The organism is Rathayibacter oskolensis (genome assembly GCF_900177245.1).
Lineage (GTDB): Bacteria > Actinomycetota > Actinomycetes > Actinomycetales > Microbacteriaceae > Rathayibacter > Rathayibacter oskolensis.
On record NZ_FXBM01000002.1, the window covers coordinates 1129894 to 1241281 of the forward strand.

Genomic DNA, 111388 nt, shown 5'->3' on the forward strand with positions numbered 1-111388 from the left:
ACGTGATCGCTCGCCGTCAGGCGCATGCCGCGCACCACGACCGCGTCGGGGCCGGCCACGGCGACCAGCAGCGGGTCCTCGTCCGTCCCCTCCTGGCGCATCCACGGCAGCGTCCGCGCGTAGTCGAAGCGGATGCGCAGCTCCTGGCGCATCCGCACCGAGCCGGAGACCCCTCTCACCCGGCGGACCAGCTCGGCGCGGTCATCGCGCAGCGGCATGACGTCGACGACCTCGACCACGCCGGTGGAGGTCGTCCACCGCGTGACCAGGGCGAGCGTGTCACCGAGGTAGTGGCGCTCGACGGTGGCGTCCTGGTCGACCGGGCGCAGCGACCAGCGGCCCTGCTCGTCGCCGCCGAGCAACGCGCCGAAGACCGAGGCGGAGTCGAAGCGGGGGAGGCAGAGCCAGTCGATGCCTCCGTCGCGCGAGACGAGAGCAGCGGTGCGGCAGTCGGAGAGGACGGCGTAATCCTCGATCGGGGAGACCATGGGGCCGATCCTCTCAGTACTTCGGGCCCGTGGCAGCGCGTCACGCGAGCCCTCTCAGTCAAGGCGGAGCGTCGACTCCGAGGCGCGCCGTAGGGTGAGCCGCATGCCTCACTCCGTCTCGACACTGCTCATCCTCGGTGCGACGGGCGACCTGTCCTCCCGTCTGCTCCTCCCGGCGATCGGTCAGCTGCTGACCCGGGAGACCGACCGGCGGATCCAGCTCGTGGGAGCCGGCCGCGAGGACTGGAGCCAGGAGCACTGGCACGAGGTCGTGGCCGCGTCGTTCGCCACCGAGCAGTCCTCGGGCGCGGGCATCGACGAGCTCGTCGCGGGCACGCGCTACCAGCAGGTCGACGTCACCGATCCGGAGGAGCTCGCCGCCCTCCTCGCGAGCTGCGAGGGACCCGTCGCCCTGTACTTCGCGCTGCCCCCGGCGATCGCGGCGAAGGCGTGCGACGCTCTCGCCGCCCACGAGCTGCCGGAGGGGACCGTGCTGGCCCTCGAGAAGCCGTTCGGCACCGACGAGGCCGGCGCGCGCGCGCTCAACGAGCGCCTCGCCGCGCTCGTGCCCGAGGACCGGATCCACCGCGTCGACCACTTCCTGGGCCGGGCGACCGTGATGAACATGCTCGGGCTCCGCTTCGCCAACCGCGTCTTCGAGCCGCTGTGGTCCTCCGAGCACATCGAGAGCGTCGCGATCGTCTACGACGAGCAGCTCGGGCTCGAGGGGCGCGCCGGCTACTACGACGGTGCGGGAGCCCTGATCGACATGATCCAGAGCCACCTGCTGCAGGTGCTCGCGGTGGTCGCGATGGAGCCGCCGTCGACCCTCGACGCGGCCGACCTCCGCGACGCCAAGGGGATCGTGCTGCGCGCGACCCGTCTCCGCGGCGACGACCTGACCGAGAGCTCCCGGCGCGCCCGGTACACCGCGGGGACCATCGGCGGCCGCGAGCTGCCGTCGTACGTCGACGAGCAGGGGGTCGATCCCTCCCGCGGCATGGAGACGCTGGCCGAGCTGACCGTCGAGATCGACACCTGGCGCTGGGCGGGGGTGCCCTTCACTCTGCGCTCCGGGAAGGCGCTCGGCGAGCGTCGACGCGAGGTCGTCATCCGCTTCAAGCCCGTGCCGCGCCTCCCCGAGGGGTTCCACGGCACCGAGGAGCCGTCGGTGCTGCGGCTGTTCCTCGCGCCCGATCAGATGGCGCTCGAGCTGAACATCAACGGCCCCGGCGACCCCTACTCGCTCGACCGCGCCTCCCTCGAGGCTACCTTCGGCGAGGGCGAGCTGCTCGCCTACGGAGAGGTGCTCTCGGGCATCCTCGACGACGACCCGTCGCTCTCGGTGCGCGGGGACGCGGCCGAGGAGTGCTGGCGGATCGTGCAGCCGGCGATCGACGCATGGCGCGCGGGCGACGTGCCGCTGGACGACTACGCGGCGGGGAGCCGCGGGCCGGAGCGATGGGCGTCGGTCTGAGCGCCTAGCGCGGTCGTGAGCGGGTGGATCTCGAGACACCCGCTGAGCGGGCTGCTCGATCAGCAGGATCCGGGCCGCGACGTCAGCGCGGCGCGGGAGAGTCGACCGGCGACGCGTCGGCCTGCACCGGCTCGGCCCACACCGCGATCGGCTTCGGCTCCCAGGTGAGGGCCGCCGGCTCCGCGACGGGCGACTCCGCCACGACCGGGGGAGTGGACGCCGTCATCACGGGGATCGCCTCGGTGATCGGGTTCGCGGTGTCCTCGACGCCGGCGCGGAGCTGCTCCGCCTGGATCGCGGCGGACAGCTCGTGCGCGAGGGAGCGGGCGAGCATTCCGTGGAAGATCGGATCGCGGTCGTCGTGGCTGCGGCGGGTGACGACCCACGCGCCCTCCGCACCGACGAAGGCGGCGAGGCGCTCGTGCACGACGGCGAACAGCTCGTCCTGCGTGAGGGCGGGGGCCGCGACGACCTCGGGGGCCGGCTGGCGGCGCCTCAGACGAAACCTCATGACGTGCCCCTTCCCGCGTGCGACTGCCCCCAGTGTCGCCGCGGGATCGCCGCGCGCCGGGCTGACACGCCGCAGCGGGCGCTGAGCCGGACGCGTCAGCGCTTCTTCTTGCCGCCCGGGTTCCCGGCCAGCTGCTTCGAGTCGTACGAGACCGAGCCGATCGCCACGGCCACCGAGATCGCCCAGCTCGCCCACTGCAGGGCGAGACGCCAGTCGCGCGGACCCTTGCGCGTCGTCTGGAGGATGGACCAGCCTCCGACGATCGCGCTGATGACGCTCGAGTTGAGGATGAACTTGCGCATCGATTGCCTCCCGTGTTCACGACGACGCTAGCGGGCTGATGGGGCTCTCAGGGACGGTTGACACCGCATCCCGCTTCCGCCCGCTACGGTGAACCGCCACCGAGGAGAACGGGTACGAGATGCGCACGGCTGTGATCGGGGCGGTCCTGCTCGCGCTCGGAGCCCTCGCCGTGGCGACAGGTGTGCTCCCGCTCGACGCGCTGGGGGAGCTGGTGGAGCGCACGGCTCCCGTTCTCGCCTTCGTGGTCGCGGTCACGGTCGTCGCCGAGCTCGCATCGGAGGCGGGACTGTTCACGGTCGTCGCCGAGCGCGCCGCCGACTGGGGTCGCGGGCGGACCGCCGTGCTCTGGCTCCTGGTCGTGGTCATGGCGATCGTCAGCACCGTGTTCCTCTCGCTCGACACCACGGCGGTCCTGCTGACGCCGGTGGTGGTGCTCCTCGCCGCGCACGTGCGGGTCTCGCCGCTGCCGTTCGCGATGGCGACCGTCTGGCTCGCGAACTGCGCCTCGCTCCTGCTCCCGGTCTCGAACCTCACCAACCTGCTCGCGGAGCGGCGGCTCGGCGTCGACGGGCCGCTCGCGTTCGCCTCCCTCACCGCGGCCCCCGCACTCGTCGCAGCGGCGGTCCCGGTGCTCGTCCTGGCGGTCCGCTACCGCCGGGAGCTCGCCGGGCGGTACGAGCCCGGCGAGCGCACGCCCGTCGGCGACCGCGTCCTGCTGGTCGGCGCCGGTGTCGTCGTCGCCCTGCTGCTGCCCGCGCTGGTGTCGGGGCTCGAGGTGTGGATCCCCGCGGCGGTGGCCGCCCTCGCCCTCGTGGTGATCTTCCTCGTCCGCCGCCGCTCGGCTGTGCGGTTCTCGCTCGTCCCGTGGCAGCTCGTCGTCTTCGCCTCCGGTCTGTTCGTGGTGATGGAGGCGGCGCACCAGCTCGGTCTCGGAACCGCGCTCGCCGTCGTCGCGGGCGAGGGGGGAGGAGTGGGGGACCTGCTCCGGCTCGCCGGCTCGGGCGCGGTGGCGGCGAACCTCGTCGACAACCTGCCCGCCTACCTCGCGCTGGAGCCCGTCGCCGACGATCCGGTCCGCCTCGTCGCGCTGCTCATCGGCGTCAACGCGGGCCCCCTGATCACGCCGTGGGCGTCGCTCGCCACCCTGCTCTGGCACCAGCGGCTGACAGCGCTCGGAGTGCGGATCTCGTGGGGCCAGTACGCGCTGCTGGGCCTCGTCGCGGTGGTGCCGACGGTCGGCGCTGCGGTGCTCGCGCTGGCGGCCGTGCAGGGGTGACGCCGGGCCGCTCGACAGGCGGGGCTGGTACCCTCACGGCGTAAGAAGACGGCACGACCGACGATGGGGAACACCATTCTTCCGAACTCCGCCTCCGACTCCCTCGACGCCGCCGCGGCACCCCGCAACGCGTTCGTGGTGGTGTCCAACCGCCTCCCCGTCGACCGCGTCGTCGCCGACGACGGCACCGCCTCGTGGAAGACCTCGCCCGGCGGCCTGGTCACCGCACTCGAGCCCGTGATGCGGGCCAACGCGGGCGCCTGGGTCGGCTGGCCCGGCGTCGCCGACGAGGACGTCGCGCCCTTCGAGAACGACGGCGTGACGATCGTGCCGGTGGCCCTCAGCGCGCAGGAGCTCGAGGACTACTACGAGGGCTTCTCGAACGACACGCTCTGGCCGCTCTACCACGACGTGATCGCGCCCCCCACCTACCACCGCGACTGGTGGGACGCCTACGTGCGCGTCAACCGGCGCTTCGCCGAGGCCGCCGCCGCGGTGACGGAGGAGGGCGGCGTCGTCTGGGTGCAGGACTACCAGCTCCAGCTCGTGCCGAAGATGCTCCGCGAGCTGCGGCCCGATGTGACGATCGGCTTCTTCAACCACATCCCGTTCCCGCCCTACGGCATCTTCGCCCAGCTCCCGTGGCGCAAGCAGATCGTCGAGGGCCTGCTCGGTGCCGACGTCATCGGCTTCCAGCGCCAGGGCGACGCGGGCAGCTTCCTGCGGGCGGTCCGCCGCCTGCTGGGCTACGACACCCGCAGCACGACCGTCGAGGTCCCGGTCGAGGAGGAGGCGGCCTCGGGCTCGCGCCGCGTCAACCGCTCCCGCCGCGGCGCCACGGTGCGCCCGGTCGTCGCGAAGCACTTCCCGATCTCGATCGACGCCGCGTCGTTCGAGGCGATGGCCCGCACCCCCGAGATCCAGGAGCGGGCACGCCAGATCCGGCACGACCTGGGCGACCCCGCCATCGTCATGCTCGGCGTCGACCGCCTCGACTACACCAAGGGCATCGGCCACCGCCTGAAGGCGTTCGGCGAGCTCCTGGCCGACGGACGGCTGAGCACCGAGGAGGCCGTCCTGGTGCAGGTCGCGAGCCCGAGCCGCGAGCGCGTCGAGACCTACAAGCAGCTGCGCGACGACATCGAGCTGCAGGTCGGCCGCATCAACGGCGACTACGGCACGATCGGCAATCCCGCGATCAGCTACCTCCACCACGGCTACCCCCGGGACGAGATGGTCGCCCTCTACCTCGCGGCCGACGTCATGCTCGTCACCGCTCTGCGCGACGGGATGAACCTCGTCGCGAAGGAGTACGTCGCCTCGCGGTTCGACAACGACGGCGTGCTCGTGCTCAGCGAGTTCACCGGCGCCGCCGACGAGCTGAAGCAGGCGGTGCAGATCAACCCGCACGACATCTCCGGTCTCAAGGATGCGATGGAGGGCGCGGCGAGGATGCCGCGCGCCGAGCGTCAGCGGCGGATGCGGGCCCTCCGCCGGCGGGTGCTCGAGAACGACGTCGCGCGCTGGTCGGCCAGCTTCCTCGACGCGCTGTCCGAGCACGCCGAGGGTCAGCAGCTCGACGTGCAGCCGGCCCCGCGCGGGCAGGAGGCGCCGCTCGGACAGGAGGCGGAGCACGACCAGGACGCGGCCCACGGCCAGGCCGCCGCGGCCCGCGAGGCCGTCGAGGCCGAGGCCGCGCGATGAGCACGGTCACCCCCGCACCGCTCGAGCCGCACCAGCCCGGCATCCCGGATCGCCTCGTCGTCGCGCTGCGCGAGCTCGCGCAGACCGAGAGGCTCCTGGTCGCCCTCGACTTCGACGGCACGCTCGCCCCCGAGGTCGACGAGCCGGCGCGCGCCCGGGCGCTGCCCGAGGCGCGCGACGCCGTGCTCCGCCTGCTCGCGCTGCCGGCCACCCGCGTCGCCCTCGTGTCCGGGCGCGCCCTCGAGAGCCTGGAGGAGGTCGCGCAGCTCCCCGACGAGGCGCTGCTCGTCGGCTCCCACGGCGTCGAGATCCGCCTCGACCCCGATGAGGACGCCGTCCGACTCGACGCGAGCGAGCAGGCCAAGGTCGACGTCCTCGAGGACGTGCTGAAGGGCATCGCCCGCGGCATCGACAACGTCTGGATCGAGGACAAGCCGGCCGGCTTCGCGCTGCACACCCGGCTCGCGACCGATCGCCACAGCCGGGTGGCCCACGTCGTCGCCCTGTCGGAGGCGCGTGCCGAGGTCGAGGGCGTCCACGTCCGCGAGGGCAAGAACGTGCTCGAGTTCTCGGTCCGCTCCACCACCAAGGGCGAGGCGGTAGAGCACCTCCGCCGCTACACCGGCGCCACGGCCGTGCTCTACGCGGGCGACGACGTCACCGACGAGGACGCCTTCGCGGTGATGCGCGCGGGCGACGTCGGGATCAAGAGCGGCGCGGGCACGACGTCGGCCTCGCACCGCGTCCGCGGCCCGGAGCAGGTGGCGCACGCGCTGTCGCTGCTGGCCGGGTACCGCGGCACGGCGGGCTAGGTCCTCCTCCTCCACGGCGGATCGGAACGGCTCCTCCCGAGCCGGAGTACGGCCGACGAGGCGGTAGCCTCGTCACATGCCGGAAATCGATTGGAAGCCTCGTTCGCGCACCGTCACGGACGGCATCGAGGCCACGACGTCGCGCGGGATGCTGCGGGCCGTCGGAATGGGCGACGACGACTGGGAGAAGCCCCAGATCGGCATCGCCTCGTCCTGGAACGAGATCACCCCGTGCAACCTCTCGCTGGAGCGCCTCGCGCGCAGCGCCAAAGAGGGTGTGCACTCGGGAGGCGGCTACCCGCTCCAGTTCGGGACCGTCTCGGTGTCGGACGGCATCTCGATGGGCCACGAGGGCATGCACTTCTCGCTCGTCTCGCGCGAGGTCATCGCCGACTCCGTCGAGACCGTGATGATGGCCGAGCGCCTCGATGGCACCGTCATGCTCGCGGGCTGCGACAAGTCGCTGCCCGGCATGCTGATGGCGGCCGCGCGGCTCGACCTCGCCGCCGTCTTCGTCTACGCCGGCTCGATCGCGCCGGGGTGGGTCAAGCTCTCGGACGGCACCGAGAAGGACATCACGATCATCGACTCCTTCGAGGCGGTCGGCGCCGTCAAGGCCGGGATCATGTCCGAGGAGGACGCCAAGCGCATCGAGTGCGCGTTCGCACCCGGCGAGGGCTCGTGCGGAGGCATGTACACCGCGAACACGATGGCCAGCGTCGCCGAGGCGCTCGGCATGAGCCTCCCCGGCTCCGCGTCGCCCGCCGCGGCCGACCGCCGCCGCGACTACTTCGCCCGCAAGTCGGGGGAGGCCGTGGTCGAGATGCTCCGCAACGGCATCACCGCGCGCGACATCCTCACCAAGGAGGCGTTCGAGAACGCGATCGCCGTCGCGATGGCCTTCGGAGGCTCGACCAACGTCATCCTGCACCTGCTGGCGATCGCGAACGAGGCCGAGGTCGACCTCACGATCGACGACTTCAACCGCGTCGGCGACACGATCCCGCACATCGGAGACCTGAAGCCCTTCGGCAAGTACGTCATGAACGACGTCGACCGCCACGGCGGGGTCCCGGCCGTGATGAAGGCTCTGCTCGACGCGGGGCTCCTGCACGGCGACTGCCTCACGGTGACCGGCAGGACGGTGGCCGAGAACCTGGCCGAGATGGACATCGCCCCGCTCGACGGCGAGGTCATCCGCACGCTGGACAACCCGATCCACGCGACCGGGGGAATCACGGTCCTCAAGGGCTCGCTGGCTCCCGAGGGCGCTGTCGTCAAGACCGCGGGCTTCGACGCCTCCGTCTTCGAGGGCCCGGCCCGCGTGTTCGAGCGCGAGCGCGCCGCGATGGACGCGCTCACCGAGGGGCGGATCAAGCACGGCGACGTCGTCGTCATCCGCTACGAGGGCCCCAAGGGCGGGCCGGGGATGCGCGAGATGCTCGCGATCACCGCCGCCATCAAGGGCGCGGGCCTCGGAAAAGATGTACTACTCTTGACCGACGGACGATTCTCAGGCGGCACAACCGGCCTGTGCATCGGACACATAGCTCCCGAATCGGTGGACGCAGGTCCTATCGCATTCGTTCGCGACGGCGACCCGATTCGGGTCGACATCGCCGCTCGCTCGATCGACCTACTCGTCGACGACTCCGAGCTCGCCGCCCGCCGAGAAGGCTGGGCCCCCCTCCCTCCGCGCTACACCCGCGGTGTCCTCGCCAAGTACGCCAAGCTCGTCCGCTCGGCAGCCGAGGGCGCCACCACCGGGTAGTCCAGGCCGGCCGCGCACTCGCGCTCCCTGACGCATCACGTTCCGAAGGAATCGACACCCGCATGACACCGGACCCGTCCGCCGTGCATCCCGCACCGACGCCCCAGCCCCCTCGCCCCGCCCCGGCAGCAGCCGGATCGGCGCCCGCGACCGAGACCCTCACCGGCGCGCAGGCGGTCGTCCGCTCGCTCGAGATGCTCGGGATCGAGGACGTCTTCGGCCTGCCCGGCGGCGCGATCCTCCCCGTCTACGACCCGCTGATGGACTCGTCGAAGATCCGCCACATCCTGGTCCGCCACGAGCAGGGCGCCGGCCACGCGGCGGAGGGCTACGCCTCCGCGACCGGCAAGCTCGGCGTGTGCATCGCCACCTCCGGGCCGGGTGCCACCAACCTCGTCACGGCCATCGCGGACGCCTACATGGACTCGGTCCCGATGCTCGCCATCACCGGCCAGGTGTTCTCGACGCTGATGGGCACCGACGCCTTCCAGGAGGCGGACATCGTCGGCATCACCATGCCGATCACCAAGCACTCCATCCTGGTGACCAAGCCCGAGGACATCCCGCAGGCCCTCGCCTCCGCCGCCCTGATCGCGACGACCGGCCGCCCCGGCCCCGTGCTCGTCGACATCACCAAGGACGCGCAGCAGAACGAGGCGCCGTTCCTCTGGCCGCCGAAGATCGACCTGCCCGGCTACCGCCCGGTCACCAAGGCGCACGGCAAGCAGATCCAGGCCGCGGCGCAGCTCCTGGCCGAGTCGAAGAAGCCGGTGCTCTACGTGGGCGGCGGCATCATCCGCGCCCGCGCGGCCGCCGAGCTGAAGGCGTTCGCCGAGGCCTGCGGGGCTCCCGTCGTCACAACGCTGATGGCCCGCGGCGCGTTCCCCGACTCGCACGAGCAGCACCTGGGCATGCCCGGGATGCACGGCACCGTGCCCGCGGTGCTCGCGCTGCAGGAGGCCGACCTGATCCTCGCGCTCGGCTCGCGGTTCGACGACCGCGTGACGGGCAAGGCGGCGCTGTTCGCCCCCAAGGCCAAGGTCGTGCACGTCGACATCGACCCCGCCGAGATCTCCAAGATCCGCACGGCCGACGTGCCGATCGTGGGCGACCTGAAGGACGTCCTGCCCGATCTGACCGACGCGTTCACGCGCGCGATCGACGGCGGCCGGCCCGACACCTCCGAGTGGTGGACCTACCTCAAGGGCCTCCAGGAGGAGTTCCCGCTCGGCTACACGGAGCCCGCCGACGGCCTGCTCTCGCCGCAGTACGTGATCAAGCGCATCGGTGAGATCACCGGACCCGAGGGCGTCTTCGCCTCCGGAGTCGGCCAGCACCAGATGTGGGCAGCGCAGTTCATCCAGTACGAGCGACCCAACTCGTGGCTCAACTCCGGCGGCGCGGGCACCATGGGCTACTCCGTGCCCGCCGCGATGGGCGCGAAGGTCGGCGAGCCCGATCGCACGGTCTGGGCGATCGACGGCGACGGCTGCTTCCAGATGACCAATCAGGAGCTCGCCACCTGCACCATCAACGACATCCCGATCAAGGTCGCGGTGATCAACAACTCCTCGCTCGGCATGGTGCGCCAGTGGCAGACCCTGTTCTACGAGGGCCGCTACTCGAACACCGACCTGAACACCGGGCACGACACCATCCGTGTGCCCGACTTCGTCAAGCTCGCCGAGGCCTACGGCGCGCTCGGCATCCGGGTCACCAAGCCGGAGGAGATCGACGACGCCATCCGCCTCGCGATCGCCACCAACGACCGGCCCGTCGTCATCGACTTCGTCGTCAGCCGCGACTCCATGGTCTGGCCGATGGTCCCGCAGGGCGTCTCGAACAGCTACGTCCAGTACGCCAGGGACCACAGCCCGACCTGGGACGACGAGGAGTAGACCGCATGACCCACCACGTCCTCTCCCTGCTCGTCGAAGACAAGCCGGGACTGCTCACCCGTGTCGCGGGGCTGTTCGCGCGCCGCGGCTTCAACATCGAGTCCCTCGCGGTCGGGCCGACCGAGCTCGAGGGCCTCTCGCGCATCACGGTCGCCGTCGACGTCGAGGACCTGCCGCTCGAGCAGGTGACGAAGCAGCTGAACAAGCTGGTCAACGTCATCAAGATCGTCGAGCTCGACCCCGACCAGTCGGTGCACCGCGAGCACCTGCTCGTGAAGGTGCGCGTCGACAACGTGACCCGGTCGCAGGTGCTCGAGGCCGTGAACCTCTTCCGCGCCCGCGTGGTGGACGTCGCGACCGACGCGCTCGTCATCGAGGTCACGGGCGACTCGGGGAAGACCACCGCGTTCCTCCGGGTGATCGAGCCCTACGGCATCAAGGAGATCGCGCAGTCGGGCCTGCTCGCCATCGGGCGCGGCTCGAAGTCGATCACCGAGCGCGTCTTCAAGAACTGACCGCGAACACTCCTCTACAGAAAAGGACTCACCACGTGACCGAGCTCATCTACGACGCCGACGCCGATCTCTCCATCATCCAGTCCAAGAAGGTCGCGATCGTCGGCTACGGCTCGCAGGGCCACGCGCACGCGCAGAACCTCCGCGACTCCGGCGTCGAGGTCGTTATCGCCCTCAAGGAGGGATCGAAGTCGATCGCCAAGGCCGAGGACGACGGCTTCGAGGTCAAGAGCGTCGCCGACGCCGCCGACTGGGCCGACCTGATCATGATCCTCGCGCCCGACCAGCACCAGCGCGCCATCTACAGCGAGCAGATCGCCGGCAAGCTGACCGAGGGCAAGACCCTCGCGTTCGCGCACGGCTTCAACATCCGCTTCGGCTACATCGAGGCCCCCGAGGGCGTCGACGTGATCCTGATCGCCCCGAAGGCGCCCGGCCACACCGTGCGCCGCGAGTTCGTCGCCGGCCGCGGCATCCCCGACATCATCGCCGTCGAGAACGACGCGTCGGGCACCGCCTGGGAGACCGCGAAGTCGTACGCGAAGGCCATCGGAGGCACGCGCGCCGGCGTCATCAAGACCACCTTCACCGAGGAGACCGAGACCGACCTGTTCGGCGAGCAGGCCGTGCTCTGCGGCGGCACCTCGCAGCTCGTCCAGTACGGCTTCGAGACGCTCGTCGAGGCGGGCTACCAGCCCGAGATCGCCTACTTCGAGGTGCTGCACGAGCTCAAGCTCATCGTCGACCTGATGTGGGAGGGCGGCATCGCCAAGCAGCGCTGGAGCGTCTCGGACACCGCCGAGTACGGCGACTACGTCTCCGGCCCCCGCGTCATCGACCCGAGCGTCAAGGAGAACATGCAGGCCGTCCTCGGGGACATCCAGAGCGGTGCCTTCGCGAAGCGCTTCATCGCCGACCAGGACGCGGGAGCGCCCGAGTTCATCGCGCTGCGCGAGAAGGGCGAGAAGCACCCGATCGAGGCGACCGGCCGCGAGCTGCGCAAGCTCTTCGCCTGGAAGCAGACCGACGAGGACTACACCGACGGCAGCGTCGCGCGCTAGTCGTCCGCACGGCCGAGGGAACCCCGGTGCGTCGAGAGAGCCTGTCCTGTCAGGCCCGCTCGCCGGGTCGGGGTTCCCTCGCGTCCGGGGTCAGTAGCCGAGGTCGCGGGCCAGGCGGCGCAGGCCGCCCTTCGGGGGGACGAGCACGGGCTCGGGCCAGCGCGGAGTCAGGTGGTCGCCCAGGGTGACCCGGCGGATCTTGCGGCCGACCAGGGGGAGGAGCCAGTCCGCCGTCCAGCGGTGCTGGTCGCGCAGCCACTCGGCGGCGGTCAGCGGCTCCGGAGCCTCCCAGGGGCCGGTCGAGATCGTGTGCGGCACGCCGAGGATGTCGAGCACCTGCGCCGCGAGGTAGCGGTGGCCGCGCTTGGAGAGGTGCATCCTGTCGGGCGACCACATCATCGGCTCGCGGAACGCCTGCATCCGCCAGTAGTCGACCAGGATCGCGCCGCGCTCCCTGGCGATCCGGCGGACGGCGGCGTTGTAGACGCGGTTCCGCCGCAGGAACATCCGCGGGGCGGGCAGCTTCGGGATGTCGAACCCGGTGAAGAGCACCAGGGAGGCGCCGGTCGTCGCGAGGGCGTCGACCATGCTCTCGTACTCCTCGACGAGCACGCGCATGTCGGTCTTCAGGTCGAGGATGTCGTTGCCGCCCGCGTAGAGGGTGACGAGGGTGGGGCGCAGCGCGAGAGCGCCGGGGAGCTGCTCGGCCCGGATCTGCGCGAGGCGCTTCGAGCGGATCGCCAGGTTCGCGTACTCCCACCCGGGCTCGGCGCGGGCGAGCCGGTCCGCGACGCGGTCGGCCCAGCCGCGGACCCCGTTGGGCATCCGGAGGTGCGGGTCGCCGACCCCCTCGGTGAACGAGTCGCCCACCGCCACGAAACGGCGCCCGGACCCCGCTCCCGTGCGATCAGCCATCCGCCCAGCATCTCCTGCGCAGAGGACCGGCCGGTGTCCTCCGGGTGTCGGCGCGGTGTCGGCTCGCTCCGAGCCCGCTGCCGGGCGGGCGCGGCTAGGGTGTTGCGGTGATCGAGGACAGGCCGCGAGAGGCCGCAGACGACGATGCGCTCAGCTGGGCCGGCGAGGGCGACGACCCGACCCTGTCGGCGGGCGACGGGACGCGGCCCCGCCGGGCTCCGCGCGCCGTCCGGTCGGCGCCGAGCGACCGGGAGGCCCTGCCGGGCGAGACGGACGACGAGCTGCCGGAGGAGCTGCGCGAGGACGAGGACGGCCCGACGGAGGCGGAGGAGGCCGCCGCCTCCTCGGTGCTGCTCGTCGCGACCGGTGCGGCCGCGGGCCTCTACCTGCTGTACACGATCGGATGGATGATCACCGCGACCCGGCCGAACGCCACGATCGCCGCCTCCTTCTCGGGCGACGCGCTCGGCGGTGCGCTCTACGGGCTCGGCCTCTGGCTGGCCGTCGCCGCCCCTGCGACCTGGTTCGCCGCGGTGCTGCTCGGCACGCGCGACTCCCGGGTCCGCACTCGCGTCCTCTGGCTGGTGGCCGGTCTCGTGCTGCTCGCCCCGCTGCCGTTCCTGAAGGGGGCCTGATCGTGACCGCACCTGCTGCCTCCTCGAAGGCGACCCTCGGCGGTCGCCGGCCCGGTGAGGGACGCGGGCGGCGCCTCGCCCTGTCCGTGCTGATCGCCGTGGTCGCCGGTCTGCTCTTCGCCTGGGACGTCTGGGAGGCGATCGGCAACCTCGTCGGCCTGCGCACCTATGCGGCGAGCCTCGGCACCGATCTGAACGCCACGGGCTGGACCGTGCTCGTGCTCGGGCTGGTGCTGCCCGTCGTCTGCTTCGCCGTCGCACTCGCGCTCGGCCGCCGGCGCGGCGTTCCGGCACGCGCCGGGCTGCTCGTCGCCGCGCTGTGCCTCTCGGCCGCGCTCTCGCTCGACGTGCAGCTGATCCTGGGCTTCGAGAGCCTCGTCGACCTCGGCTGACGCGGACGTCACACGGCCCGGGCCCTGCTCGGGGCTCCGATACAGTGGCGGGGGCTCCACCGAGGCCCCGCGCCCGGTGCCCGCTCCGTCCCCTCCCCGAAGGAAGCGCCTCCCGTGACACAGCCGGTCGTCCTGATCGCCGAAGAACTCTCGCCCGCCACCGTGGACGCCCTCGGTCCCGACTTCGAGATCCGCTCAGTGGACGGCACCGACCGCCCGGCGCTGCTCGAGGCGCTCGGCACGGCCGACGCGATCCTGGTGCGCTCGGCCACGCAGGTCGACGCGGAGGCGCTCGCCGCAGCCCCGTCGCTGAAGGTGATCGCGCGGGCCGGCGTCGGCCTCGACAACGTCGACATCACGGCCGCCACGGCCGCGGGAGTGATGGTCGTCAACGCACCGACCTCCAACATCATCTCGGCCGCCGAGCTGACCGTCGGCCACATCCTCAGCCTCGCCCGCCACATCCCCGCCGCGCACAGCGCGCTCGCCGAGGGTCTCTGGAAGCGCTCGAAGTACACGGGCGTCGAGCTCTACGAGAAGACGGTCGGCATCATCGGCCTCGGCCGGATCGGCGCGCTGATCACCGCCCGCCTGCAGGCGTTCGGCGTGGACGTCGTCGCCTACGACCCCTACGTGACGAGCGCCCGCGCCCAGCAGCTCGGCGTGACGCTGCTCCCGCTCGAGGAGCTGCTCGCGCAGAGCGACTTCATCACGATCCACATGCCCAAGACGGCCGAGACCACCGGGATGATCTCGGACGAGCAGCTCGCGCTGATGAAGCCGACGGCGTTCATCGTGAACGTCGCGCGCGGCGGGCTCATCGACGAGGACGCGCTGCACCGCGCACTCGTGGCGAAGAGCATCGCCGGCGCCGGCCTCGACGTCTTCGTCAAGGAGCCCCCGACCGGCTCGCCGCTGCTCTCCCTCGAGAACGTGGTGGTGACTCCGCACCTGGGAGCGTCGACGGACGAGGCGCAGGAGAAGGCGGGCGTCTCGGTCGCCAAGTCGGTGCGGCTCGCGCTCTCGGGCGAGCTCGTGCCCGACGCGGTCAACGTCGCGGGCGGAGTCATCGACGAGTACGTCCGCCCGGGCATCCCCCTGGTCGAGAAGCTCGGTCAGGTGTTCTCGGGTCTCGCCGGCTCTCCCGTCACCTCGATCGACGTCGAGGTCCGCGGCGAGCTCGCCGGCTACGACGTCAAGGTCCTCAAGCTCGCGGCACTCAAGGGCGTCTTCACGAACGTGGTGTCGGAGTCGGTGTCGTACGTGAACGCCCCGGTGCTCGCGGAGCAGCGCGGCATCGAGGTGCGCCTCATCACCGACGCGGTGTCGGACGAGTACCGCAACGTGATCACGCTGCGCGGCGCCCTCTCGGACGGCTCGCAGATCTCGGTATCGGGCACGCTCACCGGCACCAAGCAGGTCGAGAAGCTCGTGGCGATCAACGGCTACGACGTCGAGGTGCCGCTCGCGAAGCACCACGTGGTGATGAGCTACGTCGACCGGCCCGGGATCGTCGCGGTGTACGGCCGCGAGTTCGGCGACGCCTCCGTCAACATCGCCGGCATGCAGATCGCCCGCACCGAGGCCGGCGGCAAGGCCCTCTCGGTGATCACGATCGACTCTCCCGCGCCCGACGGCCTGCTCGAGAAGGTCCGCGTCGCGATCGACGCGGACCTGATGCAGGAGATCGACATCACCCAGCAGTAGGAGGCGTCATGCGGTCGCGGAGGTTCGCACAGGTCGACGTGTTCGGTGCAGAGCCGTTCCTGGGCAATCCGGTGGCGGTGGTCGTCGAGGGCGACGATGTCTCGGACGACGCGATGGCGGCGTTCGCGCGATGGACGAACCTGTCGGAGACGACCTTCGTGCTGGCGCCGACGACTCCCGAGGCCGACTACCGCCTCCGGATCTTCACGCCGGGCGGCGAGCTGCCGTTCGCCGGCCACCCGACGCTCGGGAGCGCGCACGCGTGGCTCGCGGCCGGGGGAGTGCCGCGCGGTGACGGTGCGATCGTGCAGGAGTGCACGGCCGGGCTGGTGCGGTTGCGGGTGACGGAGGCGGGGATCGCGTTCGCCGCGCCTCCGCGACGACGCTCGGGGCCGGCCGACGAGGCGACGGTGGAGCGCGCCGCCGCGGCCCTCGGGATCCGCCGTTCCGAGATCCTCGGACACGAGTGGGTCGACAACGGGCCGGGCTGGCTCGCGGTGCGGCTGGCCTCGGCCGCGCGGGTGCTCGAGCTGGCGCCGGACCAGGCGCTGCTGGCGGGGCTGCCGCTCGGTGTGGTCGGGCCGCACGCCGCGGGCTCCGAGTGCGCGTTCGAGGTGCGGGCGTTCATCCCGGACGCGGGCGTCGCCGAGGATCCGGTGACGGGGAGCCTCAACGCGGGGATCGCGCAGTGGCTGATCGGGGCGGGGCTCGCTCCGGAGCAGTACGTCGCGGCGCAGGGCGCGGCCCTCGGGCGCGCGGGTCGCGTGCACGTCGAGCGCGTGGGCGAGGACGTGTGGATCGGCGGGGCGACGACGACGCTGATCGACGGGGTCGTGCGGCTGTAGGAGTGCTGTTCTCAGAAGGGGCTGGCGCGCGTCGGCGTGTCCGCGTCAGAACGGCGGCGGTGCGTCGTCGAAGCGTGGGGGTGGTGCGGGTCGTCGCCCGGGAAGTGCGGGCGGTCGAGTGGTGACGTGGCGTCCGGTGGGGGTGGTCCACTCGGCGGTGCCGTCGGGATGGAGGACGTAGGTCCAGCGGTCGCCGTGGCGGACGTGATGGTGGCTGGTGCAGAGCGATGCCAGGTTGTCGAGGGAGGTCTGCCCGCCGTTCCGCCATTCGAGGGTGTGGTCGGCTTCGCTGGTGGAGGCGGGGCGGGTGCAGGCGGGGAAGCGGCAGGTCTGGTCGCGCAGCTGGAGGGCGAGACGCATCTGAGGAGGTGGGACGCGGTGGGTGCGTCCGACGGAGACGACTGTGCCCGTGACCGGGTCGGTGAGGACGCGGGTGAACGAGGCGGCGACTCCGACGAGGTGGCGGGCGACGGTGGCGGGGATCTCTCCGTAGCCGTCGAGATGGGCGGGCCCATCGTCCTCACCGGCTGCGGTCGTCGCGGGGAGGATGAGGCGCACTTCTGCGCGGACTCCGGGCACGAACGTGGGCGGGGCCTCCGTCCCGTCGCCGAGAGGGGTGGTTCCGGCGACGTCGCCGTCGCAGAGCAGGTCGGTGAGGGCGTCGGCGCGCAGCTGCGCGAGGGTCCGCTCGTCCCCGGACTCGTCGTCGCGGCTGCTGTCGCTGGTGCCGGTGCCGTCGCGGAGGTTCCGGGCGATCCGGTCGAGGCGGTGGTGGGCGCCGACCGCAGCGGCGGCCGGGAGGTAGGCGGACAGCGTGGCCATTCCGTCGATCTCCGGAGTGAGCCAGACGCCGCGGTCCTGCTCGGCGCGCGCGTGCCGCTTCTCGAGGGGGGAGTCGTGCAGTCGGTCGCGGAGCCTGCCGACCGCGCGCCGCAGCTGGGTCGGCGTCGTCGAGAGAGCGAGTTCGGCGGCGCGCTCGTCGAACTCGGCACGGGACTCCTTCGGCAGGGACGCGGCGACCGAGCAGATCACCTCGCCCGCCTTCCAGCGGATGCGCGCCGCCGCGAGCGCTGCGCGGGTCAGGGGGAGATCCTCGACCAGCAGGTGTGCGCGCTCGAGCTCGCGCGACAGCTCCCACTCGGACACTCCCGACCCGATCGCGAGCTCGGCGCGGAGGGAACGCTCGACGAGGTCGTTCGACTCGCTGCTCGACAGCCCGCCCCGAGCGAACGCGAGCGGGATCGCGAGCGCCGCGCGGTACACCTCGTACAGTCGCTCGGCCGACGCGAGCAGCGACAGCGACGCCTCGCGGGCGAGCCGGCCGACCTCGTCGGCGCCCTCGCGGATCTCGTCGAGTGACGCCTCCGCGGGTCGTGTCTCTGCTGCCGCTGCCATACGAGTATTGAATCAGGGACTACTGACACCGGGGCCGCGCACCCCGCCGATCGAGACGACTCGACGCCTGCGAAGGCCTGTGGAGGAAGGGTTCTCGCGCTGTGTGGTCCGGAGCCGCGCCTGCTGGCGATGGTGGCCCCTGCGGGGCTGCTCGACCAGCAGGGAGGGGGGCCCGCTACTTCTCCAGGAGGCGGTCGATCACCGCGAGGACGTCCTCGGCCTGGCCGCGGGTGCCCTCGCGCGTGGGGAGGAGGGCGGAGTTGTAGTAGAGGCCGTCGCTCATCAGGACGATCGCGCGGGCGATCAGGGGGTCGCCGACCGCCTCGGCGACGACGGCGTTCCAGCTGTCGTGGATGCGGGCGAGGCCGGCGCTCGCGCGCTCGTCGTGGCCCTGCGCGATGCGCGAGACGGCGAGGATGGTGCGGTCGAAGGGGGTGTCGGCGGCGAACGACGTGCGGATCAGGTAGGGCACGACTCCCTCGTCCGAGGTGCGGATGCGATCGATGTCCTCTTCGAGGCGCTCGTCGAGGCGCTCGAGCAGGCCGTCGACGAGGGCGTCCTTCGAGGGGAAGTGGTAGAGCAGCCCGCCCTTCGAGACGCCGGCCGAGCGGGCGACGGCGTCGAGGGTGGCCGAGCGCTCGCCCTGCTCGGTGAGCAGCTCCTCGAAGGCGTCGAGGACGCGGTCGCGGGCGGGGGCGGGAGGCATGCGCTCCATTCTAGGGAGCGGCATCGCGCCGGCTCTCGATTACTGTACCGGCTGGACGGTATACTCCTCGGAGTCGTCCCTCGAAAGGAAGCACCACCGTGTCCGCCCGCACCGCCCCCGTCGCCGTCCGCCTCCCCGCCTCCGAGCCCGCCACCGATCGGGTCGGCCGGCGCGCCTGGCTCGCGCTCGCCGTGCTGATGCTGCCGGTGCTGCTGGTCTCGGTCGACAACACCGTCCTCAACTTCGCGCTGCCCTCGATCTCGGAGGACCTCGGCCCGACGGGCACCGAGCTGCTCTGGATCGTCGACGCCTACCCGCTGGTGCTCGCGGGACTCCTCGTGGCGATGGGCGGCCTCGGCGACCGCGTCGGGCGGCGCAGGCTGCTCGTCATCGGCGCCGTCGGCTTCGCCGTCGTCTCGGTCGCGGCCGCCTTCGCGCCGACCGCGGGCGCGCTGATCGCCGCGCGCGCCGCCCTCGGTCTCTTCGGTGCGACGCTGATGCCCTCGACGCTGTCGCTGCTCCGGAGTCTCTTCCCGAACCGCGACCAGCGCCGCCTCGCGATCGCGATCTGGGCGACCGGCTTCGCGGTCGGCTCCGCGGTCGGGCCGCTCGTCGGCGGGGTGCTGCTCGAGAACTTCGCGTGGGGCTCCGTGTTCCTGCTCGCGGTCCCCGTGCTGCTGCCGCTCGTCGTCCTCGCACCGATCCTGGTACCGGAGTCGCGCGACCCCCGACCCGGACCGGTCGACGTCGTCAGCATCGTCCTGTCGCTCGCGACCATGGCTCCGATCGTCTACGCGATCAAGACCGCGGCCGAGCACGGCGTCGACGCCGTCGCCGTCCTGTCCCTGGTCGTCGGAGTGGCCAGCGGGATCCTGTTCGTCCGTCGTCAGCAGCGGCGCGCCGTGCCGATGCTCGATCTGTCGCTCTTCCGGCGCGGCTCGTTCAGCGCCGCGATCCTGGTGAACCTGCTGAGCGTGGTCGCGCTGGTGGGCGGTCTGTTCTTCGTCTCGCAGCACCTGCAGCTCGTCGTCGGGCTCTCGCCGCTGGAGGCGGGACTCGTGCTGGTGCCCGGTCTCGCGGTCATGATCGTGGCCGGCCTCGGGGTCGTGCCCGTTGCGCGGAGGATCTCGCCGCGCATCGTCGTCCCCGCCGGACTCGTCGTCTCGGCCGTGGGCTACGCCCTGCTCGCGCTGGGGAGCGACGCCCCGGGAGGCGCCTCCGCTCTGACCGTCGCCGTCTCGTTCGCGTTCCTCGGCCTCGGCATCGGCGCGGCCGAGACCGTGTCGAACGAGCTGGTCCTCGCGAACGCCCCGGTCGACAAGGCCGGAGCCGCCTCCGCGGTCTCTGAGACCGCCTACGAGCTCGGCGCCGTGCTCGGCACCGCCACCCTCGGGACGGTGCTGACCGCCGCCTACCGCAGCGGGGTCGTCCTTCCGGAGGGCCTCGACGCGGGCCAGGTCCAGCGCGCGGGCGAGACCCTCGGCGGCGCGGTGGCCGTCGCGGGCGAGCTGCCCGCCGACTCCGCCGCGAGCCTGCTCGCCTCGGCCGGCGCCGCGTTCGACGCGGGCGTGGGCTGGTCGGCCTGGATCGGCGTCGGGCTCGTGCTCGTCGCTGCAGCGCTCGCCGCGGCGCGGCTCCGCCGCAGCTGACGCGGCGCCCGAGAGTACGCTGGAGGCCCCTGCCCTCCCCGCACGCCTGAGGATCCCCATGCCCCGCACCGTGAAGCTCGCCGTCATCCCCGGAGACGGGATCGGACCGGAGGTGATCGCCGAGGCCGTGAAGGTCCTCGACGCCGTCACCGCCGACTCCGACCTGGTGATCGAGAAGACGCCGTTCTCGCTCGGTGCCGGCCGGTACCTCGAGACCGGCGACGTGCTGACCGACGAGGATCTCGCCTCCATCGCCTCGCACGACGCGATCCTCCTCGGAGCCGTCGGCGGCGTGCCCGGCGACCCTCGGCTGAAGGACGCGAACATCGAGCGCGGTCTGCTGCTGCGACTGCGCTTCGCGCTCGACCACTACGTGAACCTCCGCCCGACGCGCCTCTACGACGGTGTCCCGTCGCCGCTCTCCGCGCCAGGAGAGGTCGACTTCGTCGTGGTGCGCGAGGGCACCGAGGGTCCCTACGTCGGCAACGGCGGCGCGATCCGCCAGGGCACCGGGCACGAGATCGCCAACGAGGTGTCGGTCAACACGGCCTACGGGGTCGAGCGCGTCGTGCGCCACGCCTTCGAGCTCGCCCGCAAGCGCCGCTCGACGCTGACCCTCGTGCACAAGACCAACGTGCTGGTGTTCGCCGGGTCGCTCTGGAAGCGGCTCGTCGACGAGATAGGGGCCACCTACGACGACGTGGCCGTCGACTACCTCCACGTCGACGCCGCGACGATCTTCCTGGTGACCGACCCTGCTAGGTTCGACGTCATCGTCACCGACAACCTCTTCGGCGACATCCTGACCGATCTGGCCGGCGCGATCAGCGGCGGCATCGGCCTCGCAGCCTCGGGCAACATCAACCCCGACGGCGCGTTCCCCAGCATGTTCGAGCCGGTCCACGGATCCGCGCCCGACATCGCCGGGAAGCAGCTGGCCGATCCGACGGCCGCGATCCTCTCGGTCGCCCTGCTGCTGGACCACCTGGGCCTCGGCGACGAGGCCGCTCGCGTGACGGCGGCCGTGACCGCCGACATCGAGTCGCGCGACGGCACCGCGCGCTCGACCACCGCGATCGGCGACTCCGTCGTCGCCCGGCTGCGCTGACCGACTCGACGTAAGGAACGAACGATGACCCTCCACCTCCCGCTCGCGCAGGACCTCGCCTTCGAGGTGACGCCGAACCCCGCCCCCCGCTCGGCCGAGGAGCGCGCGCACATCCTCCGCGCGCCCGGCTTCGGAGTCCACTTCACCGACCACATGGTCGACCTCTGCTGGTCGCGCGCCGGCGGCTGGCACCGCCCGCGCGTGCAGGCGTACGGCCCGATCTCGCTCGACCCGGCCGCGTCGGTGCTGCACTACGCGCAGGAGATCTTCGAGGGGATGAAGGCCTACCGGCACGCCGACGGCTCGATCTGGACGTTCCGCCCGGGGGCGAACGCCGCCCGCATGCAGCGCTCGGCCCGCCGCCTCGCGCTGCCGGAGCTGCCGTCGGACCTCTTCGTCGAGTCGCTGCGCCAGCTCATCGCCGTCGACGGCGACTGGGTGCCGTCCGAGCCCGAGACGAGCCTGTACCTGCGGCCGTTCATGTTCGCGAAGGAGGCGTTCCTCGGGGTGCGCGCGGCCGAGAAGGTCGCCTACTACGTGATCGCGAGCCCCGCGGGCGCCTACTTCTCGGGAGGCGTCGCACCCGTCTCGATCTGGCTCTCCACCTCCTACGCCCGAGCGGGCAAGGGCGGAACGGGAGCGGCGAAGACCGGCGGCAACTACGCCTCCTCGCTGCTGCCCCAGCAGGAGGCCTACGAGCACGGCTGCGCGCAGGTGCTCTTCCTCGACTCGCAGGAGTCGCGCTACATCGAGGAGCTCGGCGGCATGAACGTCGTCCTGGTGAAGAAGGACGGCACGCTCGTGACTCCGGAGTCGGACTCGATCCTCGAGGGGATCACGCGCGACAGCGTGCTGCAGCTCGCCGAGGACCGCGGACACCGCGTGGAGCGGCGCCGGGTGAGCATCGACGAGTGGCGCGACGGGGTCGCCTCCGGAGACGTGGTCGAGGTGTTCGCCTGCGGGACCGCGGCGGTCATCACTCCGATCGCCGAGCTCAAGGGCGACGGCTTCTCGGTCGGGCACGAGGGCGCGCCCGCGGGCGAGCTGACGATGTCGCTGCGCGAGGAGCTGACCGACATCCAGTACGGACGCCGCGAGGACACCCACGGCTGGATGACGAGGCTCGACGCATGAAGATCGCACGATTCGCCACGCAGCGCTCGGGGGACAACGGGGGCGCCATCTTCTTCGGCATCGTCGACGAGGACGAGCTCGTCGTGCTCGCCGGCGACCCGATGTTCGCCGGCTTCGAGACGACGGGCGAGCGCATCCCGATCGCGGAGGCGAAGCTGCTCGCCCCGGTCATCCCGCGCTCGAAGGTGGTGGGGATCGGCAAGAACTACTCCGATCACGCCGCCGAGATGGGCGGCGACGCTCCGGCCGAGCCGCTGATCTTCCTCAAGCCCAACACCTCGGTGATCGGACCGGACGAGGCGATCGTGCTGCCCGAGGACAGCCAGCAGGTCGAGTACGAGGGCGAGCTGGCGATCGTGATCGGCGCCGTCGCGCGGAACGTGCGCGCGGAGGACTTCGAGGACGTCGTCTTCGGCTACACGATCGCCAACGACGTCACCGCGCGCGACCTGCAGCGCTCGGACGGACAGTGGGCGAGGGCGAAGGGCTACGACACCTTCTGCCCCATCGGCCCGGTGATCGAGACCGAGCTGATCTGGAACGAGAGCGCGCTCGAGACCCGCGTGAACGGCCGCCGCGTGCAGTCGGGCAACACGGGCGACATGATCCACGGCGTGCCCGAGATCGTCGCCTACGTCTCGCGGGTGTTCACGCTCCTGCCGGGGGACATCATCCTGACCGGGACGCCCGCCGGCGTCGGGCCGATCGCGAACGGCGACACGGTCGCGATCGACATCGAGGGCATCGGCACGCTGTTCAACCCGGTGATCGTCCGGGGCTGAGCCCGGCCCCCACTCGAACGGACGCGTCCGGCTCGTCGGAATCACCGATTCCCGCGAGCCGGACGCGTGTCCACGAGCCGGATGCTGCAGCGCGGGTCAGTCGGCGCTCGCGCTGTCGTGGCCGACCGCGCCGCCGGTCTCGTCGGGCAGGTCGGCGTCATCGGCGACGGTGTCGCCTCCGCTGTCGCCCTCGGTCACGGCGTCGCTGACTCCGCGGTCGATCGCGGTGCCTCCGGGAGCCGCACCGGCAGCGGAGTCGTCGGTCGCCCCCTCGCCGGGCAGCACTGTCTGCGCACCACCGAGATTCGGTGCCTCGGTGCCGGACTGCTCGGGCAGGTCCTCGTTCACGCTCTGGGCCACGGCGGCCTCCTCTCGTCGGTCGTCCCAGTCGAGCACGAGGCGACCACGGCGGGCAGGGTCTTGACAGTCCGCTCGCTCACGATGCGCTGCGCGAGGCGCAGAGGCGCTTCACCGTGCTCCCCGGAGCTGTCAAGCGGAGACGCTCCCAGGCGGCGGAGTCGTAGCGTCGAAAGCATGAGCTCGACCCTGACCACGCCCGACACGATGGACCCCGACACGATGGAACCCGACACGACCGACCGGATCGCCCGAGACGACTTCGGCTGGACATCGCTTTTGCCCGGTCAGCGCGAGGCCATCGAGTCGGCGGCCGCGGGGCGCGACACCCTCCTGGTGCTGGCCACCGGAGGCGGGAAGTCGGCCGTGTACCAGATCGCCGGCGCCCAGCGTGGAGGCGTCGTCCTCGTCGTCTCGCCACTGGTCGCGCTGCAGGCCGATCAGCTCGCCTCGATCGAGGCCGCGCCGGCCGCACCGCCCGCCGTCGCCGTGAACTCCTCCCTCGGCCCGGCCGCCGTCGCCCGCGCCTGGGAGCGCATCGACGAGGGCGGCCCGCTCTACGTGCTGCTGGCCCCCGAGCAGCTCGCGAAGCCCGAGAACGTGGCCAGGCTCGCCGCCGCGGGGGTCTCGCTGCTGGTCGTCGACGAGGCGCACTGCGTGTCGTCCTGGGGCCACGACTTCCGCCCCGACTACCTGCGCCTGGCCGACGTCCGGAGCGAGCTGGGCGACCCGCCGGTGCTCGCGATGACGGCGACCGCCTCCGGTCCCGTCCGCGACGAGATCATCGAGCGCCTCCGGATGCACGACCCCGACGTGCAGGTGCACGGGGTCGACCGCCCCGAGATCCGGCTCGTCGTGCACCGTCACGAGAGCGAGAACGAGAAGCGCGCGGCCGTCGTCGAGGAGGCGCGCAGCTGGACGGCTCCGGGCCTCGTCTACGTCGCCACGCGCAAGGAGACCGAGCTGTACGCGGCCGACATCGCCGCCGAGGGCCGCTCGGTCGCCGCCTACCACGCGCGACTCAAGGTCGCCGAGCGCAAGGTCGTGCACGAGCAGTGGCGCGCCGGCGAGCTCGACGTCGTCGTCGCGACCTCGGCGTTCGGGATGGGCATCGACCGCGCCGACGTGCGCTTCGTGCTGCACGCGACGACGACCGAGTCGCTCGACGCCTACTACCAGGAGATCGGCCGGGCGGGACGCGACGGTGAGCCCGCGACCGGTGCGCTGCACTACCGCGCGGAGGATCTGGGGCTGCGGCGCTTCTTCGCGAAGCGCTCGGTCGACGCGGCGGCGCTGCGCGTGGTCTGGGCGGCCGTCACGAGCGAGCCCGGCGTCGGCGTCGCGGATCTGGCGGAGGCTCTCGGGAAGCCCGCGCGGACCCTGTCGCGGATCGTGAACGACCTCGCCGACGCCGATCTGCTCGACGTCGGAGCCGGCCTCCGGCCCCTCCGCGAGGCGAGCGCCGACGAGGCCGTCCGCGCCGTGAAGGACTCCCTCGCCTCCCGCCAGCGGATCGCCGAGTCGCGGCTGTCGATGATGCGGACCTACGCCGAGACCTCCCACTGCCGCCGGCGCGTGCTGCTCGACTACTTCGGTGTCGACGCCCAGGAGTGGTGCGGCAACTGCGACGGCTGCGAGCGGCGCGAGGCGGCGTTCGAGGCCGCCGTCGAGGAGGCGCCGGCCGACGCTCCGCTGGCGGTCGACGATGCCGTGGAGCACCGCGAGTGGGGCGCGGGCACGGTGATGAGCGTGGAGGCCGACCGGGCGACGGTCTTCTTCGAGTCGGAGGGCTACAAGGTGCTCTCGTTCGCGGCGCTCGAGTCCGGCGTGCTGCGCGAGCGCGACGGCGCCTCCGCCTGAGTCTCGGCGGCGGTCGCCCCACAACGAAGGCTGAACCGCCCTTTCTCCCGAGGATTCGGAGGATCGAGCGGTTCAGCCTTGGTTGTGACGGAGTGGAGTCAGACCTTCGAGACGGCCGAGCTCACGTCGGTGGGCTTCTCGTAGTCGCCCTCCGGGATCGCGCGGAGGGCCTCGAGGACGTCGCCGTCGGCGCCCTCCTTCTCGGCGGTCTCGACGATCGTGTCCTTCGAGGCCGGGTAGTCGATCCCGGCGAGGTACTTCTGGATCTGGATCGGGTTGGGGGCGTCCATGGTGCTGTCCTTCCGTCGTGTGGTCAGTGCTGGCGCTCTTCGGTGAAGAGCCGGTCGAAGGCGTCGACGCTGCGGTCGATCACCGTCGTGGGCGTCTCGAGGTGCACGGCGCCGCTGGGCACGAGCCCAGCGCCACCGAAACGCTCCATGACGCGCCACTGGGCGGCGACGTCCTCGCCGCTGTGCTCTGGGGGCAGTTGCTCCCAGAAGTCGAAACCGCCTGAAGCGACAAGCGCGTCTCGGCGGTAGAGAGCGCAGGCACCCAGCCAGGCGATGCGGTAGGGGAGCCAGCCGCCTTCCGGCACGTCCAGACGCGCCGCGAGGTGCGTCAGGTTCGCCCCGTTGTGCAGCGGCCAGCGCTCGAACGGCGCGGTGCCGCGGCGGATGCGCTCGGGCTCGACTGCGCCGCGCCACGGTTCGAACGCCTCCTGCTCGTGCGGACGGACGTCGTCGAGGTAGGACAGCCCCTGCACGGCCGAACCGACGAAGCCGCAGTCGAGGCGCTCGAGCGCGTCGTGCAGCCGTGCGAGCGTGCCCGGCTCGAGCCAGACGTCGTCGTCGAGGAACAGCACGGCCGGCGCGCTCGAGAGCGAGAGCAGGAACTGCCGCTGGTGGGCGAGTCCGAGGCGCGGGAGGTTGGCGCGCACGAGGGTCGCGCGTCCCTGCGCCTCGAGGACGCGCAGCATCGAGAGCACTGTGGGGTCCGTGGAGGCGACGCCGTCGTCGGACTGGTCGCTGACGATCACGCGGAACGGCGGGTCGTCCTGCGCCGCGAGTCCGGCGAGGGTGGCGGCGAGTTCGGCGCGGCGTCCGGCCGTCGGGATGAGCACGTCGACGAGCGCCGTCCGGCCCTCTCCCGCCCGCCCCCACTCGCCCGACCATCGCCGGCTGCTCATGAGGGGCCGGGCTGCGCGCTCGAGCGGATCCGCTGGACCATCTCGGTCGTCGAGTGCTCGGAGACGTAGCCGACGGTGGTGACGGTGCCTCCGTAGGAGCGCACGACGACGGCCTCGGCGAGCATGTCGGGCGCGTAGTCGCCGCCCTTCACGTAGACGTGCGGCTGCACGCGCTCGAGGAGGGGGATCGGGGTGTCGCCGCTGAACAGGGTGACGTAGTCGACGCAGCCCAGCTCGGCGATGACTCCCGCGCGGTCGCCCTCGGGGTTGATCGGGCGGCCCTCGCCCTTCAGACGGCGGACGGAGTCGTCGTCGTTGACCGCCACCACGAGCACGTCGCCCAGCTCGCGCGCCTGGCGGAGGTAGGCCGTGTGGCCGCGGTGCAGCACGTCGAAGCAGCCGTTCGTGAAGACGACCCGGCGGCCGCGGCGCGCCTGCTCGGCGAGGACCTCGACGAGCGCGTCCTCGCCGAGGACGGTCGCCGCGGGGGCCGCCAGCGAGTGCAGCAGGTCGTCGGCGCTGCAGACGGAGGTGCCGGGTCGCTGCACGACGACGTCGGCCGCGGCCTGCGCGAGATCGACGGCGGTCGCGAGGGAGCGGCCCGCGGCGAGGGCGAGCGTCGCGGTCGCGGCGAAGGTGTCGCCGGCCCCCGAGGCCTGCTTCTCCTCGGCGGGCTGGGCGAAGGTGCGGGTGATCGAGCCGTCGGCGTCGAGTGCGGCGGAGCCGTCGCGGTCGAGGGTCACGACGACGTGTCGGGAGCCGGAGCGCTCGCGGAGCTGCTCGGCGGCGGCGTGTACGGCGGCGGCTCGCGCGCTGCCGCGGCCGAGCGGTGCACCCAGGAGGAGCTCCGCCTCCTTCGCGTTCGGCGTCACCAGATCGGGCCGGGCGAAAGCCCAGCCGGCGAGATCGTGCGCGTCGACCACGAGCAGCTCGGGGCGCCCGGCCGCGAGGACGCGCTCGAGAGCCGCGCGCAGGATCCCGGAGCCGTAGTCGCACACGAGCACCGCGTCGGCGCCGGCGGCGGCACGCACGGCGGCGTCCGCCAGCTCGTCGAGCGCGGCGTCGCCGGGGCGGTGCGGGCCGGAGTCGACGCGCAGCATCACGCTGTCGCCGCCGACCACGCGGGTCTTGATCGTCGTGGCGGCGTCGCTCCGGATGATCGACTCGGTGCCCAGCCCCGCCCGCTCGAGGGCGGCGAGGAGGCGATCACCCTCGGGATCGCGACCGGCGACTCCGACCGTGCGGACCTCGGCGCCCAGGGCGCGCAGATTGGCCGCGGTGTTCGCCGCGCCGCCCGCGACGTCGACGACGTCCTCGAGGCGCAGGACCGGCGCCGGGGCCTCGCGGGTGACGCGCTCGGCCTCGCCCAGCCACCAGGAGTCGAGGATCAGATCGCCGAGGACCACGACGACCGGCGGCCGCTCGCGCACGTGGGCGACGAGCGCGCTCGCGCGCTGCAGCGCCGATCCCTCGAGGCTCATCGCGCGGCGCCGGGGAGGACGGGGAGGCCGAAGTGGACGACCGTGGTCGTGGTCATCTCGTCGAGCAGCTCCGGTCCGTAGCCGAAGCCGGAGCCGCTGGTGCCGCGCGGCTGGGCGCTGCCGCCCGGCGCGCCTCCGAAGACGCCGTTGATCTTGACGGTGCCGACGGGGAGGGTCGCCGCGGCGCGGTGCGCGTGCTCCATGTCGGCGGTGAGGACCGTCGCGGCGAGGCCGTAGGGGCTCGCGGCGGCCCGGGCGAGGGCCTCGTCGAAGCCGTCGACGACGAGGATCGGCGCGACCGGTCCGAAGGTCTCCTCGGTCATCACGAGCATCTCGTCGGTGCAGCCGGCGAGGACGGTCGCCGGGTAGAAGGTGCCGTCGCCGGGCGTGCCACCGGTGAGGGCGGTCGCTCCGCTCTGCGTGGCCTGCGTGACGTGCTCGTGCACGGCGTCGCGCATGCGGGCGTCGACGAGGCGGGGGAGGGGGCCGGCGCTCCAGCGGTCGGCCTCGCCGACGAGCGCGGCGGTGAAGGCCTCGGCGATGTCGCGGTGCACGTAGATCCGCTCGACGGAGGTGCAGATCTGGCCGGCGTTCGCGAAGGCCCCCAGCGCCGCCTGCTCCGCGGCCCAGACCGGGTCGACGTCGCGGTCGACGACGAGCGCGTCGTTGCCGCCGTTCTCGAGGATCACGTGCGCGCCGGTCACGGCGGCGACGCGGGCGAGTGCGCGGCCGGTGGCGGTCGAGCCGACGTGCGCGAGGACGTCGACGCCCTCGGTGCGGGCGAGCGCATCGCCGACGGCTCCGTCGCCCTCGACCAGGGTGAGCACGCCGTCGGGCAGGGCCTCGGCGAGGATCCGCGTGAAGAGGGCGCCCGTCGCGGGGCTCCGCTCGCTGGGCTTGTGGATCACGACGTCACCCGAGACGATCGCGGCGCCGAGCATGCCGGCGGCGACGGCGACCGGGTCGTTCCAGGGAGTCAGGGCGAGGACCACGCCGCGGGGGTGCGGCAGGGCGAGATCGACGTTGAGGGCGCCTCCGCGGAGGCTCTTGCCGCGGTGCAGCGGGCCCAGCTCGGCGTACTGGAGCAGGGTGTCGACTCCGGCGCGGACACCGCCCAGGGCGTCGCCCGCGGGCTTGCCGGTCTCGTCGGTGTTGAGGGCGGCGAGCTCGTCCTCGCGCTCGGCGACGCGGTGGGCGGCGGCGCGGAGCAGGGCGCCGCGCTCCGCGGGTGCGGTGGCGGCCCAGGCGGGGAAGGCGGCGCGGGCGCGCTGGACGGTGGTGGCGGAGCTCGTGGCGGCGGGGGCGGTGTCGATGGTCACGGGTCACCTCTCGATCGGAGGCGTCCGCAGGGGTCGCGGACGCGTGTGCACACCTCCGGTACCCTCAGCGGACTCGGCTAGACACAGCGCGCCACGGACGCCGAGCAAGAGCTGGCGCCTTCTCCTCGAGCTGTACAAGTTGTACTATCTGGTTATGACCAGCGTGACTCTGTCTCAATTCCGCGAACGCCAGAGCGATTACATCGCCGAGGCCCAGCGAGAGCCGGTGGAGATCACTTCCCGAGGCGTCGGACGGCGCGCAGTGATCGTCTCCCCAGACTTCTTCGACCGTGCGATGCAGGCGCTCGAGGACCAGTCGGATGTCAGCGCCGCCGCCGAGGCGCGCAGCGACCGCGGCCGCGTGACCCACGAGGAGTTGATGGCCGAGCTGAAGATTTGATCGTTGAGTGTCGTATTCGATCGTCTACAGCCGCGCCGCTGCCAAAGCCTTCCGTGGAATCCATCCGAACGATCAGCGATCAATCAAGGCAGCCGTCGAGGGCCTCACGGTCGAGCCACGCCCTCCCGGCGCCATCCAGCTCGTGGGAGGTGGCGGCGAGTACCGTGTACGAGTCGGCGACTACCGCATCGTGTACGACATCCAGGACGGCGAGCTCGTGATACTCGTCCTGCGCGTCGCGCATCGAAGAGAGGTCTACCGGTGAGGTTCTAGATACCCGGTGGATCAGACCGTGATCGACACCGTCCGCCTCAAGGCGGAAGTCGCGCTGGCGGCCAAGACACCGCCGTCGTCCTCATTCCGGTTCTCCGATCGCCCGCTTCGCCCGCGCCTGGTTCGCACAGGGATGAGAGAGGCGCCCTGGTTCCAGGATTGCGCGGAGCGTGTCGCTCGATTCGAGAAGCAGGGACGAGGCATTATTGGCTCATGGAAGACATTGGCGCTGAGGACGGCGCGCAACAAAGCGTTCCGGTTGTCCCACAAGAGAATACCGTGAGCTCTGTGCAAGATGCCGTGGAGCGTTTCTCTGAAGCAGATCTATCAGGTGCATTTGCCGGAATTGCGCAACTTCAGGAATACTTGGCGTCGCCTGCGGTACAAGCAATCGCTGAGCTGCAGGAGAGTTGGATTGCTAGCCTGCGCTCCTCCCTCTCGCCAGCACTGGCTTCCCTGAGCACGCAAGAGCAGGCGATCATCGCAGGGTTGCGTCCTCTTTTTCAAAACACCTTGAGTAAGCCCGCCGACTTCCAAACGCTTGAAGAGTCCCCATCGGGATATTCGACTGAGATGACGAGTCCTTCGAGCTACTACGAGCGTGATCAAGGTGTAGTCGATTCATTCGACTCCCTCAATGAAGCCATTGTGCGTCTCATCTCGAAAAATCCTTCATTGAAGCTCGTCTGGCGAGGTCAGCAGAATGCTGAGTGGGGTATGCACAGTGGCCTCTTCCGTCGATTGATGCAGCTCAACGGGGTTAAAGGTCCTCAGGAGCGCCCAGAAGAGTCGCAACCCTACCCAGACGAAAGACAACTCGTGCAGGCCGAGCGAAAGATGCTCGACATCGCCCGAGATCGGTGGCGCCTCGATGGGCTTCCGGCGCTGGAGATATTTGCCCGACTTCAGCATCACGCTGGGCCGACGCGCTTCATTGATATCACTCGCAATCCATATATCGCTGCATGGTTTGCAGTTGAAGCGAGCGAGGCCTACGACACGACTCCTGCCCGCTTGTTCGGGATCGCGGTCGCGCCGGCGGTCGCGGATGGAGACAAGGCTCCCGACGACGCGATCCGCCTTGATGATGCCGGAGGCACGAGAGACCCGTTCTGGCATTCCCTGACTAGTTCCGCGGATCGCCAGGGAGCTGATTGGGGTACGGGTGCCAAGCGTCGAATTTGGATACCCCCCGCGTATGATCAGCGCATCGTCGCGCAAAATGCAGGCTTTCTTCTCGACGGTGTGCCCATGATGAGCGCTAAGATCGCGCCGTACTTCAAGATCGATTCAAGAAGCGTTTATTGGAAGAAGGCGGATCTCCTTGCGGCGGCTTCCCTGTACCTGAAGACCGCTAAACCTTCGCGAAAGGCTCAAATCAACTCGAAGAATCTCCAACATTCATCTTCCTTATAACAGCCGAGGGGAAAGCGGATATTCGGAAGGTCCTCGAGGAGCGTTTCTCATACAATCATTCGACGATTTATCCAGATATTTCCGGTCTCGCGGGATATCTAGACGCCTCGCTGCAGGATCTGTGACGCCGTCGGTGCGCCGAGTAGGGGCATACATCTGTTCATCGGGTAGGAAATTCTTGATCGGACTCTCTAGCGACTCATCTTGTGTCCCGTTCCCCAATTCTTCTGGGCCTTGGGTCTGGATCGCCCCACGCGATCCAGTACTCGTCATCGCCGTTCATCGTCATTGTGCTGCGGGGCTGTGGCGATCACTGACCTAAGTCTGTGAACCTGGTGGTTTCGGATAGCCCTCGACGGGAACAGGGGGAGTGCACACCGCCCCCGGAGCCGCCCCACCGCGCCTCTGCCCACCGAGAGGAACCCCCGTGGTCGCCATCGCCCCCCTCCGAGAGCGCTTCGACGGAGTCGAGAGGATCGCGGTCCTGCGCGGTGGAGGCCTCGGCGACCTGCTGTTCGCGCTGCCGGCGATCGACGCGCTCGCCGCGGCCTACCCGGGAGCCGAGATCACCCTGCTCGGCACCGCCGCCCACCGCGTGCTGCTCGAGGGGAGCGGCTCCGCCGTCTCCGGCGTCGAGGTGCTGCCGGTCGCGCAGGGCGTCCAGGACGGCGAGGCCGAGGATCCGCTCCTCGTCGAGGAGTTCGTCGCGAGGATGCGGTCGCGCTCCTTCGACCTGGCCGTGCAGCTGCACGGGGGAGGGCGGTTCTCGAACCCGTTCCTCGAGCGGCTCGGCGCGCGGCACGCGATCGGCTCGCGCACCGACGACGCGGCCGGGCTCGAGCGCACCATCCCCTACGTCTACTACCAGCACGAGATGCTGCGGGCCCTCGAGATCGTCGGGCTCGCGGGAGCGGGGGCGACCCGGCTCGAGCCCGCGCTCGGCGTCGACCCGACCCGCCGCGACCGGCTCGCGGCCGCCCTGCCCGAGGGCGGGCCGCTCGTCGTGATCCACCCCGGCGCCACCGACGTGCGCCGGCGCTGGCCCTCGGCGTCATTCGCGGAGGTGGCGACCGCGCTGATCGCCGACGGGGCGCGCGTGCTCGTGGTGGGCGACGCCTCCGACGTGCCGGCCGCCGACGAGATCGTCGCCGGCGCCCCGGGCGCCGTGTCGTGGGCGGGTGAGCTGGAGCTGCGGGATCTCGCGCCGCTGCTCTCGCTCGCCGACCTGGTGCTCGGCAACGACAGCGGGCCGCGACACCTGGCGGCAGCGGTCGGAGCACCCACGGTCGGGATCTTCTGGGTGGGCAACGCGATCAACGCAGCGCCGATGGGCCGGCAGCGGCACCGCGTGCAGCTGAGCTGGACGACCCGCTGCCCGGTCTGCGGGATCGACGCGACCCAGGTGGGCTGGACGGCTCCGCGCTGCGAGCACGAGCTGTCGTTCGTCGACGACGTGCGCGTCGACCGCGTGCTGGAGGACGTGCGCGGGGTGCTCGCCTCCACCCGCTGAACGCGAGATGCCACCCGGGTGCGCGGGGCGCGCTCAGGTGGCATCTCGAGAGGGTCGTCAGGGTGTCACGGCCAGGACGGCTCCTCCTCGTGGGTGATCACGAGCTCGCGGACCTCGCAGCCCTGCGGCTGGCCGAGGATGAACATGACCGCGTTGGCCACGTTCTCGGGGTCGTTCAGCAGCGCGTCGGGGCCGGGCTTGTACTGCTCGTCGCGGTCGTCGAAGAAGCGCGTCTTCATCCCGGAGGGGATCAGCGTGGTCACGCCGATCTCGCCCTTGGTCTCGGCCGCGAGGGCCCGGGTGAAGCCGAGCACGCCGAACTTCGAGGCGCAGTAGGCGGTCGCGTCCGAGACGGCCTTGATCGCGAGGGAGGAGGCGACGGTCACGACGCGCCCGTGCGTCTCGGTCAGGAACGGCAGCGCCGCCCGGACGACCGCCGCGGTGCCGAGGAGGTTGACCGAGATGACGCGCTCCCACTCCTCGGGCTCGACGTCGACGAGCCGGCCGCACCGGTCGATACCCGCGGCGGTCACGACCGCGTCGAGTCCGCCGTGCTCGCGGGCGATCTCGACGACGGCCTTCTCGGCCTCGCGGGTCTTCGCGACGTCGACCTGGTAGGCGGCGACGCCCTCGCGCACCGACGACACGTCGCGGTCGAGGACGATCGGAGTCCCGCCGGCGGCGGTCACGGCGGCGGCGACGGCGGCGCCGAGGCCCGACGCTCCTCCGGTGATCAGAACGCGGCCGATGGGGGTGGGGGTGGTGCTCATGGGTGTCCTTTCGAGGGGCGGAGTCAGCCGACGCGCGCGAGCGCGGCGGCGAGGCGGGTGGTCGAGCGGCCCGGGTGATAGGGCACAGTCAGCACGCGGCCGCCCCATTCGGCGACGGTCGCGGTCTCGGGGAGGGACTCGGCGGAGTAGTCGCCGCCCTTCACCCAGACGTCGGGGCGGATGCGGCGCAGCGCCTCGTCGGGGGTGTCCTCGCCGAAGACGATCACGGCGTCGACGCAGCCCAGCGCGAGGAGGAGGTCGACGCGATCGTCCTCGGGGATGATCGGGCGCAGCTCGCCCTTCAGGCGTCGCACGGAGTCGTCCGAGTTGAGGCAGACGATCAGGCAGTCGCCGAGGGAGCGCGCGGCGGCGAGTGTCCTCGCGTGACCGGCGTGCAGCAGATCGAAGCAGCCGCCGGTCGCGACGACCGTGCCGCCCGAGGCGCGCACCGCCTCCGCGACCCGGAGCGCGTCGACGCCGCCGCCGTGCAGGGGGGCCGCGTCGGCGGGCGCCGCGAGCGAGGCGACGCCTCCGGCGAGCAGGTAGGCGCCCGCGTCGGCGACGGCCGCGCCGACCGCCTCCGAGGGCGTGGCACCGCCGGCGAGGGCGACGGCGGCGGAGGCGGCGAAGCGGTCGCCCGCGCCGCACGGGTCGGTGGGCGGGATCGACGCGGCCGGCACGACGACCGGCACGCCCGCGCCGCGCGAGCGCACGAGCGCCCCGCCGGAGCCCATGGTCACCGCGACGGCGCCGCAGGCCCAGCGCTCGAGCAGCGTCGTGGCGGCAGACTCGGCCCGCGTCACTCCGCGACCCGTCGCACCCGAGAAGGCGGTCGCCTCCGCGAGGTTCGGAGTCACCAGGGTCGCACCCGCGACCGGTGTCGAGCCGCGGGGGTGCGGATCCCACACCAGGGGCACGTCGAGGGCGTCGAGGGCTGCGCGGAGCGAGGCGTCCTCGGTGAGGCGGCGGCCGTAGTCCGCGACGACGACCGCGTCGACGCCGCGGAGCGCGGCGAGCATCTCGTCGGTCACGGCGGGCAGCGGTGGTCGCTCGCAGCCGCGGTCCAGGCGCACGACGGCCTGCCCGGAGGCGGCGACACGGGTCTTCACCGGCGTCGGAGCGCCCGACACGCCCGAGACCAGGCGGATCCCGTCGAGCTCGGCGCGCAGCTCGGCGACGTCGGGGTCGGAGTCGTCGGCGAGCACGGTGACGAGGGTCACGTCGTGGCCGTCACGGGCGAGCATCCGCGCGACCAGGCCGGCGCCTCCCGCCCGGGCGCCGCGCGACGAGACGTCGACGACGGGCACGGGCGCATCGGGGCTGAGCCGCTCGGCCGGGCCGGAGAGGTCGACGTCGAGCATCACGTCGCCGACGACGGCGATCCGCAGGCGCGCGCTCACGCGGCCGCCTCCGTCCGCGCGCGGATCCGGTGCTCGAACGCCCGGCACAGGGCGTGCACGAGCACGAGCTGCGCCTCCTGCACGTTCGAGCCGTGCCCCTCGAGCGCGATCGACTCGTCGCAGAGCTCGGTCAGCGGGTTGGGCCCGTCGCCCGTCAGCGCCCAGGAGCGGGCACCCGCGGCGCGCGCCGCCTCGGCCGCGTGGAGCAGGTTGGCGCTGCGGCCGCTGGTCGAGAGCAGCACGACGACGTCGCCGGCGCGGGCGTGCGCCGTGACCTGCCGCGAGAACACGTGGTCGAATCCGTAGTCGTTGCCGATCGCGGTCAGGCTCGACGACTCCGCGTGCAGCGAGATCGCCGAGAACGGGATCCGGTCGCCGTCGAAGCGGCCGACCAGCTCCGCGGTCAGGTGCTGCGCCTCGGCCGCCGAGCCGCCGTTGCCGGCCGCGAGCAGTCGGGCCCCGGAGTGCAGGCGGTCGGCGAGCTCGACCCCCCAGGCGGTGATGCGGTCGGAGTGGCGCTCGAGCTGGGCGACCACGGCGAGCGCGCGGGCGATGTGCTCGTCGACGAGGCGCCGGGCGGCGTCCGTCGGTGCGTCCAGGACGGTGTCGATGGTCATCGTCGCGGGGCCTTCCGGGTGAGGGGGGAGGAGGAGGGGGTGCCGGCGGCGCCGCTGAGGACGGAGTCGTCGGCGAGTCCGTCGAGGACGGCGGAGTAGGCGCGCTCCGTGTCCGCGGCGACGCGGTCCCAGGAGTAGCGGGACTCGACGCGCTCGCGACCGGCCGCTCCGTAGGCGCGAGCGCGCTCCGGGTCGTCGATCAGAGCGGCGAGCGCGGAGGCGAGGGCTGCGGGGTCGCGCGGCGGGACGTGCACGCCGGTGACGTCCTCGACGACCGTGTCGATGAGGCCGCCGACGGAGGAGGCGACCACGGGCACGCCGCACGCCATCGCCTCGAGGGGCGTGATCCCGAACGGCTCGTACCAGGGCGCGCAGACCACGATGTCGGCCGAGCGGAGCATCGCGGGCATCTCGGCCTGCGAGAGCTGACCCACGAGCGCGACGCGATCGGCGACTCCCAGGCCCTCGACGATCGCGTGCAGCCGCTGGTACTCGGGGTCGGCCGCGAGGGCGTCGCCCGAGCCCGAGCCGCCGACGATCACCAGCTCGGCGTCGTGCCCGTCGGCGACGACGCGGGCCAGGGCCTCGATGGCGTGCCCCATGCCCTTGCGCGGGACGAGGCGGCCGATGCTCATCAGCCGGGTGCGGCCGGTGCGCGGCGCGACGGGGCCGTCGGGAGTGAAGCGCTCGATGTCGACCCCGCACGGCACGACCGAGATGGCTCCTGTCGGCACGCCGAGGTTCTTGAGCTCGAAGGCCTCGTCGGAGCAGGTCGCCACGATGCGGTCGGCGCTCAGGCCCACTCCCGGCTCGAGCCACTCGCGCTCGGCGGGGCTCGTGTCGAGGGCTCCCTGCTGGCGCCGCTTGACGACTCCGAGCGCGTGGAAGGTGTGCACCACGGGGACGCGGCGGCCGGTGGCGCGCTCCACCTGCTCCGAGGCGTCGAGCGCGGCGACCCCGGACATCCAGAAGTGGCTGTGCACCAGGTCGGGGCGCTCGTCGACCCACTCCGCGGCGAGGTCGCGCGCGAAGTCGGCCATGAAGGGGAGCAGGTCGTCCTTGGGGACGCGCCGGGCGGGGCCCGCGTCGACGTGCACGACCTCGACTCCCGAGGTGAAGGGGACGCGGCGCGGCAGCGTCGGGTCGTCGCGCCGGGTGTAGACGACCACGCGGTGACCGCGCCGGGCGAGCGCCTCGGCGAGGGCCGCGACGTGGACGTTCTGCCCGCCGGCGTCGACGCCTCCGAGCGTCGCCAGAGGGCTGGCGTGCTCGGAGACCATCGCGATGGTGAGCGGCGAGGTCTGGCTCATCGGGTGCTCCCTGCTCGGTTGTCGGCGGGCCTGCGGCCGGAACGGCGAGGAAGGTCCGAGAGGAGCTCGTCCCAGTCGCGGTGGAACCGGCCGAGCCCGTAGCGCTCGAGGGCGCTCTCGCGGGCGACGGCCCCGGCGCGGGCTGCCCGCTCCGGATCCTCGATCAGCGCCCGCGCCGAGGCGGCGAGCGCGTCGAGGTCGTTCGAGATCGCTCCGGCCTCGGGAGGCACGGCGCGCCCCGCCTCCGTGGTCTCGAGCGTCACGACCGGCATGCCGAGGTGCATCGCCTCGAGCAGCGCCAGGCCGAGCGAGGTCCAGCGGAAGGGGTGCAGGTAGACGCGGCGGCGGGCGAGCGCCGAGTGCATCTCTCCGGTGCGGACATCACCCTGCACTCCCACCGCCTCCAGCCCCGGCAGCTCGCGCAGGCGGTCGGTCTTCATGCCGAAGACGTCCAGCGGTGCGAGGTCGGCGAAGCGGGGGAGGAGGTCGGTCCCCGCGACCCTGCCGCGGCGCACCGGCTCGTTCACGACGACTCCGAAGTGCGGGAGCTCGCCCGTGTAGAGCGGCCCGGGATCGTGGATCCCGTGCTCGATGACGGTGGTGGTGGTCGACCCGGTGTCCCACATCAGCGCGTTGAAGTGCGTGACGTGCACGAGGACGAGATCGTCGCGATCGGCGAGCGGATGACGGTTGTCGGGCACATCGCCGCGGGGCGTGTTGTGCTCGATGTAGACCGCGGGCAGGTCGAGCCCGAGCCGGCGGCCGAGCAGTCGCTCCGCCTCGGCGAGCTCCTCCGGGCGCTGCAGCAGCACGGCGTCGACGTCGGCCTCGCGCAGCTGGTCGGGAGCGATCTCGATCGCGTTCGGCCAGTCGCGACCGCCGGTGCCGAGACCCCAGCCGTCGCGCTCCGGGGTGGTGGGGAGCAGGTACTCGTGGTCGCCGCGGACGAACGCGTCCGCCCAGCCGCCGTGCACGTGCCAGAGCAGGATCCTCATGCCATCGCCTCCGTCGTCGTCGCCGTGCGCGCACCGAGTCGCAGCGCGGCAGCGACCGCCTCCTCGGCGCTCACCCCCGCGAGGCAGGGGTGGCCGGGCACCGGGCAGACCCGGGCCCGCGAGCCGGCGCACGGCGCGTGCTGGTCGCCGAGCAGCTCGACCGGCACCCCGTAGGGCGCCCAGCGGATCGCGGGGACGACCGGTGCGAACAGGCTGACGACCGGTGTGCCGACCGCCGCGGCGAGGTGCGCGGGGCCCGTGTTGCCGCTGATCACGACGTCGGCGCGCGCCAGCACCTCGGCGGCACCGGCGAAGTCGGTGACGCCGCCCAGGTCGATCCCGCGGCTGCCCGCGACCTGCGCGGTCAGGGTGCGCTCGCCCGGTCCGCCGGTGACGGCGACCGCCCAGCCCTCGTCGGCGAGCAGCTCGACCGCGCGCGCCGCGTTCTCGGCCGGCCAGGCGCGGGCGGGCACCGCCGCACCGGGGTGCACGACGACGTAGCGGCCGATCCCCTCGAGCACCTCGGGGAGGCGCCCCTCGCGGCGCACCCGGAGGCGGCCGTCGTCGCCGTCGGGGAGGGGGAAGCCTGCGGCGGCGGCGATCGCGAGGGCGCGCTCGGGCTCCGGCTGGTCCTCCTCGAGACTCTCGCCGGGGACGAGGCGGACGTCGAGCAGCGCGCCGGCGAAGTCGACGGAGGCGCCCGTGATGCGGGCGACGCCGGCGAGGCGCAGCAGCAGCGCGAGCGGCAGCGGCGACTGGTGGAAGGAGGTGAGGACGACCGCCTCGTCGGGGGCGAACTCCTCGACGATCCCGCGCAGCTCGTCGACGAGCTCGGCGTCGACCGGGCGGGAGGCGTCGCCGATCCAGGGGCACCACCAGGTGCGCACCGACGACGGTCCGGGCAGCAGTGCCGCGGCGGGAGCGCCCTGCGGACCGCACAGCAGCAGCACCTCGGCGTCCGCCGCGATCGCCCGCACGGCCGGACCGCACAGCAGCACATCGCCCGCGCTGTCGAGGCGGGCGACGAGCACGCGCCGGGTCACTCGGCGTCTCCGTCGGGCTGCATCGCGAGCAGCAGCTCGACCGCCTCGAGGAGCGTCGCCGCCCGCAGCGGGGCGGCGGCCACCTCCTCCGAGCGGGTGATCGGGGTCGGCACGATCACGCCGCGCGCGCCGGCCGCCGCGGCTGCGCCGACGTCGGCGCCGATGTCGCCGATCACGGCGAGGCTCTCCGGGGGCAGCCCCAGCGCCTCGGCCGCTCCGAGCACCATCCCTGGCGCGGGCTTGCGGCAGTCGCAGCCGTCGGCCGGCCCGTGCGGGCAGAGCATCCAGACGTCGAAGCCGCCGAAGAGCTCGTCGACCCGCGCGTTGACCGCGTCGGCCTGGGCGCGGTCGATGATGCCGCGGGCGATCCCCGACTGGTTCGTGACGACGCCGAGGGCGAGCCCCGCCTCGCGCGCCCGCTCGACGGCGTCGAGCGCGGTCGGCATCGGGACGACCTTCTCGGGGTCCCCGTTGTAGGGGACGTCGACCACGAGCGTCGCATCGCGGTCGAAGAGGATCCCGCGCAGCCGCGGCGCCCGCGCGCGGGCGGCGGTCGCGGTGCTCCGGAGGATCGAGACGTTCACTTCTTCCTCGTACCCCCTGCACCGGGTCCGTAAACGCGAGGAGGGAGAAGTCGTCGCGCTCGGGCGCGTCGAGGCTCCGATCTCCCCGGTCGCGTCTGAGCCCTCGGCAGCGGGGTACGGGAGTCGCGACAGGAAGGAGGCGCCGTGCGCGCTCTCACCGACCCCGACGGCACCCCGGAGATCCTCGCGCTGCGTGCGCTGAAGCTCGGCGACATCCTCGTCGCGGTCCCGGCGCTGCACGCGCTCCGCCGCGGCTTCCCCGAGCACCGGCTGATCTTGGCGACCACGCCCTGGCTCGAGCCGATCGTCGATCTGATCGACGGCCTCGACGCCCTGGTCCCGACGCTGCACGGTCTCGACGATCCGCTCCCCGTGGCGCCGGACCGCATCGACCTCGCCGTCAATCTGCACGGCAACGGGCCGGAGTCGCGGGACGCGCTGCTCGCTCTCCGGCCGCGGCGGACCCTCGAGTTCCGCGTGCCGGCCCTCGATCCGGGCGCCGGCCCCGATGACCCGCGACCCCTCTGGATCGACGGCGAGCTCGAGCGCGCGCGCTGGGCCCGGCTCGTGAACTCGATCGGCCTCGACGCCGACCCCGAGGACGTCGGCATCGCGGTGCCCGAGGTCGCGGCGCCCGTGGCCGGTGCCGCGGTGGTGCACATCGGCGCCTTCTACGGCTCGAGGGAGTGGCCGGAGGAGCGCTTCGCCGCGGTCGCGCAGGCGCTCGCCGCCCAGGGCCACCGCGTCGTCTTCACCGGAGGCGCGAACGAGGCCGACCGCGCGCGCCGGGTCGCCGAGATCGCCGGCGTCGGCGAGGTGCTCGCGGGAGGGATCGACCTGGCGGAGTTCGCCGCGGTGGTCGCCTCCGCCGAGGTCGTCGTGACGGTCGACACCGGAGCGGCCCATCTCGCCTCGGCCTACGGGATCCCCTCCGTGGTGATCTTCGGACCGGCCCCGCCCGAGGCCTGGGGCCCGCCCGTCACCGGCCCGCACGTCGTGCTCACCGACGCGTCGCTGCGCCGCGGCGACGTCTTCTCGGCGGAGCCCGACCCTGCGCTGCTCGCTGTGCAGGTCGACGACGTCCTCGACGCCCTGGCCTCGCTCCCCGATCGCGCCGGAGCGCACCTCAGGCGGTCCGCAGTCGGGCACTCGAGCCGACGGGAGTGACCGTGGCGACCCGGCCGCGCGGCTGCTGCGCGCGCGACGGGGCGCCGAGGCGGTCGGCGAGCTGAGCGAGGATCCGGCGCTGCAGGCGCGACACCTGCATCTGCGTGGTGCCGAGGGCGTCCGCGATCTGCTGCTGGGTCATCTCCTCGACGAACCGCATCCGGAGCAGCTCGCGCTGGCCCTCCTCGAGCTCGCCGAGCGCGTCGGCCAGGCCGTGGCGGCGCTCGATCCCGGCGAGCCGCTCGTCCTCGCCGCCGAGCGTCTCGCTCAGCCGCACTCCCGCCTCGCCGACCGTCTCGTCGAGCGACAGCGGGTGACCGGCGGTCCGAGCATCGGCGACGTCGCCGACCTCGACGCCGAGGCGGTGGGCGATCTCGCGGTCGGAGGGGTGGCGTCCGAGCTCCTGCGCCAGCTCCTCCGCCACGAGGGTGCTGCGGCGGTGCAGCTCCTGCACCCCGCGGGGCGGGCGGATCATCCAGCCGAGATCGCGGAGGTGGCGCTTGAGCTCGCCGGTGATGGTCGGCACCGCGAAGGCGGCGAAGCTGTCGCCGCGCTCGGGGGTGAAGCGCTGCGCGGCCTTGACGAGGCCGACGTAGGCGACCTGGCGCAGATCCGCTCCGTCGCCGCTGCCTCCGCGCGACACGCGACGGGCCATGGCCTCGGCCAGGCCGAGGTGATCGAGCACGATGCGCTCGCGGATGCGGTCGGCCTCGGCCGCCTCGGCTGTCGCGGCGCGGTGGAAGAGCGAGAGGGTGCGAGCGTCCTTCTCCTCGCGGGCGGAGTCCGACAGCGCTGCGGGCGCGAGGCGGGTGAGGCTCATCCGGGCTCCTTTCGATGCTGGCAGTTGACGGTCGGCTTCGGGGGGCGCCTCCTCGGACGCAGTCCTCCTTCCGGGGCCGGGTGGAGGGGAGAGGCAGGGTGGAACGGCCTCGAGAAGAAGCTCTCCGGCCAGAGCACCACTGCTCCTGCCTCTTCGGCAGCCCATTGACTCGGAGCACTGCTTCGCGCTAGTGCTCGGGACGGCCGGCGGCGGCGCTCACGGGCGGTGCGCGGGTGCTCGCGGCTAGAATCGGGGCCGTATGTCTGAGCTCACTCCGTCCCTGGATCGCGCGCCCGACGCGCACCCGTTCACCACGGCGACCGGGAGCGACGTCCGCGTCCGCTTCTGCCCGTCCCCGACCGGGACGCCGCACGTCGGCCTCATCCGCACGGCCCTGTTCAACTGGGCCTACGCGCGGCACACCGGGGGCACCTTCGTCTTCCGCATCGAGGACACCGATGCGGCCCGCGACAGCGAGGAGAGCTACGAGCAGATCGTCGACGCGCTGCGCTGGCTGAGGCTCGACTGGGACGAGGGCGTCGGAGTCGGCGGCCCGCACGGCCCGTACCGCCAGTCGGAGCGGAGCGACGTCTACCTCGACGTGATCGCGCGCCTGCTCGAGTCGGGTCACCTCTACGAGAGCTACTCGACGGCCGAGGAGATCGACGCGCGCAACGAGGCCGCCGGACGAGCCAAGCAGCACGGCTACGACAACGTCGACCGCGGGCTCACCGACGAGCAGCGCGCGGCCCTCCGCGCCGAGGGCCGTCAGCCGGCGCTCCGCCTCCGGGTCCCCGACGCCGACCTGTCGTTCGACGACCTCGTGCGCGGGCCGATCACGTTCCCGGCCGGCTCGTTCAGCGACTTCGTCGTGGTGCGCCCGAACGGCCAGCCGCTCTACACGCTGGTGAACCCGGTCGACGACGCGATCATGCAGATCACGCACGTCCTCCGCGGCGAAGACATCCTGCCCTCGACCGCCCGTCAGATCGCGCTGTACCACGCACTGATCGACATCGGAGTCACCACCTTCGTCCCGCGCTTCGGCCACCTCCCCTACGTGATGGGCGAGGGCAACAAGAAGCTCTCGAAGCGCGACCCGTCCTCGAACCTCTTCCACCACCGCGACCGCGGCTTCATCCCCGAGGGCCTGGTCAACTACCTGGCGCTCCTCGGCTGGTCGCTGACGCACGACCGCGACGTCTTCTCGATCGACGAGATGGTCGCCGCGTTCGACGTCGCCGACGTGAACCCGAACCCGGCGCGCTTCGACCTCAAGAAGGCGGAGTCGATCAACGGCGACCACATCCGCCTCCTGACGGTGGAGGACTTCACCGACAGGACGGTGCCCTACCTCATCGCCGCGGGAGTGCTCGCGGGCGAGCCGACCGTCGAGCAGCGCGGCGTGCTCGACGCCGCGGCCCCGCTCGTGCAGGAGCGCATCGGGCTCCTCGGTGAGGCGCCGGGGATGCTGGGCTTCCTCTTCACGACCGCCGACGCGCTCGAGTACGACGACGACGCACTGAAGGGGCTGCCCGCGAACGCCGGCGAGGTCCTCGCGGCGTCGATCGGTGCGCTCGAGCTGGTGCCCGAGGGGGAGTGGCTGACCGCCGCGGTGCAGGAGGCGCTCGCGTCGGCCCTGATCGAGGGACTCGGCCTCAAGCCCCGCATCGCCTACGGCCCGCTGCGCACCGCGATCTCGGGGCGGCGCGTGTCGCCTCCGCTGTTCGAGTCGATGGAGATCCTCGGCAAGACGGAGTCGATCGCCCGCCTCGACCGCCTCTCCGCCCACCTCGTCTCCCGGTCCGCCTGATCATGGGCGAGGCAGTGGGAGGCCGCTACGACGTCGTCGTGATCGGCGCGGGCCCCGCCGGGCTGTCGGCGGGCCTCAATCTCGTCCGCGCGCGCCGCAGCGTGCTGCTGCTCGACGCCAACCGCCCGCGCAACGCGGCGACGCTGCACTCCCACGGCTTCATCACGCGCGACGGCATCTCGCCCCTCGAGCTGCGCCGCCTCGGCCGCGAGGAGCTCGAGCACTACGAGGGTGCGGAGGTGCACAACGGCCTGGTCACCTCGGTCGAGCGCTCGGGAGGCGAGTTCGTGGTCTCGTCCCGCGGCGTGCGCGGCTCGGCCGACCGCTGCGTGATCGCGACCGCGGTGGTGATCGCCGGTGGACTGGCCGAGAAGCTGCCGGCGCTGCCGAGCCTCCGCGCCTACTACGGCACCGCCGTGCACAGCTGCATGGAGTGCGACGGCTACGAGAAGGCGGGCGAGCCGCTCGCGCTCATCGGCGAGACCGACGACCTGGCCGAGCGCGCCATGCTGCTCTCGCAGTGGTCGACCGATCTGATCGTCTTCACCAACGGCGTCGGACTCGTCAGCGACGCCGACGAGTCGCTCCTCGGCTCGATCGGGGTGCGCGTCGACCGCCGCCCCGTCGCCGACCTGACCGGCGAGCGCGCCACCCTGACCGGCGTCGCACTCGCCGACGGCGACGTGATCCCGCGCACCGGCGCCTTCGTGCGCCCGATCTGGGTCCCCGCTCTCGACTACCTCGACGCCGCGGGCCCCGAGCGCGACGCCGACGGCTTCCTCCGCGTCGACCCGGGCGGCCGCACCACCGTCCCCGGCCTGTACGCGGCCGGCGAGGTCACAGCGCCCGGCCCGCAGCAGCTCATCGTCGCCGCGGGCTCCGGCGCGCAGGTCGCCTCCTCCGTCAACCGCGATCTCGTGCGCGCTCGCCTCGGCGAGGCCGCCCCGGAGGCGGAGCATCTCGCGATCCACGGACCCGATTTGAGCAGCGTGCGCCCGTAGGGTACTGTCGTACCTCGGCGCCCGGCCTCGTTCCGGTCGCCGCCTGGTCCCGGGATCACCTCCGGATGACCATTGGGGTATGGTGTAATTGGCAACACGGCTGATTCTGGTTCAGTTGTTCTTGGTTCGAGTCCAGGTACCCCAGCACTTCGTCTTCTCCGCGATCGGCCGCTGATCGGACGCGAGGCGGCCCGCGCAGCCGGACGCGGACGTACCGCCAGCGAGAATCCGTCGCCGAACGCCGACCTCGTCGTCGAGCGGCCGGGGTCGCGGCACGTGGCGGCATCGGTCGCCACGACCACCACGGCGCGATCAGAAGTAGCGCGCGAGGTGATGACGGAGTGGTTCGTCGCACACGTAGATGTAGGTCCCGCGGATCCCGCGCGTCAGCAGCACCGAGTAGATGTTGCGGACGTAGGCGAGCAGATCCTCGTCGGAGTAGACGAGGCCGAGCTTGGGGTTGTTCTCACGTCCCTTCTTGTCGTGGTAGTTGGACCGGTCGAAGACGATGCGCTGCGCGACAGGGTCGAAGCGCAGGTCGTGGCCGATCACGACTCCGGCGTAGTTGAGGTCGAAGCCCTGGACCGTGTGAATCGAGCCGACCTCGTCGATGGCGCCGGGTGAGTTGATCCAGTCGCGCTGGGTCCGATTCCATCGCAGTTCCAGGCCGTCGATCTCGATGTCGAACGCGTCCTTCTGATTCTTGGTGATCCACTTCCAGGCGTACCCGGCGACGAGTCGCGCGAGACCGTGCTCCTGCTCCCGGAGCAGCAGCTCCCGGCGCAGCTCGGCGAGGTCCTCGAAGAAGCGCAGGTCGTAGGAGCCGAAGTCCTCGCGGTGCTCGGGCGGGGCGTCGGACAGCGTCGCGCGCACGTACCCGACGTAGTCCTTGTCCGCCGCGATGCGCATCTGCGAGCGGAGGGGGTATACGCGACCACTCGCCGACGCCTCCGCGAGGAGGCGCCCTGTGACTGCAGCAGGGAGGTCCATCGGTCGGACGGTCTGCGCTGTGTCGAGCATCAGGATCGTGTGCCTGCTGCGGGCGCGGATCCAGTCGAGCTGCGTGTACTCGAGGGAGTCCTGTCCGAACAGTGCCCGGTTAATGTCGGCGAACTTCTTGTTCAAGGGGCCGGACGGCTGGTTCGCCCGCTGACTCAGACGGTGTGCCTCGTCGACCAGGAGGAGGTCGAAGGGCTCCTCGCTCTGCCCGACATCGAAAGGCGTGAGCACGAGGTCCTTGCTCAATCCGGGCGTCAGCGTGAAGACCCGTGCGATCGAACCGCGCAGCGACTGCTGCGGCACCACGAGCCCGACGCGGAGCGTCGACAGCAGCTCCGCATGGCCGGGGGTGAAGAAGTCGCTGAAGACGGAGTCGCTGTCCAGCGGCTCCTCCGGATCGTGCCGCCGGATGTCCTGCAGGAGCTTCAGCAGGTAGATCGCGACGACGGTCTTGCCGGTCCCCGGGTCACCCTGCACGACGACCGTGCTCGGCCGCCCGGACTCCAGATCCGCGAACAAGCCCTCGAGGATGTCCTCGACGGCGATGGCCTGATCGTGGTTGAGCGCTTTGAACGGCGACAGCTTGAAGAGATCGCTGTTGATGATCTCGGGAAGCGTCCGCTGGAAGAGGTGCTCCTCGGTGCGCAGGACCTCGAAGACCTCGTCGAACGTCTGACGGTAGGACTCGCGATCGAAGTAGTCGGCGTCGGTGATTCCCGCGTTGTGGTTCAGGACCTTCAACCGACCTTCGCCCGACAGCATCCGCAGGAGGAACGACTCGAGATCGAGGCAGGCGGACTTGTTGAAGGTGTTGTCGAGGACGACCCGCACGCGCTCGAGCCGGCTCTTCTCGGGGGAGTCCAGGTGCTGGCGGAGCCGTCCCTCAGCGTTGAGGGACTCGCCGACGTAGACCTCCGCCGCGCTGTCGAGGACGTAGACGACGGGCCAGTTGCGGTGCCGCGGATCGGCGGCGCCCCAGACGCGGACCTGGTCGGAGTCGAAGGGCAGGCGCTCGATGCTAAAGCCGGTCATACTTCTCGCTGCGTCCCCGCGCCTTGTCTACGGGGTACTTCTCCCGCGTCTTCCGGAGCTTCGCGAGGACGATGTCGTCCGCGTCGACTCCGAGGCGGTCGGCGAGCAGGAGGCAGTAGGTCAGCACGTCCGCGAGCTCCTCCACCGCCGCGGGGAGGTCGCCCTCGCCCCATTGGAAGCACTCGAGCAGTTCTCCGGACTCGATGCTGATGCTCTTGGCGAGGTTCTCGGGAGTGTGGAACTGCGACCAGTCGCGCTCCCGCACGAACTCGCGGAGAGCGTCGCGGACGTCGTCATCGGGCATGAACGCCAACCTACAGCGCACCCGCCGTCGAACCGTTCGTCGTCCCAGGCCAGCACTACGGCGGGATTCCGCTGCGGCTCGAGCACTCCGGTGCCCCGCCCGATGTCGGCCGCCCTCCACGCCGCCCGTCATCGAGCCATGCCACCATGAATCTGTACATCGCTCAGGAACCCGCCTCCCGCAGGTTCTGACAAGGGGGTCTCTCGTCCATGCAATCTGATCTGCTCTGGATCGTCGTCGCCGGCATCGCCGTCGGGGTCGTGCTGCTGCTCGCCATCATCGGCTTCTTCATCTTCCGGGCCTGGTACCAGGTGCCGCAGGCCGACGAGGCGATCGTGATCGTCGGAAAGAAGCAGAAGGGCGATGACGGGCTGACGTCGAACATGACCGTCATCACCGGCGGCGGCGCGTTCGTCAACAAGCTGACCCAGCGCTCCGACCGCATCTCGCTGCGGTCGCGGCAGATCAAGATGGAGCCGGTCGCGCAGACCAAGAACGGCGTGACGATCCACCTCGCGGGCGTCGCCCTCGTCAAGATCGGCTCCACGGCCGATCAGGTGCGCGCCGCCGCCGAGCGCTTCGCCTCGCAGGACCAGTCGATCGACGTCTTCACGACGGAGCAGCTGGAGGGCGCCCTCCGCGGCGTCGTCGCGAAGCTCAGCGTCGAGGAGGTCATGCAGGACCGGCAGAAGCTCGGCGACGAGATCGCCGAGGGGATCAAGGGCGACCTGCTCGCGCAGGGCCTCGTCCTCGACTCCTTCGCCATCCAGGGCGTCACCGACCGCAACGGCTACATCGAGGCGCTCGGCGCGCAGGAGATCGAGCGCGTCCGGCGCGAAGCCGACGTCGCCCGGATCAACGCGGCCCGTGAGGTCAAGGCCCGCCAGCTCGCCACCGACGAGGCCAACCTGATCGAGCAGACCGCCTACGACAAGAACACCGCCGCCGCGAAGTCCGAGGTCGGCCGGGCGAACGCCGAGGCCGAGCAGGCCGAGAACCTGGCCCGCGCCGAGCGCGAGCAGGCCGTCCTCGTGCAGCGCGCCGAGAACCGGCAGGCCGAGCTCGACGCCGACGTCAAGCGCGTCGCCGACGCCGAGAAGTACCGTCGCCAGACCGAGGCCGACGCCGACGCCTACGGGCGTCAGAAGAAGGCCGAGACCGACCGTCAGATCGCGCAGCAGGGGTCGGACGCCGAGGCCTACGCCGTCCAGCGCCAGGCCGAGGCCCGGCAGGCGTCGGCCGCCGCCGAGGCGGCAGCCGTGAGCGCGCGCGCTGAGGCGGAGGCCCACGCCCTCCGGGCCAAGGCCGGTGCCGAGGCAGAGGCGCTGCGCGCGAACGCCGCTGCCGAGGCGGAGGCCATCCGCGCCAAGGGCGAGGCGAGCGCGGCCGCGATCCAGGCCGAGGCGGAGGCGCTCCGCGAGAACCAGGAGGCGATCCTGGGCCGCGAGCTGATCGGGCAGCTCCCGTCGCTGATGGCCGAGTTCGCGAAGGGCTACCAGAACGTCGGCACCGTCACCCTGATCGGAGGCGACACCGCCGGCACCCACATCGCGCGCGAGCAGGCGGCGAGCCTCGCGGCCACGTTCGACAGCGTCAAGTCGGCGACCGGTGTCGACCTCGGAGCGATCCTGCAGGGCCAGGCCTTCGGCCGGGGCGTGGCGGCGGCTTCCGGGGCGTCGGAGTCCACCGACCCCACCGTCATTCCCTCGACGAGCTGACGAGCGGAGGCGCCCCGCCCGCGAACTCCTCGCGGGCGGGGGCCCGGCCCAGCCGACGCTCTATCCGCCTCCGAGCTCTGCGTCGCACCGAGGTCAGCCGCGCGGCTGATCCCAGCGACAGCAGCGCCTCGTTACGCTCGTCGGATGTTCGCAGGACTCGCAGGCTGGCACCTCGTCATTATCGCCGTCATCGTCTCTCCGGTGCTCATCGCGGCGATCGGCATCCCGATCGCCGTCACCCAGGGCCGCGCCCGTCGCGAGGCCGGCCTCGTGACCGATCCGCGCGTCAACCCGCTCTCGATCGCCGCCTTCGTCGCCGCGTTCCTGATCGGCATCGTGGGCGTGGTCCTCGGCCACGTGGCCCGGGCGCAGATCCGCAGGAGCGGGGAGGCGGGCTGGGGGTTCGCCACGTTCGCGCTGTTCCTCGGCTACTGGGCGACGGCGATCGCCCTGCTCGGCGTGGTGTCGGTCGTCGGCGCCGCGCTCTGGCAGAGCTGACGCCGCGCGCGGGCCTCCACCGCGCTCGGGAAGGCCGCGCACCGGATCCCGCGTCGTGTCAGCTGAGCTCCTTGCGCATCTGCACCGCCGTCGTCTCGTATCCGAGCGACTCGTACAGCCCTCGCGCCGACGTGTTGAAGCCGAAGACGTTCAGTGCGAGCGCGCGGCCGCCGTGGGAGGCGACGTGCTCCTCCGCCAGCAGCATCGCTGCCCGGCCGAGGCCGCGACCTCGCTCGGCGGCATCGATCTGCACGTCCCACACCCAGAAGACGCCCTCCAGGTCGCTCGGATGGGGCCCGAGCCAGATCGTGCCGACGCGTCGATCCCCGTCGAGGATCACCAGCACATCGTGCCCCGGCGCCGGTACTCCGTCCGGGAAGTACTTCTCGTAGGAGGTGTCGGCGTTGCGGGTCGCTGCCGCTTCGTCGTCACCGGAGCGGATCCGGTCCGTGATGTACTCCGCGCGCTGAACCTCCATCCAGGCGGCGAGATCGGAGGCGGTCAGCGGCGAGAGCGAGACGGTCACCCCTCCACCGTGCCACGTCGACCCGTCGCGAACGGCTCCCTCCGTCCGGTCGAGGCAGCCGTTCGCGACTGATCGATCGAGGGCTACGAGCGGTTCGCGTGCGCCTTCTTGCCGAAGCGCGTCGCGAGGAACAGCACGGTGCCGACGACGGCGTAGGCGAGCGCGCCCAGCCACACCGGCCCGGTCTGCTGGGTCAGCAGGACGATGCTCGCGATGATCGCGAGCACGGGCACCACCCGCGGCACCGAGAAGTGCTCGTGGTCGACCTTGTCCTTCTTCAGCACCAGCACCGAGACGTTCGCCGAGATGAACACGAGCAGGAGCAGCAGCACGGTGGTCTCGGCGAGCGTCCCGACGTCGCCGACCAGGCTCAGCACGGCGGTCGCGACGCCGACGGCGATGATCGACACCCACGGGGTCCCGCGCTTGGGCAGCACGTAGCCGAATGCGCTCGGCAGCAGGCCCGAGGAGGCGAGGCCGAAGCCGACGCGGCTCGCCATCACCATGAAGAGCAGGGCGCCGTTGGCGATGGCGACGAGCGCGATCAGGCCGAACAGCCACTCCGGAACCGCCACGCCGCTCGCCGACACGACATCGAGCAGCGGGCCGGACGACGCCGCGAGCTCGTCGATCGGCAGCACGATCACGGCGCCGAGCGCGATCAGGAGGTAGACCACGGCGGCCGTGAACAGGGCCGCGAACAGCGCGCGCGGGTACACCTTCGACGGGTTGCGCACCTCCTCGGCCATGTTCGCGGCGGCCTCGAAGCCGAGGAACGAGAAGAAGGCGACGATCGAGGCGGCGAACGCGCCCTGCAGCGGCGCTACGTCGGGAGCGAACTCGAAGATGCGCGCGGGGTCGCCGTTGCCGCCGCCGAAGAAGATCGCCGCGCAGACGATGACGATGACGAGCCCGCTGACCTCGATCACGGAGGCGACCAGGTTCGCCGACAGCGACTCCTTCACGCCGCGCAGGTTGATCAGCGTGAGCAGCGCGATGAAGACGATCGCGGTCGGAGCGGGCGGGACGTCGAGGAGCGCGCCGAGGTAGTCGCCGGCGAAGGCGTTGGCGAGCGAGGCCGCCGTGGTGATGCCCGAGGCCATCATCAGGAAGCCGACGAGGAACGACAGGTACGGCTTGCCGAACGCGTGGTCGACGTAGCGGGCCGCGCCTCCCGCGTGCGGGTACTTGGTGATCAGCTCGGCGTAGGTGCCGGCGGTGAGCAGCGCGATCACGAGCGCGATGAGCAGGGGCAGCCAGATGACGCCTCCGACGTCGTTCGCCATCGTGCCGACCAGCGTGTAGATGCCGGCGCCGAGGGTGTCGCCGACGATGAACGCGAAGAGGAGGGGCCCGGTGATGACCTTCTTGAGCGAACCCCCGCCCTTCGAGGGCGCGGCAGCGGCGGCTTTCGTCGTTTCGGTCATCCGGCTACTTCAGCGAGAGCTGAGCCGTGACGCAACCCCGGCAGCGTGATTGCTGCGAGATTTCTCACGCCTGAAACGTGGGACGGGCCGCGTCCCCAGCTCGGGCCGTGCGTCGCGTCGCTCCGGGAGGCTCCGCTCCGCCACGATGGCTGCACGCCCCTCCGAGAGAGCAGGACCATGGACCTCGTCGCCCCGCGCCCAGGGATCGCCCAGCGCCTGTCCGCCCTCCTCCGCGTCCCGACGGTCTCGTCCGAGCTGACGGACGCCGACCAGTTCCTCGCGGCGCTGCGCGAGCTCTACCCGCTCGTCCACGAGCACCTGTCGCTCGAGCGGGTCACCGACCGCGGCCTCCTCTACCGCTGGGCCGGTCGCGACTCCGCCGCCCCGCCGCTGGTGCTGATGGCCCACTTCGACGTCGTCCCGGTCGAGGATCCTGCGGCCTGGACGCATCCGCCGTTCGACGGCGCGATCGTCGACGGCGCGGTGTGGGGGAGGGGTGCGCTCGATGACAAGGGTCCGCTCGTCGTCGTGATCGAGGCCGTCGAGAACCTGCTGGCCGCGGGCGTCGCGCCGGCCCGCGACGTGCTGCTCTCGTTCGGCGGCGACGAGGAGGTGCGCGGAGCCGCGGCGAAGGCGATCTCGGCGACCCTGCACGAGCGCGGCGTCACCCCGTGGCTCGTGATCGACGAGGGCAGCGCGGTCGTCGACGCGCCGCTGCCCGGCGTGGAAGGCCGGGTCGCGATGATCGGGGTCGGTGAGAAGGGCCTGCTCACCCTCCGGCTCACGGTGCGCAGCAGCGGCGGTCACGCCTCCGCCCCGCCGCCGCTGACCGCGGTCGGCCGGCTCGCCAGAGCTGTCGCACGGCTGACGCCCTCGACGTTCCCGCCGCGGGTCCCGGAGGCGCTCGGGCAGGCGTTCCCGCTCCTCGCCGATCGCTCGCCCGGCCGCTTCGGCGCCGTCTACCGCGCGTTCGGGCGGAGTCCGCGCCTGGCCGCCCCCGTGCTCGCGCGCCTCGGCGGCGAGCCGGCCGCCCTCGTGCGCACCACGATCGCCCCGACGATGCTGCGAGCAGGCTCGGCCGACAACGTCCTCGCCGCGGAGGCGACGGCCACTCTCAACCTCCGGCTCGCGCCGGGCGAGACGGTGCAGAGCGCGACCGAGCGGGTCCGCCGGCGCGTCCGCGACCGCGAGGTGAGCGTGGAGGTCGTCGCGGGGGAGGACCCGTCGCCGCAGTCGCCGAGCGACGGCGCGCCGTTCGAGGCGATCCGCGCGGCCCTCGCGGTGTCGCACCCGGGCGCGGCGGTCGTGCCCTACGTGATCATGGCGGCCACCGACTCCCGCCACTTCCACCGGTTCGCCCCCGCCGTCTACCGCTTCGCGCCGCTGCTGATGTCGAAGGAGCAGCGGGCGGGCATCCACGGGGTCGACGAGCGCGTCGACGTCTCGGCGCTCGAGCGCGGCGAGGTCTTCCACCGGGCGCTGCTCACCGGTCTCGGGGCAGCGGCGTGACGCGCGTCCCGGCGCGCACCCTCGCCTCCGTCGTCGGCGTGCTGGTCGTGGTCGAGTTCACCAGCGGTGTGCTGCAGGGCTGGTACACGCCGATGCTCACCGACATCGCCCGGAGTCTCGACATCCGCGACGCCGACGTCAACTGGTTCGAGGGCGCTCAGCTCCTGCTCGCCGCCCTGGTGGTCCCGGCCTTCGCGAAGCTCGGCGACATGCTCGGCCACAAGCGGATGCTGCTGTGGTCGACCGCGCTGACGGCACTCGCCTCCCTCGCCCTGCCGCTCGCGGGCTCGTTCGTCCCCTTCCTCGTCGCGTGGGCCCTGCAGGGCTTCTACGTCGTCTGGCTGCCGCTCCAGATCGCGCTGATCTGGTCGCGATCCCGCGAGCTGCCGCATCGCGCCGCGGTGACCGCCGCGGCCGCGGGGCTGCTGGTCGGGGCCCTCGAGACGGGAGCGATCACCGGTGCCCTGGCGGGCGGCGCGCTGGTCGGAACGCTGCCGCTGCCGGTGGTGCTGGTGATCCCCGCCCTGCTCGTCGTGGTCTGCTTCGTCGTCGTGCTCGTCGGCGTCCGCGAGTCGCCCTCGCCGACGGGCGGGCGCTTCGACAGCGGAGGCCTCGCCCTCGTCTCGTCGGGCCTGATCGGCGCACTCGGCGGGCTCGGCCTCGTGCGCATCCTCGGAGCCGCCAGCCCCGTGCCGTGGCTGCTCCTCGCCGCGGGGATCGCGCTCCTCGCGGTCTTCGCCCGCTGGGAGCTGCGGCACGAGGACCCCCTGATCGACGTGCGGATGTTCCGCTCTCCGGCGCTCGGCCCCGTCTTCCTCAACGCCGGGCTCTTCGGCGTCAGCGTGCTCGGTGCGCAGGCGCCGCTGTCGACGTTCGCGCGCACCGATCCGTCCGTCAACGGCTACGGGCTCGGCACCACCGGATTCACGACCTCGCTCATCATCGGCGTCTACCTGATCGCGATGATCGTCGGCGCCCTGCTGTTCCCGCCGATCGCCCGGGCGGTCACGCCGCGCCGCACCCTCGTCGGAGCCTCGCTGCTGGTCGCCGCAGGGTTCCTGCTGCTGATCCCGCTCAACGGGGCCTATGCGAGCGTGGTCGGCTGCATGGTGGTCGTCGGGCTGGGCTCCGGGGCGCTCGTCGCCGCGCTGCCGGCCGCCGCCGCGTCGGCGGCCCCCGCCTCGCAGACCGGCGTCGCCACGGGCCTGACCAACTCGGTCAAGACGGTCGGCGGAGCGGTCGCCTCCGCCGTCTTCGGGCTCGCCCTGGTGCAGGGCGCGGCGGAGGCGACGGTGAGCCCGTTCGCGGGGTACGTCACCGTGTGGCTGGTCTGCGGCGGGACGGCGGTCGCCGCGGCACTGCTGCTCCTGGTCGTGCCGAAGGACGCGTTCACCGACCGGGCGGCGAGGGACGTCGGGCCGATCCGCTGACCGCCTCCGCACCGCACCGGCCCGCATCCGCGGGGGAGCTCCGGCGGCGCCCCTGTCGCCCGGCCGCTCCGGATAAGCTGGATTGCTTCGTCGTCGAGAGTGGAGCGGTCGCGGAGGAACGATGGGCAAGAAGCGCAATCAGGGACGATCCGGGGGCGGCAAGTCCGGCGGCTCCGGGGGCCAGGGTGGCGGCCGCACGGCCGAGACGGCGCTGATGGCGCGGTTCCGCAGCTGGTACCGCTCGCACCTCGCCGATGTCGGCGCGCTGCACGAGCACCTCGAGGTCGACGAGGCCGTCGAGGTCCTCACCGACCTCTTCGCGATGACGAGGGACCTCCGCCCGCGCGGCTCGTTCGCCCAGCCCGACGCCGAGCTCCTCGAGGCCGTCTTCGACCAGATCGAGGCGGATCTCTCGGGCGAGGAGAGCGCGGCCGATCTCGACGACACCCTCTTCACCGTCGCCGAGGTGGTCGAGCACTTCCTCGACTTCCTCACCGACGAAGACCTCTGGACCGGGACCGACGAGCAGCTCGACGAGTGCCAGGCCGTCCTCGACGAGGTCCTCGACCTCGCCGGATCCTTCGTCGAGGCGGTCCTCGACGACCTGCTCGAGCTCGACGAGGTCCCCGCCGAGCAGATGCTCGCGGCCGTCCGCGCCACCGCTCTCGTGCACGCCGCCGACGTCGTCGTCGAGCACCTCGCCGCGAACGACGACGCGGCGCTCACCGAGCGCGAGGCTCGCGAGATCGTCGCCGAGGCGGGCATCCCCGCGGCCGGTTCGACACCGAGCGACGACGCGGTCCGCATCCCGGTCTCGGCGTGGTGGGACGCGCTGGTCGCCGCCTCCGTGCTCGAGGCAGAGGGGCGCCGTGCGAGCCTCGGCGAGTCGGCCCCGCTCTGGCGCAGCTCCGAGCCTCTCGAGGCGTTCGCCGAGCGGGTCGCCTACGTCGCCCGCTTCCTCGCCCAGTGGGTGCTGAGCGCTCAGGAGTCGCTCGCCGCCTCCGACGCCGAGAACGGAGCGTTCTCGCCCCGCGAGCGCGCCGTCACGACGACCGACGCCGTCCTCGTGCGCATCGCCGTGGCCTGCCAAGCCCAGATCCACCCCGGTCTCGTCGTCGGCGAGCTGGTCGACGAGCTCGCCGCCGACCTCGACGTCGCGCTCGAGGAGTCGCTCGACGAGCGCGAGCGGATGGTCGGCTCGGCCGAGAGGATGCTCGACGACACGGCCGAGCTCGGCCTGCTGCTGCACTCGCCCGAGTTCGGCTACGTGGTCCCCGAGGGCCTCGCGCCCGGCATCGCGGCGGTCGTCCGCGGCAGCATCGTGCTCCTCGGCGAGCACGACGCGACGCGGCTCGAGATCCTCGACGAGGCGACGGAGGACACAGCCTCCGTCTTCACCCTGAAGGTCTCCCTCCTCGGCACGAAGCCCGCCGTCTGGCGCCGCCTCGAGCTGTCGTCGGAGTCGTCGCTGCGCGATCTGCACCTCGCGCTCCAGCTCTCGCTGGGCTGGACCGACGCTCAGCCGCACTTCTTCAGCGTCGGCGTGCCCGACGAGGAGCGCGCTCCGATCGGGTCGCCCGCCGACGCCGAGGAGCTCGGCGCCGACCTCGTCGACGAGTCGCAGGTCGCGCTCGCCGAGGTCCTCGACGCCGAGGGGGACGAGCTGTTCTACGTCTACGACCTCGAGGACGAGTGGCGCCACGTCATCCGCCTCGAGTCGATCACGCCGCTCCGAGCCGCCCTCCCGCGGTGCACCGGTGCCCGCGGAGCCGCCCCGATCGACGCCCCCGGCGGGCCGGCGGCCTGGGCCGACACGGTGCGCGCCGCGACCGACCCCTCCTCGCCCGATCACGCCGAGGCGCTCGAGGCGCTGGGCCTCGCACCCGGAGCGTCGTTCGACCCCTCGGTCGTCGATGTCGACGGGATCAACCGCTCGCTCGGGCTGCTGCGCTCGGGAGTCTGACTCCCGCGCGCCGGTGACTCCTGGCGCCGTCGGTGACTCCGCAGCGGTCAGGGCGTCAGCAGCAGCTTCCCGATGTGGCTCGAGGCCCGCATCCGGTCGTGGGCGCGATCGGCCTCGGCCAGCGGGCGCACCTCGTCGATCACCGGGCGCACCGTGCCGTCGGCGACGAGCGGCCACACCTTCTCGCGGACCTGCGCGATGATCGCCCGCCGCTCCTCCAGGGGACGCGCGCGGAGGGTCGTGGCGTGCACGGAGCCCCGCTTGCGCATCAGCACCCCGAGATCGAGCGAGCCGAGCGCCCCCGACTGGTTGCCGATGAACACGACGCGGCCGCTCAGCGCCAGCGCCTCGACGTCGCGCGCGAGGTAGTCGCCGCCGACCGGGTCGAGGATCACGTCGACGCCGCGCCCGTCGGTCTCCTCCGCGATGCGCGCGACGAAGTCCTCCTCGCGGTAGTCGATCAGGATGTCGGCGCCGAGGGCGCGGCAGGCGTCGAGCTTGCGCGGGCTGCCGGCCGTCACGGCGACGCGGGCGCCGATCGCCAGCGCGATCTGGACGGCGGACGTGCCGATGCCGCTCCCTCCGCCGTGGATCAGCACCGTCTCGCCGGCGCGCAGGCCCGCGACCATCGCCAGGTTCGACCAGACGGTCGCGGTCGCCTCGGGCAGCGCTGCGGCCGAGACGAGTCCGACTCCGGCGGGCACCGGCAGGAGGAGCCCCGCGTCGACGACCGCGTACTCGGCGTAGCCCCCGCCGGGGAGCAGCGCGCAGACCTCGTCGCCCTCGGCGACGCTCGTCACGTCGACGCCCCGCTCGACGACCGAGCCGGACACCTCCATCCCCAGGATCGTCGAGGCGCCGGGCGGAGGCGGGTAGACCCCCGCGCGCTGGGCGAGATCGGCCCGGTTCACTCCGGCGGCCGTGACCCGGATCAGCACTTCGCCCGGTCCGGGAGCGGGTGTCGGCACCTCCTCGAGCACGAGGCGGGAGTCGGGCCCAGGCTGGTCGACGCGGATCGCATGCATGCCGCGATGCTACGCCGCGCGAGTCCGGCAGCGGCCGCCGGTCAGCCCTGCTCCGCGAGGAACCCGAGCACCGCCTCCTTGAACGCCCGGGCCGGGACCGTGCTGGTGTGGTCGCGGCCGGGGACGCTCACGAAGCGCGCGCCCGCCTCGGCGGCCAGCTGTGCGCCTCCGGGGGCGATCGGGTCGGCGTCGCCGGTGACGAGCAGCATCGGCAGGGCCGGGTGCGTTCCGAGCTCCGGATGCGCCCCGCCGCGCACGCCGTCGGCCACCGCGACCAGAGCCTCGAGGTCGTTGCCCTCGACGCCCTCCGCCATGCCGATGAACGCGCGGGTGAAGCGGTCGTCGATCTCGCCTCCGCCGGCCACGCGGGCCCTGGCGGCCTCGGCGTCGAAGTGCCGCAGCGGCTCGCCGACCGTGAGCCCGCCCAGGCTGAGGCTCGCCAGACGCTCCGGGTGCCGAAGCCCCAGCACCCAGCCCATCCGCGCGCCGAGCGAGTAGCCGAGGTAGTGCGGTTCGACCAGGTCGTAGGAGTCGAGCACCCGCACCAGGTCGTCGACCATGGTGTCGACCCCGTAGGCGTCGGCCCGGTGCGGCTTCTCGCTCGCGCCGTGCCCGCGCTGGTCGAGGGCGACGACGCGGTAGCCGGCCCGCACGAGGGTGCGCAGCCAGCCCGCGGTCTCCCAGTTCAGCACCGCGTTCGACGCGAAGCCGTGCACCGCGAGGACAGTGGGCGCGCTCTCGTCCCCGACCGCGTAGGTGGCCAGGCGCACTCCGTCGTCGGCCACGACGAACACGGGGGAGGGGAAGGCGATCGGAGTCACCCGTCCACCCTGCCAGCCCGGGCACCTCCCTCGGGACGAGCCCCCTGCTCAGCGCTGCGGCCGCGAGGAGCGCACGAACGGCACCGCGATCGGCAGGCGCACCGACCGTCCGCGCCCCGAGCGGATGCCCAGCACGACGCAGACCACGAGGTTGAGCACCGACAGGAGGAGGATCGCCGCGATCGTGACGATCGGCCAGTCGAGCTCGAGGGAGTCGCGCACCGAGACCAGCGCGAGGTGCAGTGGCACGAGCATCAGCTGCAGGGCGAGGTAGGTGAGCTGCCAGTTCACCGCGACGACTCCGTTCAGGTCGCTCAGCGGCCCGGTGCGGCGCCGCGCTCCCCAGGTCATCACGGTGGCGATCAGCGAGAGCAGCGGGGACAGCACGACGAAGCCCGCCAGCGCCGAGAGGCCCGAGAACCACACGGCGCGGGCCCCCTTGGCGTCGCGGATCCGGAACCGGGTCTCGTCGTCGTGCATCCTCCGCCGCCTCCTCGCGCCCGCCGACGACCGCCGGCCGCTCCAGTCTCGCACCCGCCCCCGGAGCGACGCGGGGGACAGCCCCACCGGGTCGGGGGTTCACCGGATGGGGCCGGCCGCCGGCCGTCTCTAGCGTGGAGTCATCGCCGGAACGACCCTCGCCTCCGGCCCGCTGAGAAGGAGCACCCCATGACCACCGACACCGCGCCGAAGCCCGCCGACGAGCAGCCGACCGAGAACCTCGGCTCCGGCGGCACCGCCGTTCTCACGGAGGCGGCACCGCGGGAGGTCGAGTCCCGACCGACCGAGGCCCCCCGCGCCGAGGCCCCCTACGGCACGCCGACGCCTCCCGCCGTCGCGACCCCCGCCCCGTCGACCCCGTTCTCGCTGACGAGCCTCATCCTCGGTGTGACGTCGGTCTTCTTCGGGCTCACCGTCATCGCCCCGGTCGCCGGCCTCGTGTTCGGCATCCTCGGCCTCCGTCGCGAGCCCGCCGGGCGCACGCTCGCCATCTGGGGCATCGTCCTGAACGCCGTCATGCTCGGCTTCGTCGCGCTGATGATCGTCGGACTGCTGTTCCTCGGCCTGCTCGTGCCGTTCGTCGCCCTCGCGACCGGCAGCGATCTGAGCTGACCGGGACGCCCCTCACGACAGGAACGCGCGCAGCAGGGCCGCCGACGCCTGGACGTGCTCCGACATCAGCCGCGCCGCCTCGTCCGCCCGCCCCGTGAGGATCGCGGTCACGAGCGCCCGGTGCTGCTCGTCGGCGTGCTCGATGTTCCGCGGCAGCAGCGGGATGTCGTCGAGCAGCGCGTTCACCCGCATCCGGCTCTCGGCCACGAGCGGCAGGAGCGACGGGACGCCGGCCAGCTCGGCGATGCTCAGGTGCAGCCGGGAGTCGAGGCGGCGGTAGTCGTCCGGGCTCGCGCTCTCGAGCTCGGCCAGTGCCTCGAAGAGCTGCTCGCGGTCGGCGGCGCTGAGATCGGATCCTGCGGCCAGGCGGGCGGCTCCGACCTCGAGGATCTCGCGCAGCCCCACCACGTCGTCGATCTCGGCGCGGTCGAAGCCCCGCCGCCCGGGCGCCGGAGTCGGCGGCAGCTCGTCGGCGACGAAGGTCCCTCCGTAGCGGCCCCGCCGCACGAGCAGGTAGCCGGCGTCGGCGAGCGAGGCGATGGCGTCGCGCAGCGTGTCGCGGCCGACGCCCAGGCGCGCCGACAGCTCCCGCTCGGGAGGCAGGCGCTCGCCCGGCCCCACCAGCCCGAGCTTGACCATCTGCATCAGCCGCTGGACCGTCTCCTCGAAGGCGTTCCCGGTGCGCACCGGCCGCAGCACCGCCTCCTCGGCGCTCGCCGCGGGCCCGGTCGGCCACGGGCCGTCCCCGGTCTCGGAGTCGAGCCCCACGCCGATCACTCCGGCGTCACGTAGGCCGAGGAGATGCCGCCGTCGACGAGGAAGGTCGAGCCGGTGATGAAGGAGGCGTCGTCGCTCGCGAGGAACGCGACGGCCGCCGCGAGCTCCTCCGGCTCGGCGAAGCGCCCGATCGGGACGTGCACCAGGCGGCGCTGGGCGCGCACGGGATCGGCGGCGAACAGCTCCTGCAGCAGGGGCGTGTTGACCGGCCCCGGGCAGAGCGCGTTGACGCGGATGCCCTGGCGGGCGAACTGCACGCCGAGCTCGCGGCTCATCGCGAGCACGCCGCCCTTCGAGGCGGTGTAGCTGATCTGCGAGGTGGCCGAGCCGAGGACGGCCACGAAGGAGGCGGTGTTGATGATCGATCCGCTGCCCTGCCGCGTCATGTGGCGCAGCGCCGCGCGGCAGCACAGGTACACCGACTTGAGGTTGACGTCCTGCACCCGCTCCCAGGCCGGCAGCTCGGTGGTCTCGATCGAGTCGTCGTCGGGGGGCGAGATCCCCGCGTTGTTGAAGGCGATGTCGAGGGAGCCGTAGGTGTCGACGGCGGTCTGGAAGAGGGCGTCCACCTCCTCCTCGCTCGTCACGTCCACCTTCACGAACAGGCCGCCCAGCGCCTCGGCGACCTCGGTGCCGCGCGCCCGGTCGACGTCGGCGATGACCACCCGCGCGCCCTCGCGGACGAAGCGCGTCGCCGTGGCCAGGCCGATCCCGCTCGCGCCGCCCGTGACGACCGCGACCTTGCCGGCGAGACGGCGCCCGAGGTCGATCGGGGTGGTGTCGAGGGGAGGGATCGCCATGGGACGGCCTTTCTGAGGAGCGGGAGCAGGAGCGGGAGCGGAGCGGGAGGAGGTCAGTCGGCCGCGAAGAAGACGTTCTTCGTCTCGGTGAAGCCGAGCGCGGCGTCCGGTCCGAGCTCGCGGCCGAGCCCCGACTGCTTGAAGCCGCCGAAGGGGGTCGAGTACCGGACAGAGGAGTGCGAGTTGACCGAGAGGTTGCCGCTCTCGACCGCGCGCGACATCCGCAGGGCCCGGCCGAGGTCCCGGGTCCAGATCGAGCCCGAGAGCCCGTAGTCGGTGTCGTTGGCGAGCCGGATCGCGTCGGCCTCGTCGTCGAACGGCAGCACCGAGACGACGGGCCCGAAGACCTCCTCGCGCCACACGGCGTCGCTCGTCGAGGGCAGGAGCACGGTCGGCGGGAACCAGAAGCCGGGGCCGTCGGGAGCCGCGCCGCGGAAGGCGACGGGCGCCCCCTCCGGCACGAACGACGCCACCCGGTCGCGGTGGGTGGACGAGACGAGCGGACCCATCTCGGTCGACTCCTCGGTCGGGTCGCCGACGACCACGCCCTGCACCGCCGGCTCCAGCAGCTCGAGGAAGCGGTCGAGGACGCTCCTCTCGACGAGGATCCTGCTGCGGGCGCAGCAGTCCTGACCGGCGTTCTCGAAGACGCCGTACGGCGCGGTGGCCGCGGCGCGCTCGAGGTCGGAGTCGGCGAAGACGATGTTCGCGCTCTTGCCGCCGAGCTCGAGGGTCACCCGCTTCACCTGCTCGGCGCAGCCGGCCATCACCTGCTTGCCGACCCGCGTGGATCCGGTGAAGACCACCTTGCGGACGAGCGGATGGGTGACGAAGCGCGTGCCGACCACGTCGCCGCGGCCGGGGAGGACCTGGAAGAGCCCCTCGGGGAGTCCGGACTCGAGGGCCAGCTCGGCGAGGCGGAGGCTGGTGAGCGGGGTCCACTCCGCGGGCTTGAGCACCACGGCGTTGCCCGCGGCGAGAGCCGGAGCGAAGCCCCACGACGCGATCGTCATCGGGAAGTTCCACGGCGTGATGATCCCGACGACGCCCAGGGGCTCGTGCACCGTGACGTCGAGTCCTCCGGCGACCGGGATCTGCGCGCCGAGGAGGCGCTCGGGCGCCGCCGAGGCGTACTCGAGCACGTCGCGGACGTGGCCCGCCTCCCACCGGGACTGCGTGATCGGGTGCCCGGAGTTGCGGGTCTCGAGGGCGGCGAGCTCCTCGATCGCGCCGTCGACCGCCGAGGCGAATCGCCGCAGCGCCCGGGCGCGGTCGACCGGAGCGAGGGCGGCCCAGGCGCGCTGGGCTCGGGAGGCGCGCTCGATCGCGGCGTCGACGGTCGCGAGGTCGGCGAGGGCGACCTCCTCGAACGCGGCCCCGGTAGAGGGGTCGACGAGGCTCTGGGTGCTCATGACGCCACTCCCGCGCTCATGCTCTCGCGGCGGGCGAGTGCCGCCGCGACGAGACCGGTGAACAGGCGGGCGTCCGAGGCGTCCTCCTCCGGATGCCACTGCACCCCGAGGGCGAAGCGGCGCCCCGGCACCTCGAGCGCCTCGATGGTGCCGTCGGCCGTGCGCGCGGCGACCTCGAGGCCGTCCGCCACGCGGTCGACCGCCTGGTGGTGGTAGACCTGCCCGACCACGGCGTCCTGCCCGAGGAGCCCGCGCAGGCGCGACTCCGGTGCGACGGCGACCTCGACGTGCGAGAAGACGCCGCCGCCCGCCTGGTAGCGCCGGTCGCCCACCAGGTCGGGCAGGTGCTGGTGCAGGGTGCCGCCGAGGCTGACGTTGAGCAGTTGGGCGCCGCGGCAGATGCCGAGGAACGGCACGTCGCTCTCGAGCGCTGCGGTGAGCAGCAGGTCCTCCCACGCGTCGCGCTCGGGGCGGGGCGCGTCGGTCTCAGGATGCGGCTCCTGCCCGTAGCGCGCCGGATCGATGTCCTTGCCGCCGCAGACGATCAGCCCGTCGAGCCGGTCGACGACGGCGCGCGCCACCTCGGCCGAGGCGGGCTGGGGAGGCAGCAGCAGCGCCACGCCTCCCGCGCGGGTCACCGAGTCGATGTAGTTCGCCGGGAGGAAGGACGCCTCGACGTCCCACACGCCCGAGACAGCGCGCTCGCGGTAGGTGGTCAGTCCGATGATCGGCCGCGGGGCGACCGGCTGGTCAGAGGCGCTCAAATCCGCGCACCCTCTCCCAGTCGGTGACCGCCGCGTCGTAGGCCGCGAGTTCGACCCGCGCGTTGTTGACGTAGTGGTCGACGACCTCGTCGCCGAAGGCCGCGCGGGCGAGCGCGGAGTTCTCGAACAGGTCGGCCGCCTCGCGGAGCGTCGTCGGGACCCGCGGCGCGCCGGAGCCGTAGGCGTTGCCGGTCTGCAGGTCCTCGAGCTCGAGCTCGTTCTCGATCCCGTGCAGGCCGGCGGCGATGAGGGCCGCGACGGCCAGGTACTGGTTGACGTCGCCTCCCGGCACGCGGTTCTCGACGCGCATCCCGGGCCCGTGGCCGACCACGCGGAGGGCGCAGGTGCGGTTGTCGAGCCCCCAGGCGACGGCGGTGGGCGCGAAGGAGCCGTCGACGTAGCGCTTGTAGGAGTTGATGTTCGGCGCGAAGAACAGGGTGAACTCGCGCATCGCGGCCAGCTGCCCGGCGAGGTAGTGCCGGAACATCGCCGACATCCCGTGCTCGCCCTCGGGATCGGCGAAGACCGGCGTCCCGTCGGTGCCGCGCAGCGAGAGGTGGATGTGGCAGGAGTTGCCCTCCCGCTCGTTGAACTTCGCCATGAAGGTCAGGCTCTTGCCGTGCTTGTCGGCGATCTCCTTCGCCCCCGACTTGTAGATCGAGTGGTTGTCGCAGGTCACGAGCGCGGTGTCGTACTTGAAGCCGATCTCCTGCTGGCCGAAGTTGCACTCGCCCTTGATGCCCTCGCAGTAGAGCCCCGCACCCTCCATCGAGACGCGGATGTCGCGCATCAGCGGCTCCATCCGGGTGGAGGCGAGCAGCGCGTAGTCGATGTTGTAGTCGCTCGCGGGGGTCAGCTCGCGGTAGCCCTTCTTGAAGGCGTCGCGGTAGGAGTCGTCGAAGACGATGAACTCCAGCTCGGTCGCCACGAGCGCCTCGAGCCCGCGCTCGGCGAGGCGGTCGAGCTGCGCGCGGAGGATCTGCCGGGGCGCCTCGCCGACCGGCGCGTCGTCGAGCCAGGTCAGGTCGGCGGTCACCATCGCCGTCCCCGGCAGCCACGGCGCGAGGCGGAGGGTCGAGAGGTCGGGGACCATCGCCATGTCGCCGTAGCCGCGCTCCCAGCTCGAGATCGCGTAGCCCGCGACGGTGTTCATCTCGACGTCGACGGCGAGCAGGTAGTTGCAGCACTCCGCTCCGTGCTCGGCGACGTCGTCCTGGAAGAGCCGCGCCGAGATGCGCTTGCCGACCAGCCGCCCCTGCATGTCGGTGAAGGCGACGATGACGGTGTCGATCTCGCCCGCGGCGATGAGCTCGTCGAGGCGCTCGAGCGTGAGCATGCCCCGCCGGGTCACCGTGCCGTTCGACGACGTGTCCGTGCCCGCTGTGCTCATCGTGTGCCTCCGGGTGCTGGCTCCGCCGGTCGGCCGAGAGGAGGCGCAAGGTCGGATCGGGGACCATTAGACCACAGGGTCGGCCGGTGAATGGGCGCGAGGGGGCCGACTCTTTTACCTCCCCGAAACGCCATTGGCCTTCACAGCGTCCATTGAGGTCCCTATGCTCGGTCGCGACGACCCGAGGAGACCCGATGACCCAGCAGTCCGACGCCCCGCAGTCCCCACCGAAGGCCCGCGCGAAGGGTCCCGACTCCGCCAACGTGACGAGCACCGCGGGCGTGAGCTACCGCAAGGCCGAGGAGGGCTACTTCGAGAAGCGCACCCTCCGGCGCTCGGCGGGCGTGTGGGGGCTCTGGGGCCTCGCCGTCGCCGCCGTCATCTCGGGGGACTTCTCGGGCTGGAACTTCGGCATCGACTTCGCGGGCTTCGGCGGGATGCTGATCGCCTTCGCGATCCTCGTGGTCATGTACTACGGCCTGATCTTCTCGATCGGCGAGATGTCGGCCGCGATGCCGCACACCGGAGGCGCCTACTCCTTCGCCCGCTCGGCGATGGGCCCCTGGGGCGGCCTGGTCACCGGGCTCGCCGAGACCATCGAGTACGTCGCCACCACTGCGGTCGTCGTCTTCTTCTCGGCCCAGTACGCGAACGGCGTGACGAGCGAGCTGCTCGGCTTCGACCTCTCGGGTGCGATGTGGATCTGGTGGCTCGTCCTCTACATCGTCTTCGTCGCGCTCAATTCGGCCGGAGCCGCGATCTCGTTCCGCTTCGCCATCGTCGTGTCGATCGTCTCGATCGCGATCCTCCTGGCCTTCTCGGTGATGGCGCTGTTCTCGCCGGCGCTCGACTGGTCGAGCCTCTGGAACATCGCGCCCGACGAGGGTCAGACCGAGTTCCTGCCGCACGGCGTGGTCCCGATCCTGTTCGCGCTGCCCTTCGCGATGTGGTTCTTCCTCGGCATCGAGGAGCTGCCGCTGGCCGCCGAGGAGGCGCACGACCCGGTCCGCGACATCCCGCGCGCCGGATTCTGGGCCCGCGGCACCCTGATCGTCACCGGCCTGCTCGTGCTGTTCCTCAACACCGCCCTGATCGGCTCCGAGGACATGGGGGTCTCGGCCGAGCCGCTGCTCGACGGCTTCCGCGCCATGGTCGGCGACGGAGCGGCGGCCGTGCTGGCGCTCTTCGCCCTGGTGGGTCTGCTCGCCTCGCTGCAGGGCATCATGTTCGCCTACGGACGCAACATGTACTCGCTGTCGAGGGCCGGCTACTACCCGCGGGTCTTCTCGCTGACGGGCAAGCGCCAGACCCCGTGGATCGCGCTGACGGTCGGCGCCATGATCGGGTTCGTCGCCCTGGTGGTCGTCGACCTGCTCGGGCGGGTGTCCCCCGACGGGGCGGGAGCCGTGGCCGGCGCGATCGTCCTGAACATCGCGGTCTGGGGAGCGGTCGTGGCGTACTTCCTGCAGATGGTCTCGTTCGTGCTCCTGCGTCGGCGCTTCCCGAACGCGGTGCGCCCGTACAAGAGCCCGTGGGGGCTGCCCGGAGCGATCATCGCCGCGCTCATCAACGTGCTGATCTTCTTCGGCTTCCTGCTCAACGAGGTGTTCCAGCCGGCGATCGTCGCCATCGTCATCGTCTACGTCGTGATCCTGATCGGCTTCGCCGTCTGGGGCCGCAAGCGCCTCGTGCTCTCGCCCGAGGAGGAGTACGCGCTGAGCGGCGGCCTGCACGCCGCCCCGTCGATCCCGGAGCCGGACCGCGTCGAGTAGCGCCGGGTCCGCACTCTCGGGAGTCGCCTCCGCGGCTGTCGTCCTGCGGGTCGAACGCGGCGGGCCGGTACCCGTCGCGTTCGACCGCGCGCACCAGGAGGAGGAGCGCACTCCCCGCCGCCGGAGGTGGCCCGCTCGAGTGGGATCTGCAGGCGACGGTGCGATTCGCAGGTGTCCGCGCGATCAGCAGGTGCCGGTGCGGTCTGCAGGAGGCCCCTGTGCGATCTGCAGGAGATCGCAGGGGGAACGCGCTCTCCTCCGCACGGCCGGCGCCACGAGGGCCCGATCGGCTGCAGATCGCACGACCACCTCCTGCAGATCGCACGACCGCCTCCTGCAGATCGCACGGCCCGAGCCCCTCGTGACCCGCGGCGTAGGCTGGCACGAGCAGTTCGCGGACCCCCTGCACTCCCGGGGCCGCACGACGACAGCAACGGAGCTGACGTGACCCTCGCGACGAGCACCCTCCCCGACGACGAGCCGGAAGGACGCGACCTGACCACCACAGCACCGGGCACCGCGGCCGAGCCGCCCGCCGCCGTCCGCACCGAGACCGACTCGCTCGGCTCGCTCGAGATCCCGGCCGACGCCTACTGGGGGATCCACACCGCCCGGGCGCTCGACAACTTCCCGATCTCGAAGCGGCCGATCTCGATCTACCCCGACCTGGTCAAGGCTCTCGTCACCGTCAAGCTCGCCGCGGCGCGGGCCAACACCGAGATCGGCAGTCTCGCGCCCGAGAAGGCCGGGCTCATCGAGGCCGCCTGCCGGCGCATCCTCGACGGCGAGTTCCACGACCAGTTCGTGGTCGGCGTGATCCAGGGCGGAGCCGGCACCTCGACCAACATGAACGCCAACGAGGTCGTCGCGAACGTCGCCCTCGAGATAGCGGGTCGCGCCAAGGGCGACTACGCCTTCCTCCACCCGCTCGACGACGTCAACCGCAGTCAGTCGACCAACGACGTCTACCCGACCGCCATCAAGATCGCGATGACCTGGTCGCTGCGGCGCCTGCTCGACGAGCTGGCCCTGCTCCGCGGGTCGTTCTCGCACAAGGCGGTCGAGTTCGGCCAGGTGCTCAAGGTCGGCCGCACCCAGCTGCAGGACGCGGTCCCGATGACCCTCGGGCAGGAGTTCCACGGTTTCGCGACCACGCTCGGCGAGGATCATGCGCGCCTCTCCGAGACCATCTGGCTGCTCGCCGAGGTCAACATCGGAGCGACCGCCATCGGCACCGGGATCACCGCCGACCCGCGCTACGGGGCCGCCGCCGTGCGGCACCTCAACGAGATCACCGACCTCGACCTCGAGATGGCGCAGGACCTCGTCGAGGCCACCAGCGACACCGGCGTCTTCATGTCGTTCTCGAGCGCGCTGAAGCGCTCCGCGATCAAGCTGTCGAAGATCTGCAACGACCTGCGGCTGCTCTCCTCCGGCCCGCAGGCCGGCTTCGGTGAGATCAACCTGCCCCCGCGCCAGGCCGGGTCGAGCATCATGCCGGGCAAGGTGAACCCGGTGATCCCGGAGGTGGTGAACCAGGTCGCCTACTCGGTCGCCGGCGCCGACGTGACGGTCACCATGGCCGCCGAGGCCGGGCAGCTGCAGCTGAACGCCTTCGAGCCGGTCATCGCGCACTCGCTCCTGCAGAGCATCACCTGGATGACCCAGGCCTGTCTCACCCTCCGCGTGAACTGCATCGACGGCATCACGGCCAACGAGGACCGCCTCGAGGCGATGGTCGCCTCCTCGGTGGGAGTCGTCACCGCGCTGACCCCGAGCATCGGCTACACCGCGTCGGCCGCGATCGCGAAGGCGGCGCTCTCGACCGGGCGGAACGTCGCCGATCTCGTGGTCGAGGCGGGCCTGATGTCGCGGGAGGAGGTGCTGCGGCTGATCTCGCCCGCGCGCCTGTCCGGCATCGAGGCGATGACCGCCGCGATCCCGGTCATCCCGCCCGGGAGCTGACGACCCGCCAGAGGTGCATCCCGGCGTAGCTGCGCCACGGAGCCCAGCGGCGACCGCGCTCGGCCAGCGCCCGCGCCCCGGCCGGCAGCCCGATCGCGGCGGCTCCGCTCCGCAGGGCGAGGTCGCCGGTCAGCAGCACGTCGGGGTCCCCGGTGACGCGCATCGCGACGTACCCGGCGGTCCACGGACCGATCCCCGGCACGGCGAGCAGGCTTTCGGCGATCTCGTCCCTGCTCGCCCCCGCGTCCAGGCGCAGCCCGTCGTCGGCGAGCAGACCGCAGACGCGGCGGACCGTGTCGATCCGGCGCGCAGGTCCCCGCAGCACCTCCGCCCCGCGCTCGGCGATGGTCGCGGGGGAGGGGAAGGCGCGCGCGATCGTCCCGCTCGCGATCTCGGCGGGCAGTTCGTCGCCGAGCGCCGAGACGAGGCGGCCCAGTGCGGTGCGGGCCGCGGCGACCGACACCTGCTGGCCGAGCAGCGTCCGCACGAGGGTCTCTGCGGGGTCGACCGAGCCCGGGAGGCGTATGCCGGGAGTCGCCGCGACCAGGGGCGCGAGCGCCGGATCGCCGGAGAGCGCCTCGTCGATGGCCCGGGAGTCGGCGTCGAGGTCGAGCAGTCGGCGCACCCGGGCGACGAGCGGCCCGGCGTCGGCGACCGAGGCGAGGGTCGCCGTGCAGCGCACCGCATCGCCGTCTCGTTCGAGCCGCGCGATCGCGGGGCCGCCCGGCAGGCGGAGCGAGCGCGAGTAGTGGCCCGGTCCCGCCTCCTCGAGTCCGGCGACGGCGCGAGTGCCGAGGAAGCCGAGCACGCCGTCGTCGAAGGGCGCCCGGACCGGGAGCCGCAGCCGCAGGACCGTCGCACCGGGCTGCGCCTGCGTTCCCGAGCGCTCGCCGCGGGCCGAGGCGCGCAGGGCGCTCGGGCTCCGCTCGTACACCTCGGCGATGGTCGCGTTGAACTGCCGGATGCTCGTGAAGCCGGCGGCGAACGCGACGTCCGACACCGGCAGCTCGGTGCCCGTCAGCAGCAGCCGCGCGGTCTGCGCCCGCTGCGCGCGGGCGAGGGCGAGCGGAGGCGCACCGAGCTCCTCGCGCAGGATGCGGCCCAGGTGGCGGGCACCGTAGCCGAGCCTCGCGGCGAGCCCCTCGACTCCCTCGCGGTCGACGACCCCGTCGCCGATCAGGCGCATCGCCCGCGCCGCGGTGTCGTCGCGGAGGTTCCACTCGGGGGAGCCGGGGACCGCGTCGGGCAGGCAGCGCTTGCACGCCCGGAGCCCGGCCTCGTGCGCGGCCGCAGCCGTCGGGTAGAAGCGCACGTTGGTGCGCCGCGGAGTCGTCGCGGGACAGCTCGGGCGGCAGTAGATGCCGGTGGAGTGCACTCCGGTGATGAAGCGGCCGTCGAAGCGCGAGTCGCGGGAGGCGACAGCGCGGTAGCGCTCCTCGAAGAGCGGATCCTGGTCGGCGGGCACGGGTCGAGCCTGACACGCGAGGCGGTGCGGTGATCGCGGGAATCGGACACGAGCCCCTCCCGGTACCGTCCGCCCCGGTGCGCCTCGGCGCTGTCAAGCGCGGGAGCCCGCCTCCGCTCGTGCCCTACTCTCGGACCCCATGAGCGCCTACCCGCCGCCGCCGCCCGCCCGACCCTCGATCGTCCCGACCGTGCTGGGCGCGATCGGGGTGGGCCTGCTCGGGATCCTGCTGCTGCTCGTCCTCGCCTACGTGGTGCTCGGGCTCGGCGTCACGGCGGCCGCCGTCTGCGCCGTCGTCGCTCTCGTGCCGCTGACCGTCGTGCTGGCGGGGGTCCGCTGGGTCGACCGCTGGGAGCCCGAGGCTCCGCTCGGCCTCTGGTTCGCGTTCCTGTGGGGAGCCGCGGGCTCGGTCGCGATCTCGCTCCTGGTCGACCTCGGCGTGCAGATCGCGGTGTACGCCTCCGGAACTCAGCCGAGCGGGTCGGACTTCGTCGGCGCGGTCATCCAGGCGCCCCTCGTGGAGGAGACGGCGAAGGGGCTCGGGGTCCTGCTCGTGCTGCTGATCTGGCGCCGCTCCTTCGACGGGCCGGTCGACGGCATCGTCTATGCGGCCGTCGTGGCGTCGGGCTTCGCGTTCGTCGAGAACATCCTCTACTTCGGCAGTGCTCTCGTGGAGGGCGGGCTCGGCTCGCTCGCCGTGACCTTCTTCCTCCGCGGGGTGCTCTCGCCCTTCGCGCACGTGCTCTTCACCGCGTGCACGGGCGCGGCGCTCGGCTTCGCCACGCGGCGCAGCCCCGCCGCCGGCGTGCCGATCGTGCTGCTCGGGCTGGCGCTCGCCGCGTTCCTGCACGCCCTGTGGAACGGTTCGTCGTTCCTCGTGTCCGACTGGTTCGGCTTCTACGGCGTCGTCCAGGTGCCGCTGTTCGTCGTCGCGGTCGTCGTCGTCGTGCTGCTGCGCAGGCAGGAGCGCCGGGTCACCCTCGAGCGGCTGGCCGACTACGCCGATGCGGGCTGGCTCTCAGCGGCCGAGGTCCGCATGATCGGCACGGCGGAGGGGCGCCGCACCGCCGCGCGCTGGGCCCGGACGGCCGGGGGAGACACCCCGCGGGCGATGAAGGGGTTCGTCCGTTCCGCGACCCGGCTCGCGCACCTGCGCCAGCATCAGCTCGCGGGCCGCGGCGGCCGGGCGGCGTCGGTGGACGAGCGGGTGCTGCTCGACGAGCTCGTGGCCCGGCGGGCGGCCCTCACGCGCTGACGAGGCTCGCCGCGCGCCGGCGCCGCAGATCGACCAGGGCCACGATGCCCGACGCCAGGCACAGCGCTGCCACCGCGGGCGCGACGATGTCGATCGCCGGTTCGAGTCCGAGCCCGGTCGCCGCGACTCCCGCTGCCACGGCCGTGACGGCCTGACCGAGGTAGCTCAGGAGGTACACCGCCGAGATCATCGAGCCGCGGTGCTCGGCCGGAGCGGTGCGCCCGACCAGCGACAGCCCGCCGGAGAAGCTGAGCGAGTAGCCGACTCCGCCGACGACGGCGAAGGCGATGAAGAGGGGGAGGGAGCCGGCGGCGGCCGTCCACTCCATCAGGCCGAGGGCCGCGACGGAGATCACGGCGCCGAGTACGATCGCGAGGTGCGCGTGCAGACGCTGGATCGCCAGCGCGGTCGCGCCGATGACCACGGAGGACAGCGCGAGGACCGATCCGGTGACGAGCAGGTCGGTGGTGCCGGTCAGCTCACGGGCCATCTCGGCTCCGAGCGAGAGCACGAGCGCACCGACGGCGTAGGCGACCGAGACCGCGAGGGTCGCGCAGGCGTAGACCCACCCGAGCCCCGCGGGCACGTGGGGGAGGCTCGGCCGCCAGCGCCGGGCGCCGGCCGGCCGGTCGTCGCGGCTGACGGCGAGCAGCGCCAGGGTGGCGGCGCCGACGACGGCGAGCACCCAGAAGCTGAGCTGCAGGGGGAGGGGAGCGTACTGCGCCAGCGCACCGGACAGCAGCAGCGACAGCGTGAGACCGGTCGCGGTCGAGACGGTGGTCAGCGAGGAGGGCACCCTCGGGTTCCCCGAGACGTTGTTGTCGACGAGGGAGGCGCTCGCCGCACCGAGTGCCAGCGCCGTGCCGACCCCCTGGAGCGCGCGGCCGACGTAGAGCAGGGCGACTCCGTCGGCGAACGAGAAGGCGACGGCCGAGACCGAGATCAGCGCGATGCCCAGCAGCATCGTGCGTCGCCGCCCGATCGCGTCGGAGAGGTCGCCGACGACGAGGAGCGCGAGGAGGAGGGCGGCCGGGTAGGCGCTGAAGACCGTCGTGATCACCACCGACGACAGATCCCACTCCCGCGCGTAGCTGGGGTAGAGCACGGAGGGTGAGCCGCTCGACCAGAGGCAGAGCGCCAGCACCAGGGTCGAGACCCAGAAGCTGCCGCGGCGTCCGAAGCGAGGGAGGAGGGTGGCCATGACCAGAACGCTAGCGGTCTGGCTTGGTATTTCCAAGCGAGGTCGACCGGGGCTACCCTCGATGCGTGCCCACGACCACTCTTGCGACCGATCCGGTCGACGACGACCGGGCCGAGCGCTGCTCCGTGGCCCGCTCGGTCGAACTGCTCGGCGAGCGCTGGAGCCTGCTCCTCGTGCGGGAGGCGCTGCGCGGGGCGACCACCTACTCGCAGTTCCGCGAACGCCTCGGCGTCCCGAGCGACGTGCTCTCAGCGAGGCTGCGGACCCTCACCGAGGCGGGGGTCCTCGAGAAGGTGCCCTACCGGCCGGACGGCGAGCGCGAGCGCTCCCGGTACGAGCTCACCGAGCAGGGCCGGGCGCTGAAGCTCGTCCTGGCGGCGCTGGCGCAGTGGGGCGACGAGAACCGGCCGACCCCCTTCGGTCGCGCCTCGTACCCCGCCGACGTCGAGACCGGCGAGGAGCTCGAGCTGGTGTTCGTCGACCGCACGGGAGCGGCGGTCCCGATCGACCGGGTGAGGATCGTGCCGGGACCCGCCGCGCGCACCGGCTGGGACAGCCTGTGAGCCGCGATGTCACGAGCCGCGACGTGGCGACCCGCGACGGACGAATCCTCCGTGTCCACGACAGCGGACCGCGCGACTCCGGCAGGACCCTCCTCTGGCACCACGGCTCCCCGCAGACCGGCGCCCTGCTCGCTCCGGTGCTCGAGGCGGCAGAGGCCCGCCGGGTGCGGCTCGTGTCCTACGGTCGGCCCGCCTACGGAGGCTCGTCGGCGCTGCCCGGACGCGACGTCGCCTCGGCCGCCGAGGACGTGCGCGCCGTGCTCGACGCGCTCGGCGTCCGCTCCACCCTGACGATGGGAGCGTCGGGCGGCGGCCCGCACGCGCTCGCCTGCGCCGCGCTGCTCCCCGATCGAGTGGAGGCGGTGGCCGTGCTGGCCTCGCCCGCTCCGTTCGACGGCGAGCCGGGCTGGTTCGACGGCATGGCCGCGCCGGGCGGGCTGCGCGCCGCCCTCGCCGGCCGGGACGCCAGGGCGGCGTTCGCACTCGTCGACGAGTTCGACCCGGAGTCGTTCCTCCCGATCGACTACGCGGCGTTCGACGGCGACTGGTCGGCCCTGGGCGAGGACGTCGCCCGGAGCGCGGAGTGGGGCGATGACGGTCTGATCGACGACGACGTCGCCCTCGCCTCCGACTGGGGAGTCGACCTCGCCCTCATCCGGGTGCCCGTCGTGCTCGTGCAGGGCGGCCTCGACCGGGTCGTCCCGGCACACCACGCCGAGCGCCTCCGGGCGCGGCTCCCGCTCGCCGAGCACGTGCTCCGCCCCGACGACGGCCACATCTCGGTCCTCCGCGATGTCCCGGCCGCTCTCGACCGGCTGATCGCCCTGTCCTAGCGCCCCGCGAGGGGGCGGGATCCCGCGCTCAGGCGGCGCTGCGGACCCGGCGCTCGCCGGCCGTCACCGCGACGCCGAGCCGGTTCTGCGCGGGAGGCAGCGGGCAGTTGTAGTGCGGCGAGAACCCGCACGGCGGGATGTAGGCGCGGTTGAAGTCGAGCAGCACCGGCCCGGGGGTTCCGGCATCGGCGGCGCCGCCGAGGCGCTGCACGACCAGGAACCGTCCGACCGGGTAGCTCCGGAGGTCGGGGTCGTCGCTGCGGTTCGTCGGGTCGCCGAAGGGGACCAGGAGCGAGCCTCCGTCGTCGAACGCCGCCACGGTGTACTCCCTGGCACGCCCGTCGTCGACCAGCGAGAAGGTGATGTCGCCCGGGACGACGAGGTCGCGGGTGGCGCCGTTGTCGCGGAGGTGCTCGAACGGGATGGTCCGCTGCTCGTCGACCGGCTCGAACCACGCCTCGAGCACCCACGCGGCGTCGAAGGGGAACGTCTCGATCGCATCGAACTCGCGGATCGCCTCGGAGGAGGCGTCCCAGACGCGGTAACCGTACTCGTCCTCTCCGGTGTCGAGACTCGGGCGTCGCATGCGGGTGAGGGCGGCGGTCGGGCCGTAGCCCGCCAGGGCCGTCTCGTCGTCCACGCTCTCGCCCGGCCCGAGCCAGCGGGTCTCGACGAGCGCGAGGTCGCCGCGCGGGCCGGTGACCCGCTCGAGGCGACGGGCGAGCCAGGCCTCCCAGCCGGCGCGAGCCGACTCGGTGAGATCGATCGAGGCGCGGGAGGGGGCGGTGACGCTGCTGCTCGGCGAAGGCATGCACGGTGCAACGCCGACGGCCGTCGATCCCTTCCCGGATTCCGCGCGGACGGTGTCGGAGAACGGAGGCGGTTAAAGAACTCGACGCCCTGCGGCAGCGGCGCAGCCGGCTGCTCTGACGGGGCGTCGAGCTCTTCTTGACGACGAGCATGCACCCGCTCGGAGCGTCGCGCAAGGCCGAATCCGGCGTTCGCCGTCCGCGAGCGCTCGTGCACCGCTCGACGAGGATCCGCCCCGAGCGGTCGTTAGACTGGACCGCCTGTTTTCTTGCGGCCCCGGAGCGAATCACGCGTCCCGGCCGCGACGGCGATGCATGGGAAGGGCGCACGATGGCAGACGGCAACACGGTCCTCGAGTCCGAGCTGACGCACGAGCGCGCCTACGTGGCGGGGCTCTACGCCCGCCTCGACGAGCTGATCGCGCAGACGCGGGAGGCGCTCGACTCGGTCCGGATCGAGAGCGTCGGCGGCAACCACCAGAGCCGCTCGGAGCGCGACGCCTTCGCCCGCCTCTACGAGGACCGCCTCCGCATGCTCACCGGCGCCGACGACCGCCTCGCGTTCGGTCGGCTCACCCTGGCCGAGGGCGAGACGGAGCACCGCTACATCGGCCGGATCGGCCTCCGCGACGAGGAGCAGGACGCCCTGCTGCTCGACTGGCGGGCACCGCAGTCGGCCGCCTTCTACCAGGCGACCGCCGCGCAGCCCATGGGGACCCGTGCCCGCCGCCACCTCACGACCCGGGGACGCGAGGTGCTCCGCTTCGAGGACGAGGTCTTCGACGAGGAGCTCCTGCGCGAGGGGACGGCGCTGCAGGGCGAGGGCGCGCTGATGGCGGCGCTCGGCGCCGAGCGCACCGGCCGGATGCACGACATCGTCGCGACCATCCAGAGCGAGCAGGACCGCATCATCCGCTCCGAGCTGCGCGGTGTACTCGTCGTCCAGGGCGGCCCGGGCACCGGCAAGACGGCGGTGGCTCTCCACCGCGCCGCCTACCTCCTGTACTCCCACCGCGACCGCATCGCCTCCTCCGGTGTGCTCGTCGTCGGCCCGTCGCGGTCGTTCCTGCGCTACATCGAGGCGGTGCTGCCCTCTCTCGGCGAGACCGGTGTGGTGCTGTCGACCCTCGGCCAGCTCTACCCCGGCTACGACCTCGTCGAGGAGGACGAGCCGACCGTCGCCCGAGTGAAGGGCTCGGCGCGGATGGCGGAGCTGCTCAAGCGCGCCGTCCGCTCCCGCCAGGTGGTGCCCGCCGAGACGCAGATCCTCGAGGTGAACGGCGAGCGGCTGCGGCTCGAGCCGCACGAGATCGAGCGGGCGATCACCCGCGCCCGCGACTCCCGCAAGCCGCACAACGAGGCGCGGGTGACCTTCGTGAAGACGATGCTCTCGCAGCTCACCCGTCAGCTCGCCGACCAGCTGCGCAGCCACGGCAACACGGTCGACGAGGCCGACGAGGCGGTGCTGCGCGAAGACGTCCGCACCGCCGACGACGTGCGCGTCGCCCTGAACACCGCGTGGATCCCGCTGACCCCCGAGAAGCTGCTCCAGGACCTCTACGCCCGTCCCCAGTGGTTCGCCTCGCTCACCCCGCGGTGGACGACCGCTCAGCGCGCTCTGCTGCGACGCGACCGCGACGCCCCGTTCACCGTGTCCGACGTGCCGCTGCTCGACGAGGCGGCCGAGCTGCTCGGCGCCTACGACGACCACGCCGACGCGCAGAAGAAGGCCGAGAAGGAGCAGCGCCGCCGCGACATCGAGAACGCGGAGGCGGCGATCCGCAACATGGGCGTCGACGGGCTCGTCAACGCCAAGGATCTCGCGGCGGGCTTCGCCGAGCGCACCAGCCTCGGGACGACCTCGGAGCGGGCGGCGGCCGACCGCTCGTGGGCCTACGGCCATGTCGTGGTCGACGAGGCGCAGGAGCTCTCGCCGATGCAGTGGCGGGTCCTCATCCGGAGGTGCCCGATGCGCTCGTTCACGATCGTCGGCGACGTCGCCCAGGCCTCGGGAGCATCGGCGGCCTCGAGCTGGGACGACGCGCTGCGCGACGCGTTCGGCCGGCAGGGCCGTGCGGAGGGGCCGGCGTGGCGCCTCGAGGAGCTGACTGTCAACTACCGCACCCCCGCGCAGATCGTCGCCCTCGCGGAGCGCACCGCCCGCGAGAACGGTCTCGAGATCACTCCGAGCCGCTCGGTGCGCTCGACGGAGTGGCCGGTGCGGACCGTGCGCGACCGCGGCGACGCACCTCTCGCCGAGCGCGTTCTGGCCGCCGTCCGCGAGGACCGCGCCGTCAGCACCGACGGGACGCTGGCGATCATCGCCCCCGACGCCGACCTCGACGACATCGCGGCACGGGCCGAGCAGGAGCTCGGCCGCGAGGTCGGCCGGGGCTCCCGGGGCCTCGACCGCCCGGTGGCGATCCTCTCGACGACCGAGGCGAAGGGGCTCGAGTTCGACTCCGTCATCATCGCCAGGCCCCGCCTGATCGCCCAGACCGGCGAGAGGGGCGCTGCCGCGCTGTACGTCGCCATGACCCGGCCGACGCAGCGGCTCACCCTGGTCGAGTGACGCGTCCCGCATCCGTCCTAGGATTGACGACCATGAGCAGTGAGAACCTGACCAAGCCCGAGCTCGACGCCCCCGACGGCCCGGCCCCCGACACGCTCGTCGTCGAGGACCTCGTCGTCGGCGACGGAGCGGAGGCCCAGCCCGGCTCGACCGTCGAGGTGCACTACCTCGGCGTCGAGTACGACACCGGCGAGGAGTTCGACTCGTCGTGGAGCCGCGACCAGTCGATCAACTTCCCCCTGAACAACCTGATCCGCGCCTGGCAGCAGGGCATCCCCGGCATGAAGGTCGGCGGCCGCCGCAAGCTGATCTGCCCGCCGGCACTCGCCTACGGGCCCGCGGGCGGCGGACACCCGCTGTCGGGCAAGACGCTGATCTTCGTGATCGACCTGCTCGGCACGAAGTAGTCGCAGGCGCCGATCGCAGGCGCCGATCCGAGAAGGCGCAGCCCGGGCTAGAGGGGCTGCGCCTTCTTCACGCGGTCGACGAGCTCGCGCCAGGGCCCGTCGAGCTCCGTCTCGCCCAGGCGCACGTGGTGGGTCTGCACCCGGATCTCGTAGACGAAGCGATCGGGCCGTCCGGCGGAGGCTCGGCGCGGTTCGTCGGAGTCGCCGTCGTCCCAGGGGAGCGAGCCGAGCAGCTCCAACCACGACCGCTCGTCGGGCTGCGCCGCGACATCGACCCGCCACACCCGGCGCAGGCCTGCGAAGCCGCCGCTGCGCGACACGATCACGTCCATGCGCGCGATGGTACTCGCCGCACCACCGCGCCGTCCGGGCGGGGGAGTCAGGCGCCGGTCGGCAGCTCCACCCCCACCGTCGACCACCCGGTGCGCACGGCCCGCTCGACCTCGGAGTCGGCGCCGAAGCGCGCGGCGGCCGCGGCGACCGTCAGCCCGGCGAAGGCCGTGAAGTCGGCCGTGGCCGTGAGCACCCCTCCGGTGAGCACGTCGTACCAGACCTGCCCCGCCCGCTCCCAGGCGTTGCCGCCGAGGGTCGTCGCGGCGACCGCGAACGCGCGGTTGGGGATGCCGGAGTTGATGTGCACGCCGCCGTTGTCGTCGTCGGTGTCGACGTAGTCGTCCATCGATCCGGGCTGCGGGTCCTTGCCGAGGACGTCGTCGTCGTAGGCCGTGCCCGGGGCGATCATCGAGCGGAGCGCCGTGCCCTCCACCTCGTCGGTGAAGAGCCCCTCGCCGATCAGCCAGCTCGCCCGATCGGCGGTCTGACCGGCGCCGAACTGCTCGAGCAGCGCGCCGAAGACGTCCGAGATCGACTCGTTCAGAGCGCCCGACTGCCCGCGGTAGACGAGGTTGGCGGTGTACTCGGTGACGCCGTGCGCGAGCTCGTGCCCGATGACGCTCGGCGAGACGGTGAAGCGGCGGAACACCTGGCCGTCCCCGTCGCCGAAGACCATCCTCGAGCCGTCCCAGAAGGCGTTGTCGTAGTCGTCGCCGTAGTGCACCGTCGCGTCCAGCGGCAGCCACTCGTCGTCGATGGAGTCGCGGCCGTAGGCCTGCTGGAGGAACGCGAACATCGCTCCGAGGCCGTCGTAGGCCTCGTCGACGGCGACGTCTCCCGTCGCGGGCTCGCCCTCCCTCCGCACGGGCGTGCCGGGGAGCGTCTCGGTCGTCTGCGCGTCCGAGATGGTGCGCTGCAGAGCCTCCACCCGGTCGCGCGGCGAGGGCGTCGCGGTCGCCGACGGGCGGGGCGCTGTCGGCCCGGGTGCCGGCTCACCGGGCCGGACGCGCCGGAAGGGCTCGTCCTGCTCGAGGGAGCGGCGCGCGGCACGGGCGGCCCGCGAGAACGCGGGATCGTCGAGGCGGGCGATGCGGACGAGGAGGTACGGCGGCACGACGGTTCGTCTCATGCCCCGATCCTCGCACCGACCTCCGACACGGTCCCGGGCTCGCCGGAGTCGCCCGAATGGGGTAACGCCGCTCTCGCCGGTGCCTGCCGGGAGCGATAGCCTGGCGCTCGACGAGCGGTTTCCATCGATCAGGGGCTCGGCCCCGGGGACGACGAGGGCGGACATGGGCATCATCACGCGGGGCTTCTTCGGGAAGCGGGAGCAGAATCCCGACATCCCTCCGGGTCAGTACCTCGAGACGGGCTTCCCCGTCCTCTCGATCGGGCCGACGCCCAACATCCACGAGTGGGCCTTCTCGATCGACGCGGGGCCGGCCGGGGTCCGGCGGTGGACGCGCGAGGAGTTCGACGCGCTTCCGCACGAGGACGTGCACACCGACATCCACTGCGTGACGCGCTGGTCCAAGCTCGGCACCACCTGGCGCGGCGTCTCGGTCGACACCCTCCTCGACGGCATCGAGAGCGACGCGGGCTTCGTGATGGCCGAGAGCTTCGGCGGCTACACGACCAATCTGCCCCTGCCCGAGATCCGGGGCGGCAAGGCCTGGGTCGTCACCGAGTTCGAGGGGGCACCGCTCGCCGCCGAGCACGGGGGGCCCGCGCGCCTGCTCGTCCCGCACCTCTACTTCTGGAAGAGCGCGAAGTGGGTGAAGGGCCTGCGCTTCATGCCCGGCGACCAGCCCGGGTTCTGGGAGCAGAACGGCTACCACATGCACGGGGACCCGTGGAAAGAGGAGCGCTACTGGTGATGTGGACGGAGGCGGTGACCGAGTCGGTCGCTCCGCTCACCCCCACGTCACGACTCCTGACGCTGCGCGTGCCCGGCTGGCCGGGACACGTGGCGGGCCAGCACCTCGACATCCGTCTGACGGCCCCCGACGGGTACCAGGCGAGCCGGTCCTACTCGATCGGCGCCCCCTCCGACGGCGAGAGGGTCGAGCTCGCGGTCGAGCGCCTCGACGACGGCGAGGTCTCGCCCTACCTCGTCGACGGCCTCGAGGCGGGGGACAGCCTCGAGGTCAGGGGCCCGATCGGCGGCTGGTTCGTCTGGCGGCCCGAGCAGACCGAGCCGGTGCAGCTGATCGCCGGCGGGAGCGGCCTGGTGCCGCTGATGGCGATGGCGCGCGAGCACGGCCGCACAGGGAGCGCGGCCCCGATGAGGCTGCTCTACTCGGTGCGCTCGCCCGTGTTCGCCTACTACCAGAGCGACCTCCGGGCGCTCGCCGAGACGCCGGCCGAGCGGGGCGGAGTCGTCACCGACATGGTCTTCACCCGGGCGTCCCCTCCGGGAGCGACCCGCCCGGCGGGTCGGGTGACTCCCGACCTGCTCGCCGAGGCGACCCTGCCTCCGGAGCTCGCCCCGACCGTCTACGTCTGCGGTCCCACCGCATTCGTCGAGGCGGTCGCGACCGCGCTCGTCTCCCAGGGCCATGCACCCGAGCGCGTCCGCACCGAGCGCTTCGGCGGCCCCTGAGCCGCCCCGGCGGGTCAGCCGGTCACTCGAACGAGACGGTGCGGTTCTCGCCCACGTCGGGCTGATCGCCGGTGACGGCGGCCTTCAGCACCTTGAAGAGCACCACCGGGCGCGGCTCGTCCATCGCCCACAGCTCGACGGTCTCGGCCTGCACGCGCAGGAGCGCGATCGTCGGGTCCTCCTTGCCCTCGGGGAACCAGGCCGAGACCGAGGGGGTCCACAGCTCGTCGATCTTCGCGGTGTCGTGCACGACGCTCGCCGAGCCGGCGACCGAGAGGTAGCCCTTCTTCGACTCGAACGCCACGTTCACGCTCGGGTTGGCGCGGATGTCGTCGACCTTCGGCGACGGGTCCTGGGTGAAGAACCAGAGATTGCCGTCGAAGTCGGTGTCCTGGGCGGCGAGGGGGCGGCTGACGAGCTGCCCGGTCGCGGTGACGGTCGTCAGCAGTCCGATCTTCGCGCTCGAGACGAGCTCCGCGATCTGGGCGATGTCGTCGGCGTCGGCGGGGGTGATGTCGGTGTCGGTCATGCGCTCGACGCTACGCGGACGAGCCGCAGTCGCAAGGGGTGGCGGGCATCCGGGGCACCTGGCTAGCGTCGGGGGATGGACACCACCTCGTACACAGCCATCCTCGACAGCGGAGCCGAGCAGGAGAGCATCCGCCTCGAGTACGTCGACGGCGCCCCGCAGCCGACGCTCACCCGCCTCGCCGACATCGACGGCGAGGACGTCGAGGTCGTCTGGGAGCTCGAGCCCGACGACGAGGGCTTCCACGTCTACCGCCCCGTGCGCGTCGAGGGTCGCGACGACGACAGCGGACCGGTCTCCGAGGACCTCACGGACGGCAACGGAGCGGGCGCCTACTCGGGCGAGTGACTCCCGGCCGCTCCCGCCCCGGAGCGGTCAGGCCACGGGCTGCAGCGCGTCGTACTCGCGGAACGCGGTCCGCGTCCGGAGCACGGCAGCGAGGATCGCGATGATCGCGAGCCCGCCCGCGAGGGGCGGCAGCCAGAGCAGCGCGAGCGAGGCCAGCAGACCGGTGTAGAGGTCGCCGACCCTCGGCCCACCCGTCACCACGACGATGAAGACGCCCTGCAGGCGCCCCCGCATGTTGTCGGGGACCGCGGTCTGCAGCATCGTCTGCCGGAAGATCGAGCTCACATTGTCGGCCGCCCCCGCTCCGGCCAGAGCGAGGGAGGCGGCGAGGATCAGGCCGGCGTTCGCCACGGACGCGTCGTGGTCGATCACCGCCGCGACCAGCAGCACCGCGCCGAACGCGACGATGAAGCCTCCGTAGACCTGGATCGATCGGCCGATGGCCAGCCCCTGTCGGCGGACGCCCGTCAGCCGTCCCGAGAACACGCCGCTCACGAGCGCGCCGATCGCGAACGCCGCCGTGAGCACGCCGACGGTCACGGCGCCTCCGCCGAGCAGGAGCGCCGCGGCCGCCGGGAACACCACTCGGGGCTGCCCGAAGGTCATCGCCACGATGTCGACCAGGAACGACATCCGGATGTTCGGAGCGCCCCTCAGGAACCGCATGCCGAAGCGCAGCGACTCCAGCCCCGGCCGCTGCCGCTCTCCCTCCGGCACGAGCGCCGGGAGCCCGGCGATGCCCAGGAACGCCGCGAGGAACAGCACGACGTCGATCGTGTAGGTGACCGCGAACCCGGAGGAGGCGACCAGCACGCCCGCCAGCGCCGGCCCCACGGTCACCTCGACCCCGCTCGCGATCCCGCCCAGCGCGGCCGCCGCCGGCACGAGCTCCGTGCGCAGCAGCCGGGGCGCGAGCGTCATCCGGGTCGCGACGATCACCGTGGTCGCCACCGCGTTGAGAGCGGTCAGGAGGTAGAGGGACGGAGGCGTCTCGGCGCCCAGCCACGCGAGCGCCGCGATGCCCGCGGTCGAGCCCCAGGCGACGATCGCCGCCACCAGGAGGACCAGCCTGCGGTCGAACGCGTCGGCGAGCATGCCGCCGTAGAGCCCGGCGAGCACCGTCGGTACCAGCGCGACGACGCCGACCATCGCGACGGCGAGCGGCGACCCGGTGAGCTCGTAGATGTGCAGCCCCACGGCGACGATCGTCATCTGGCCGCCGATGCCCGAGATCACGTTGCCCGCCCAGAGGCGCGCGAAGGCGGGGGACTCGCGGAGGGGGGAGATGTCGATGACGTGGCTGCGCCGGGGCGCGGGCGGGGGCTGGCTCACCCGCTCCATTGTGCTCGCTCGGCGGCGTCCCCCGGTGCGCGTCGGGGACCCGGGAGCCGGACCCTCTAGGGTGAGGGCATGAGCACGTCATCCGACGGCGCGCCCGGACGCCAGGCCCCTCCCGCGCCGAGAACGGCCGGAGCCGCCCCCACCCGCCGCGCCGCCCGGGCCGCGGCGCCGGCGTCCAGGGCCGCCGCCCGCCGACCCGCGCGCTCCGTGTCCGCGGCCGCCGGCAGCCGCACGACCGGGTTCTGGCGTCGCTACGGGGCGGGTCTCTCGTCGATCGCGCTCGCGGTCATCACCGTCCCGATCCTGTTCTTCGTCTGGTACGCGCTGATCTCCCTCGGCGCCTACCCCGGGGATCAGGCGGTCAGCGACCTCCTCGTCGGCGTCCTCTACACCGCGATCGTGCACGCGATGCTCCTGGTGGGCGTGCTCCTGGGCGTCTCGTCCGTCCGCGCTCGCCGCCGCGAGGGCCGGCCTCCCGTCGCGGGGTGGATCGGCATCGTCCTCAACGCCCTCGTCCTCGTCTACTGGGAGCTGCTCGTCTCTCCGTGGCTCGTCGAGCTGTGGAACCGGGCCACCGGCTCCTGAGTCCCGCCGCGAGCCCCGCGCGTGCCTCGGCTCTGGTAAGCTCGTGCAGTTGCCGTTCGACGGCCGCGGATCAAGAGAGCCCACGCATCAGGCGATGGGCACCGCGCAACGAGAGAGAGGGGATCCATCTATGGCACTCGAAGCAGATGTCAAGAAGGCGATCATCGAAGAGTACGCGACCCACCCCGGTGACACCGGATCCCCCGAGGTGCAGGTGGCCGTCCTGACCAAGCGGATCAAGGACCTCACCGAGCACCTCAAGGAGCACAAGCACGACCACCACTCGCGTCGTGGTCTGCTGCTGCTTGTGGGTCAGCGTCGTCGACTCCTCGGCTACCTGGCGGATGTGGACATCAACCGCTACCGCTCGCTGATCGAGCGTCTCGGTCTGCGCCGCTAGTTCCCTCCGGAGCTGCGCGCGGTCTCGATGACACCGCGAACTTCTCAGCCGTTCGGGCCGTTCTCCTCCGGGAGGGCGGCCCGTTCCGCGTTTCCGGTGCGGCCTCAGCGGCGCTCCGGCCGGTCCACTCCGCCCCACGAGAAGGCGCCCGACGCTGCGAACCAGTCGTCAGCGGCGCGCGCGAGTGCCGCGTCCTCCTCCGGCCGGCCGGGAGCCGCGAGGGCCTCGGTGAGTCCGGGGAGGAGCCAGCCGTCGCCCAGAGCCGTGACCTGCGCCTCCCGCCACTCGGCGCGGCACGCGGCGGCCCCGGCGGCCCGCTCGCTCGCGGCCGGGTCGACCATGTCCGCGTAACCGGCCTCGGTCAGAGCGAGGGCGCAGGTCAGTGCCGCCGACCGCACCACGCTCCGCGGAGCGCGCGGCGGGCTGCTCGACTGCGCGGCGTCCTGGGCCGCGACGACCGCGCTGAGCGCGAGGAACAACCGCGTCCCCTCGCGATCCGGCTGCGGCTCGATCCGGCCGGGCCCCGCCGAGACCGATGCGGAGGCGCCGGGAGCGAGGATCAAGCCGCGGCCCGAGCGCGAGGCGTACGAGCTGAGGAGTCCGCTGACGCCTCCTGTCTGGCTGACGACTCCGCTGATCCCGGGATCGCTGAGCGCCCACACGATCGGCGTGCGGTTGTGGATCGTCAGGCTGCGGTGCTCCTCGTCGACGCAGGCGATGAGCTGCCCGGCGACGGTGTCGGCGCCGCGATCGAGCACCGAGGAGGCGGTCACGAGCTGGCGCTCGTCCTCGCACTGACCCGGCGCACCGGCCGCCGCCGACGGGACGGACGCGAGGGGTGCCAGGGCCCCGAGGGCGAGTGCCACGACAGCGACCCCCGCCGCCGAGGCGACGGTGGCGCCGAGCACGCGGCGCCCGGTCCCCGGCGGGCGCACCGGCCGGCGCCGCGGCTCCCTCGGGATCGCGGGACGGGCCGAGCGTCGTCGCACCATGCCGAACTCCCTCTCCTCGGAGGCTAGCCCCGGAACCGCCGTCCGACCAGGGTGTTCCCGCCGGCGGGAGACGCCGCCACGGATTCTCTTCGGAAATTCTCGGGATCTCTGCATCCGTCGAGGGCCTCCGGCCGGAAGTAGTGCGTGAAGGCCCTTCTCGAGAACCCACCGACCCGCCCGCGGGTCCCATCGTGAAAGAGGAACATCGTGAACACCTCCCGCTTCTCCCGCCGTCTCCTGACCGGAGCCTGCGTCGGCGCCCTCGCGGTCGTCGGCCTCGCTGCGGCCCCTGCCTCCGCGGCGGACGCCGACTCGGCCGACCTGTACGTCCTCCACGCGGTCCCGGACACCCCGGTCGACGTGTACGTCAACGGAGCACTGACGCTCGACGACTTCACCCCCGGATCGCTCGCGGGCCCGCTCGACCTGCCGACCGGCACCTACACGGTCGCGATCACCGCTGCCGACGCCGCCGACGCCAGCGCCCCGGTCATCGGCCCGGTCGACCTCGCCCTCGAGGCCGGCAAGAGCTACACCGTCGCCGCGCACCTCAAGCCCGACAACACCCCCACGGCGACGCTGTTCCCGAACGACATCTCGGCCACTGCGGCCGGCGAGGGTCGCCTGACGGTCCGTCACATCGCGGCGGCACCCGCCGTCGACATCCTCGCGGGCGGCACCCCGGTGCTGACCAACGTGACGAACCCCAACGAGGGCATCCTGAACCTCGCCCCGGCGACCATCTCGACCGTCGTCGCGGCGACCGGCACGACCACTCCGGTGATCGGCCCGGCCGACGTCCAGGTCCAGGAGGGCGTCAACACGATCGTCTACGCCTGGGGCAGCCTCGAGGCGGGCAACCTCGCCCTCGCGACGCAGACCATCGACGGCCTGCACTCGACGCCGAGCGGTGTCCCCGCCGGTGAGGCCGGCCTCGCGGCCGACAACCGCCCCGACGCTGCAGCGGGATGGTGGGGCGCCGCGGCGCTCGCCGCTCTCGCCCTCGCCGGTGCGACCCTGATCGGGCGCCGCAAGGCCGTGTCGGGTCGCTGACCCGTCTCCCGACCGCCGGTCCGGAAGCGCTGGAGCGCCTCCGGACCGGCCACCCCGATCACGAGAATGGAGGACACCGTGAGCAAGAGCCCCCTCTCCCTCCGCGTCCTCGCCGTGATCGGCACGATCGTGGTCGGCGTCGGCCTCGGCGGCTGCTCGGCACAGGCGGCCGGGGTCGTGCCCGCCCCTGACGCGAGCACGCCGGCACAGCAGCCGACGCCGACCACGATCCCCACCCTGACGTCTCCGCCCGTGCCGTCGGTCCCGATCGGCGACGCCCGGCTCGGGGCGACCCCCGCGCCGACCGTGCTGGCTCCCACCCGGATCGCCGTCGACGGCCTCCCCGTGGACATGCCCCTCGAGCCAGTCGGCGTCGCCGACGACGGCACCATGGAGCTCGTCCCGGACACGGACGTCGCCGGCTGGTACCGCTTCGGCGCCGGCCTCGACGAGCCCGACGGCACGATCGTCATCGCGGCACACGTCGACTCCCTGACCTACGGGCTCGGCCCCTTCGCCGAGCTGAAGAAGGCGCAGCCGGGCCAGACGGTCCGCCTGACGGCGCCCGACGGCTCCGAGCGCGCCTTCGTCATCGGCAGCGTCGAGACGACCGACAAGACCGCAGTCGACCTCTCGTCCGTCTTCGTCAGGGACGGGCCGCCCCGCCTGGTGCTGATCACCTGCGGCGGCGACTTCGACTACGACACCCGCCACTACCTCAGCAACGTCGTCGTCACGGCCGAGCCGGCACCGTGACCCCGCCGACCAGACGCCGCCCCGTCGTACGATGAACGGAGCGATCGTCGCAGCGCCGCACGCATCCCCGGCACGGCGCCGCCCCCATCCCAGGAGGATTCCCCTGACCGACGCCGAGACGAGCGAGCCCCTCGACGGGGCGGCCGACGAGCGCGCCGTCGTGCACCGCCTCGGACTCCGCTTCGCGGCGGGGGAGGAGCACGCGCTCACCGAGGCCTACACCCGGTGGTCCCCCCTCGTCTTCACCCTTGCTCTTCGATCCCTCGGCGACCGGGGGGAGGCGGAGGACGTGGTCCAGCGGGTCTTCGTCTCGGCCTGGACGGGTCGCGAGAGCTTCGATCCCGCCCGCGCCGCCCTCGGCGCCTGGCTCGTGGGGATCTCGCGGAACCGCATCGCCGACGCCCACGAGAGCCGCTCCCGGCAGAGGCGCCTCACGCAGGCTCTCGTGGCGGTCGCTCCCCGGGACGAGGGCGAATCGCCCGTCGACCTCGAGGCGAAGGTGCTCGTGGCCGATGAGCTCGCCCGCCTCGATCCCGTCCCGCGGCGGGTGATGAGCCTCGCCTTCTACGACGATCTGACGCACACCGAGATCGCCGAGCGCACCGGGCTCCCGCTCGGTACCGTCAAGAGCCACATCCGCCGAAGCCTCGATCGACTCCGCTCCCGACTGGAGGTGAGCAGCATATGACCCATCTCGACCCCGACGAACTCGCCCTGCTCGCCCTCGGTGAGCCCTCCTCCGACGCCGATGCCGCTCACCTGCGCGACTGCCCCGAGTGCGCGCAGCAGCTGGTCGAGCTCGGCCACGCCGCCGGCATCGGTCGTGCCAGCAGGTCGTTCGTCCTCGAGGCTCCGCCCGCGGCGGTCTGGGACCGCATCCACGACGAGCTGGCGCTCGGTACGGCCTCGCAGCCGGTCCTCGCTCCGGTGACCTCGCTCGCCGGTGGCCGTCACCGCCCCGAGCGCCGCCGCCGTCGGGCACGGCGCACGCTCGGCGCCGTGGTCGCCGCCCTCGCGGCCCTCGTCGTCGGTGTGGCCGGGGGAGCGTGGTGGCAGGCGTCCCGCAGCGGTGACGCCGTCGTCGTCGCCCGCGCCGATCTCGAGGCCTTCCCCGGCTGGCAGGGCGCGAGCGGCAGCGCCGAGCTCGAGGACTCCGACGGTGAGCGTCAGCTCGTCGTGCACCTCGACGCGGCGGGGGGCGCCGACGCCTACCGCGAGGTGTGGCTGATCGCCTCCGACGCCTCCGGACTGGTCGGCCTCGGTGTGCTCGACGGGGCGGACGGCCGCTTCACCGTGCCGGCCGACGTCGACCTCTCGCAGTACTCGCTCGTCGACGTGTCCGAGGAGCCGCTCGACGGCGATCCCGCGCACTCCGGCGACTCCATCGTGCGCGGCCCCCTGCTCGAGGGCTGAGCGCGCTCAGGCGGCCGTGCGCTCCTGGAGGAGCGCGGTGAGCGCCTGCACCGCCGCCGACGGCCGCGGGGCCGTGCACACCGAGAGCTCCCACACGAGCCCCGGCCAGTCGAGGCCGATGGCGCTCACCCCCTCGAGGGGAGCGACGCCGGCGCGGGGGACCACGGCAGGTCCGAGGCCCGCCTGCACGAAGCGGGGGATGCCGGGCAGGTCCGCCACCTCTGTGGCCACCCGCCTGGTCGCCCCGGCGGCTCGGAAGGCCCGGTCGACCGCGACCCTGTTGCCGAAGCCGGCCGGCGTGTCCACGAAGGTCAGGCCGTCCAGATCCCGAGGAGTCGGGTGCGTGCTGCCCGCGAGGTCGCCCGAGCTCTCGACGAGGAGCACGTAGTCGCTCCTGATGACGGTCGTCACCGCGAGGTCGGCCAGGTCGTCCCCCGGCAGAGCGAGCAGCGCGAGGTCGAGCCGCCCCCGCCGCAGGTCCTCGGCGAGACCGGTCGAGCCGGTGGTCGAGGTCCGCAGGAGGAGGTCGACGAGGGGGTGCCGGCGACGGTAGGCGCCGAGCGCGCCCGGCAGGTCCACCAGGTCCAGCGCCGAGAAGGTGCCCATGCGCACCCGTCCGCGCAGACCCGCTGCGTCCTCGGCGGCGAGCGAGCGCATCCGGTCGAGGCCGTCGATGGTCGAGCGTGCCGTCGGGAGGAGCGCCTCGCCGACCGCGGTCAGCGCGACCCGCCGGGTCGACCGGGTGAACAGCGGCGCTCCGAGCTCGTGCTCGAGCGCGCGGATGCTCGCCGAGAGCGTGGACTGGACCACGAAGAGGCGAGCCGCCGCGCGGGTGAAGTTGAGCTCCTCCGCGACCGTGACGAAGGCGGCGAGCTGGCGATCGTCCATCCCGTCATTATCCATCTCGACCGATCAATGCGACCGAGATCATCCGTTGGACGTGGATGCCGGAGAGGAGCACTCTGAACCCGTGCCCACCTCAGACCTCGCCCCCGCGCCCCTCACCGCCGCACCCTCCCGCCGCCCCGTCCTGCCGCACGGCCACGGCTTCTGGGTCATCGCGGTCGCCTTCCTCGCCGTCATGGCGTTCTCGACCGTCCCGACGCCCCTCTACGCGATCTACCAGCAGCGCGACGGGTTCCCGGCTTTCGTGGTCACGGTCGTGTTCGCCGCCTACGCGGTCGGAGTCGTCGCCAGCCTCTTCCTCGCCGGTCACGTCAGCGACTGGCTCGGCCGCCGCCGCATCCTCCTGGCGTCGATCCTCGTCGAGGTGCTCGCGAGCGCGGTCTTCCTGCTCTGGCCCGAGGTGCCTGGGCTCATCGTCGCCCGGCTGCTGACGGGTCTCGGCGTCGGCGCCCTCACCGCCACGGCGACCGCGCACCTGTCCGAGCTGCGCGCCGTCGCCCGGCCCGACGAGGGCCCCGGCACCTCCCGCGCCGTCTCGACGCTGGTCAACATGGGCGGGCTCGCCCTCGGCCCGCTGGTCGGCGGGATCTTCGCGGTGACCGTCGACCGCCCCCTGGTCGTGCCCTACGCGGTGTTCCTGGTGCTGCTGATCGTCCTCGGCCTCGCCGTCGCGCTCGTCCCCGAGACCGTCGAGCGCCGCGAGATCCTGCCCGCCTACCGTCCGCAGCGGCTCGCGGTCCCGGAGGCGTCCCGCGGCACCTTCCTGTCGGCCGCGGTCGGCGCCTTCGCCGGCTTCGCGGTCTTCGGCCTCTTCACCTCGCTGGCCCCCACCTTCCTCGCCGGCCGGTTCGGCGAGACGTCGCACCTCGAGGCGGGTGCGGTGTCGTTCGGGGTCTTCGCCGCAGGAGCCGTCGCCCAGCTGGTCTCGACCCGGCTGTCGTCCCGTCGGGCGCTCGGACTCGCCGCAGCCGCTCTCACGGTCGGACTCGTGCTCGTCGCGGTCGGCGCCGTCGTGGTCTCGCTCGCCGCGTTCGTCGCCGGCGGGGTGATCGCCGGCGCGGGGGTCGGCCTGCTCTTCCGCCTCGCTCTCGGAGTCGCGAGCTCGCTCGCCTCCGACGAGACGCGCGGCGAGGTGCTCGCGGCGATGTTCCTGGCCGCCTACCTCGGGCTCGCCGTGCCGGTCCTCCTGATCGGCGCCGCGCTCGCCCTGCTGCCCTCGGTGCCGGTGCTGCTCGGCTTCGTCGCCGTGGTGCTCGTGCTGGTGCTCGCCGCGATCGCGCGGATGCGGCGCGCGGCCCAGTGAGAACGCGCCGGGTCGAGGCCCGCGCGCCCCGGCCCCGCGCTCCACAATGGAGGCATGAAGCTCTTCTCCTTCGGGCGCGGTGACGCCGACAACCCCCTCCCCTCGAACGACCGGGGCTCGGGCAAGCTCGACGACTACGACTACGACCTGCTGCCCAAGTCCCGCCGGGGAGAGACCCTGCTCGGCATCGCCGACTCCCTCCCTCACCAGGACGAGCTGGCCCGCATCCTCGGCTTCGGCGAGGAGGAGGTCACGGCGATCATCCCGCGCCGCTCGCCCGAGGAGGAGCGCACCGACGCCCCGATGCCCGTCCGGCTCTTCGCGAACCAGCGCCCCTCCGACCTGGTCGGCTACGTGCCGCGCGGGCTCGAGAACGTGGTCGACGCCGCGCTCGCCCGACTCTCGGAGGCGGGCAAGCAGCCCCGTGTGCCCGCCCGGATCGTGAAGAGCAAGGGAGCCCTCCGCGTGCAGCTGCTGATGCACGAGACCCGCGGCTGACCCGCGGATCCTGGCCCGGGGGCACCCGTGCTGATAGCATGAACCGGTTCCGAATCCGAAAGCGGCCGCCGGCTGCAGCCGGATTCGAACCACGGAGCAGGCTGGCAGGAAGCTGGTCCTCGGTGGTGGAGTCCCGGATCGACGTCGCACTCGCGGCGTTCTGCCGCACGGCAGGGTGCCCGACGGCACAGGCAGACCCGGAGCTTTTCTACTGGTGGCCAGCACGAACGCCCTCCACACGACGGCACGGCGCGAAGCCCTGCCGTGGAATCGTCTCGATTCCTGACCGGAACGCTGCTCCGACGAACGCCGGCACCCAGAAGGGGTGCCGCTGCAGACGTTAAGGAGACAGACCTCTTGGAAGGTCCTGAAATCACATTCGCCGAAGCCGTTCTCGACAACGGCTCGTACGGCACCCGCACCGTCCGCTTCGAGACCGGCCGCCTCGCGCAGCAGGCTCAGGGAGCGGTCGCCGCGTACCTCGACGAGGACACCATGCTCCTCTCGGCCACCTCGGCGTCGAAGAACCCGAAGGACAACTTCGACTTCTTCCCGCTGACCGTCGACGTCGAGGAGCGCTCCTACGCCGCCGGCAAGATCCCCGGCTCGTTCTTCCGTCGCGAGGGACGCCCCTCGACCGAGGCGATCCTGGTCTGCCGTCTGATCGACCGGCCGCTGCGCCCCTCCTTCGTCGAGGGGCTCCGCAACGAGGTCCAGATCGTCATCACCGTCCTCAGCATCGCTCCGGACGAGTTCTACGACGCTCTCGCGATCAACGCCGCGAGCGCCTCGACCCAGATCTCCGGGCTGCCCTTCTCGGGTCCGATCGCCGGTGTGCGCCTCGCGCTCATGTCCGACGGCTCGGGCACCGACCAGTGGGTCGCCTTCCCCAAGGCCTCGCAGCTCGAGAACGCCGTCTTCGACCTCACGGTCGCGGGCCGCGTCGTCACCAACGAGGATGGCTCCTCCGACGTCGCCATCATGATGGTCGAGGCCGAGGCCACCGAGTCCTCCTGGAACCTCATCAAGGCGGGTGCGACCAAGCCCAACGAGGCCGTCGTCGCCGAGGGCCTCGAGGCCTCCAAGCCCTTCATCCGCGCGCTCGTCGAGGCGCAGGCGAAGCTCGCGAGCTCGACCGCGAAGCCGGTCAAGGACTACCCGGTGTTCCTGCCCTACACGCAGGAGGCGTACGACAACGTCGCCGAGCTCAGCTACGACGAGCTCGTCCGCGTCTACCAGATCGCCGACAAGGTCGAGCGTCAGGACGCCGACGACGCCCTCAAGGCGAAGGTCAAGGAGCAGATCGCCGAGCGCATCGCCTCCGGTCGCCTCCCCGCCGAGGCGTACTCGCAGGTCTCCGGTGCCTACAAGGCCGTCACGAAGGTGGTCGTCCGCGGCCGGATCCTCCGCGACGGCGTGCGCATCGACGGTCGCGGCCTCGCCGACATCCGTCCGCTCGACGCCGAGGTGCAGGTCATCCCGCGCGTCCACGGCTCGGCGATCTTCCAGCGCGGCGAGACCCAGATCCTGGGCGTCACCACGCTGAACATGCTCAAGATGGAGCAGCAGATCGACTCGCTGTCGCCTGTCACGAAGAAGCGCTACCTGCACCACTACAACTTCCCGCCCTACTCCACCGGTGAGACCGGTCGTGTCGGGTCGCCGAAGCGTCGCGAGATCGGGCACGGCTTCCTCGCCGAGCGCGCCCTCGTGCCGGTGCTGCCGAGCCGCGAGGAGTTCCCCTACGCGATCCGTCAGGTGTCCGAGGCGCTCAGCTCCAACGGCTCCACGTCGATGGGCTCCGTCTGCGCGTCGACCCTGTCGCTCCTCAACGCCGGTGTGCCGCTGCGCGCGCCGGTCGCGGGCATCGCGATGGGCCTCGTCTCCGACGTGGTCGACGGTCAGACCCGCTACGCGGCGCTGACCGACATCCTCGGTGCCGAGGACGCGCTGGGCGACATGGACTTCAAGGTCGCCGGCACGTCCGAGTTCGTCACCGCGATCCAGCTCGACACGAAGCTCGACGGCATCCCGTCGTCGGTCCTCGACGCCGCGCTCAAGCAGGCGAAGGACGCCCGCACCACGATCCTCGCGGTGCTCACGGCGGCCATCGACCAGCCCGACGAGATGGCCCCGACCGCGCCCCGCGTGATCTCGGTCCAGATCCCCGTCGACAAGATCGGCGAGCTGATCGGCCCCAAGGGCAAGACGATCAACGCGATCCAGGACGAGACCGGCGCCGACATCTCCATCGAGGAGGACGGCACCGTCTACATCGGCGCCGTCGACGGCCCGTCGGCCGAGGCCGCCCGCGCCCAGGTCAACGCGATCGCCAACCCGACGAACCCCGAGGTCGGCGAGCAGTTCCTCGGAACCGTCGTCAAGCTCGCGACCTTCGGTGCGTTCGTGTCGCTCCTCCCCGGCAAGGACGGACTGCTGCACATCAGCGAGGTCCGCAAGCTCGCCGGTGGCAAGCGCGTCGAGAACGTCGAGGACGTCCTCGGTGTCGGCCAGAAGCTCCTGGTCCAGATCACCAAGATCGATGACCGCGGCAAGCTCTCCCTCGCGCCCGTCGTGGCCGAGGAGGCGGAGGCGCTCGTCGTCGCCGTCGAGGAGCCCGTCGAGAGCTGATCCCTCTCGCGCGATCGAGACGCCCGTCCCACTCCGTGGGGCGGGCGTCCGTCGTCTCCCGGTGATGGGCCGTCCCGCTCCGGTGGGGCGGGCGTCCGTCGTCTCCCACCTGGGGTACGGTGGCCGGACCGTGCCGTCGCACCGCCCCGACCGGAGGACCCCGTGACCGACCCGACGCCCCTGGCCCCCGAGCTGGAGACGCCTCCTCCGTTCCGCACTCTCGGCCGCACCGGGATCCCGATCCACCCGCTGGCCCTCGACGGCTCCGTCTTCGGCTGGGCCACCGCCATCGACGACACGACGGAGGCGCTCGACGCCTTCGCCGCACTGGGCGGCACGCTGATCTCGACCGCCGACCACTACGCCACGGGCCGCAGCGAGTACATGATCGGCCGCTGGCTCGAGTCGAGCGGCTCGCGCGAGCGGATGCTGATCGCGACCAAGGTCGGCCGTCACCCCGATGCACCGGGCCTCGCCGCCCCCGACGTGACCGCGGCCGTCCAGGGCTGCCTCGAACGCCTCGGGACCCGCATTGACCTGCTGTCCTTCGACAGCGAGGACCCGGAGGTGCCGATCGAGGAGAGCCTCGCCGCTGTCGCGCCCTTCCTCGCCGACGGCTCGGTCGGCGCGCTGGGCGCCGCGCACTTCAGCGGCGCGGCACTGGCCGAGGCCGAGGAGGCCGCCCGCACCCTCGGCCTGCCGCCCTTCTCAGTCGTCATCGCCGAGTACAACCTCATGGAGCGCAGCGCCTACGAGTCCGACGTCGCCCCCGAGGTCGAGCGCCAGGGCCTCGCGACCCTCGCCCGCCTGCCGCTCGCGAGCGGCTACCTCACCGGCCGGCTGCGGCACCGCTCCGACGAGCCGGAGTCGGTGATGTTCGAGGCCGCGCTCGACTACATCGGCCGGCACGGCAACCGCGTCCTCGCCGTCCTCGACGAGCTGGCGGAGGCGCACGGCACGAACCCGGGCACGATCGCCCTCGCCTGGGTGCTGTCGCACCAGGAGGTGGCGGCGGCCGTGATCCGCGCGCGGGGGGCCGCCGACCTCGAGTCGGTCTTCGGCGCCGCCTTGATCCCGCTCACCCGGAGCGACATCGCGCAGCTCGACCGCACCTCGGCCTGACGGCCGGGTCCGTCAGCGGCGGAGGATCCGCGCCTCCCACGGTCCGAGCGTCGATCCGGAGGCGCCGCGGACGTTGCCGAGCACCGTCTCGGCGCCGGCCCACTCGTCGAGCAGCGCGACCTCGAGCGGCTCGCCCGAGACGTTGCCGACGACGAGCAGCTCGTCGCGCCCCGACCGGGTGAAGGCGAACAGGCGGGGATGCTCGGCCTCGAGCAGCGTGAAGCGGCCGAGCTGCACCGTCTCGTCCTCGTGGCGCAGCGCGATCAGCGCGCGGTAGTACTCGAACACCGACCGCTCGGCGGCGCGGTCGGTCTCGACGTTGACCTCGACGTGGTCGGGGTTGACCGGGATCCAGGGGACGCCGGTGGTGAAGCCGGCGTTCGGGCTCGAGTCCCACTGCACCGGGGTGCGGGCGTTGTCGCGGCTCTGCGCGCGGAGCCCGGCGAGCACCGACTCCGGGTCCTCGCCGCGCTGGTCGACGGCCTCCGCGTAGTAGTTCAGCGACTCGACGTCGCGGAAGTCGTCGATCCCCGAGAACGGCACGTTCGTCATGCCGATCTCCTCGCCCTGGTAGATGTAGGGCGTGCCGCGCTGCAGGTGCAGGAGCGTGGCCCACAGCGTCGCGGACTCGTAGCGCCAGGCCCCGTCGTCGCCGAAGCGCGACACGAGCCGGGGCTGGTCGTGGTTGTTGAGGTAGAGGCTGTTCCAGCCCTTCTCGGCGAGTCCGTCCTGCCAGCGCGCGAGGTTGGCCTTCAGGGCGACGAGATCGACCGGAACGGGGTGGAACTTGTCCACTCCGTGGTCGATGCCGACGTGCTCGAACTGGAAGACCATGTCGAGCTCGCGGCGGGCCGGGTCGGTGACGAGCACCGCCTCCTCGAGGGTGACGCCCGGCATCTCGCCGACCGTCAGATAGGCGCCGTCGCGCCCCGCGAAGACCGCTGCGTGCATCTCCTGGAGGAACTCGTGCAGCCGCGGGCCGACACCGCCGACGATGCCGGAGCCGCCGGCCGCGCCGTCGATCGCCTCGACGTCCTTCGAGACCAGGTTGATGACGTCCATCCGGAAGCCGTCGACCCCGCGGTCGAGCCACCAGTTCATCATCGCGTGCACGGCCTGCCGCACCTCGGGGTTCTCCCAGTTGAGGTCGGGCTGCTGCACCGCGAAGAGGTGGAGGAAGTACTCCTCCGTCGCCGGATCGAGCGTCCAGGCGGGGCCGGAGAAGTACGAGCGCCAGCCGTTCGGCGTGGCGGTGTCGAGCCCGGCGGCAGCCGCGGCCTCGAGCTCGTCGCCCGCCACCACGGTCGCGCGACCCCTGCGCCACCAGTACCAGTCGCGCTTAGGGTCCTCCTGCGAGGAGCGCGACTCGACGAACCACGCGTGCTCGTCGCTCGTGTGGTTCACCACGAGATCCATCACGATCCGGATGCCGCGCTCGTGCGCCTCCTCGAGCAGCAGGTCGAACTCGGCCAGCGTCCCGAAGAGCGGGTCGATGTCCTGGTAGTCGGAGATGTCGTAGCCGTTGTCGTGCTGTGGGGAGGGGTAGATCGGGGAGAGCCAGATCACGTCGATGCCGAGATCGGCCAGGTGATCGAGCCGGGAGCGGACGCCGCCGAGGTCTCCGACGCCGTCGCCGTTCGAATCGGCGAACGAGCGGGGGTAGATCTGGTAGACGACGGCGCTGGTCCACCAGGGCGTCGACGGGGTCGGGGTGAGGGGCTCCATGAGCCCGAATCTATCCGTCGCGACCGACATCTCGGCGCCCGCCGCACCGCCGCCGCAGTCGTGCGAGTCGAGGAGGAGGCGGGAGTGTAACGATCGGGTTAATCCCCTTCGACGCCCTCGGGACGGCCTCCCGCCGCTCGGCTACTCTCGGTCCTGGCGGGAACCCGAGCCGCCGCAGGGAGAGTGGTGGCGTGCCGAGGGTCAGGGCCGCAGCCAAGGCCGTCGCAGCCGCGCGCACGCCGCGCCGCGCGGGCGCCCTCGACTCGGTCGCTCCCGTGGATCCGGTCGTCCCGCACACCCACCGCCGCCCCCTCGGCGAGACCGCCGAGGCCCTCTTCCCGCTCATCCTCGACGCCGCGGCGCTCGGTCGGCGCAGCGCCGACGGCCCCGACCTGCTCGAGCGCTACGCCGCCTGGGGCGGCAACGGCGTGGTCGTGACCGACACCGAGGGCTCGGCCCAGGGCGAGGAGGCGGTCGGCCGCTGGCTCACCGGCCACCGCGATCGCGACCGCTTCCTCCTGATCGGCCGCTTCGGCGCCTCGACCGGCTCCGCTCCCTCGCCCCGCGCGCTCGTAGCCCGCGTCGAGGAGTCGCTGCGGCGCCTCCGCACCGATCGTCTCGACGTGCTCGCCCTGCGTCCCGACGGCGCCGGTCGACTCGACGAGCTGCTCACCGCCGCCGAGGTGCTGCTCGCCCGCGGCGCGGCCCGCGCGGTCGTCGCCTCCGGTTTCAGCGCCGAGGAGCTCTTCGAGGCCCGGGTGCTCGCGGCTCACGGACTGCCGCGGTTCGCCGCGGTCGAAGTGCGCTACAACGTCCTCGAGAGCGCGGAGGCCGAGGGCGACGTCGGTCTGGTGGCTGCGGGGCAGGGCCTCTCCCTGCTCTCGACCCTCCCGCTCGCCCACGGGTTCCTGCGCGGTGCGGCGCGGACGCGGAGGGAGGTCGGCCGGCTCCCCGACGGCGCCCTCGCGCTCGCGCACCTCGGCCGCCGCGGCCGGCGCGTGCTCGCCGCGCTCGACGCGATCGGGTCGGAGCTGTCGGCGGCTCCCGCCGCTGTCGCCCTCGCCTGGCTCCTCGCGCGCCCGGGCCTCGCCGCCGCGACCGTCGATCCGAGCAGCACCGCCGATGTCGACGAGCTGGTCCGCGCCGTCTCGCTCGACCTCGAGGACGGCCATCTCGCCGCCCTCGACCGCGCGCGCCGCTGACGTCGCGGCCCGGGCAGCGGCTCCCGGCCGCCGACCCCGACGCGCCACGTCGGAGGCGCACGCGCCGGGTGACCTACAGTGGGACGGATGAATAACGGCGTCGCACTCCCTCTCGAACAGCCGGAGACGACCATCCGGGCCGCAGGCGGCTCCCTGGTCCGCCGGTCGGTCCTCCCGAGCGGGGTCCGCATCCTGAGCGAGGCCGTCCCGGGGGCGCGCAGCGCGACGGTCGGCTTCTGGGTCGCCGCCGGCTCCCGCGACGAGCAGCCGTCGCGACCCGCCGGCGCGCTCGGCGGCGCGGCACCGTCGAACTTCGGGTCCACGCACTTCCTCGAGCACCTGCTCTTCAAGGGCACGCGCACGCGCACCGCACTCGACATCGCCGTGGCGTTCGACTCCGTGGGCGGCGAGCACAACGCGCTCACCGCGAAGGAGTACACCTGCTACTACGCGAAGATCCAGGACCGCGACCTCCCCATGGCGGTGGAGGTGATCGCCGACATGGTCACGTCGAGTCTGCTCGACCCCGGCGAGTTCGAGACCGAGCGCGGCGTCATCCTCGAAGAGCTGGCGATGGCCGACGACGATCCCGCCGATGTCGCGAGCGAGCGGCTCTTCGAGGCCGTCTTCGGCGAGCATCCCCTCGGGCGCCCCATCGGCGGCAGCGCTGCGACCATCGGAGAGGCCACTCGCGACGCCGTGTGGGCCCACTACCGCGCCGCCTACCGCCCGAACGATCTCGTCGTCACCGTCGCGGGAGCCGTCGACCACGACGCCCTGGTCGCCCTGCTCTCGCGCGTGCTCGCCTCCGACGGCTGGGACCTCGCGACTCCCGCCGCCCCGGTCGCCCGCCGCGTCGGAGGCTCCGCCGAGTTCACCCGCGGCACCGCGCTGTCGCTCGTGCACCGGCCGACCGAGCAGGCGAACCTGCTCATCGGCTTCCCGGGACTCGCCGCGGCCGACGAGCGGCGGATGACGATGGGGGTGCTGAACTCGATCCTCGGCGGCGGCATGTCGTCCCGCCTCTTCCAGGAGGTGCGCGAGAAGCGCGGGCTCGCCTACTCGGTCTACTCCTTCGCCCCCTCCTACTCCGACGCCGGGATCTTCGGCCTCTACGCCGCCTGCACCCCCGCCCGCGCGGGGACGGTCGCCGAGCTCCTCCTCTCGGAGTTCACCCGTCTCGCCGAGCACGGCGTGACGGCCGACGAGCTCACCCGCGCGCAGGGGCAGCTCTCGGGTGCCGCGGCCCTGGCTCTCGAGGACTCCGACACGCGCATGTCGCGCCTGGGCAGGTCCGAGCTCACGTTCGGCGAGTTCGTCGACCTCGACGAGAGCCTCCGTCGCCTGGCCCGGGTCGGTCCGGAGGATGTCCAGGCACTCGCGGCAGACTTGGCGAGGGGGCCGTCGTCGATCTCGGCCGTCGGCGCGGTCGACGACTCGACGTTCGACGGGATCGCCGACATCGAGATCGCTCCCGCGATCTGACCGGATCGCCGAACGTCCGCTGACCGCGCACCGTCGCGCCGCACCGCATCAGGGAGGACCTCCGTGTCCCACTACATCTACCTCGTCCGCCACGGTGAGCAGCAGGACGCCGAGCACGGTCTGCCGGACGGCCCGCTCTCGGCCAGGGGCGAGCGCCAGGCCCGGCTCATCGCCGAGCGCCTCGGCGGCGTCCCGTTCACGGGCGCGTGGCACTCGCCGCTGCGCCGGGCGGAGGAGACGGCGGCCCGGTTCCGCGCCGTCCTGCCGGGCCTCGCCATCGAGCCCTCCTCGCTGCTCTTCGACTGCATCCCCTCCGGCCCCACGCCCGACATGCCGCGCTCGTTCGAGCCCTTCTTCGGCAGCGTCACCCCCGCCGAGATCGAGGCCGGGCACGCTCAGATGCAGGACGCGGTGGCCGAGTTCCTCGCTCCCTCCCGCGAGGACCGCCACGACCTGCTGATCACCCACAACTTCGTCATCGGCTGGTTCGTCCGTCACGTCTTCGATGCCCCCGACTGGCGCTGGCTCGGTCTCAACCAGGCGAACTGCGGCCTCACGATCATCCGGGTCCGCTCCCGCAAGCCTCCCGTGCTCGTGGTGCACAACGATCTCGCCCACCTGCCGGTCGAGCTGCGCACGGGCCTTCCGGAGGCTCAGCCCTACTGAGCCGGCCGCCCCTGAGCACGCCGCCCCTGAGCACGCCGCCCTTGAGCCGGCCGCCCGTGAGCCCGCCGCCCCTGAGCCCGCCGTGGCCGAGCCGCTACCGTGGCCGGGTGACGTCGACCCTCCTCCGCCCCGGAACGCGCGACGACCACGACGACTGCGTGCGGCTCTGGCTCGCGGCACTCGAGGCCCGCGACGGTCGCGCACCCGTGCCGGGGACCGACGACCGCGCCCGCGCCAAGCTCGCAGCCCCGGCGGTCTGCTTCGTCGTCGCCGAGCGCGGCGGCCCGATCGACGGCTTCGTCCTGGTGTCGACGCCGGGGAGCGGCTTCGCCGACGATCCGCCGGGCGCCGCCTACCTCTCGCTGCTGGCCGTGCACCCCTCGGCCCAGGGGAGGGGGCTCGCGCGGCGGCTGCTCGCGGCGGCCGAGCGCGACGCGGCGGCCGTCGCCGACGAGGCCGTGCTGCACGTCCTCGTGGGCAATCGGGCGGCCCGCTCCCTCTACCGCGCGGCGGGCTGGAGGGAGGAGGGTGCGGAGTTCCCGCACCCGCTGTCCGCGGCTCCCGTGATCACGCTCCGGCGACTGCTCGGCGACTGATCGTTAGGCTGGTGCGGTGATGACCTCCGTCGCCGTCGTCGGTGCGTCCGGCAGACTCGGCTCCCTGACCTGCTCGCTCATCGAGGCCTCAGACGACTTCACCCTCGTCGCGCGTCTGGGATCCCGGAGCGACCCGCGCGAGATGCTCGCAGCCGACGTCGTCGTCGACATGACCGTCCCCGCCGTCAGCCAGGCGATCGTCGACCTCGCGGTGTCGAACGGCAGGAAGGTGCTCGTCGGCACCTCCGGCTGGACCGGCGACCGGATCGCGGCGCTCCGCCGCACGGTCGACGCGCATCCCGGGGCGGGCGTCGTCATCATCCCCAACTTCTCGCTCGGCTCCGTCGTCGCCACCGCGCTCGCCACGGTCGCCGCGCAGTTCTTCGACGCCGCCGAGATCATCGAGACGCACGGGGCGCGCAAGGTCGACTCCCCGTCGGGCACCGCGGTGCGGACGGCCGAGCTCCTCCTGCGGGCTCGGGCCGAACGGGGCCCGGTGGAGGCGCCGCACACCGACCAGCGCGCCAGAGGGCAGCAGGTGGCGAGCATCCCGGTGCACAGCCTCCGGCTCCCGGGAGTGGAGGCGCGCCAGGAGGTGATCTTCGGCGGCACGGGCGAGACGGTCACCATCCGGCACGACACCTCCTCGCAGGCCTCCTACGAGGCGGGGATCCTCCGCTCGCTCGAGGCGGTCGCGACCACCACGGGAGTCGTCGTGGGTCTGGACGCGCTGCTCGATCTCCGCGCGGCGTTCGATGCGGCGCCGCTCGCCGAGCGGGCCTCCGACGAGCCGCCCGTGATCGACGACGTCCCCTCCGGTCAGGCGGCCTCCGCGACGAGCACCCGGTGAGGACCCGCCTGGGCGTCGGCCTGATGGCGGTCCTGCTCGCCCTGTACCTCTTCGTGTGCCTGCAGTACTCCTACGTCGCCTTCGCGGCCGGCACGCTGCCGGGCGTCGTCATGGGCGTCGGACTCCTGATCCTCGGCGGGATCGGGGTCTGGGGTCTCGTGCGCGAACTGCTCTTCGGCGTCCGCGCCGAGCGCCTCGCCCGCAGGCTGGAGGAGGAGGACGCCCTCCCGCAGGAGGTGGTCGTCTCCCGGGCCAGCGGGCGCCCGCTCCGCGAGGAGGCCGACGCCCTCTTCCCGCGCTACGCGGAGGAGGTCGACGCGCACCCGGAGAGCTGGCGCGCCTGGTACCGCCTCGGCCTCGTCTACGACGCCGGCGGCGACCGCAAGCGCGCGAGGGGCGCGATCCGCCGCTCGATCAGCCTGGAGCGCGACGCGCCCGCCTGATCGCTCAGCCCAGGACCCAGGCGAGCGCCTCCGCCACCGTCCGGTGCCGGAACTCGAAGCCGTCGTCGAGGAGTCGCTGCGGCACGAGCTGCTGGCTCGAGAGCAGGAGCTCGTGACCGGCGTCCCGCAGGGCGAGCTCGATGATCTTCTCGGGAACCGCGAGCTTGAAGGGCCGGTGCAGCTGCTCCGCGAGCGTGCTCATCACGTCGTTCGCGGTCGCGGCGGCCGGACCCGCGAGGTTGACCGGGCCCGAGAGCGAGGAGGTCAGCAGGTGCCGGATCGCCGCCGCCTCGTCGTACAGGCTGATCCACGGCCAGACCTGCCGGCCGCCGCCGAGGGGGCCGCTGAGACCGAAGCGGGTCAGCGGCAGGAGCGGCTTGAGCGCGCCTCCCTTGCCCAGGACGAGACCGGTGCGGAACGTCACCACCCGCGTGCTCTCGGGTGCGAGGTGCGCGGCGCGCTCCCACTGCTCGACGACGTCGGCGAGGAAGCCCTCGCCGCGCGGGGAGTCCTCGGTCAGCTCCTCGCCCGGGCGGTCGCCGTAGTAGCCGACCGCTGACGCGTTGAGGAGGATCGTCGGGGGCGAGGACGCCATCCGCATCGCGTCGGTGATGGTCTGCGTCGCCTGCACCCGCGAGTCGAGGATCTCGCGCCTGTAGGAGGAGGTCCACGGCAGCCGGCTGATCGACGCACCCGAGAGGTTGATGACGGCGTCGACGCGGTCGAGGACGCTGAAGTCGAGCATGTGCGACGCCGGTGCCCAGTGGAACTCGTCCGGGCTGGCGGGCGCGTGGCGCACCAGGCGGAAGATCTCGTGCCCGTCCGCGCGCAGCTGGCGGGTGAGCTCGGAGCCGATCATCCCGCTCGCGCCCGAGATCAGCACCTTGAGGCGGGGAGGAGGGGTCGGGGTCTCGCGCTGCTTCTCCTGCGCGTGGGCGCCGGACGACGAGTCGGGCAGCGCGGAGGGACGAGGCTCCTGCGGGCGCGAGGACCGGCGGGTGGGGCCGGCCGTCGCGTCGGTTCCGTCCTGGTCGGAGTGCCGTGCGGATGAGTCGCTCATGGTGCCTCCCGGGGCCCGTCGCGGTCGGCCCGCGAGGCGCCTCCCAGCCTAGGGCGTCACGCCCGGGAGCCCGCCGAGCGCCCGAGCACACCGGCGCGGACCAGCAGCAGGTAGAGCTGGCAGCCGAGGCAGAGTCCGAAGGCGGCGTTGAGGAAGGCGGCCAGGAAGGCGACGGCGGCCGCGACGGGAACGGCGCCCGGGACGCCCGCCAGGTGCAGCACGGCTCCGACCGCGGTGACGACCAGTCCGACGACCTGGGCGAAGCGCGGAGGGCGGGCGTCCTCCCACTCCGAGGGCGGTGCGAGCCGGGGTGCGACCAGTCGGCGGTAGAGCGTCGCCCACGGGCCGGAGCCGATCCCGCGCGCCGCCGACCATGCGAACAGCGCGACGATCACGAGGAGGAGGAGGAAGCCGGGCCGGGTGGCGCGCTCCGCGAGATCTCCTCCGACGGGCGCCGCGAGCCCGAGCCCGACGGTCGCGAGCAGGAGGAGCGCGGTGATCGACGCGGCGAAGCGCGGCCCGCGCGGGTCGATGCGTCCGGGTGGGCGAGTGCCGGTCATGGCGTCTCCAGGAGTCGGTCGAGCTCCTCGACGACGACGGAGCGTGCCGGAGCGCCGCCGATGCGGCTGCGCGCGACACCGTCGGCGTCGAGGACGAGGAGGGTGGGGGTCTGCACGATCCGGAACCGGTCGGCGAGGTCGGCGCGGCGGGTGAGGTCGACGTCGAGGTGCACGACTCCCTCTCGAGCGCCGGCGACGTCGGCGAGCATCCGGTGCACGGCGGGGCAGCGGGTGCAGAACTCGGTCGAGAACTGCACGACGGTGGCCACTCCTCCGAGCTCGGCTCCATCGACCAGCCCGGCGGGATCGATCCGCTCCGGTGCCGGCGTGGCGAGAGTGCGGACGCGCCCCGAGGAGCGGCGGTGGGCGACGCCGAGTGCTGTCCCGAGGGCGACGAGACCGACGAGGACGGCCGCGATGACGAGAGGATCCACGACTCGACGGTAGGCGGCGCGTGCCCCGGGCGTCCGTTCGTGACGTCCCGAGTCGGCGGCGCGGCTCCGGGACGTGCTCTAGGGTCGAAGCCGTGACCGAGCAGAGCGCCCCCGACGGCACCATCACCTTCCGCTCCGACGTCGTCGTCGAGCTCGTCAGGGCCAGCGCCCACGACTCCGACGTCCTCTTCGCCGCCCGCGTCTCGACGCAGGGCGAGCAGACCCTCGCTGCGGCGCTGGACGGCGAGGAGGCCGAGGTCGAGCTGCAGCGCAAGCGCGATCGCGGGCTCATCAACTACCTGATGCGCGACCGGCACGGCTCGCCCTTCGAGCACAACTCGATGACCTTCTACGTGCAGGCGCCGATCTTCGTGTTCCGCGAGTTCATGCGGCACCGCATCGCCTCCTACAACGAGGAGTCGGGCCGCTACCGCGAGCTGCGTCCGGTCTTCTACGTGCCCGGCCCCGAGCGCAACCTCGTGCAGATCGGCAAGCCCGGCGCCTACGACTTCGTCCCCGGCACCCCGGAGCAGACCGAGCTCGTCGCCGCAGAGACCCGTCGGGCGAGCACGCAGGCGTTCGAGGCCTACCAGCGGATGCTCGCCGAGGGTGTCGCCCGCGAGGTCGCGCGCATCGTCCTCCCCCTCAACATCTACTCGTCGATGTACGTCACGCTGAACGCCCGCTCGCTGATGAACTTCCTCTCGCTGCGCACCAAGCGGGAGGACTCGACGTTCCCCTCCTTCCCTCAGCGCGAGATCGAGATGGCCGCCGAGCAGATGGAGCGCCACTTCGAGGAGCTGATGCCGCTGACGGCCGCGGCCTTCACCGCGAACGGGCGCGTCGCCCCGTAGGGCCGCCGTTGCCTGCCGCGTCCGTCCGCGGGCGCTCAGCGGGTGCGCTTGCAGGTGCCGGAGCGCTTTCCAGGTGCCTGTGCGGTTCGAAGGTGCCGGTGCGGTTCGCAGGTGTCTGTGCGGTTCGCAGGCACCCACCCACACCTGCGCATCGCACCCACTCCTCCAGATCGCACCGCCACCTGCAGACCGCACTCCACGCCCCCGAAGAACCACCCGATCGACCCCCGGCCCCCCGCCGCCGACCCGATACCCTGATGACCGTGTCAACTCCGGAGAATCCTTTCGGCCAGGTCCTGGTCGCCCTGGTCACCCCGTTCACCGCCGACGGCGAGGTCGATTGGCCCGGCGTCGAGAAGCACATCGACGACTGCATCGCGTCCGGAGCGGACGGCATCGTCGTCACCGGGACGACCGGCGAGACGAGCACCCTGACCGACCCCGAGAAGATCCGTCTCGTCGAGGTCGGGAAGTCGGTCGCCGCCGGGCGAGCCAGGATCATCACCGGAGGCGGCTCGAACGAGACCGCGCACGCCATGCAGCTCGCCCGTCAGAGCGAGAAGGCCGGCGCCGACGGCAACATGATCGTGACGCCCTACTACAACAAGCCGACCCAGGCCGGCATCCTGACGCACTTCCGGATGATCGCCGACGCGACCGACCTCCCCGTGATCCTCTACGACATCCCGGGTCGTACCGGCGTGCCGATCCGCTACGAGACGATCCTCCGCGCCGCCAAGCACCCCAACATCCTCGCGGTGAAGGACGCCAAGGGCGACCTGGCCGAGGTCAGCCGCGTGCTCAACCAGACCGATCTCCTCTACTTCTGCGGCGACGACGCGAACGTCCTCCCCGAGCTGGCGATCGGCGCCACCGGACTCATCGGCGTGACCGCGAACATCGCCGCCGCCCCCTACCGCACCATCGTCGACGCCGTGAACTCGGGCGACCTGCACGCGGCGACGCGGGCCCACCAGCAGCTCGAGCCGCTCGTGCGCGCCGTGATGACCCACGTCCCCGGAACGGTCGCGGCGAAGTACATCCTGCACGGCCTCGGCCGCATCTCCTCACCGCGCGTGCGCCTCCCTCTGGTGGGCCCCGAGGAGTCGGAGGCCGCGCTGATCGAGGACGAGCTGGGTCTCGTCCGCGACATCCCGGGCGTCGACTTCCGCAACTTCCGGCCCGACCGCAACGCCGCAGCCGGTGGCGCGCTGCCGAAGGTCGCGGGCACCACGCGCTGACGCCGCGGGAGCGGCTCCATCCGCCACGACGAACAGAGGAGGGCGCATGCCCAGTCCCGTGATCACTCCGGCCCCGCTCGCGGCGGGCACCCTCCGCATCATCCCTCTCGGCGGTCTCGGCGAGATCGGGCGCAACATGACGATCTTCGAGATCGACGGCAAGATCCTCGTGGTCGACTGCGGCGTGCTGTTCCCCGAGGAGAACCAGCCCGGCGTCGACCTGATCCTCCCGGACTTCGGCCCGATCAAGGAACGCCTCGACGACATCGTCGGAGTCGTGCTGACCCACGGACACGAGGACCACATCGGAGCCGTTCCCTACCTCCTCCGGCTCAAGCGCGACATCCCGCTCATCGGCTTGACGCTCACACTCGCCCTCGTCGAGGCGAAGCTCAAGGAGCACCGGATCAAGCCCTACACCCTCGCCGTGAAGGAGGGGGACATCGAGAACCTCGGCCCCTTCGAGCTCGAGTTCGTGGCCGTGAACCACTCCATCCCCGATGCCCTCGCCGTCGCGATCATCACCGACGCGGGCTCGGTCCTGCACACCGGCGACTTCAAGATGGACCAGCTGCCGCTGGACGGCCGCATCACCGACCTGCGCGCCTTCGCCCGGCTCGGCGAAGAGGGCATCGACCTGTTCATGGTCGACTCGACCAACGCCGACGTGCCCGGATTCACGCCCAGCGAGCGCGACATCGGCCCGGTCATCGAGGCGGTCATGGCGAAGGCGAAGCGGCGCGTGATCGTGGCGAGCTTCTCCAGTCACGTCCACCGCGTGCAGCAGGTGCTCGATGCGGCGCACGCGAACGGCCGCCGGGTCGCCCTCCTCGGCCGTTCGATGGTCCGCAACATGGGCATCGCGGCCGACCTCGGCTACCTCAGGGTGCCGCCGGGCGTGCTGATCGACGTCAAGAAGGCCGGAGACATCCCCGAGGATCAGATCGTCTACATGTCCACCGGGTCGCAGGGCGAGCCGATGGCGGTGCTCAGCAGGATGGCCAACCGCGATCACCAGATCGAGCCGGGGGAGGGCGACACCGTCATCCTCGCGTCGAGCCTCATCCCGGGCAACGAGAACGCCGTCTACCGCGTCATCAACGGCCTGACCAAGCTCGGCGCGACCGTCGTGCACAAGGGCAACGCCAAGGTGCACGTCTCGGGTCACGCCGCGGCCGGCGAGCTGATCTACTGCTACAACATCCTCAAGCCGCTCAACGTGATGCCGGTCCACGGCGAGTACCGCCACCTGGTGGCCAACGCGAAGCTCGCCATGGCCACCGGCATCGAGGAGGAGAACACGATCATCGCCGAGGACGGCACCGTGATCGACCTCCTCGACGGGAAGGCCACCGTCGTCGGGCAGCTCGACCTCGGCTTCGTCTACGTCGACGGATCGTCGGTGGGCGAGATCACCGACGCCGACCTGAAGGACCGCCGGATCCTCGGCGAGGAGGGCTTCATCTCGATCATCGTCGTCGTCGAGGCGGGGACCGGGCGGATCGTCGTCGGACCGGAGATCCACGCGAAGGGCTTCGCCGAGGACGACAGCGTCTTCGACGAGGTCAAGCCGCGCATCGCGAGAGCCCTCGAGGAGGCGGTGCAGAACGGTGCGAGCGACCCGCACGCCCTCTCGCAGAGCGTCCGTCGCGTCGTCGGCCGCTGGGTGAACACCAGCTACCGACGGCGTCCGATGATCGTCCCGCTGGTCATCGAGGCCTGAGGGGCGGCGGCGCAGGAGCCTCCGGCTGGTCGTCCGCCCCGCGAGCGGGCACACTGTCCACGGGGGAACCGCCGTCCACTCCGTCCGTCCGGAGGTCCGCTTGGACTACTCGATCCGTTCCGCCCGTCCCGAGGACGGCCCGTTCCTCGCCGACATGCTCGTCGAGGCGGCCAACGGGAACGGGACCTCCGCCCGGACGAGGGTCGACGTGCTCGCCGAGGAGGCGACCCGTCGCTACGTCGCGGGCTGGCCTCGGCCCGGCGACCTCGGCTCCGTCGCCGAGACCGCGGACGGCGAGCGGATCGGCGCCTGCTGGTCGCGCCTGTTCACGTCCGCGTCCCCCGGTCGCGGCTTCATCGCGGCGGGGGTCCCGGAGCTCACCCTCGGGGTCCGGCCCGTGCACCGGGCGCAGGGGGTCGGGCGGTCCCTGCTCCGGGCCGTGGTGGCGCAGGGCCGGGCCGCGGGGTACGCGCGCCTCTCGCTCTCGGTGGCGAGCGGCAACTTCGCCCGCCGTCTCTACGTGAGCGAGGGCTTCTCGGTCGTGGCCGACCGGGGCGACGCCGAGACGATGGTCGCGCTGCTGCGCTGAGGCGCGGTCCGTCGGCGCGGGTCCGCGGTGATGACGGAGGCGGCGGGTACGGTGGCCTCATGGCGACGAGCACCAAGACGACCTCCCGTGGGCGCGGGAGCGCGTCCGCGCGCTCCGGCGCGGCACGTTCCGGCCGCGGCTCGGGGCGGGGAGCCGCAGAGAAGGCGACCGTCGCCTTCGACTCGGCTCCGCGAGCGAACCTCGTCGTCCGGTTCTGGATGACGCTGGCGCACGTGGTCGGGGGCGCCGCGCGCGCCCTGGGGCCCGAGAGGCTCGCGAAGGAGGAGCGCCGCGACGGCGTCCCCTTCCTCCTCGTCCTCCTCGCGGTCTCCGGAGCGGTGGTCGAGTGGTTCCTGGCGACCGATCCAGTGGCCCAGGTCCTCGACGCCTGGAGCTTCGGGGGGCTCTTCGGGCGGGTGGCCTACGTCCTGCCCGTCGTCCTCCTCCTCTTCGCGCTCTGGCTCTTCCGCCACCCCAGCTCCGTCGACGACAACGGCCGCATCGGGGTGGGCCTGACCTTCCTCCTCGTCGCCTCCGCGGGGATCTGCCACGCCCACCTCGGCACCCCGCAGCCGGGCGAGGGCATCGACCGGATGGCCGCGGCCGGCGGCGTGCTCGGCTGGCTCGTCGGCGCCCCGCTGGTCGCGATCGCGACGGTCCCCGGAGCCACGGTGCTGCTCTCGGCGGTCATCCTGCTCTCGCTGTTCATCATCACCAAGACGCCGCCGAACCGTGTCGGTGCCCGCTCGCGCGAGCTCTACTCCTACCTGTTCGGCACGCCGGTCCTCGACGACGAGGAGCGTGCGCGCCTGAAGGCCGAGAAGGCCGCGGCCAGGGCCGCCTCGAAGGCCGAGGCGGAGGACGAGCAGGCCGACGGGGGAGAGCTGCCGTGGTGGCGCCGCACCGACTCGGGTCGTGAGGACGACCCGACGGTGCAGGCCGAGCTGCCCCTCGACTCCCTCACCGAGGTCATCGACGAGCCCCGGGGCCGTCGCGGGCGCGCCAAGGGGTTCGACACCGCACTGGAGGAGCGCGACGAGCCCGTCGATCCGCCCACCCGCTCCTTCGCTACGGAGGTGATCTCGGAGGCGGAGAGCGCAGAGGCCGCGCTCGCCCGCTTCGACGAGCGGTCCTCGACCCGGGCGGCCGTCGGCGTCGTCGACGACGACGCCACCGACGTGATCCGGCTCGACGACCTCGACGTGGCTCCGGCCGTGCCTGTCCCGCCGGTGCTCGCGACCGGACCGATCGCACCCCTCCCCGAGGCCGATGCGACGGCCGACTTCGACTCCTCCTTCGAGGACGACGCCCCCTACCGGCTGCCATCGGCCGCGGCCCTGTCGACGGGGACCCCGTCGAAGGCCCGCTCGGCCGCGAACGACGAGATGGTGCGGGCGCTCACCGAGGTCCTGCGCCAGTTCAACGTCGACGCCACCGTCACCGGGTTCTCGCGCGGGCCGACCGTCACGCGCTACGAGATCGAGCTCGGGCCGGGCGTCAAGGTCGAGCGCGTGACGGCGCTCAGCAAGAACCTCTCCTATGCCGTCGCGAGCAACGAGGTACGCATCCTCTCGCCGATCCCCGGCAAGAGCGCGATCGGCGTCGAGATCCCGAACACCGACCGCGAGATCGTCTCACTGGGCGATGTGCTGCGCTCCCCGGCGTCCACGACGTCGACGCACCCGATGACGATCGGCGTGGGCAAGGACGTCGAGGGCGGCTACGTCGTCGCCAACCTGGCGAAGATGCCCCACCTGCTCGTCGCGGGCTCGACGGGCTCCGGGAAGTCGAGCTTCGTCAACTCGATGATCACGAGCCTCCTGATGCGCGCCCGCCCCCAGGACGTCCGGATGGTCCTGATCGACCCCAAGCGCGTCGAGCTGACGATCTACGGAGGTGTCCCGCACCTCATCACGCCCATCATCACGAACCCCAAGAAGGCGGCCGAGGCGCTGCAGTGGGTCGTGAAAGAGATGGACATGCGCTACGACGACCTCGCATCGTTCGGCTTCCGCCACATCGACGATTTCAACGCCGCCGTCCGCGGTGGCGATCTGAAGCTCCCGGCCGGCAGCAATCGCGTCCTGAAGCCCTACCCCTACCTCCTGGTCGTCGTCGACGAGCTCGCCGATCTGATGATGGTCGCCCCCCGCGACGTCGAGGACTCCATCGTCCGCATCACCCAGCTCGCCCGCGCCTCCGGGATCCACCTGGTCCTCGCGACGCAGCGACCGAGCGTCGACGTGGTCACCGGTCTGATCAAGGCGAACGTGCCCAGCCGACTGGCCTTCGCGGTGACCAGCGTCACCGACTCGCGGGTCATCCTCGACCAGCCCGGCGCCGACAAGCTGATCGGCCAGGGCGACGGGCTCTTCCTCCCGATGGGGACGAACAAGCCCATGCGGGTGCAGGGCGCGTGGGTCCGCGAGGACGAGATCGCGAAGGTCGTCGAGCACGTGACGCGCCAGGCGCAGCCCGACTACCGCCAGGACATCACCGTGCAGGCGCAGCGCAAGGAGGTCGACTCCGACATCGGCGACGACCTCGAACTGCTGATCGCGGCGGCCGAGCTGGTCGTGAGCACCCAGTTCGGATCGACGTCGATGCTGCAGCGCAAGCTCCGCGTCGGCTTCGCCAAGGCCGGCCGCCTGATGGACCTCCTCGAGTCCCGCGAGGTGGTCGGTCCCTCCGAGGGGTCGAAGGCTCGCGACGTGCTCGTCACCGGCGAGCAGCTGCCGGGTGTCCTCGCACGGATGCGGGGCGAGGAGCCCGACGGTCCCGCAGCGGCGCCGTCCGCGGTCGCAGCGGACCCCTACGAGGATCCGCTCGCCGAGCCGGTCGGTCCTGCGGCCACCGACTACCACGACGACGACGAGGGGTCCGGCGACGACGCCTGGGCACTCACCGGGCGCGACTGACCCGTGCAGCTGCGCAGCGACACCGAGACCACCCTCGACGACGGAGCACGATGAGCACCCCCACCGCCGGAGCGGCCGCCCGCTCGGGCAACTGGAATCTCCCCAACGCGATCACCGTCGTCCGGATCCTCCTCGCACCGCTCTTCTTCTGGATGCTGCTCGCCGACGACGGAGCCGACAGCGGTCTCCGGATCGCCGCCGCGCTGCTGTTCATCGTCGCGATCGCGACCGACGGGATCGACGGGCACATCGCGCGAAGCCGCGGGCTCGTGACCGATCTGGGGAAGCTCCTCGACCCGATCGCCGACAAGGTGCTGACCGGGGCGGCCCTCATCGGGCTCTCGATCCTCGGCGAGCTGCCGTGGTGGGTGACCGTCGTGATCCTCGTCCGCGAGGTCGGCATCACGATCTTCCGCATGGCGGTCCTCTCCGACCGCGTCATCCCGGCCTCGCGAGGGGGGAAGCTGAAGACGATCGTGCAGTCCGTCGCCCTCTCCCTGGCCCTCCTCCCGCTGTGGGCCGTGCTCGGCGAGTGGGTGCACTGGCTGAACGGCATCACGATGACGGCGGCACTCGTCCTGACCGTGGTGACGGGGATCGACTATCTCGCGGATGCGGCGCGGCAGAGCCGAGCCGCCCGCAAGCGCCCGTGACCGCCGGGCCGCTGGTCGCGGCGATGGCCCGCGGAGGGCTCGGCCTCGCGATCGCCGAGTCCCTCACGGGCGGAGCCGTGAGCTCGGCGGTCGTCGACGTCCCGGGAGCATCCGGGGTCCACCGCGGAGCGATCGTGAGCTACGCCACCGACCTCAAGCACCGCCTGCTGGGCGTCGACGCCGCCCTGCTCGAGGCGGAGGGTCCCGTGCACCCGGAGGTGGCTCTGCAGATGGCGCGCGGGGTCGTCGCCGCGCTGGGCGCGACGGGGCAGCGGACGGTCGGAGTCGCGACCACCGGTGTGGCGGGGCCCGACCCGCAGGGTGACGCCGCCGTCGGGACGGTCTTCGTCGCGGCCGTGCTCGGCCGGGACGAGCGGGTGCGCGAACTGCACGCCGACGGGGATCGCGCGTCGATCAGAACCGCCGCCGTCGACGCCGCGCTGGCCCTCGCCGCCGAGGTCGTCGCCGACTCCACCCGATGATCTCCTGACCGTCTCGGATCCGGCGACCGTCGTCGGAATGCCCAGCGTTTCGCCCCGGTTACATCTGGCGTCGCTCACACGCAAAGTCCAGTCATCCGGTATTAGAGTCGACACACACGAACCGGGTAGTGAACAGCTATCCGGTTCCTTCGTACTCAGCCCCTTCGAGCAAGTGCTCCGGCATTTATCGTGGTTTCGCTGTACGAGGACGCGGTTGACGTGGAGAAGGAGGGTCCAGTGGTTCTAGTTCGTCAGGAGATCGGCGATGTCCTCAGGGACTTTCGCCTGCAGAAGGGTCGTACGCTCCGTCAGGTGGCGAGCAAGGCGAGCGTTGCGCTC

At 72.3% G+C, this 111388-nt stretch carries 108 protein-coding genes and 1 tRNA gene (2 of these 109 running past the window's edge); 65 read left to right on the forward strand and 44 right to left on the reverse strand.

Going from position 1 to position 111388, the window contains the following annotated elements; translation table 11 throughout:
- Window positions 1-488 carry the 5' end (the start) of a glycoside hydrolase family 15 protein gene (locus tag B9Y99_RS14300; protein ID WP_085477205.1) on the reverse strand. Its footprint begins 1285 nt before the window's first position, so 488 of the gene's 1773 nt are visible here — the first part of the coding sequence; its start codon is at window positions 486-488; its stop codon lies beyond the left edge, outside the window.
- A gap of 103 nt (window positions 489-591) precedes the next feature.
- Here B9Y99_RS14300 and B9Y99_RS14305 point away from each other — a divergent pair, with 103 nt between their 5' ends.
- Window positions 592-1965 carry a glucose-6-phosphate dehydrogenase gene (locus B9Y99_RS14305; protein ID WP_208856961.1) on the forward strand — a complete coding sequence of 458 codons (1374 nt, stop codon included), beginning with the start codon at window positions 592-594 and terminating at the stop codon, window positions 1963-1965.
- 82 nt (window positions 1966-2047) lie between these two features.
- On the opposite strand, the gene B9Y99_RS14310 is transcribed toward B9Y99_RS14305, so the two are convergent.
- Both B9Y99_RS14310 and B9Y99_RS14315 read right to left on the reverse strand, forming a co-directional pair.
- The gene (locus B9Y99_RS14310) at window positions 2048-2476 is read right to left on the reverse strand and encodes a hypothetical protein (protein WP_085477207.1); all 429 of its coding nucleotides are present in this window, start codon (window positions 2474-2476) and stop codon (window positions 2048-2050) included.
- A gap of 95 nt (window positions 2477-2571) precedes the next feature.
- Window positions 2572-2778 carry a hypothetical protein gene (locus tag B9Y99_RS14315; RefSeq protein ID WP_085477208.1) on the reverse strand — a complete coding sequence of 69 codons (207 nt, stop codon included), beginning with the start codon at window positions 2776-2778 and terminating at the stop codon, window positions 2572-2574.
- Window positions 2779-2897: 119 nt separating this feature from the next.
- Between B9Y99_RS14315 and B9Y99_RS14320 the strand changes: the two genes are divergently transcribed.
- The 7 genes from B9Y99_RS14320 to ilvC all read left to right on the forward strand — a co-directional run bounded on the left by B9Y99_RS14320 (window position 2898) and on the right by ilvC (window position 11816).
- The gene (locus tag B9Y99_RS14320) at window positions 2898-4055 is read left to right on the forward strand and encodes an SLC13 family permease (protein ID WP_085477209.1); all 1158 of its coding nucleotides are present in this window, start codon (window positions 2898-2900) and stop codon (window positions 4053-4055) included.
- Between the two features lie 63 nt (window positions 4056-4118).
- On the forward strand, window positions 4119-5759 hold the full coding sequence (locus B9Y99_RS14325) for an alpha,alpha-trehalose-phosphate synthase (UDP-forming) (RefSeq protein ID WP_085477210.1): 1641 nt from the start codon (window positions 4119-4121) through the stop codon (window positions 5757-5759).
- Window positions 5756-6571: a trehalose-phosphatase gene (gene otsB, locus B9Y99_RS14330; RefSeq protein WP_085477211.1), complete on the forward strand. Its 816-nt coding sequence runs from the start codon at window positions 5756-5758 to the stop codon at window positions 6569-6571. The genes B9Y99_RS14325 and otsB overlap by 4 nt, the downstream gene beginning before the upstream one ends.
- 76 nt (window positions 6572-6647) lie before the next feature.
- Window positions 6648-8342, forward strand: coding sequence for a dihydroxy-acid dehydratase (gene ilvD, locus B9Y99_RS14335; RefSeq protein WP_085477212.1), 1695 nt, complete (start codon window positions 6648-6650; stop codon window positions 8340-8342).
- A 62-nt stretch (window positions 8343-8404) separates the two neighbouring features.
- Window positions 8405-10240 carry an acetolactate synthase large subunit gene (locus B9Y99_RS14340; protein ID WP_085477213.1) on the forward strand — a complete coding sequence of 612 codons (1836 nt, stop codon included), beginning with the start codon at window positions 8405-8407 and terminating at the stop codon, window positions 10238-10240.
- A 5-nt stretch (window positions 10241-10245) separates the two neighbouring features.
- The gene (gene ilvN, locus B9Y99_RS14345) at window positions 10246-10755 is read left to right on the forward strand and encodes an acetolactate synthase small subunit (RefSeq protein ID WP_056042173.1); all 510 of its coding nucleotides are present in this window, start codon (window positions 10246-10248) and stop codon (window positions 10753-10755) included.
- Window positions 10756-10790: 35 nt separating this feature from the next.
- Entirely contained in the window at window positions 10791-11816 is a 1026-nt protein-coding gene (gene ilvC / locus B9Y99_RS14350) for a ketol-acid reductoisomerase (protein WP_085477214.1), read from the forward strand.
- Window positions 11817-11906: 90 nt separating this feature from the next.
- Here the strand turns inward: ilvC and B9Y99_RS14355 are convergent, their stop codons facing one another.
- Window positions 11907-12731, reverse strand: coding sequence for an SGNH/GDSL hydrolase family protein (locus tag B9Y99_RS14355; RefSeq protein ID WP_085477215.1), 825 nt, complete (start codon window positions 12729-12731; stop codon window positions 11907-11909).
- Window positions 12732-12838: 107 nt separating this feature from the next.
- Between B9Y99_RS14355 and B9Y99_RS14360 the strand changes: the two genes are divergently transcribed.
- The 4 genes from B9Y99_RS14360 to B9Y99_RS14375 all read left to right on the forward strand — a co-directional run bounded on the left by B9Y99_RS14360 (window position 12839) and on the right by B9Y99_RS14375 (window position 16310).
- Window positions 12839-13366, forward strand: coding sequence for a hypothetical protein (locus tag B9Y99_RS14360; RefSeq protein ID WP_085477216.1), 528 nt, complete (start codon window positions 12839-12841; stop codon window positions 13364-13366).
- A 2-nt stretch (window positions 13367-13368) separates the two neighbouring features.
- Window positions 13369-13758, forward strand: coding sequence for a hypothetical protein (locus B9Y99_RS14365; RefSeq protein WP_085477217.1), 390 nt, complete (start codon window positions 13369-13371; stop codon window positions 13756-13758).
- A 114-nt stretch (window positions 13759-13872) separates the two neighbouring features.
- Entirely contained in the window at window positions 13873-15465 is a 1593-nt protein-coding gene (serA, locus tag B9Y99_RS14370) for a phosphoglycerate dehydrogenase (protein WP_085477218.1), read from the forward strand.
- Between the two features lie 8 nt (window positions 15466-15473).
- Window positions 15474-16310, forward strand: a complete 837-nt coding sequence (locus tag B9Y99_RS14375; protein WP_085477219.1) for a PhzF family phenazine biosynthesis protein — start codon at window positions 15474-15476, stop codon at window positions 16308-16310.
- Window positions 16311-16355: 45 nt separating this feature from the next.
- On the opposite strand, the gene B9Y99_RS14380 is transcribed toward B9Y99_RS14375, so the two are convergent.
- Both B9Y99_RS14380 and B9Y99_RS14385 read right to left on the reverse strand, forming a co-directional pair.
- Window positions 16356-17705 carry an HNH endonuclease signature motif containing protein gene (locus tag B9Y99_RS14380; RefSeq protein WP_085477220.1) on the reverse strand — a complete coding sequence of 450 codons (1350 nt, stop codon included), beginning with the start codon at window positions 17703-17705 and terminating at the stop codon, window positions 16356-16358.
- Window positions 17706-17880: 175 nt separating this feature from the next.
- The gene (locus tag B9Y99_RS14385; RefSeq protein WP_085477436.1) at window positions 17881-18411 is read right to left on the reverse strand and encodes a TetR/AcrR family transcriptional regulator; all 531 of its coding nucleotides are present in this window, start codon (window positions 18409-18411) and stop codon (window positions 17881-17883) included.
- Between the two features lie 98 nt (window positions 18412-18509).
- On the opposite strand from B9Y99_RS14385, the gene B9Y99_RS14390 reads away from it, so the two are divergent.
- Genes B9Y99_RS14390 through B9Y99_RS14405 form a run of 4 tightly spaced genes read left to right on the forward strand, consistent with a single transcriptional unit; the run spans window position 18510 to window position 23084 of the window.
- Window positions 18510-20060 (forward strand): MFS transporter, encoded by a 1551-nt coding sequence (locus tag B9Y99_RS14390; RefSeq protein ID WP_244274927.1) that lies wholly within the window; start codon window positions 18510-18512, stop codon window positions 20058-20060.
- Between the two features lie 58 nt (window positions 20061-20118).
- Window positions 20119-21168, forward strand: coding sequence for a 3-isopropylmalate dehydrogenase (locus B9Y99_RS14395; RefSeq protein ID WP_085477221.1), 1050 nt, complete (start codon window positions 20119-20121; stop codon window positions 21166-21168).
- Between the two features lie 24 nt (window positions 21169-21192).
- The gene (locus B9Y99_RS14400; RefSeq protein WP_085477222.1) at window positions 21193-22302 is read left to right on the forward strand and encodes a branched-chain amino acid aminotransferase; all 1110 of its coding nucleotides are present in this window, start codon (window positions 21193-21195) and stop codon (window positions 22300-22302) included.
- Complete coding sequence (locus B9Y99_RS14405; protein WP_085477223.1) at window positions 22299-23084, forward strand: fumarylacetoacetate hydrolase family protein; 786 nt, start codon at window positions 22299-22301, stop codon at window positions 23082-23084. The genes B9Y99_RS14400 and B9Y99_RS14405 overlap by 4 nt, the downstream gene beginning before the upstream one ends.
- A gap of 96 nt (window positions 23085-23180) precedes the next feature.
- On the opposite strand, the gene B9Y99_RS14410 is transcribed toward B9Y99_RS14405, so the two are convergent.
- Entirely contained in the window at window positions 23181-23444 is a 264-nt protein-coding gene (locus tag B9Y99_RS14410; protein ID WP_129588039.1) for a hypothetical protein, read from the reverse strand.
- A 174-nt stretch (window positions 23445-23618) separates the two neighbouring features.
- Between B9Y99_RS14410 and B9Y99_RS14415 the strand changes: the two genes are divergently transcribed.
- Window positions 23619-25301, forward strand: coding sequence for a RecQ family ATP-dependent DNA helicase (locus B9Y99_RS14415; RefSeq protein WP_244274929.1), 1683 nt, complete (start codon window positions 23619-23621; stop codon window positions 25299-25301).
- A gap of 98 nt (window positions 25302-25399) precedes the next feature.
- On the opposite strand, the gene B9Y99_RS14420 is transcribed toward B9Y99_RS14415, so the two are convergent.
- Genes B9Y99_RS14420 through B9Y99_RS14435 form a run of 4 tightly spaced genes read right to left on the reverse strand, consistent with a single transcriptional unit; the run spans window position 25400 to window position 29281 of the window.
- Window positions 25400-25591 (reverse strand): DUF2795 domain-containing protein, encoded by a 192-nt coding sequence (locus tag B9Y99_RS14420; RefSeq protein WP_085477225.1) that lies wholly within the window; start codon window positions 25589-25591, stop codon window positions 25400-25402.
- A 23-nt stretch (window positions 25592-25614) separates the two neighbouring features.
- Entirely contained in the window at window positions 25615-26487 is an 873-nt protein-coding gene (locus B9Y99_RS14425; protein WP_085477226.1) for a glycosyltransferase family 2 protein, read from the reverse strand.
- Window positions 26484-27968, reverse strand: a complete 1485-nt coding sequence (gene rfaE2, locus B9Y99_RS14430; protein WP_085477227.1) for a D-glycero-beta-D-manno-heptose 1-phosphate adenylyltransferase — start codon at window positions 27966-27968, stop codon at window positions 26484-26486. Before rfaE2 ends, B9Y99_RS14425 begins: the two co-directional genes overlap by 4 nt.
- A complete protein-coding gene (locus B9Y99_RS14435) occupies window positions 27965-29281 on the reverse strand; it encodes an aldehyde dehydrogenase family protein (protein WP_425298488.1) in 1317 nt (438 codons plus the stop codon). Before B9Y99_RS14435 ends, rfaE2 begins: the two co-directional genes overlap by 4 nt.
- 160 nt (window positions 29282-29441) lie before the next feature.
- Between B9Y99_RS14435 and B9Y99_RS14440 the strand changes: the two genes are divergently transcribed.
- The 4 genes from B9Y99_RS14440 (at window position 29442) to B9Y99_RS14455 (ending at window position 32886) form a co-directional block, all read left to right on the forward strand.
- Entirely contained in the window at window positions 29442-29687 is a 246-nt protein-coding gene (locus tag B9Y99_RS14440; protein WP_085477229.1) for a type II toxin-antitoxin system prevent-host-death family antitoxin, read from the forward strand.
- A 7-nt stretch (window positions 29688-29694) separates the two neighbouring features.
- Window positions 29695-29952, forward strand: a complete 258-nt coding sequence (locus B9Y99_RS14445; RefSeq protein WP_085477230.1) for a type II toxin-antitoxin system RelE family toxin — start codon at window positions 29695-29697, stop codon at window positions 29950-29952.
- Between the two features lie 221 nt (window positions 29953-30173).
- On the forward strand, window positions 30174-31376 hold the full coding sequence (locus B9Y99_RS14450) for an FRG domain-containing protein (protein ID WP_085477231.1): 1203 nt from the start codon (window positions 30174-30176) through the stop codon (window positions 31374-31376).
- A gap of 427 nt (window positions 31377-31803) precedes the next feature.
- Window positions 31804-32886 (forward strand): glycosyltransferase family 9 protein, encoded by a 1083-nt coding sequence (locus B9Y99_RS14455; RefSeq protein WP_085477232.1) that lies wholly within the window; start codon window positions 31804-31806, stop codon window positions 32884-32886.
- Between the two features lie 65 nt (window positions 32887-32951).
- Here the strand turns inward: B9Y99_RS14455 and B9Y99_RS14460 are convergent, their stop codons facing one another.
- From B9Y99_RS14460 to B9Y99_RS19090, 7 genes are read right to left on the reverse strand one after another with little or no spacing between them, the layout of a single operon-like run.
- On the reverse strand, window positions 32952-33656 hold the full coding sequence (locus B9Y99_RS14460; protein WP_085477233.1) for an SDR family oxidoreductase: 705 nt from the start codon (window positions 33654-33656) through the stop codon (window positions 32952-32954).
- Window positions 33657-33679: 23 nt separating this feature from the next.
- Window positions 33680-35044 carry a PfkB family carbohydrate kinase gene (locus B9Y99_RS14465; protein ID WP_085477441.1) on the reverse strand — a complete coding sequence of 455 codons (1365 nt, stop codon included), beginning with the start codon at window positions 35042-35044 and terminating at the stop codon, window positions 33680-33682.
- 8 nt (window positions 35045-35052) lie between these two features.
- On the reverse strand, window positions 35053-35673 hold the full coding sequence (locus tag B9Y99_RS14470; RefSeq protein WP_085477234.1) for a D-sedoheptulose-7-phosphate isomerase: 621 nt from the start codon (window positions 35671-35673) through the stop codon (window positions 35053-35055).
- Complete coding sequence (locus B9Y99_RS14475) at window positions 35670-36983, reverse strand: glycosyltransferase (protein ID WP_085477235.1); 1314 nt, start codon at window positions 36981-36983, stop codon at window positions 35670-35672. Before B9Y99_RS14475 ends, B9Y99_RS14470 begins: the two co-directional genes overlap by 4 nt.
- Window positions 36980-37978 (reverse strand): glycosyltransferase, encoded by a 999-nt coding sequence (locus tag B9Y99_RS14480; protein WP_085477236.1) that lies wholly within the window; start codon window positions 37976-37978, stop codon window positions 36980-36982. The genes B9Y99_RS14475 and B9Y99_RS14480 overlap by 4 nt, the downstream gene beginning before the upstream one ends.
- The gene (locus tag B9Y99_RS14485; RefSeq protein ID WP_208856962.1) at window positions 37975-39021 is read right to left on the reverse strand and encodes a glycosyltransferase family 9 protein; all 1047 of its coding nucleotides are present in this window, start codon (window positions 39019-39021) and stop codon (window positions 37975-37977) included. Before B9Y99_RS14485 ends, B9Y99_RS14480 begins: the two co-directional genes overlap by 4 nt.
- On the reverse strand, window positions 39018-39605 hold the full coding sequence (locus B9Y99_RS19090; RefSeq protein ID WP_244274931.1) for a D-glycero-alpha-D-manno-heptose-1,7-bisphosphate 7-phosphatase: 588 nt from the start codon (window positions 39603-39605) through the stop codon (window positions 39018-39020). Before B9Y99_RS19090 ends, B9Y99_RS14485 begins: the two co-directional genes overlap by 4 nt.
- 144 nt (window positions 39606-39749) lie before the next feature.
- Between B9Y99_RS19090 and B9Y99_RS14495 the strand changes: the two genes are divergently transcribed.
- Window positions 39750-40772: a glycosyltransferase family 9 protein gene (locus tag B9Y99_RS14495; RefSeq protein WP_085477237.1), complete on the forward strand. Its 1023-nt coding sequence runs from the start codon at window positions 39750-39752 to the stop codon at window positions 40770-40772.
- On the opposite strand, the gene B9Y99_RS14500 is transcribed toward B9Y99_RS14495, so the two are convergent.
- Complete coding sequence (locus B9Y99_RS14500) at window positions 40732-41592, reverse strand: sigma-70 family RNA polymerase sigma factor (protein ID WP_165759633.1); 861 nt, start codon at window positions 41590-41592, stop codon at window positions 40732-40734. The genes B9Y99_RS14495 and B9Y99_RS14500 overlap by 41 nt on opposite strands.
- A 259-nt stretch (window positions 41593-41851) precedes the next feature.
- Here B9Y99_RS14500 and gltX point away from each other — a divergent pair, with 259 nt between their 5' ends.
- The 3 genes from gltX to B9Y99_RS14515 all read left to right on the forward strand — a co-directional run bounded on the left by gltX (window position 41852) and on the right by B9Y99_RS14515 (window position 44551).
- Window positions 41852-43405, forward strand: coding sequence for a glutamate--tRNA ligase (gene gltX / locus B9Y99_RS14505; RefSeq protein ID WP_085477239.1), 1554 nt, complete (start codon window positions 41852-41854; stop codon window positions 43403-43405).
- A 2-nt stretch (window positions 43406-43407) separates the two neighbouring features.
- Window positions 43408-44406, forward strand: a complete 999-nt coding sequence (locus B9Y99_RS14510) for an NAD(P)/FAD-dependent oxidoreductase (protein ID WP_085477240.1) — start codon at window positions 43408-43410, stop codon at window positions 44404-44406.
- A gap of 73 nt (window positions 44407-44479) precedes the next feature.
- Window positions 44480-44551, forward strand: a tRNA-Gln gene (locus B9Y99_RS14515).
- Between the two features lie 167 nt (window positions 44552-44718).
- On the opposite strand, the gene B9Y99_RS14520 is transcribed toward B9Y99_RS14515, so the two are convergent.
- Window positions 44719-46437: a DUF2075 domain-containing protein gene (locus tag B9Y99_RS14520; protein ID WP_085477241.1), complete on the reverse strand. Its 1719-nt coding sequence runs from the start codon at window positions 46435-46437 to the stop codon at window positions 44719-44721.
- A complete protein-coding gene (locus B9Y99_RS14525; protein ID WP_085477242.1) occupies window positions 46424-46741 on the reverse strand; it encodes a nucleotide pyrophosphohydrolase in 318 nt (105 codons plus the stop codon). Before B9Y99_RS14525 ends, B9Y99_RS14520 begins: the two co-directional genes overlap by 14 nt.
- Before the next feature lie 209 nt (window positions 46742-46950).
- Here B9Y99_RS14525 and B9Y99_RS14530 point away from each other — a divergent pair, with 209 nt between their 5' ends.
- On the forward strand, window positions 46951-48459 hold the full coding sequence (locus B9Y99_RS14530; RefSeq protein WP_085477243.1) for an SPFH domain-containing protein: 1509 nt from the start codon (window positions 46951-46953) through the stop codon (window positions 48457-48459).
- Window positions 48460-48603: 144 nt separating this feature from the next.
- On the forward strand, window positions 48604-48957 hold the full coding sequence (locus B9Y99_RS14535; protein WP_085477244.1) for a DUF4190 domain-containing protein: 354 nt from the start codon (window positions 48604-48606) through the stop codon (window positions 48955-48957).
- 58 nt (window positions 48958-49015) lie between these two features.
- Here B9Y99_RS14535 and B9Y99_RS14540 read toward each other — a convergent pair whose 3' ends face one another.
- A complete protein-coding gene (locus B9Y99_RS14540; RefSeq protein ID WP_085477245.1) occupies window positions 49016-49483 on the reverse strand; it encodes a GNAT family N-acetyltransferase in 468 nt (155 codons plus the stop codon).
- Window positions 49484-49566: 83 nt separating this feature from the next.
- Window positions 49567-50910, reverse strand: coding sequence for an APC family permease (locus B9Y99_RS14545; RefSeq protein WP_085477246.1), 1344 nt, complete (start codon window positions 50908-50910; stop codon window positions 49567-49569).
- Between the two features lie 177 nt (window positions 50911-51087).
- Here B9Y99_RS14545 and B9Y99_RS14550 point away from each other — a divergent pair, with 177 nt between their 5' ends.
- The 3 genes from B9Y99_RS14550 to B9Y99_RS14560 all read left to right on the forward strand — a co-directional run bounded on the left by B9Y99_RS14550 (window position 51088) and on the right by B9Y99_RS14560 (window position 55812).
- Window positions 51088-52419 carry a M20/M25/M40 family metallo-hydrolase gene (locus tag B9Y99_RS14550; protein ID WP_085477247.1) on the forward strand — a complete coding sequence of 444 codons (1332 nt, stop codon included), beginning with the start codon at window positions 51088-51090 and terminating at the stop codon, window positions 52417-52419.
- The gene (locus tag B9Y99_RS14555) at window positions 52416-53849 is read left to right on the forward strand and encodes an MFS transporter (protein WP_085477248.1); all 1434 of its coding nucleotides are present in this window, start codon (window positions 52416-52418) and stop codon (window positions 53847-53849) included. Before B9Y99_RS14550 ends, B9Y99_RS14555 begins: the two co-directional genes overlap by 4 nt.
- A 121-nt stretch (window positions 53850-53970) precedes the next feature.
- A complete protein-coding gene (locus B9Y99_RS14560) occupies window positions 53971-55812 on the forward strand; it encodes an IS1096 element passenger TnpR family protein (protein ID WP_085477249.1) in 1842 nt (613 codons plus the stop codon).
- A gap of 47 nt (window positions 55813-55859) precedes the next feature.
- On the opposite strand, the gene B9Y99_RS14565 is transcribed toward B9Y99_RS14560, so the two are convergent.
- Genes B9Y99_RS14565 through B9Y99_RS14575 form a run of 3 tightly spaced genes read right to left on the reverse strand, consistent with a single transcriptional unit; the run spans window position 55860 to window position 58138 of the window.
- Complete coding sequence (locus tag B9Y99_RS14565) at window positions 55860-56837, reverse strand: NAD(P)H-quinone oxidoreductase (RefSeq protein WP_085477250.1); 978 nt, start codon at window positions 56835-56837, stop codon at window positions 55860-55862.
- Between the two features lie 41 nt (window positions 56838-56878).
- On the reverse strand, window positions 56879-57658 hold the full coding sequence (locus tag B9Y99_RS14570) for an alpha/beta fold hydrolase (protein ID WP_085477251.1): 780 nt from the start codon (window positions 57656-57658) through the stop codon (window positions 56879-56881).
- Between the two features lie 48 nt (window positions 57659-57706).
- Window positions 57707-58138, reverse strand: a complete 432-nt coding sequence (locus tag B9Y99_RS14575) for a magnetosome magnetite crystal formation protein family (RefSeq protein ID WP_085477252.1) — start codon at window positions 58136-58138, stop codon at window positions 57707-57709.
- A 189-nt stretch (window positions 58139-58327) separates the two neighbouring features.
- On the opposite strand from B9Y99_RS14575, the gene B9Y99_RS19280 reads away from it, so the two are divergent.
- Entirely contained in the window at window positions 58328-58771 is a 444-nt protein-coding gene (locus B9Y99_RS19280) for a DUF4190 domain-containing protein (RefSeq protein ID WP_244274933.1), read from the forward strand.
- Between the two features lie 12 nt (window positions 58772-58783).
- Here B9Y99_RS19280 and B9Y99_RS14585 read toward each other — a convergent pair whose 3' ends face one another.
- Genes B9Y99_RS14585 through B9Y99_RS18570 form a run of 5 tightly spaced genes read right to left on the reverse strand, consistent with a single transcriptional unit; the run spans window position 58784 to window position 63914 of the window.
- Window positions 58784-59539 (reverse strand): FadR/GntR family transcriptional regulator, encoded by a 756-nt coding sequence (locus tag B9Y99_RS14585; protein WP_085477443.1) that lies wholly within the window; start codon window positions 59537-59539, stop codon window positions 58784-58786.
- Window positions 59540-59544: 5 nt separating this feature from the next.
- Window positions 59545-60348: a 3-oxoacyl-ACP reductase gene (locus B9Y99_RS14590; RefSeq protein ID WP_085477253.1), complete on the reverse strand. Its 804-nt coding sequence runs from the start codon at window positions 60346-60348 to the stop codon at window positions 59545-59547.
- A 53-nt stretch (window positions 60349-60401) separates the two neighbouring features.
- Window positions 60402-61760, reverse strand: a complete 1359-nt coding sequence (locus B9Y99_RS14595) for an aldehyde dehydrogenase family protein (RefSeq protein ID WP_085477254.1) — start codon at window positions 61758-61760, stop codon at window positions 60402-60404.
- A complete protein-coding gene (locus tag B9Y99_RS18565) occupies window positions 61757-62524 on the reverse strand; it encodes a gamma-glutamyl-gamma-aminobutyrate hydrolase family protein (protein WP_129588040.1) in 768 nt (255 codons plus the stop codon). The genes B9Y99_RS14595 and B9Y99_RS18565 overlap by 4 nt, the downstream gene beginning before the upstream one ends.
- Complete coding sequence (locus tag B9Y99_RS18570) at window positions 62511-63914, reverse strand: glutamine synthetase family protein (protein ID WP_280158543.1); 1404 nt, start codon at window positions 63912-63914, stop codon at window positions 62511-62513. The genes B9Y99_RS18565 and B9Y99_RS18570 overlap by 14 nt, the downstream gene beginning before the upstream one ends.
- Before the next feature lie 194 nt (window positions 63915-64108).
- Between B9Y99_RS18570 and B9Y99_RS14605 the strand changes: the two genes are divergently transcribed.
- Together B9Y99_RS14605 and B9Y99_RS14610 are read left to right on the forward strand one after the other, a co-directional pair.
- Complete coding sequence (locus B9Y99_RS14605) at window positions 64109-65686, forward strand: amino acid permease (RefSeq protein WP_085477256.1); 1578 nt, start codon at window positions 64109-64111, stop codon at window positions 65684-65686.
- A gap of 495 nt (window positions 65687-66181) precedes the next feature.
- On the forward strand, window positions 66182-67651 hold the full coding sequence (locus B9Y99_RS14610; protein ID WP_085477444.1) for an aspartate ammonia-lyase: 1470 nt from the start codon (window positions 66182-66184) through the stop codon (window positions 67649-67651).
- Here B9Y99_RS14610 and B9Y99_RS14615 read toward each other — a convergent pair.
- Entirely contained in the window at window positions 67632-69116 is a 1485-nt protein-coding gene (locus B9Y99_RS14615; RefSeq protein WP_085477257.1) for an AlkA N-terminal domain-containing protein, read from the reverse strand. The two genes, B9Y99_RS14610 and B9Y99_RS14615, sit on opposite strands and share 20 nt — an antisense overlap.
- A 139-nt stretch (window positions 69117-69255) precedes the next feature.
- Between B9Y99_RS14615 and B9Y99_RS14620 the strand changes: the two genes are divergently transcribed.
- On the forward strand, window positions 69256-70371 hold the full coding sequence (locus B9Y99_RS14620) for a PrsW family intramembrane metalloprotease (RefSeq protein WP_085477258.1): 1116 nt from the start codon (window positions 69256-69258) through the stop codon (window positions 70369-70371).
- Here B9Y99_RS14620 and B9Y99_RS14625 read toward each other — a convergent pair.
- On the reverse strand, window positions 70361-71572 hold the full coding sequence (locus tag B9Y99_RS14625; RefSeq protein WP_085477259.1) for an MFS transporter: 1212 nt from the start codon (window positions 71570-71572) through the stop codon (window positions 70361-70363). The two genes, B9Y99_RS14620 and B9Y99_RS14625, sit on opposite strands and share 11 nt — an antisense overlap.
- A 65-nt stretch (window positions 71573-71637) precedes the next feature.
- Between B9Y99_RS14625 and B9Y99_RS14630 the strand changes: the two genes are divergently transcribed.
- Entirely contained in the window at window positions 71638-72135 is a 498-nt protein-coding gene (locus B9Y99_RS14630) for a winged helix-turn-helix transcriptional regulator (RefSeq protein ID WP_244274935.1), read from the forward strand.
- Window positions 72132-72968 (forward strand): alpha/beta fold hydrolase, encoded by an 837-nt coding sequence (locus B9Y99_RS14635; RefSeq protein ID WP_208856963.1) that lies wholly within the window; start codon window positions 72132-72134, stop codon window positions 72966-72968. Before B9Y99_RS14630 ends, B9Y99_RS14635 begins: the two co-directional genes overlap by 4 nt.
- Window positions 72969-72996: 28 nt before the next feature.
- Here the strand turns inward: B9Y99_RS14635 and B9Y99_RS14640 are convergent, their stop codons facing one another.
- Window positions 72997-73779 (reverse strand): DUF1684 domain-containing protein, encoded by a 783-nt coding sequence (locus tag B9Y99_RS14640; RefSeq protein WP_085477261.1) that lies wholly within the window; start codon window positions 73777-73779, stop codon window positions 72997-72999.
- A gap of 329 nt (window positions 73780-74108) precedes the next feature.
- Here B9Y99_RS14640 and B9Y99_RS14645 point away from each other — a divergent pair, with 329 nt between their 5' ends.
- Together B9Y99_RS14645 and B9Y99_RS14650 are read left to right on the forward strand one after the other, a co-directional pair.
- Window positions 74109-76349, forward strand: coding sequence for a HelD family protein (locus tag B9Y99_RS14645; protein WP_085477262.1), 2241 nt, complete (start codon window positions 74109-74111; stop codon window positions 76347-76349).
- A 32-nt stretch (window positions 76350-76381) separates the two neighbouring features.
- Window positions 76382-76756, forward strand: coding sequence for an FKBP-type peptidyl-prolyl cis-trans isomerase (locus tag B9Y99_RS14650; protein ID WP_085477263.1), 375 nt, complete (start codon window positions 76382-76384; stop codon window positions 76754-76756).
- A gap of 47 nt (window positions 76757-76803) precedes the next feature.
- Here B9Y99_RS14650 and B9Y99_RS14655 read toward each other — a convergent pair whose 3' ends face one another.
- Both B9Y99_RS14655 and B9Y99_RS14660 read right to left on the reverse strand, forming a co-directional pair.
- Window positions 76804-77088 (reverse strand): protealysin inhibitor emfourin, encoded by a 285-nt coding sequence (locus tag B9Y99_RS14655; protein WP_085477264.1) that lies wholly within the window; start codon window positions 77086-77088, stop codon window positions 76804-76806.
- 47 nt (window positions 77089-77135) lie between these two features.
- Entirely contained in the window at window positions 77136-78218 is a 1083-nt protein-coding gene (locus B9Y99_RS14660) for a M4 family metallopeptidase (protein WP_085477265.1), read from the reverse strand.
- Between the two features lie 163 nt (window positions 78219-78381).
- Between B9Y99_RS14660 and B9Y99_RS14665 the strand changes: the two genes are divergently transcribed.
- Both B9Y99_RS14665 and B9Y99_RS14670 read left to right on the forward strand, forming a co-directional pair.
- Window positions 78382-78966, forward strand: a complete 585-nt coding sequence (locus tag B9Y99_RS14665; protein WP_085477266.1) for a molybdopterin-dependent oxidoreductase — start codon at window positions 78382-78384, stop codon at window positions 78964-78966.
- Entirely contained in the window at window positions 78966-79691 is a 726-nt protein-coding gene (locus B9Y99_RS14670) for a ferredoxin reductase (RefSeq protein ID WP_085477267.1), read from the forward strand. Before B9Y99_RS14665 ends, B9Y99_RS14670 begins: the two co-directional genes overlap by 1 nt.
- Before the next feature lie 22 nt (window positions 79692-79713).
- Here B9Y99_RS14670 and B9Y99_RS14675 read toward each other — a convergent pair whose 3' ends face one another.
- Window positions 79714-80220 (reverse strand): pyridoxamine 5'-phosphate oxidase family protein, encoded by a 507-nt coding sequence (locus tag B9Y99_RS14675; protein WP_085477268.1) that lies wholly within the window; start codon window positions 80218-80220, stop codon window positions 79714-79716.
- Between the two features lie 75 nt (window positions 80221-80295).
- Between B9Y99_RS14675 and B9Y99_RS14680 the strand changes: the two genes are divergently transcribed.
- A complete protein-coding gene (locus B9Y99_RS14680; RefSeq protein ID WP_085477269.1) occupies window positions 80296-80568 on the forward strand; it encodes a hypothetical protein in 273 nt (90 codons plus the stop codon).
- 27 nt (window positions 80569-80595) lie between these two features.
- On the opposite strand, the gene B9Y99_RS14685 is transcribed toward B9Y99_RS14680, so the two are convergent.
- Window positions 80596-81909 (reverse strand): MFS transporter, encoded by a 1314-nt coding sequence (locus B9Y99_RS14685; RefSeq protein ID WP_085477270.1) that lies wholly within the window; start codon window positions 81907-81909, stop codon window positions 80596-80598.
- Between the two features lie 69 nt (window positions 81910-81978).
- Between B9Y99_RS14685 and B9Y99_RS14690 the strand changes: the two genes are divergently transcribed.
- Window positions 81979-82494, forward strand: a complete 516-nt coding sequence (locus B9Y99_RS14690; protein ID WP_129588041.1) for a hypothetical protein — start codon at window positions 81979-81981, stop codon at window positions 82492-82494.
- Between the two features lie 130 nt (window positions 82495-82624).
- Entirely contained in the window at window positions 82625-82894 is a 270-nt protein-coding gene (gene rpsO, locus B9Y99_RS14695) for a 30S ribosomal protein S15 (RefSeq protein WP_085477272.1), read from the forward strand.
- A gap of 104 nt (window positions 82895-82998) precedes the next feature.
- On the opposite strand, the gene B9Y99_RS14700 is transcribed toward rpsO, so the two are convergent.
- Window positions 82999-83886 carry a hypothetical protein gene (locus tag B9Y99_RS14700; protein ID WP_085477273.1) on the reverse strand — a complete coding sequence of 296 codons (888 nt, stop codon included), beginning with the start codon at window positions 83884-83886 and terminating at the stop codon, window positions 82999-83001.
- Window positions 83887-84093: 207 nt separating this feature from the next.
- Here B9Y99_RS14700 and B9Y99_RS14705 point away from each other — a divergent pair, with 207 nt between their 5' ends.
- The 4 genes from B9Y99_RS14705 to B9Y99_RS14720 all read left to right on the forward strand — a co-directional run bounded on the left by B9Y99_RS14705 (window position 84094) and on the right by B9Y99_RS14720 (window position 87108).
- Window positions 84094-84939, forward strand: a complete 846-nt coding sequence (locus tag B9Y99_RS14705; RefSeq protein ID WP_244274939.1) for a DUF4397 domain-containing protein — start codon at window positions 84094-84096, stop codon at window positions 84937-84939.
- 78 nt (window positions 84940-85017) lie between these two features.
- Window positions 85018-85695 (forward strand): class F sortase, encoded by a 678-nt coding sequence (locus B9Y99_RS14710; protein WP_165759634.1) that lies wholly within the window; start codon window positions 85018-85020, stop codon window positions 85693-85695.
- Window positions 85696-85726: 31 nt separating this feature from the next.
- A complete protein-coding gene (locus B9Y99_RS14715; protein ID WP_085477275.1) occupies window positions 85727-86383 on the forward strand; it encodes an RNA polymerase sigma factor in 657 nt (218 codons plus the stop codon).
- Window positions 86380-87108: an anti-sigma factor gene (locus B9Y99_RS14720; protein ID WP_085477276.1), complete on the forward strand. Its 729-nt coding sequence runs from the start codon at window positions 86380-86382 to the stop codon at window positions 87106-87108. The genes B9Y99_RS14715 and B9Y99_RS14720 overlap by 4 nt, the downstream gene beginning before the upstream one ends.
- A gap of 6 nt (window positions 87109-87114) precedes the next feature.
- Here B9Y99_RS14720 and B9Y99_RS14725 read toward each other — a convergent pair whose 3' ends face one another.
- The gene (locus B9Y99_RS14725) at window positions 87115-87996 is read right to left on the reverse strand and encodes a LysR family transcriptional regulator (RefSeq protein WP_085477277.1); all 882 of its coding nucleotides are present in this window, start codon (window positions 87994-87996) and stop codon (window positions 87115-87117) included.
- A gap of 82 nt (window positions 87997-88078) precedes the next feature.
- On the opposite strand from B9Y99_RS14725, the gene B9Y99_RS14730 reads away from it, so the two are divergent.
- The 4 genes from B9Y99_RS14730 to B9Y99_RS14745 all read left to right on the forward strand — a co-directional run bounded on the left by B9Y99_RS14730 (window position 88079) and on the right by B9Y99_RS14745 (window position 93568).
- Window positions 88079-89317, forward strand: a complete 1239-nt coding sequence (locus B9Y99_RS14730; protein ID WP_244274941.1) for an MFS transporter — start codon at window positions 88079-88081, stop codon at window positions 89315-89317.
- A 54-nt stretch (window positions 89318-89371) separates the two neighbouring features.
- Window positions 89372-89815, forward strand: coding sequence for a hypothetical protein (locus tag B9Y99_RS14735; protein ID WP_085477278.1), 444 nt, complete (start codon window positions 89372-89374; stop codon window positions 89813-89815).
- Between the two features lie 357 nt (window positions 89816-90172).
- Window positions 90173-92446 (forward strand): polyribonucleotide nucleotidyltransferase, encoded by a 2274-nt coding sequence (locus B9Y99_RS14740; RefSeq protein ID WP_085477279.1) that lies wholly within the window; start codon window positions 90173-90175, stop codon window positions 92444-92446.
- 162 nt (window positions 92447-92608) lie between these two features.
- On the forward strand, window positions 92609-93568 hold the full coding sequence (locus tag B9Y99_RS14745) for an aldo/keto reductase (protein WP_085477280.1): 960 nt from the start codon (window positions 92609-92611) through the stop codon (window positions 93566-93568).
- Window positions 93569-93580: 12 nt separating this feature from the next.
- On the opposite strand, the gene B9Y99_RS14750 is transcribed toward B9Y99_RS14745, so the two are convergent.
- A complete protein-coding gene (locus B9Y99_RS14750; RefSeq protein WP_085477281.1) occupies window positions 93581-95293 on the reverse strand; it encodes a glycoside hydrolase family 13 protein in 1713 nt (570 codons plus the stop codon).
- A gap of 191 nt (window positions 95294-95484) precedes the next feature.
- Between B9Y99_RS14750 and B9Y99_RS14755 the strand changes: the two genes are divergently transcribed.
- From B9Y99_RS14755 to B9Y99_RS14780, 6 genes are all read left to right on the forward strand, one after another.
- Window positions 95485-96495 carry an aldo/keto reductase gene (locus B9Y99_RS14755; protein ID WP_165759635.1) on the forward strand — a complete coding sequence of 337 codons (1011 nt, stop codon included), beginning with the start codon at window positions 95485-95487 and terminating at the stop codon, window positions 96493-96495.
- Between the two features lie 87 nt (window positions 96496-96582).
- Window positions 96583-97980, forward strand: a complete 1398-nt coding sequence (locus tag B9Y99_RS14760) for a M16 family metallopeptidase (protein WP_085477283.1) — start codon at window positions 96583-96585, stop codon at window positions 97978-97980.
- Window positions 97981-98043: 63 nt separating this feature from the next.
- On the forward strand, window positions 98044-98646 hold the full coding sequence (locus tag B9Y99_RS14765; RefSeq protein ID WP_085477284.1) for a histidine phosphatase family protein: 603 nt from the start codon (window positions 98044-98046) through the stop codon (window positions 98644-98646).
- Between the two features lie 107 nt (window positions 98647-98753).
- Window positions 98754-99242: a GNAT family N-acetyltransferase gene (locus B9Y99_RS14770; protein ID WP_165759636.1), complete on the forward strand. Its 489-nt coding sequence runs from the start codon at window positions 98754-98756 to the stop codon at window positions 99240-99242.
- 16 nt (window positions 99243-99258) lie between these two features.
- Window positions 99259-100092 carry a 4-hydroxy-tetrahydrodipicolinate reductase gene (gene dapB / locus B9Y99_RS14775; protein ID WP_085477285.1) on the forward strand — a complete coding sequence of 278 codons (834 nt, stop codon included), beginning with the start codon at window positions 99259-99261 and terminating at the stop codon, window positions 100090-100092.
- Window positions 100089-100535: a hypothetical protein gene (locus B9Y99_RS14780; RefSeq protein ID WP_085477286.1), complete on the forward strand. Its 447-nt coding sequence runs from the start codon at window positions 100089-100091 to the stop codon at window positions 100533-100535. Before dapB ends, B9Y99_RS14780 begins: the two co-directional genes overlap by 4 nt.
- A 4-nt stretch (window positions 100536-100539) precedes the next feature.
- Here the strand turns inward: B9Y99_RS14780 and B9Y99_RS14785 are convergent, their stop codons facing one another.
- From B9Y99_RS14785 to B9Y99_RS14795, 3 genes are read right to left on the reverse strand one after another with little or no spacing between them, the layout of a single operon-like run.
- Window positions 100540-101595: a TIGR01777 family oxidoreductase gene (locus B9Y99_RS14785; protein ID WP_085477287.1), complete on the reverse strand. Its 1056-nt coding sequence runs from the start codon at window positions 101593-101595 to the stop codon at window positions 100540-100542.
- A gap of 56 nt (window positions 101596-101651) precedes the next feature.
- Window positions 101652-102155: a DUF4395 domain-containing protein gene (locus tag B9Y99_RS14790; protein ID WP_085477288.1), complete on the reverse strand. Its 504-nt coding sequence runs from the start codon at window positions 102153-102155 to the stop codon at window positions 101652-101654.
- Window positions 102152-102589 carry a TlpA family protein disulfide reductase gene (locus B9Y99_RS14795; RefSeq protein ID WP_244274943.1) on the reverse strand — a complete coding sequence of 146 codons (438 nt, stop codon included), beginning with the start codon at window positions 102587-102589 and terminating at the stop codon, window positions 102152-102154. The genes B9Y99_RS14790 and B9Y99_RS14795 overlap by 4 nt, the downstream gene beginning before the upstream one ends.
- Window positions 102590-102681: 92 nt before the next feature.
- Between B9Y99_RS14795 and thyX the strand changes: the two genes are divergently transcribed.
- From thyX to B9Y99_RS14835, 8 genes are all read left to right on the forward strand, one after another.
- Window positions 102682-103443, forward strand: a complete 762-nt coding sequence (thyX, locus tag B9Y99_RS14800; protein ID WP_085477289.1) for an FAD-dependent thymidylate synthase — start codon at window positions 102682-102684, stop codon at window positions 103441-103443.
- A gap of 257 nt (window positions 103444-103700) precedes the next feature.
- Complete coding sequence (gene dapA, locus B9Y99_RS14805; RefSeq protein ID WP_425298485.1) at window positions 103701-104684, forward strand: 4-hydroxy-tetrahydrodipicolinate synthase; 984 nt, start codon at window positions 103701-103703, stop codon at window positions 104682-104684.
- A 46-nt stretch (window positions 104685-104730) separates the two neighbouring features.
- Window positions 104731-106407 carry a ribonuclease J gene (locus tag B9Y99_RS14810; RefSeq protein ID WP_085477290.1) on the forward strand — a complete coding sequence of 559 codons (1677 nt, stop codon included), beginning with the start codon at window positions 104731-104733 and terminating at the stop codon, window positions 106405-106407.
- 100 nt (window positions 106408-106507) lie between these two features.
- A complete protein-coding gene (locus tag B9Y99_RS14815; RefSeq protein WP_244274945.1) occupies window positions 106508-106996 on the forward strand; it encodes a GNAT family N-acetyltransferase in 489 nt (162 codons plus the stop codon).
- Between the two features lie 59 nt (window positions 106997-107055).
- Window positions 107056-109914, forward strand: a complete 2859-nt coding sequence (locus B9Y99_RS14820; RefSeq protein WP_085477291.1) for an FtsK/SpoIIIE family DNA translocase — start codon at window positions 107056-107058, stop codon at window positions 109912-109914.
- 50 nt (window positions 109915-109964) lie between these two features.
- Window positions 109965-110567 (forward strand): CDP-diacylglycerol--glycerol-3-phosphate 3-phosphatidyltransferase, encoded by a 603-nt coding sequence (pgsA, locus tag B9Y99_RS14825; protein ID WP_085477292.1) that lies wholly within the window; start codon window positions 109965-109967, stop codon window positions 110565-110567.
- On the forward strand, window positions 110564-111049 hold the full coding sequence (locus B9Y99_RS14830) for a CinA family protein (protein ID WP_244274947.1): 486 nt from the start codon (window positions 110564-110566) through the stop codon (window positions 111047-111049). The genes pgsA and B9Y99_RS14830 overlap by 4 nt, the downstream gene beginning before the upstream one ends.
- Window positions 111050-111286: 237 nt before the next feature.
- Window positions 111287-111388, forward strand: the 5' end (the start) of a protein-coding gene (locus tag B9Y99_RS14835) for a helix-turn-helix domain-containing protein (protein ID WP_068252363.1). The gene runs 207 nt beyond the window's last position; the window shows 102 of its 309 coding nt (coding positions 1-102); it begins with the start codon at window positions 111287-111289; the stop codon falls past the right edge of the window.

What these genes read in the sequence shown, in the direction of transcription:
- otsB (WP_085477211.1), top strand. Translation starts at nt 5,756, where the DNA reads ATGAGCACGGTCACCCCCGCACCGCTCGAGCCGCACCAGCCCGGCATC.
- B9Y99_RS14305 (WP_208856961.1), top strand. Translation starts at nt 592, where the DNA reads ATGCCTCACTCCGTCTCGACACTGCTCATCCTCGGTGCGACGGGCGAC.
- B9Y99_RS14320 (WP_085477209.1), top strand. Translation starts at nt 2,898, where the DNA reads ATGCGCACGGCTGTGATCGGGGCGGTCCTGCTCGCGCTCGGAGCCCTC.
- B9Y99_RS14325 (WP_085477210.1), top strand. Translation starts at nt 4,119, where the DNA reads ATGGGGAACACCATTCTTCCGAACTCCGCCTCCGACTCCCTCGACGCC.
- B9Y99_RS14605 (WP_085477256.1), top strand. Translation starts at nt 64,109, where the DNA reads ATGACCCAGCAGTCCGACGCCCCGCAGTCCCCACCGAAGGCCCGCGCG.
- B9Y99_RS18570 (WP_280158543.1), bottom strand. Translation starts at nt 63,914, where the DNA reads ATGAGCACAGCGGGCACGGACACGTCGTCGAACGGCACGGTGACCCGG.
- B9Y99_RS14565 (WP_085477250.1), bottom strand. Translation starts at nt 56,837, where the DNA reads ATGCATGCGATCCGCGTCGACCAGCCTGGGCCCGACTCCCGCCTCGTG.
- B9Y99_RS14530 (WP_085477243.1), top strand. Translation starts at nt 46,951, where the DNA reads ATGCAATCTGATCTGCTCTGGATCGTCGTCGCCGGCATCGCCGTCGGG.
- B9Y99_RS14470 (WP_085477234.1), bottom strand. Translation starts at nt 35,673, where the DNA reads ATGACCATCGACACCGTCCTGGACGCACCGACGGACGCCGCCCGGCGC.
- B9Y99_RS14735 (WP_085477278.1), top strand. Translation starts at nt 89,372, where the DNA reads ATGAAGCTCTTCTCCTTCGGGCGCGGTGACGCCGACAACCCCCTCCCC.
- B9Y99_RS14620 (WP_085477258.1), top strand. Translation starts at nt 69,256, where the DNA reads ATGAGCGCCTACCCGCCGCCGCCGCCCGCCCGACCCTCGATCGTCCCG.
- B9Y99_RS14400 (WP_085477222.1), top strand. Translation starts at nt 21,193, where the DNA reads ATGACCCTCCACCTCCCGCTCGCGCAGGACCTCGCCTTCGAGGTGACG.
- B9Y99_RS14655 (WP_085477264.1), bottom strand. Translation starts at nt 77,088, where the DNA reads ATGGACGTGATCGTGTCGCGCAGCGGCGGCTTCGCAGGCCTGCGCCGG.
- B9Y99_RS14545 (WP_085477246.1), bottom strand. Translation starts at nt 50,910, where the DNA reads ATGACCGAAACGACGAAAGCCGCCGCTGCCGCGCCCTCGAAGGGCGGG.
- B9Y99_RS14395 (WP_085477221.1), top strand. Translation starts at nt 20,119, where the DNA reads ATGCCCCGCACCGTGAAGCTCGCCGTCATCCCCGGAGACGGGATCGGA.
- rpsO (WP_085477272.1), top strand. Translation starts at nt 82,625, where the DNA reads ATGGCACTCGAAGCAGATGTCAAGAAGGCGATCATCGAAGAGTACGCG.
- dapA (WP_425298485.1), top strand. Translation starts at nt 103,701, where the DNA reads ATGACCGTGTCAACTCCGGAGAATCCTTTCGGCCAGGTCCTGGTCGCC.
- B9Y99_RS14480 (WP_085477236.1), bottom strand. Translation starts at nt 37,978, where the DNA reads ATGAGGATCCTGCTCTGGCACGTGCACGGCGGCTGGGCGGACGCGTTC.
- B9Y99_RS14665 (WP_085477266.1), top strand. Translation starts at nt 78,382, where the DNA reads ATGGGCATCATCACGCGGGGCTTCTTCGGGAAGCGGGAGCAGAATCCC.
- B9Y99_RS14750 (WP_085477281.1), bottom strand. Translation starts at nt 95,293, where the DNA reads ATGGAGCCCCTCACCCCGACCCCGTCGACGCCCTGGTGGACCAGCGCC.
- B9Y99_RS14380 (WP_085477220.1), bottom strand. Translation starts at nt 17,705, where the DNA reads ATGGCAGCGGCAGCAGAGACACGACCCGCGGAGGCGTCACTCGACGAG.
- B9Y99_RS14590 (WP_085477253.1), bottom strand. Translation starts at nt 60,348, where the DNA reads ATGGCGATCCCTCCCCTCGACACCACCCCGATCGACCTCGGGCGCCGT.
- rfaE2 (WP_085477227.1), bottom strand. Translation starts at nt 27,968, where the DNA reads ATGAGCCTCGAGGGATCGGCGCTGCAGCGCGCGAGCGCGCTCGTCGCC.
- B9Y99_RS14440 (WP_085477229.1), top strand. Translation starts at nt 29,442, where the DNA reads ATGACCAGCGTGACTCTGTCTCAATTCCGCGAACGCCAGAGCGATTAC.
- B9Y99_RS14520 (WP_085477241.1), bottom strand. Translation starts at nt 46,437, where the DNA reads ATGACCGGCTTTAGCATCGAGCGCCTGCCCTTCGACTCCGACCAGGTC.
- B9Y99_RS14760 (WP_085477283.1), top strand. Translation starts at nt 96,583, where the DNA reads ATGAATAACGGCGTCGCACTCCCTCTCGAACAGCCGGAGACGACCATC.
- B9Y99_RS14820 (WP_085477291.1), top strand. Translation starts at nt 107,056, where the DNA reads ATGGCGACGAGCACCAAGACGACCTCCCGTGGGCGCGGGAGCGCGTCC.
- pgsA (WP_085477292.1), top strand. Translation starts at nt 109,965, where the DNA reads ATGAGCACCCCCACCGCCGGAGCGGCCGCCCGCTCGGGCAACTGGAAT.
- B9Y99_RS14720 (WP_085477276.1), top strand. Translation starts at nt 86,380, where the DNA reads ATGACCCATCTCGACCCCGACGAACTCGCCCTGCTCGCCCTCGGTGAG.
- B9Y99_RS14625 (WP_085477259.1), bottom strand. Translation starts at nt 71,572, where the DNA reads ATGGCCACCCTCCTCCCTCGCTTCGGACGCCGCGGCAGCTTCTGGGTC.
- B9Y99_RS14715 (WP_085477275.1), top strand. Translation starts at nt 85,727, where the DNA reads ATGAACGGAGCGATCGTCGCAGCGCCGCACGCATCCCCGGCACGGCGC.
- B9Y99_RS14560 (WP_085477249.1), top strand. Translation starts at nt 53,971, where the DNA reads ATGGGCAAGAAGCGCAATCAGGGACGATCCGGGGGCGGCAAGTCCGGC.
- B9Y99_RS14550 (WP_085477247.1), top strand. Translation starts at nt 51,088, where the DNA reads ATGGACCTCGTCGCCCCGCGCCCAGGGATCGCCCAGCGCCTGTCCGCC.
- B9Y99_RS14375 (WP_085477219.1), top strand. Translation starts at nt 15,474, where the DNA reads ATGCGGTCGCGGAGGTTCGCACAGGTCGACGTGTTCGGTGCAGAGCCG.
- B9Y99_RS14675 (WP_085477268.1), bottom strand. Translation starts at nt 80,220, where the DNA reads ATGACCGACACCGACATCACCCCCGCCGACGCCGACGACATCGCCCAG.
- B9Y99_RS14420 (WP_085477225.1), bottom strand. Translation starts at nt 25,591, where the DNA reads ATGGACGCCCCCAACCCGATCCAGATCCAGAAGTACCTCGCCGGGATC.
- B9Y99_RS14340 (WP_085477213.1), top strand. Translation starts at nt 8,405, where the DNA reads ATGACACCGGACCCGTCCGCCGTGCATCCCGCACCGACGCCCCAGCCC.
- B9Y99_RS14685 (WP_085477270.1), bottom strand. Translation starts at nt 81,909, where the DNA reads ATGGAGCGGGTGAGCCAGCCCCCGCCCGCGCCCCGGCGCAGCCACGTC.
- B9Y99_RS14810 (WP_085477290.1), top strand. Translation starts at nt 104,731, where the DNA reads ATGCCCAGTCCCGTGATCACTCCGGCCCCGCTCGCGGCGGGCACCCTC.
- B9Y99_RS14725 (WP_085477277.1), bottom strand. Translation starts at nt 87,996, where the DNA reads ATGGACGATCGCCAGCTCGCCGCCTTCGTCACGGTCGCGGAGGAGCTC.
- B9Y99_RS14575 (WP_085477252.1), bottom strand. Translation starts at nt 58,138, where the DNA reads ATGCACGACGACGAGACCCGGTTCCGGATCCGCGACGCCAAGGGGGCC.
- B9Y99_RS14500 (WP_165759633.1), bottom strand. Translation starts at nt 41,592, where the DNA reads ATGAGCCTCACCCGCCTCGCGCCCGCAGCGCTGTCGGACTCCGCCCGC.
- B9Y99_RS14680 (WP_085477269.1), top strand. Translation starts at nt 80,296, where the DNA reads ATGGACACCACCTCGTACACAGCCATCCTCGACAGCGGAGCCGAGCAG.
- B9Y99_RS14355 (WP_085477215.1), bottom strand. Translation starts at nt 12,731, where the DNA reads ATGGCTGATCGCACGGGAGCGGGGTCCGGGCGCCGTTTCGTGGCGGTG.
- B9Y99_RS14640 (WP_085477261.1), bottom strand. Translation starts at nt 73,779, where the DNA reads ATGCCTTCGCCGAGCAGCAGCGTCACCGCCCCCTCCCGCGCCTCGATC.
- B9Y99_RS14670 (WP_085477267.1), top strand. Translation starts at nt 78,966, where the DNA reads ATGTGGACGGAGGCGGTGACCGAGTCGGTCGCTCCGCTCACCCCCACG.
- B9Y99_RS14315 (WP_085477208.1), bottom strand. Translation starts at nt 2,778, where the DNA reads ATGCGCAAGTTCATCCTCAACTCGAGCGTCATCAGCGCGATCGTCGGA.
- ilvN (WP_056042173.1), top strand. Translation starts at nt 10,246, where the DNA reads ATGACCCACCACGTCCTCTCCCTGCTCGTCGAAGACAAGCCGGGACTG.
- B9Y99_RS14790 (WP_085477288.1), bottom strand. Translation starts at nt 102,155, where the DNA reads ATGACCGGCACTCGCCCACCCGGACGCATCGACCCGCGCGGGCCGCGC.
- B9Y99_RS14405 (WP_085477223.1), top strand. Translation starts at nt 22,299, where the DNA reads ATGAAGATCGCACGATTCGCCACGCAGCGCTCGGGGGACAACGGGGGC.
- B9Y99_RS14660 (WP_085477265.1), bottom strand. Translation starts at nt 78,218, where the DNA reads ATGAGACGAACCGTCGTGCCGCCGTACCTCCTCGTCCGCATCGCCCGC.
- gltX (WP_085477239.1), top strand. Translation starts at nt 41,852, where the DNA reads ATGTCTGAGCTCACTCCGTCCCTGGATCGCGCGCCCGACGCGCACCCG.
- B9Y99_RS14690 (WP_129588041.1), top strand. Translation starts at nt 81,979, where the DNA reads ATGAGCACGTCATCCGACGGCGCGCCCGGACGCCAGGCCCCTCCCGCG.
- B9Y99_RS14595 (WP_085477254.1), bottom strand. Translation starts at nt 61,760, where the DNA reads ATGAGCACCCAGAGCCTCGTCGACCCCTCTACCGGGGCCGCGTTCGAG.
- B9Y99_RS14415 (WP_244274929.1), top strand. Translation starts at nt 23,619, where the DNA reads ATGAGCTCGACCCTGACCACGCCCGACACGATGGACCCCGACACGATG.
- B9Y99_RS14535 (WP_085477244.1), top strand. Translation starts at nt 48,604, where the DNA reads ATGTTCGCAGGACTCGCAGGCTGGCACCTCGTCATTATCGCCGTCATC.
- B9Y99_RS14310 (WP_085477207.1), bottom strand. Translation starts at nt 2,476, where the DNA reads ATGAGGTTTCGTCTGAGGCGCCGCCAGCCGGCCCCCGAGGTCGTCGCG.
- B9Y99_RS14510 (WP_085477240.1), top strand. Translation starts at nt 43,408, where the DNA reads ATGGGCGAGGCAGTGGGAGGCCGCTACGACGTCGTCGTGATCGGCGCG.
- B9Y99_RS14385 (WP_085477436.1), bottom strand. Translation starts at nt 18,411, where the DNA reads ATGCCTCCCGCCCCCGCCCGCGACCGCGTCCTCGACGCCTTCGAGGAG.
- B9Y99_RS14475 (WP_085477235.1), bottom strand. Translation starts at nt 36,983, where the DNA reads ATGAGCCAGACCTCGCCGCTCACCATCGCGATGGTCTCCGAGCACGCC.
- B9Y99_RS14785 (WP_085477287.1), bottom strand. Translation starts at nt 101,595, where the DNA reads ATGAGCGACTCATCCGCACGGCACTCCGACCAGGACGGAACCGACGCG.
- B9Y99_RS14645 (WP_085477262.1), top strand. Translation starts at nt 74,109, where the DNA reads ATGGCAGACGGCAACACGGTCCTCGAGTCCGAGCTGACGCACGAGCGC.
- B9Y99_RS14450 (WP_085477231.1), top strand. Translation starts at nt 30,174, where the DNA reads ATGGAAGACATTGGCGCTGAGGACGGCGCGCAACAAAGCGTTCCGGTT.
- B9Y99_RS14650 (WP_085477263.1), top strand. Translation starts at nt 76,382, where the DNA reads ATGAGCAGTGAGAACCTGACCAAGCCCGAGCTCGACGCCCCCGACGGC.
- ilvD (WP_085477212.1), top strand. Translation starts at nt 6,648, where the DNA reads ATGCCGGAAATCGATTGGAAGCCTCGTTCGCGCACCGTCACGGACGGC.
- B9Y99_RS14700 (WP_085477273.1), bottom strand. Translation starts at nt 83,886, where the DNA reads ATGGTGCGACGACGCTCGGCCCGTCCCGCGATCCCGAGGGAGCCGCGG.
- B9Y99_RS14425 (WP_085477226.1), bottom strand. Translation starts at nt 26,487, where the DNA reads ATGAGCAGCCGGCGATGGTCGGGCGAGTGGGGGCGGGCGGGAGAGGGC.
- B9Y99_RS14525 (WP_085477242.1), bottom strand. Translation starts at nt 46,741, where the DNA reads ATGCCCGATGACGACGTCCGCGACGCTCTCCGCGAGTTCGTGCGGGAG.
- B9Y99_RS14460 (WP_085477233.1), bottom strand. Translation starts at nt 33,656, where the DNA reads ATGAGCACCACCCCCACCCCCATCGGCCGCGTTCTGATCACCGGAGGA.
- B9Y99_RS19280 (WP_244274933.1), top strand. Translation starts at nt 58,328, where the DNA reads ATGACCACCGACACCGCGCCGAAGCCCGCCGACGAGCAGCCGACCGAG.